Raw genomic sequence first — 88,567 nt, 5'->3', positions numbered from 1 at the left:
CGGCGCGCGGCGCCGTCGCCACCCGGGAGCCGGGGGTCCGCCGTCCGCCGGCCGCGCCGGCGCTCCGCAGCCGGCCGCGCGGCCGGCTGCGCCGGTTCCTCACCCGGTGGGGATGGCGGGCCTACGCCATCCCGCTGTTGACCCTGGCCACCGTGCTCACCCTGGTCGACCTGGTCGTCGGCCTCGACCCGACGACCCCCACGACGACGACGGGCACCGCCGCCTCGTCCGCGCCCCCGACCACCCCGGCGAGCACCCCGCCCGCCGCGGCGGAGTCCCCGGCGTCGGCCGAGATCGACGCCGCACCCACCGAGACCGGTCCGCCGCCGCAGGGGTCGCCGACCTTCGTGCAGCAGGGGGCGGGCACCGTGAGCGTCGTGCCGGGCAACTCCGCCGTGTACGGCAGCGGCCCCCTGCACCGCTTCGTGGTCGAGGTGGAGGACGGCATCGGCGTGGACGCCGCCGCCTTCGCCGGCGCTGTCGAGGCCACGCTCGGCGATCCCCGGTCGTGGGGCAACGGCGGACGGATGTCGTTCCAGCGGGTCGGCGTCGACGAGGCCGCGGCGGGCACCTACGAGTTCAAGGTCACCCTGATCAGCCCGCTGAACATGGAGACCTACTGCCCCGGGGTCGGCACCGGCGGCTACACCTCCTGCCGCTACGGCGACCGCGCGGTCATCAACCTGGCCCGCTGGGAGACCGCCGTCCCCGACTACCAGGGCGACGTCCCGACCTACCGCCAGTACGTGGTCAACCACGAGGTCGGGCACGCGCTCGGCAACGGGCACCGCAGCTGCCCCGGGATCGGCCAGCTCGCGCCGGTCATGCAGCAGCAGACCCTCGGCCTCGACGGCTGCGCCAAGAACGCCTGGCCGTATCCCTGACGCGGGCCGACGGTGTGCGCTGGGGCGCAGTTCCTGGCGACGGAACTGCGCGTCAGCGCACACCGATGCCCGAGGAGGACCGCCCGGCTCGGGAATCAGGGGCGCGTGTCAGGGTGTTGCTCCGTCGAACGTCGACCCCACGCGGGTCGCTGTCGAGGAACTGAGGAGCAACCTGTGTCCCTGCCACCCCTGGTGGAGCCTGCCGACGAGCTCTCGATCGACGAGGTCCGCCGGTACAGCCGGCACCTGATCATCCCGGACGTCGGGATGGACGGGCAGAAGCGGCTGAAGAACGCCAAGGTGCTGGCCGTCGGTGCCGGCGGTCTCGGCTCGCCCGTGCTCATGTACCTGGCCGCGGCCGGTGTCGGCACGCTGGGCATCGTCGAGTTCGACACCGTCGACGAGTCCAACCTGCAGCGCCAGATCATCCACGGACAGTCCGACGTCGGCCGGTCCAAGGCCGAGAGCGCGCGGGACTCGATCAAGGAGATCAACCCGCTGGTCGACGTCCGGCTGCACGAGACGCGGCTGGACAGCGACAACGTGATGGAGATCTTCAGCCAGTACGACCTCATCGTCGACGGCACCGACAACTTCGCCACGCGCTACCTGGTCAACGACGCGTGCGTGCTGCTCAACAAGCCCTACGTGTGGGGCTCGATCTACCGCTTCGACGGCCAGGTCTCGGTCTTCTGGAACGAGCACGGCCCCAACTACCGCGACCTCTACCCGGTGCCCCCGCCGCCCGGCATGGTGCCCAGCTGCGCCGAGGGCGGCGTGCTCGGCGTGCTCTGCGCGACGATCGGCGCCATCCAGGCCACCGAGGCGGTCAAGCTGCTCACCGGCATCGGCGAGACGCTGCTCGGCCGGCTCATGGTCTACGACGCCCTGGAGATGACCTTCCGCACCATCAAGGTGCGCAAGGACCCGGAGGCCGAGCCGATCACCGGGCTCATCGACTACGAGACCTTCTGCGGCGTCGTGTCGGTCGAGGCCCAGGAGGCCGCCGCCGGCTCGACGATCACCGTCGACGAGCTCAAGGACATGATGGATGCCGGCAAGGACTTCGAGCTGATCGACGTCCGTGAGCCGAACGAGTACGAGATCGTCTCGATCCCGGGCGCGACGCTCATCCCCAAGGACGAGATCCTCTCCGGCCGGGCGCTGTCGCAGCTGCCCCAGGACAAGCCGATCGTGCTGCACTGCAAGACCGGCGTCCGCTCCGCCGAGGTGCTCGCCGCGATCAAGAACGCCGGCTTCTCCGACGCCGTCCACGTCCAGGGCGGCGTGACGGCGTGGGCCACGCGGATCGACAAGGCGCTGCCCACCTACTGAGCGAGGACCCCGCTGCTCGCGAGCTCCGCGGCGGGACCCCGCAGCGGGCCGTTGCACCACCTCGCAGGGCCCGGGTCGTCCCCCCGCTGGGGCGGCCCGGGCCCTCGCGCTGTCTACTGACTGCGTGTCCGACTTCTCGGCTGCAGAACTGCTCGAGCTCTACCAGCGGGCGCAGGCCTCGTTCACCGACCGGGTCGACGCGGTCAAGCCCGATCAGTGGGAGGACCCGGCCCTGCCGGGGTGGACCGTCGCCGACCTCGTGGCCCACCTGGTCGACGAGGCGCTCTGGGTGCCGCCGCTGCTGGCCGGCGAGCCGCACGACCTGATCGACGGCCGGTTCCCGGACGCGACCCAGGACCTGCTCGGGGACGATCCGCTGGCCGGCTGGGAGACCGCCGCCGACGCCGCGCTCACCGCGTTCGCCGCGGACCGCGCCCTGCTGCACACGGTGCACCTGTCCCGCGGGCCGACGTCCGCGGCCGTCTACATCGAGGAGCTGACCGCCGACCTGACCGTGCACTCCTGGGATCTCGCCCGCGCCACGGGCGGGGACGCCGACCTGGACCCCGTGCTGGTCACCGCGGGCCTGGTCGTCGCCGGGCGGCTGCCGGCCGACGGCGTGCCGGGGCTGTTCGCCCCGCCGCTGGACGTGCCGCCCACCGCCTCGCCGCAGAGCCGGCTGCTGGCCCGCCTCGGCCGCCGGGGCTGAGCCGCGCCCGGCACCCGCGGTTTCCCGCTGGACGGGCACCGGGCGCTCTAGTCTGCGTGCGCTCGTTTCCCAGCAGGAGAGGTGTCATCGATGAGTCAGCCCCCTTCGGGCCAGGATCCCTACGGCCCCGGCGGGCCGGGGCAGCCACCCGGGCAGGGCGGCTGGGGACAGCCACAGGGCGGCCAGCCGGGGCAGGGCGGCTGGGGACAGCCACAGGGCGGCCAGCCGGGCCCGCAGCCCGGTCCGTACGGCCAGCCGGGGCAGCAGCCCGGCCCCTACGGCCAGCCGGGCCCGTACGGCCAGCCGGGCCCCTACGGCCAGCCGGGCCCGTACGGCCAGCCGGGGCAGCCCGGTCCCTACGGGCAGCCGGAGCAGTACGGCCAGCCGGGCGCCTACGGCCAGCCGGGTCAGTACGGCCAGCCGGGCCAGCAGCCGGGCAAGGGCAAGCGGGGTCTGGTCATCGGGGTCGCCGCCGCCCTGGTCGCCGCCATCGCGGTCGCCGCCATCCTCTTCTTCACCCTGGGCGGCGACGACGACACCGACACCGCCGCGAGCAGCTCCACCTCCGCGAGCTCGTCGTTCAGCTCGTCGTCGTCCAGCTCGTCCAGCTCGTCGACGAGCAGCTCCGCCCCGTCGAACGCCCCGGCGCCCGGCGGTGACCTGCTCGCGATCCTGCCGACGGAGATGACCGGCTGCGCCGAGGACGACCCCGGCTCCGACGGCGCCACCGCGCACGCGGTGTGCGGCCCGAGTGCCACCCAGCCGGGCCCCGCCGCCGGCGGGTTCTGGCTGTACCCGGACCAGCAGGCGATGGAGACGGTGTTCTTCACCGACGTCACCCCCCTCGGCCTCGCCGAGCTCCCCGAGGGGCAGGACTGCAGCACCGGGCCCGGGATCCAGGCCTGGACCACCTCGTCCAACGCCGGCCTCGCCGCCTGCTGGATCGATACGGAGGAGGGGGCGGTCAACATCCTCTGGACCGACGACAACGCGCTCGTCGAGGGTCTGGTCAGCGCCCCGGGAACGACCCAGGCCGACCTCGGCGCCCTCTACACGTGGTGGACCGCGAACAGCGACTACCAGCTGTGACCTCGCCGGAGGCGCCCGGAGGACAGTCGTCCCCGGGCGCCTCCGCGCATCCGGAGGACGTCGACGAGGCGGTGTTCGACGCCGTCGAGCGCATCCCGCCCGGCCGGGTGAGCACGTACGGCGCCATCGGCCGGCTGGTCGGCGTCGGGCCCCGCCGGGTGGCGCGGGCGCTGTCGCAGGGCGGGGGAGCGGTCCCCTGGTACCGCGTCGTGCGCGCCGACGGCTCGGTCGCCGAGCCCGTGCGCGTCCGCCAGCTCGAGCTGCTGGCCACCGAGGGCGTCCCGGTGCGCGACGGCCGGGTCGACCTGGCCGCCGTCGGCTGGCCCTGATTTCCACCACACGCGCCCCACCTGTTCCGAGCCTGTCGGTCACCCGTGGTGTCATCGAGGGGTGGCGGCACTGCGGGGGGCGGACGGTGCGCCGGTCTACCGGCTCGTGCAGACCGACCCGGCACCCCTGGCGCCACCCCGGCTGGACCCCACGCAGCAGGCCGTCGTCGACCACGCCGGCGGGCCGCTGCTGGTGCTGGCCGGCCCCGGCACCGGAAAGACGACGACGATCGTCGAGGCGGTCGCCGCGCGCATCGACCGCGGCGTCGACCCCGAGCAGATCCTCGTGCTCACCTTCAGCCGGAAGGCCGCGGCCGAGCTGCGCACCCGCATCACGGCCCGCGTGGCCCGCACCATCCGCGAGCCGCTGGCCCGCACCTTCCACTCGTACGCGTACGGCGTGCTGCGCCGGGCCGCCCTGCTGCGCGGTGAGCCGCCGCCCCGGCTGCTGACCGCCGCCGAGCAGGACGCCGTCGTCGCCTCGCTGCTGCGCGGCGACGTCGAGGAGGAGGGTGCGGTCCGCTGGCCGCCGTCCCTCGGCCCGGCGCTGGCCACCGCCGGCTTCCGCACGGAGCTGCGCGAGCTGCTGCTGCGCGCCACCGAGCGCGGCGTGGACGCCGACCAGATGGCCGCGTGGGGCCGGGAGCTGGGGCACGAGGCCTGGGTGCACGCGGCGGCCTTCCAGGAGCAGTACGAGGCCGTGACGGCGTTCGCCACCGCCGGCCGCGGTGACGCCTCCGGGTACGACCCGGCCGAGCTGGTCCGCGAGGCCATCGCCGAGCTGGCCGGTGACCCCGAGCTGCTGCGCCAGGAGCGCGAGCGGGCCCGCTGGCTGTTCGTCGACGAGTACCAGGACACCGACCCCGCCCAGGTGGAGCTGCTCGAGCTGCTCGCCGGCGGCGGCGGGGACCTCGTCGCCGTCGGCGACCCCGACCAGGCCATCTACGCCTTCCGCGGAGCCGAGCCGCGCGGCATCGTCGAGTTCCCCGAGCGGTTCCGGCACGCCGACGGCCGCCGTGCCGACCGGCTCTCCCTCGGCGTGTGCCGGCGCTCCGGCGCGGAGCTGCTGCGGATCAGCCGGAAGGTGGCCGAGGGGCTGCCCGGGCCCTGGGAGCACCGCGGGCTGCGCCCGGTCGAGGGCACCGACGACGGCGCCGCGGAGGTGCACGTCTTCGGGGCGGCCGCCGTCGAGGCCGCCTACCTCGCCGACGTGCTGCGCCGCGCCCACCTGCTCGACCGGGTGCCGTGGTCGCGGATGGCCGTCGTCGTCCGGACGGCGGCCGCGCTGGGGCCGCTGCGCCGTGCGCTGACCTCGGCCGGGGTCCCCGCGGCGATCTCCGCTGACGACCTGCCGCTGGCCGCGCAGCCGGCCGTCGCCCCGTTCCTGGGCGCCCTCGCCGCGCTGCTCCCCGGCGACGACGGGGAGCCCGCGGGGCTCGACGAGCCTGCGGCCGAGGCGCTGCTGGCCTCCCCGCTGGGCGGCGCCACGGTGCTCGACCTGCGCCGGCTGCGCCGCGCGGTCCGCATCGCGCTGGCCGAGCAGGGCGTGGACGCCGCCGAGCGCGGCACCCCGCTGGCGGTCGCGCTGACCGACGAGCTGCTGCTCGACACGCTGGACGAGCACGTGGCCCGCCCGGCCCTCCGGGTCGCCGGCGTGCTGGCCGCCGGCCGGGTGGCGCTGACCTCCGACGGCACCGCCGAGGACGTGCTGTGGGCGATGTGGCAGCGCAGCGGGCTGGCCGGCCGGTGGGCGCGGGCCAGTGCCGGCGGTGGCCCCTCCGGCGCCGTCGCCGACCGCGACCTGGACGCCGTCGTCGCGCTGTTCGACGCCGCCGCCGGCTTCGTCGACCGGCTGCCCTCGGCCGACGTCCGGGCCTTCGTCGCGCACCTGTCGGCACAGGAGCTGCCCGGTGACACCGGCGCCGCGCGGGCGGCCACCGACGAGACCGTCCGGCTGCTCACCGCCCACGCGTCCAAGGGCCTGGAGTGGGACGTCGTCTGCGTGGCCGGCGTGCAGGAGGGGGTGTGGCCCGACCTCCGGGATCGTGGGTCCCTCCTCGGCACCGAGGCACTGGTGGAGCGCGCGGCCGGCATCGACGGGGCCGCGGTGGACCGGCGCACGCTCGCGCTGGCCGAGGAGCGGCGGCTGTTCTACGTGGCCTGCACCCGGGCCCGGAGCCGGCTGGTGGTCACCGCCGTGCAGGGCGCCCTCGACGGCGCGGAGGCCGGCGCCACCGCCTCCCGCTTCCTCGACCTGGTCGTCCCGCCGCCGGAGGACGGCCGCCCGCTCACCGAGCTGCCCCGCTCGCTGACCCTGCCCGCCCTCGTGGCCGAGCTGCGGCGGGCGGTGACCGACCCGCACACCCCGGCCGCCCGCCGGTCCGCCGCCGCGGCGGTGCTCCGCCGGCTGGCCGACGAGGGCGTGCCCGGCGCGGCGTCCCGGCACTGGTGGGGCCTGGCCCCCCTCTCCGACGACGCCCCGCTCGTGCCCGCCGAGGCGACGGTCCGGGTGCGGCCCTCGGCGATCGAGACCTTCCAGCGCTGCCCCCTGCGCTGGGTGCTCGGGGCGGTCGGCGCGGAGGCCTCCCCGGACGCCACCCGCACCGTCGGCTCGGCGGTGCACGCCGTGGCCCAGCGGGTCGCCGAGGGGCTGCCCCCGGCCGAGGCACCCGACGAGCTGGCGGTCGAGCTCGACCGGCTCGACCTCGGTCCGGGCTGGTCCGACCAGCGCCAGCGCGCCACGGCCCAGCAGATGCTCGAGCGGTTCCTCCACTGGCACGGGGCCAACCGGCGGGAGCTGGTGGCGGCGGAGGAGGACTTCGACGTCGTCGTCGGCCGCGCGCGACTGCGCGGCCAGGTCGACCGGCTGGAGCGCGACGCCGAGGGCCGGCTGGTCGTCGTCGACCTCAAGACCGGCAGGACGGTGGCCCGCAACGTCGAGGAGCACGGGCAGCTGGCCGCCTACCAGGTCGCCGTCTCCGCCGGCGGCTTCGCCGCCCACGGCACCGTCCCCGGTGGCGCCGCCCTGCTGCAGGTCGGCAGCGGCGCCAAGGCCAAGGAGCAGCACCAGGAGCCGCTGCCGGCCGACGTGCCGCTGGAGCAGACGGTGGCCGGGGAGTTGATCACCGCGGTGGCGGAGGGGATGGGCGGCGGCGCGTTCGAGGTGCGCACCGGCCCGCACTGCCAGCGCTGCCCGGCCCGCCGCAGCTGCCCGATGCACGAGCGCGGCCGCCAGGTGACCGCGTGACCGCCGAGCAGCTGTCCTTCGACGACCTCTTCGGCGAGGAGACCGCGTCCGAGCCGGCCCCCCGGCGGCTGCTGACGCCGGCCGAGGTGGCCCTCCGGTGCGGGCTGTCCTACGCACCGTCGGAGGAGCAGGCCCGGGTGGTCGCCGCCCCCGCCGACCGGCCGCTGGTGGTGGTCGCCGGCGCGGGCTCGGGCAAGACGGAGACGATGGCGGCCCGGGTCGCCTGGCTGATCGCCAACCGGGTCGTGGAGCCCGAGGCCGTCCTCGGCCTGACCTTCACCCGCAAGGCGGCCAGCGAGCTCAACGAGCGCGTCCAGCTGCGGCTCGGCGCGCTGGCCCGGCACCGCGACACCGACCAGGAGCTGCGCGCGCGGCTGGAGGTCGCGCAGCCCACGGTCGCCACCTACCACGGCTACGCAGCCGCGCTGGTGGCCGAGCACGGCCTGCGGATCGGCGTCGAGCCCGGCGCCGGGGTGCTCGGCCCGGCGATGTGCTGGGGCCAGGCGGCCCAGGTGGTGGCCGCCTACACCGGCGACATGGAGGACGTCCCGCTCTCGCTGCTCACCACGGTCGAGGACGTGCTCGCCCTCGCCGCGGAGATGGGCGAGCACGACGTCACACCGGCCGCGCTGCGTGCCTGGACCGCCCGGCTCGAGGCGCAGGTCGCCGGCTACCCGGACGCGCCGCGCAAGAAGGGCCCCTACAAGGACGTGCTGGACGTGCTCGCCCGGCAGCGGGCACGGGTGGCGCTGCTGCCGCTGGTCGAGGCCTTCGAGGCCCGCAAGCGCGCCGCCGGGGCGATCGACTACGCCGACCAGGTGGCCCACGCCGCGCGGATCGCGGTCAGCTCGGCCGAGGTGGGCCGCCGCGAGCGGGCCCGCTGGCAGGTGGTCCTGCTCGACGAGTACCAGGACACCAGCGTCGGCCAGCTGCGCATGCTCGAGGCGCTGTTCGGTGGGGAGACCGGTCACCCGGTGCTCGCCGTCGGCGACCCCCGCCAGTCCATCTACGGCTGGCGCGGCGCGTCCGCCGGCACCATCGAGCGGTTCACCCGCACCTTCCCGGGGGTCCGCGACCGCCGTGCCGAGCGGCTCACGCTGGCCACCAGCTGGCGCAACGACGAGTCGGTGCTGGCCGTCGCGAACGCCGTCTCGGCGATGCTGCCCCCGCCGGACGTGCCGCTGCCGGACCTCGCACCGTCACCCACGGCCGCGCGGGGGTCGGTCGGCGTGGGCCTCTACGGCACCGTCGCCGAGGAGACCGCCGCGCTCGCCGACCGGCTGGCCGCCTGCTGGCACGGCACCGACCCGGTGGTCGGCCGCCGCCCCGACGGCCGTCCGCCGACCGTCGCGGTGCTGGCCCGCACCCGCAAGCAGCTCCCCGGGATCGCCGCCGCGCTGCGGGCGCGCGACCTGCCGGTCGAGGTCGTCGGCCTCGGCGGGCTGCTCGAGGTGCCCGAGGTCTCCGACGTCGTCGCCACCCTCACCGTGCTCGTCGACCCGACCGCCGGCGACGCGCTCGGCCGGCTCGTGACCGGCGCCCGCTGGCGGATCGGCCCCCGTGACCTCGCCGCCCTGGAGGCCCGCGCCCGCACGCTCGTGCACTCCCGCCGCCCCGCCCGCGAGAGCGAGGGGGGCGCGGCCGAGGCGCCGCAGGAGCGGGGCAGCATCGTCGAGGCGCTCGACGACCTCGGGGACGCCGACGCCTACTCGGCCGAGGGGTACCGGCGGCTGCGGCGGCTGGGGGCGGAGCTGGCCCACCTGCGCGGCCGGCTGGGGGAGCCGCTGCCCGACCTGGTCGACGAGGTCGCCCGCACCCTCGGCCTGGAGACGGAGCTGGCCAGCGCGCCCGAGGTCAGCCCGGCCGGCGCCCGCGCGCACCTCGATGCGCTGCACACCGTCGCCGCGCAGTTCACCGAGCTCGCCGAGCTGCCCTCGCTGCCGGCCTTCCTCGGCTACCTGCGCGACGCGGAGGAGCGGGAGCGCGGTCTGGAACCCGGGGAGGTCACCGTCAACCCCGAGGCGGTCCAGCTGCTCACCGGGCACTCGGCCAAGGGCCTGGAGTGGGACGTCGTCGCCGTCCCGGGCATGACCGTCGACCAGTTCCCGGCCAAGCCCGGCGCGAGCGACTCCTGGATCAAGGACCCCGGCGCCGTCCCGGCCGACCTGCGCACCGTCGACCGCGAGGAACTGCCCCGGCTCCGGCTGCCGGTGCCCGGCTCGGGCGACCAGGCGGTGGTCAAGGAGGCCCTCGAGCAGTACGTCGAGGACTGGAAGGCCTTCGGCACCGGCGAGGAGATCCGGCTCGGCTACGTCGCCGTCACCCGCGCCCGGCACCTGCTGCTCTGCTCGGGGAGCTGGTGGCGCGACGGGGTGAACCCGTGCGGGCCGTCGTCCCTGCTGCACACCGTCCGCGAGGCCTGCGAGGCCGGGGCCGGCACGGTCGTCCAGTGGGCGCCGGCCCCGGAGGAGGGTGCGGAGAACCCGGCGCTCGCCGAGTGGCCGGTCGGCGTGTGGCCGGCCGACCCGCTCTCGTCCGGACGCCGCCGTGCCCTGACCGCGGCGGCCGAGCTGGTCGCGGGTGCCGCTCCGCACCCCCTCGACCCCGACCTGCGGCTCGGTGAGCCCGACCCGCTGGTCGACCAGTGGGTGCGCGACGCCGACCTGCTGCTGCGCGAGCGGGCGGCTGCGGCCCGCCCGACGGTCGACGTCCCGCTGCCCTCGCACCTGTCGGTGTCGGCTCTGGTCACCCTCCGCCGCGACCCGGCCGAGCTGGCCCGCCGGCTGCGCCGCCCGATGCCTGCGGCACCGGCCCCCCAGGCCCGCCGCGGCACCGCCTTCCACACCTGGCTGGAGGAGCGGTTCGGCGCCGCCCGGCTGGTCGACCTCGACGACCTGCCCGGCTCCGGCGACGAGTTCGCCGCCCCCGACAGCGCGCTGGCCGAGCTGCAGGAGGCGTTCCTCGCCAGCGAGTGGGCCGACCGGCAGCCGGTCGAGGTCGAGGTGCCGTTCGAGACGCCGCTGGGCCCGCTGACCCTGCGCGGCCGGATCGACGCGGTGTTCGCCGACGCCGACGGCGGCTTCGAGGTCGTCGACTGGAAGACCGGCCCGCCGCCGTCGGGCGCGGAGCTGGCCGCGGCGGGGGTGCAGCTGGCGGCCTACCGGCTGGGCTGGGCGCGGCTGACCGGCGTCCCGGTGGAGCGGGTCAGCGCCGGCTTCCACCACGTCGCGGCCGGGGTCACCGTCCGCCCGGTCGACCTGCTCGACGAGGCCGGCCTGCTCGGGCTGGTCACCGGAACCAGCCGCTGAGCCTCAGCTCGAGGCGACCCGGTCGAGGATCGCGGCGGCCAGCGCGTCGGGCGCCTGCTCGGGGATCCAGTGGCTCACCTCGGGGAGCTCGACGAACCGGTAGTCGCCGGTGACGCAGCCGGCGCACCCGTCGGCGGCCGTCCGGCCGACCGCGACGTCGGCGTCGCTCCACACGAAGGTCGTCGGCACCGCCACGTGCTCCACCGGGGCGCCCGAGCTCATCGCGCGGTACCAGTTCAGCGCCGCGGTGAGGGCGCCCGGCGCCGACAGCACCGCCACGTACTCGTCGACCGCCTCGGCCGGGACGTCGCCGCCGAACATGCGCCGCAGCCGCCGGGCGCCGTCGGCCAGCAGCACCTCCTCGGCCTTGTCCTCCTGCCAGAACAGCCGGATGTAGGCCGACCGCTCCTGCTGCTCGGGGTCCGAGCGCCAGGCCGCGGTGAACGCCGTCGGGTGCGGCACGGAGACCGCGGTGAGCGAGCGCACCCGGTCGGGGTGCCAGGCGGCGAGCGCCCAGGCGACGTTGGCGCCCCAGTCGTGCCCGACGAGGTCGGCGCGGGGCACGTCCATCGCGGTCATGAGGTCCGCGGTCACCTGGGCCAGGTTCGGCAGCGCGTAGGCGCCGACCTCGGCCGGCCGTGCGCCCGGCGAGTAGCCGAGCTGGTCGACGGCGTAGGTGCGCAGCCCCGCCTCGGTCAGCCGTGGGGTGACCGCCGCCCACGACAGCGACGTCTCGGGGAACCCGTGCAGCAGCAGCACCGGCCGGCCGTCGTCGGGCCCGTCGGCCCGGACGTCGAAGGTGAGGTCGCCGACGTCCACCCGCAGCAGCTGTCCCGCCATGACCGCGACGGTAGCCGCGCACGGGTGCCACCGCGCCCGGCGCTAGCGTCGGCGCCCGTGAGCAGCCCCGAACGCGACTTCGTCACCGCGCACCTCGACGACCTGCACGCCGACCTCGACGCCTGGCTGCGCATCCCCTCCATCTCCGCCGACCCGGTGCACGCCGCTGACGTCGCGGCCAGCGCCGAGTGGCTGGCCGGCGCGCTGCGCCGCACCGGGTTCCCGGCCGTCGAGGTCTGGCCGACCCCCGGGGCACCCGCGGTCTTCGCGGAGTGGCCCGCGGCGGAACCGGGCGCTCCGGTGGCCCTGGTCTACGGGCACCACGACGTCCAGCCGGTCGACCCCCTGGAGCTGTGGCAGCACCCGCCGTTCGAGCCCACGCGGGTCGAGGGCCCCGACGGTCCCGAGCTGCACGCGCGTGGCGCGATCGACGACAAGGGCAACGTCGCCTTCCACCTCCTCGGCATCCGCGCCCACCTCGCCGCGACCGGCCGGGACACCCCGGCGGTCACCGTCAAGCTGCTGATCGAGGGCGAGGAGGAGTCCGGCTCCCCGCACTTCGCCGACCTGCTGCGCGCGCAGGCCGACCGGCTGGCCTGCGACGTCGTCGTCGTCAGTGACACCGGGATGGCGGCGCCGGACGTGCCGAGCGCGGTGGTCGCGATGCGCGGGCTGGCCGACGCCGAGATCACGCTGCGCGGACCCGCCGTCGACCTGCACTCGGGCTCCTTCGGGGGTGGCGTCCCCAACCCGCTGCACGCGATGGCGACGCTGATCGCCGGCCTGCACGACGACCAGGGCCGGGTGACCCTGCCCGGCTTCTACGAGAAGGTGCGGCCGCTCACCGACCGCGAGCGGGAGCTGATGGCCCGGGTGCCGTTCGACGAGCAGGCCTGGCTGGCCGGGCCCGCGGCGTCCCGCGTGGCCGCCGGCGAGGCCGGGTTCAGCACGCTGGAGCGGATCGGTGCCCGGCCCACCGCCGAGGTCAACGGCATGTGGGGCGGCTACACCGGCCCCGGCCACAAGACGATCATCCCGGCCGAGGCGCACGCGAAGATCACCTTCCGGCTGGTCGCCGACCAGCACCCGGCCGACCTGGGCGACCAGGTCCGCGCCTGGGTCGCGGCCCACACCCCCGAGGGCATCGAGGCCGACTTGCACGTCCCGGCCGGCGGTGTCTCGCCGTGCGCCAGCGACCTCGACTCCCCGGCGATGGCGACCCTGATCGCCGCGATAGGGCGCGCCTTCGACCGGGATCCCGGCGACGTCCTCTTCACCCGCGAGGGCGGCAGCGGACCGGAAGCGGACCTGGTCGACGCCCTCGGGGCGCCGCTGCTGTTCCTCGGCGCCGGGCTGCCCACCGACCGCATCCACTCGCCGAACGAGCGGGTGCTCCTGCCGATGCTGTACCGCGGCGCGGAGGCGGCGGCGCACCTGTGGCGGGAGCTGGCCGCCGTGCCGTTCCCCGCCCGGCGCTGACCGGGCCGGCGGCCTCGCCGTCCTAGGGTGCAGGCGTGACGGCAGCAGGAGAGACGGGAGGCGCACCGCCGGGCTGGTACCCCGACCCGGACGGCACCCCCGGCATGGTGCGCTGGTGGGACGGCGCGACGTGGTCCGACGTCACCACACCGGTCGGCCCCGGTGTGCGGGTGCAGGCGCCCCCGGCGTCGCCCGCCGTTCCCGCCGCGCCGGAGACCGCGCCGGAGCCCTCCGCGCCGTCCCCGTCCGGGCGGCGCACCGCGTGGGTGGTCGGCCTGTCGGTCCTCGGCCTCGTGCTGGTCGTCGTCATCGCGCTGCTGGTCGGCCGCCCCTCGGCTCCGCTGGAGGACGCCGCCGGGGCCGCGGGCCCCGGTGCCACGACGCCGCCCGGGCCGACCTTCCCGCCGGGCACCGTCCGGATCGTCGACGAGCAGGCCGGCATCGCCTACCCGCACCTCGAGGGCTGGTACGAGTACAGCCTCGGCACGGTCTTCGAGACGACCTCGGTCGCCGGGCAGTTCTTCACCACGCAGGACCTCACGCCGGACGGCGGGACCTTCATCGCCCAGTGCACCTCGGGGCCGCTGGCGTCCGGGTTCGGGTACGCCGGTCCGGACAGCCTGCAGGGCACCGTCGCCCAGGTCGCCGACAGCGTGCGGGTCAACTACTACCCGCGGCCCAACGAGCGGCGGGTGCTGCGCGACGAGGCCCGCACGGTCGACGGCGCCCGGGCGCACCTGCTCGAGTTCGACCTGTCGTGGGACGTCGAGGGCTACGACGCGACGGGAGAGCGGGCCGCCCTGCTGCTCGTCGACGTCGGCCGTCCGGCGCCGGCGCTGCTCTACGTGTCCATCCCGAACACCCACGCGGAGCTGTACGGCGTGATCGACCAGGTCGTCGACGGCGTCGAGGTGCTCTGATCGCTCCTCCCGGCGCCGCGCACGGATCCGCACCGGCCCTTGACGTTCCCTTAGCGGGGCCTTGACCAGGCCGGCGACATCGTCTGCGCCATGACACGAACCCTCGCTCCCCGAGTCCTCTGGACCGCGTCGGCGGCGGCAGCCGTCGGCCTCGGTCTGCTCTCCGTCGCGGTCGTCGACGCAGACGCCGCACCCGACACCCGGCCGGCCTCGGCCACCTCGAGCCAGCCGTCCGCCCCGTCGTCGAGCAGTTCGTCGTCGAGCGACCCGTCGTCGAGCGCCCCGGCGCCGGCGCCGCCGGCCTCCTCGGGGGGAGAGCAGGTGACCGTCGCCGGCACGGTCACCGCCACCTGCGACGGCGGCGCGCTCTCCTACGCGGGCGCTCCGGCACCCGGGTGGTGGCTGGACGACTCTCCGCGCCCCGGCGAGGTGGAGTTCGAGAACGGCTCCCAGAAGCTCGAGGTGAAGGTCACCTGCGTGGACGGGACGCCGCAGTTCTCCGTCGAGGGACCGCGCGACGACGGCCGCGGCGGCGACGACTCCCCGGCCACCACCGCGCCGTCGGCGCCGTCGGCGCCGACGACCGGGCGCGGGTACGACGACTCGGACGGCCGGGTCGGCGGCGGGCACGGATCGGACGACGGCCCCGGTGACGACTCCGCCGGCCGGGTCGGCGGTGGGCACGGCTCCGACGACGGCCCCGGTGACGACTCGGGTCGCGGGCGTGGCCGCGGCCGCGGCGGCGACGACTGACGCCGCCCGCTCCGCCGTCCCTCCCCGCGGCGATCGCCGGGCCCGACCGGGTCCGGCGGTCGCGCGGCGCCGGGACGCCGCCGCGACGCCGGAGGGTCGACCGCACGACGGCAGGTCCCCGGGCCCGGTTAGTGTCGGGACGTGACAGCAGCTGGGGCCGACCTCACCCTCCGGCACCCGGTGGAGCGTTTCCGCCTGGAGAACGGCCTGCGGGTCGTGCTCGCGCCCGACCGCAGCGTGCCGGTGGTCGCCGTGACCGTCTCCTACGACGTCGGGATGCGCAACGAGCCCGAGGGCCGCACCGGATTCGCCCACCTCTTCGAGCACCTCATGTTCCAGGGCTCGGCCAACGTGCCCAAGATGGAGCACGCCCGCCTGGTGCAGGCCGCCGGGGGCACCTTCAACGGCTCGACCCACCAGGACTACACGAACTACTACGAGGCGCTGCCGGCCGAGGCGCTGGAGCGCGCGCTCTTCCTCGAGGCCGACCGCATGGCGGCGCCGGCCATCACCGAGGAGAACCTCCGCAACCAGATCGACGTGGTGAAGGAGGAGATCCGGGTCAACGTGCTCAACCGGCCCTACGGCGCGTTCCCGTGGCTGCAGCTGCCGCAGATCGCTTTCGAGAGTTTCGCCAACACTCACGACGGCTACGGCTCGTTCGTCGACCTGGAGTCCTCCACGGTCGACGACGCCGCCGACTTCTTCCACCGCTACTACGCGCCGGGCAACGCGGTCCTGTGCCTGGGCGGGGACCTCGACGTCGAGGAGACCGAGCGCCTGGTGCGCCGCTGGTTCGGCCCGATCGAGGCGCGCGAGGTGCCGCCGACGCCGGCCACCGGCGAGCCCTCGCCGGCGACGGCCCGGACCGGCGTGGTCGAGGACCGGCTGGCCCCGGCCCCCGCCGTCGCGATCGGCTGGCGGGTGCCCGACCCGGTCGGTGACCTGGACACCTATCTCGGCACCGTGCTGCTGGCCGAGCTGCTCAGCGAGGGCGACGCCTCCCGCCTGGAGCGCCGGCTGGTGCACGACGACCAGCTCGCCGTCGCGCAGAGCAGCTACGTCGGACTGTTCGGCGACCCGTTCGACGTCCGGGACGCCACCCTGCTCACCACCCAGGTGCACCACCCGGCGGCGGTGACCGCGGAGCAGGTGCTCGCCGCCGTCCACGACGAGGTCGGCCGGATCGCCAAGGACGGCGTCGGAGCCGAGGAGCTGGCCCGCGTCCAGGCCCGCACCGAGGCCCAGCTGCTCCGCCAGGCGGACTCGGTGCTCGGCCGGACCCTGGCCTTCGCCACCGCCGAGCTGGTCCACGGCCGCGCCGAGCTGGCCGGCGAGCTCGCCGCCCGGCTGGCCGCAGTCACGCCGGATCTCGTCCAGGCCGCAGCCCGGGGCCTGGACCCCGGCACCGCCGCGGTGCTGGAACTGCGTGCCACGGGAGGACGACGGTGACCGCCCCTGACCTGATCCCGCCGCTGGGCGAGCCCCGCCCGCAGCCGGAGCTGGCCGTCACCGAGGCGGCCCTGCCCAGCGGACTGCGGCTGGTCGTCGTCCCGCGGCCCGGCGTCCCGCTGGTCGAGCTGCGGCTGCGGGTGCCCTTCGCCGCGGCCACCGCCCGCGCGGCCGCCCAGCACACCGCCCGGGCGTCCGTGCTCTCCGGCGCCGTCCTGCTCGGCACCAGCGCGCACGACGCGACCGGCATCGCCCAGCAGGTGCAGGCCCACGGGGGCGAGCTGTCGGTCTCGACCGACCCCGACCGGCTGCTGTTCTCGACGACGCTGCTGGCCGAGGGCCTCGCCCCCGTGCTCGGCGTGCTCGCCGAGGTGCTCACCAGCGCCACCTACCCGGCCGACCTGGTGGAGGCCGAGCGCGCCCGCGTCGCCGAGCGGATCGCCATCGCCCGCTCCCAGCCCGGGGTCATCGCCCGCACCGCGCTGGCCGCGCGGCGCTACGGCACGCACCCGTACGCCGAGCAGCTGCCGTCGGTCGACCTCGTCGGCGCCGTGCGCAGCCAGGCGCTGCGCAAGCTGCACCGGGACCGGGTGCTGCCGGCCGGCAGCACACTGGTCCTCGTCGGAGACCTGGACCCGGCCGCCGCCGTCGACGCCGTCGGCACCGCGCTGGCCGGCTGGACCGGGGAGGGGACGGCGGTGGCCGCCCCGCCGGCGCCGCAGCTGGCGCCCGGCCACCTGGAGGTCGTCGACCGGCCGGGGGCGGTGCAGTCCAACCTCCGGCTCGGCGGCCCCGCGCCCAGCCGCACCGACCCCGACCTGCCGGCGGTCCGGCTGGCCAACATGGTCTACGGCGGCTACTTCTCCTCGCGGCTTGTGGAGAACATCCGCGAGCGGCGCGGGTACAGCTACAGCCCGCGCAGTTCGGTCGACCACCTGGCCGCCGCCTCCTCGTTCCTCGTCGAGGCCGACGTCGCCACCGAGGTCACCGCGCCGGCGCTCCTGGAGACCTGGTACGAGCTGGGCCGGATGGCGTTGACGCCGGTCACCGCCGAGGAGCTCGACGGCGCGCGCCGGTACGTGCTCGGCAGCATGGCGCTGGCCACGGCCACGCACGCCGGGCTGGCCAGCACGCTGTCCGCGCTGGTCGGCGCTGGCCTGGCGCCCGGGTGGCTCGCCGAGCACCAGCGCGCGCTGGCCGAGGTGACGGTGGAGCAGGTGCAGGCGGCGGCCCGCCGCTATCTGCAGCCGATCGGGCTGACCGCCGTCGTCGTCGGCGACGCCGCGCGGGTGGCCGACGAGCTGCGCGCGCTCGGTCCGGTCGACGTCCAGGCCTCCGCCGCGCCGGTGGACGAGGTGGCCCCGTGACGGTCCCGGCCGGCGGCAGCACCCCGGCCGACAACCCGCCCGCCGACGACCCGGCGCGGATCTCCTGGCCCGAGAGCGCGCCGTCGGCGCCCGGCCCGATCCCGGTGCTGTCCCGGTCCGCGCACGACCGCGGCCACCTGGCCCGCGCGCTGCCCGACCCCACCGGCGGTCGCGCCGTGCTGGTGCTCACCGTCGACGAGCGCCTGACGGTGCCGGTCACCGAGGCGGAGGGCGGCCCGCGGCTGGTCTGGGAGGAACGGCCCGAGCTGCCCGACGGGGCGGTGTACCTCGGTGAGGCCGACGGCGTGCCCTACGCCGTGGTGCGGGGCGACCGGCGGCTGACCGTCTCCGGCCGGCCGGTCGACACCTGGGCCGGCCTGCGCGACGTCGGCGCCGACCTCGGCGACCTCGACGCCGGCCTGCTCGCCCAGGCCATCGGCATCCTCGAGTGGCACGACCGCAACCGGTTCAGCCCGCTCTCGGGCGCCGCGACGACGATCGAGCGGGCCGGCTGGGTGCAGCGCGACCCGCACACCGGCGCGGAGCTGTTCCCCCGCACCGACCCGGCCGTGATCATGCTCGTCCACGACGGCGGCGACCGATGCGTCCTCGGCCGGCAGGCGGTCTGGCCGCCCGGGCGCTTCTCGATCCTCGCCGGGTTCGTCGAGCCGGGGGAGTCCGCCGAGGGCGCGGTCGCGCGGGAGGTCGCCGAGGAGGTGGGCCTGCGGGTGCGGGACATCCGCTACGTGGGCAGCCAGCCCTGGCCGTTCCCCCAGTCGCTCATGCTCGGCTTCACCGCCCGCGTCGAGGGTGACCCGACACTGCGGCTGGACCCCACCGAGATCGACGAGGCCCACTGGTTCACGCGGGAGGAGCTGCGCTCGGGCACCGGTCCGCGGATGCTGCCCCCGGCGGTGTCCATCGCCCGGCACATCATCGACCGCTGGGTGGCCGGCGAGCTCGGCTGAAGCCCAGCAGCGCGGGCGGCTGGGCGAACCGGCCCTGCAGCACCAGGGCAGGGTGGTCGGGGGAGTCGGCCAGGACCACCGCGTCCGCCAGCGCCGCCGGGTCCACCTCGGCGTCGTAGCGGTCGAAGGCCGGCAGTTCCCAGGCCTGCCCACCGGGCGTGCGCCGCCGCCGGGCGGCCGGGGTGACGCGCAGGTGGACGACGACGTCGAAGGCCAGCCCGAGCCCCTGCAGCAGCGGGCCGGGCACCAGCAGCACCCCGCCGGCCGGCATCGGCTCCGGGCGGGCGCGGGCGGCGCGGTCGCGTTCGACGTCCCACAGCACCGGCAGGTACTCGCCCGACCCGCCGGACCCCACCGGGCCGAGGACCTCGCGGGCGAGGGCGCCGGCGTCGAGCCAGTCGGTGTAGCGGGCGTCGGGATCGGTGCGCCCGTGCTCCAGCCGCAGCGACGCCGGCCGCAGGAACCCCCCGGCCGGGACGACGACGGCGGCGCGGCCCAGCGCCGGGAGCCGCTCGGCCAGCGACCGGGCCAGGTCCTCCGGTCCGGCGACGTCGGGCCCGTCGACCGCCACCCGCAGCGCGGTCGCCGCCGGTTCGGGAGCGAGCCCGGCCAGCAGCGCGGCGAGCCGGTCGGCCAGCGCCGCCGGGGTGAGCGGCTCCGGACGGATCAGGACCGGCTCTCCAGCTCCTCGAGCACCTCGCGCGCCAGCTCGGCGACCGGCCGGCCCTGCGACCGGGCCGCGCCGCGGAGCTGGTCGAAGGCCGCGCGGGGCGTGGTGCCGTGCCGCTCGGCGAGCACGCCGATCGCGCGCTCGGTGGCGACCCGGGCGGCGAGCGCGTGCTCCAGCTGGGCCACCGTCCGCTCCAGGGCGGCCAGGCGGGCGTCCCGCGGATCGGCGTCCGGAGAGGCCTCCCCGGGCGCGCCACGGGCGGCCCGGCGGGCGGTGCGACCCGGCTCGACCAGCGCGCCGGCCTCCTCGGCGACGAGGTCGGCCAGCGACATGCCCTCGACCAGGTCGCCGACGTCCTCGGCGCGGCCGGGGGAGAGCACCGCCCACCCACGGCCGGTGCGCACGACCATCACCGCAGGCCCGTCCGACCCGAGCGCGTCGTCAGGGCAGGCGGCCGCGGAGGCTGCGTGCTCGACGCTCGAACTCACGACGGGGGCCTCCGCGCGGGGCTGGCCCGGCCGGCCGGCCGGGGTCTCCGGGGGCCGCGGATGCGGTCCCTGGCGCCCGATCATGCCTGGTCGCGCACAGCGGTGCCGGGATCACTCGCCGTCAGGCCGTGCGTCGTCGCCCGTCAGGCGCCGGCGGCCTGCACCAGCTGGGCCTTGACCTGGTCGATGCTCGGGTTGGTCAGCGCGCTGCCGTCGGGGAAGACCAGCGTCGGGACCGTGCGGTTGCCTCCGTTGGCCTGCATGACGAGGTCCGCCGCGGCCGCATCGCGCTCGATGTCGACCTCGGCGAACTCGATGCCCTCGCGCTGCATCATCTTCTTGAGTCGCACGCAGTACCCGCACCACGTGGTGGTGTACATCGTCACGGCGGCGGTGGCAGCGCTCATCGAGCAGGTCCTCCAGGTGTACGGGCTCGCCGCGGGACCGCGGCTTCTGTTGGGGACAACGCAACGCCCCTGGGGATGCTTCCCCCGCCTGTCGTCCGCGGCTGGGAGGATGGTCGACGGCCGACGAGGAGACGGGGGGCCTGATGTCGCAGAGCGCCGGAGCACCGGGCGTCGTCCGCGGTGCCGACGCGGTGCTCGCGCAGCTGGACGACGAGCAGCGCGCCGCCGCGCAGGCGGTGTCCGGACCGGTGTGCATCCTCGCCGGTGCGGGCACCGGCAAGACCCGCACCATCACCCACCGGATCGCCTACGGCGTGCACACAGGTGCCTTCTCTCCCGAGCAGGTGCTCGCGGTGACCTTCACCGCCCGGGCCGCGGGGGAGCTGCGGACCCGCCTGGCCGCGCTGGGCGTGGGCGGGGTGCAGGCCCGCACCTTCCACGCCGCGGCGATGCGGCAGCTGCGCTACTTCGCCCCCCGCGTGCTCGGCGGCCCCATGCCCGGGCTGGTCGAGAACAAGCTGCGGCTGGTCGCCACCGCCGCGTCACGGTCCCGGCTGTCCACCGACCGCACCAGCCTGCGCGACCTCGCCAGCGAGATCGAGTGGGCCAAGACCACGCTGGCCACGCCGGAGGACTACCCGGCCCGCGCGCAGGCCGCCGGCCGCGAGCCGCCGTTCGAGCCGGCCGCCGTCGCGCAGGTGTACGCCAGTTACGAGTCGGCCAAGCAGCGCGACGGCGCCCTGGACTTCGAGGACCTGCTGCTGGTCACCGCCTTCGCGATCGAGCAGCACCGGGAGGTCGCCCGCGAGGTGCGGGCGCAGTACCGGACCTTCGTCGTCGACGAGTACCAGGACGTCAACCCGCTCCAGCAGCGGCTGCTCGACGCCTGGCTCGGCGGGCGGGCCGACGTCTGCGTCGTCGGCGACCCCAACCAGACCATCTACTCGTTCACCGGCGCCGACCCCGACTACCTGCTGGGCTTCGCCGACCGTTATCCCGACGCCGAGGTGGTCAAGCTCGAGCGCGACTACCGCTCCACACCCCAGGTGGTGGCGCTGGCCAACAAGCTCATCGGCCAGGCGCCCCGGCGCAAGGGGCTGCCCGGCCTGCGGCTGCTCGGCCAGCGCGTCGAGGGCCCGGCCCCGCGGTTCTTCGAGCACCCCGACGAGCCCGCCGAGGCCGCGGCGGTCGCCCAGGCCTGCCGGGCCATGATCGAGGCCGGGATGCCGGCCGCCGAGATCGCGGTGCTGTTCCGGATCAACGCCCAGTCCGAGGTCTACGAGAACGCGCTGACCGACGCCGGCGTCCCGTACGTGCTGCGCGGTGGGGAGCGGTTCTTCGAACGGCCCGAGGTGCGCGAGGCGGTCCTCCTGCTGCGCGGCGCCGCGGCGGGCGGGTCGGAGCCGGGCGCGCTGGTGCCCACCGTCCGCGACGTGCTGGCCTCCACCGGCTGGGTCGAGCACCGCCCGCCGCCCGGCGGGGCCGCCCGCGACCGCTGGCAGTCCCTCGCGGCGCTGGTCGACCTCGCCGTCGACCTGGTCGCCGAGGACCCGACGATCGACCTCGCCGGATTCGTGGCCCACCTGGCCGCCCGGGCCGACGCCCAGCACGCCCCCACGGTGCAGGGCGTCACGCTGGCCTCGATGCACGCGGCGAAGGGCCTGGAGTGGGACGCCGTCTTCGTCGTCGGACTGGTGGACGGCGTCCTGCCGATCTCCCAGTCGCTGAGCCGGCCCGAGGCGGTGGAGGAGGAGCGGCGGCTGCTCTACGTCGCCGTCACCCGTGCCCGGGAACACCTGACCCTGTCGTGGTCCCTGGCCCGCAACCCGGGCGGGCGCCGGGCCCGGCCGCGCAGCCGCTTCCTCACCGGTTTGGTCCCCGAGTCCACCCCCTCCGCCGCGCCGGTGCGGAAGCAGAAGAAGGCCAAGGTCGTGCTCGACGGCGAGGCCGGCGAGCTGTTCGAACGGCTGCGCACCTGGCGCAGCGAGGCGGCCGCCTCCGCCTCGGTGCCCGCCTACGTGGTGTTCACCGACGCGACGCTGCAGGCCATCGCCGAAGCCAGGCCCGCGAGTCTCCGAGAGCTCGCGGCCCTGCCCGGCATCGGCGCGCGGAAGCTGGAGTTGTACGGCGAGGACGTTCTGGCGACCGTCGGTTCATGAGCTCTCACCCGACGTGACGGCCAACGGGGGACCGCGGTGCCGCCGACACGGCGGGATTAAATGCGTTGACCCCCTTCACGCGGTCCCCCTACTGTCCATCTCGCGCTCGGGGCACCGCCCCGAGCCGCACCAGACCTGAGACCGGCCGAGTGGCCGGGATCCGACCCCGGGAGGAGGGGACACGATGATCAGCACCACGTGGATCGCTGCCCCCGCCGGGGTCTCCGGGTCGGGGAGCCTCGTCGTGCGTCCGGTCGCCGTTCCCGCTGAGCGTCCGATGACCGCGCGCCTGCGCACCCTGCCCATGACCGCCGTCCCGCGCGTCCTCGGCACCTCCGGCTGCGGCATCGTGCCCGCCTTCGACCTCGTGCCCACCGGCCGTGGCGACGACGCCCGCACGCCCGATGCCCTCGGCGCCACCTTCGGCCCGAAGCACATCCAGCAGAACACCGGCACCACCCTCGGGATCCACCCCTCGAGGAGACCGCTGAGCTAGCGCTCGCCAGGTCCTCCTCGAGGCCGCGGAACCCGAACCCCGGGTACCGCGGCCTCTCTCTTTGTCCGCGGCACCCGGCCCCGACCTCCGGTCGGCGGGCCCCCGCCGGCCGTGGACGACGAGTACGAGGAGGAGCGGCAGTGCAGCAGACGATCGACCGCCCGACGTCCCACCGCCGACCCGGGCTCCCCCGGACCGGCGGTTCCCTTCCCCGACGGCCGGCCGCCCCCGCGGCGCCGGCACCGGTACGGCGCCCGTTGCCGTGCCGGAACGACCCCGACCTGTGGTTCGCGGAGAGCCCGGCCCAGCTGGAGCAGGCCAAGACCCTCTGCGCCGAGTGCCCGGTCCGTGACGCCTGCCTGGCCGGCGCCCTGGACCGCGGCGAGCCGTGGGGCGTCTGGGGCGGGGAGATCTTCGAGCGGGGCGTGGTCATCCCACGCAAGCGCCCGCGTGGTCGGCCCCGCAAGGTGGCCGTCGCGTGAGGGAGGACCTCCCGACCCCATCCACCCGACGAACGACATCCCGGCCCGCGGCCCCGTGGGCTCGACCCGAGAAACCCGAGGACCTGCCGTGAACGCCATCGAGTACGACCTGGCCGTCGACCGGTTGCGCGAGCTGCGCAACCAGGCCGCCGCCGACGCCCGCGCCCGCCGGGTGCGTGCGGCTCGCCGCTGGGCCCGTCGCGCGGAGTACGCGTCGCGCCGCGCCGCGCGGGCCAGCGCCGCCGTCCACTGAGAGAGGAGCCCGTCCTCACCCCTCGCTCCGTTCGGGGCGAGCCTCCGGACGGCGCCACCGAGGCCGGGTCCGGACGCTCCCGGTGCGTCCGGACCCGGCCTCCTCCTGTCCCTCGGCCCCGGTCAGGAGGAGGCTGCACGCGTGCAGGACGAGGGCATCGTCTGTGCGGCGTGCGGGCGACGGGGCACCGCGGCCGACGTCGCGAGGGGCTGGTCGCTGGCGGTCCCACCGCGGCCCACGGGGGCTCAGCAGGAGGAGCGGACGGCGGCCACCGCCCGCGTCACGGCGCTGTGCCCGGACTGCCTGCGGCGCTCGGTGCGGGACGTCGAGGCGCGCCTGGACCCGGAGCCCTGAGGCCGGTCAGGGCGGTCACCCCCCGTCAGGCGGTGACCCGAGTCAGGCGGTGACCCGAGTCAGCCGGAGAAGCCGGGCAGCCACTCCTCGATGACGCTCCGGAAGTCACCGGCCGCGTCGAGCTGGCAGAGCACGCCGATCGACCCGATCGTCACCCGGTGGATGAGCAGGTAGGCCGGGGGGAGGTTGAGCATCCGGCCCAGCCGGCTGGCCTCGCTGCGCGGATCGGCGATCCGGGCGGCCTGCTCCTGCATCCAGCTGCGGGTGAAGTGGAAGTGCGAGCTCTCGACGGGCTCGAGCAGCGGGCGCAGGTACTTGAGCACGCCCTGGGCGTCCACCTCGATGCCGGGCCGGACGAAGCCCTCGGCCCGCAGGTCGGCCAGGACGTCCTCCGCCCGGCCCTCCAGGGCCCAGCGCACCAGCCGGCCGATCGGCTCGGGGTGCCCGTCGGGCAGCCGGGCGGTCGCGCCGAAGTCGATGACGCCCAGCCGGCCGTCGCCGACCAGCCGGAAGTTGCCCGGGTGCGGGTCGGCGTGCAGCAGGCCTGCGCGCTGGGGCCCGGAGAAGTGCAGCACCGACATCAGGTAGCCGGCCCGGTCGCGCTGCTCCCGGGTCCCCGACGCGATGATCTTCGACAGCGGCGTCCCCTCCAGCCACTCCGAGACGATCACCTTGGGCGCGCTGGCGACCACCCGGGGGACGACGATCTGCGGGTCGTCGACGTAGGCGGCGGCGAAGGTCCGCTGCGCGTCGGCCTCGAGCGCGTAGTCGAGCTCCTCCACCACGCGGGCCTTGAGCTCGGCGATGAGCGGCTTGACGTCCATGCCCGGGAACAGCGCCGCGAACAGGCGGGCGAACCGGGACAGCTGGTTGAGGTCGGCCATGAGGGCGGTGGCCGCCCCCGGGTACTGGATCTTGACCGCGACGTCCCGGCCGTCCCGCCAGGTCGCCCGGTGCACCTGCCCGATGCTGGCCGCCGCCGCCGGGGCGTCGTCGAAGTGCCGGAACCGCTCCCGCCACTTCCCGCCGAGCTGCTGGGAGAGCACCGAGTGGACGGTGCGCGCCGGCATCGGCGGCGCCTCCTCCTGCAGCTTGACCAGGGCCTCGCGGTACGGCGCGGCCACCTCGTCGGGCACGGCGGCCTCGAAGACCGACAGCGTCTGGCCCAGCTTCATGGCCCCGCCCTTGAGCTGGCCCAGGACGGCGAACAGCTGCTCGGCGGTGCGCTGCTGCAACTCAGCGGTCACCGCGTCGGCGGGACGGCCCGACAGGCGCTTGCCGATCCCCATCGTGGCGCGCCCCGCAGCGCCCAGCGGCAGGGAGGCCAGTCGTGCGGTCCGCGAGACCGAGCCCCGTGGGATCCCGCGTCCGGTATCGGACACGCGCGTCCTCCTCGCTGGCGCTCGTCGGCCGCGGTGACGGCAGCCCGGGCCCCCGCCGGGCCGGCAGGGCGCACTCTGCCGCCATTGTCCCCCGATGGGCGGGTGCAGCGCCGGGCGGCGTGCTCATGTCCCCCCAACGGGGCCCGGGGGACCCGCCGCGCACCCGCAGTCGGGGTGGTCGGGCCACCGGCGCATCGACCAGGTGAGGTCCGGCGGGCGCAGCTCTAGCGTCGTCCCGAGGGTCACCGGAGCGGCGGTGCCGTCGAGGTAGGCGAGCACCTGGACCGCCGCGGTCACCGCCGTCATGAGGCAGGTGACGGTGGCCCCGCCGCTGGGCGCCTCGCCCGCGGTCAGCTGCGCGGCGAGTGCCGGCCACCGGGGATCGGCGTCCCGCCGGTGCAGCTCGGCGCAGCGCAGGCAGCTCGTCGTCCCCGGGACCACGAGCGGGCCGACGACCCCCGTCTCCCCGCGGACCGTGGCGACCAGGTGTGGCACGCCGCGGCGCTGCAGGCCGTGCGCGAGCGGGTCGGAGGCCGCCCACGGCCGGGTGAGGACGACGAGGTCGCCGGTCGAGCCGGCCGGAAGGGGCCGCAGGTCGGTCAGCGGACTGGCCCGGCGGATCGCGTCGGCCGCGGCCAGCGCGCGCGGCCGACCCTCGTCGCGGGCGTCGAGGCCGCCGACGACGGCGTCCCCGGCGACGGTCAGACCGGTGTCGCGGACGCTCACCCGGCCGACGCCGCTGGCGGCCAGGACGGCGGCCAGCGGCACCCCGGTGCGCGTCGCCCCCTCGACCACCACCGCGGCCGACCGGCGGGCCCGCCAGGGGGACTTCCGGGCGTCCCACTCGGGATCCCGGGCGGCGGCGGGCAGCTCGGCGCGGGTGCGGGCCGCGGCGGCCGGGCCCGCGTCCGAGGCCAGCAGGTCGGCGGCATCGAGGTCGACCAGCAGGCCGGTGCTCCGCAACCCGTCGAGCAGCGCGGCGACGGCGGCCGGCTCGTGACCGGCGAGGGCGGCCTCGGCGACGACGGCGCGCTGGGTGCGCCGGCCGTCCAGGCCGCGCAGCAGGGCGGTCAGCTCGTCGGGGCCCGGGGTGATCAGCACCCCGTCGGCGGTGTCGGTGCCGCCCACCTGGACGGCGGTCCCCCCGGGGCCGGCCAGCCGCAGCAGCGGCACCGTCGGGGGGAGGAGGGGGTGTGCCTGGTCGTCCACCCCGGCAGGGTGACACCGCCGCGGGCCGGTGCCCCGTGGCCGTCCACAGCGGCGGGCGGCGTCCACATGTCCGGCAGACGACGACGGCGGCGCCCGCCGTGCGGGCACCGCCGTCCGTGGCCGGAGGGAGCTCAGGCCTTGCCGAGGATCCGGTTCATCTTGGTGCCGCACACGGGGCAGGTGCCCTGCGCCATGCGGCGGCCGGACTCGCTGACCTTGACCTCGCCGTCGAAGTCGCGCTTCTCCTTGCACTTCACGCAGTAGCCGTTGTAGCTCTCCGCCACGGTGCCTCCTTCTCTCAGGACTGCTCGGCGTCCGCGCCGGGCGCCGTCTCCGGGAACGCTACCCGTGCGTCGCGGGCCCATTCGGGCTGGCGGGGGAGCGGTTCCCCACAGCCTGTGGACAGACCTGTGGAGCGGGTGGGGACGCCTGGGCGTGTCGCTGTGCGGAAGCGGGGGACGGGCGGGCCACGAACGGCCGGTACCGACCCGCGACGCGCCGTTCCCACCTGCGCGGATACCGCCGCCGGGGCTGTGGACGGCGAGCGGTCCCGTCGATCCCCGCAACGAGCGCCCCCGTGTCCACCGTCCGTGCGACATGGACCCGTGCGGGTGGAGGTGCACAGCGCACAGCCGCCGCCCGCCAACTACGGTGCCTCCGTGCCCGGATCGATCCCCGACGCCTCGCGCAGCCCCGCCCCGGCCCGCCGCCCGACCCAGGGCCGCCGGGGCGCCCGACCCGTCCCCTCGGACGGGGCTCCCTCGGCGGCACCGGCGGATGGCGCCGTGGAGGTGCGCCGCAGCGCCCGCCGGCGCCGCACGGTCACCGCGTACCGGGAGTCGGGACGCACGATCGTGCTCATCCCGGCGGCGTTCAGCCCGGCCGAGGAGCGCCGCTGGGTGGCGCAGATGGTGGCCAAGCTGCAGACCCGCGAGGAGCGGCGGCACCGGTCGCTGGGCGGGGACGACGAGCTGATGGAGCGGGCGCGGGCCCTGTCGGCGGCGCACTTCGACGACGTGCCGCTGCCGGCCAGCGTCCGGTGGGTGGACAACCAGCAGCGGCGCTGGGGCTCGTGCACGCCGGCCGACCGCACGATCCGGCTGTCCAGCCGGCTGCGGGCCATGCCCGAGTACGTCGTCGACTACGTGCTGGTGCACGAGCTCGCCCACCTCATCGAGCCCAGCCACGACGCCCGGTTCTGGGCCCTGGTGGCCCGCTACCCCCGGGCCGAGCGGGCCCGGGGCTTCCTCGAGGGGGTCGAGCTGGGCCGGCACGCCGGCGAGGCGACGCCGGCCGGCGAGGACCTCGTCGACTGAACCGGGGCCGGGTCACCCCCGGTCGTCGCCGCCCTGCTCCTCGTCCCTCTGCTCCTCGTCGGACTCGGTCAGCGCCCGCAGCTCGTCGTCGGCACCCTGGCGGGCCACGAAGTCCAGGGCCTCGTCGAGGTCGTCGGAGGTCGGCAGCAGGTCGGGGTGCGACCACAGCCGGTCCCGCTCGGCGCTGCCGTACCGCTGCGCCATGGCGCCCCACACGGTGGCGGCGTCGCGCAGCCGGCGGGGGCGCAGCTGCAGGCCGACGAGCGTCGCGAAGGTCTGCTCGGCCGGGCCGCCGGAGGCCCGGCGGCGGCGCATCGTCTCGGCCAGGGCGCCGTGCCCGGGCAGCCGGTCGCCGGCGGCCGCGGCGACGACGGCGTCGACCCAGCCCTCCACCAGCGCCAGCAGCGTCTCCAGCCGGCGCAGCGCCATCTGCTGCTCCGGGGTCTCCTCGGGTTCGAGCAGTCCGCTGCCGAGCAGCTGCTGGATGCTCTCCGGGTTGCTCGGGTCGATGCCGCCCATCGAGCTCATCGCCTCGTTGATGCCGCGCTCGATGGCCTCGCGGTCGACGTTGATGCCGCGGGCGTAGGCGTGCACGGCGTCGTGCAGCTGCTGGCGCAGCCACGGGACGTGGGCGAACAGCCGCAGCGAGGCCGCCTCCCGCAGCGCGAGGAACAGCCGGACCTCGTCGGCGGGGCGGTCGAGGCCGGTGGCGAACTCGGCGACGTTCTGCGGCAGCAGGACGCCGGTTCCGCTCGGTGCGAGCGGGATGCCGATCTCGGTGCTGGTGAGCACCTCACCGGACAGCCGCCCGAGCGCCTGACCGACCTGGGCGCCGAACATGAGCCCGCCCATGCGGCCCATCAACCCGCCCAGCGGACCGGCCATCGCGGCGGCCTCGGCGGGCAGGGCGCTGGTCATCGCCGCGACCACGCGCTCGGCGAGCGGGTCGATCAGCGCGCTCCAGGCGGGGAGGGTCTGCTCGACCCACTCCACGCGCGACCAGGCCAGCGTCCGGTCCACGCCGGAGGGGAGCTCGGTGACCTGGTCCAGCCAGAGGTCGGCCAGGCGCAGCGCCTCGGCGACGGCGGTGCGCTCGGCCGCGGACGTGGGCTGCGACCCGGCGGCCAGCGTGCTGATCGCGCCCTGCCGGGCGAGGTCCCAGTTGACCGGGCCGCCGGACCAGTTCATCAGCTTCTGCAGCTCGGCGAACAGCGGCATCTTTCCCAGCAGCTCCTCCGGCGTGCCGGTGCCGCCCGCGCCGCCGAAGAGGGCGCCGAACCCGAACGGGTCGTTGCCGGCGCCCGGGCCGGTCTCGTCGCGACGCTCGGGATCGCGGTCGGGGGATCCGAAGCCGAACGGCAGGTCACTCATGTCTCCACGGTAGACGCGTGATCTTCGTGGCAGCCCGACCGCGAGCCTGTGAGCGCTGGAGAGCACGGGCGGCCTCCGTGCAGGGCCCCGCGGCGAGCTCGCGAGCCGTGGGGGGCACGGAGGTCCTTCTCCTAAGCTGGCCCGTTGTGACACGTCGGATCGCCGTCCTCAGCGTCGGTGTGGTGCTGCTGGTGGTCTTCGGCGTGCTCGGCGCCGCGGTGCCGGTGCCCTACGTCGCGCAGGTGCCCGGGCCGACGTTCGACACGCTGGGCGAGATCGACGGCGAGCCGGTGATCGGTGTCGAGGGCCGGGAGCGCAACGACGTCGACGGGCAGCTGACGCTCACCACGGTCGGTGTCAGCCGTGCCGGGCTGAGCCTGGTCGAGGCGGTGCAGGGCTGGTTCGACGACGAGGTCAGCGTCGTCCCGGAGGAGTCGGTCTATCCCTCCGACCGCACCGAGGAGGAGACCCGCGAGGCCAACCGGCAGGCGTTCCTCACCTCCGAGGAGGCCGCCGAGGCCGCCGCCCTGTCGACGCTGGACTACCCGGTGAAGGTGGTCGTGCGCGGGCTGGCCGACGACTCGCCGTCGGAGGGCCGGCTCGAGGAGGGCGACGCGATCGAGAGCGTCGACGGCCGGGCGACGCCGGACGCCGCGACGCTGGACGCCGTCCTGGCCTCGATCCCCGGCGGGTCCTCGGTACCGGTCGCCTACACCCGGCTCGGGGAGCCGGGGACCACCACGATCACCACGCGGGCGGCCGACCAGCGCGCGGGCTCGCTGCTCGGCGTGCTGATCCGCGAGCAGCCCTCGGCGCCGTTCGACGTCGACATCCGGGTGGAGGACGTCGGCGGCCCGTCGGCCGGCCTGATGCTGGCCCTCGGGATCCTCGACCTCGTCGGGGACACCGACCTCACCGGCGGCGCGGCCGTGGCCGGCACCGGCACCATCGACGCCGCCGGCGACGTCGGCCCGATCGGCGGCGTGCAGCTGAAGATGGTCGCCGCCCGGGAGATCGGCGCCGAGCTGTTCCTCGTGCCCGCCGGCAACTGCGCCGACGCGCTGGCCGCACCGCAGCCGGGCCTGCCCGTGGCCCGGGTGGCCACGCTGGACGACGCCCTCCAGGCGCTCGAGGACCTCCGGGCGGGGCGGACGCCGGAGTCCTGCTGACGCCGCGGCCCCGCCGTGGGCCCCGGCAGCCGCACCGCCGGGCCCGCGTGGGGGAAGCTGTCGGGTGGAGCGGACACCGGGAACCCGGTGCGGTCCCGCGCGTTGGTCTGGGTTGACCGGACCGGTTGCCGGGAGCGCCCGTCCGCGTCCTCCCGGCCGTCCGCGGCCGGGAACGAACGTGGCTGCCCGCCACGACCGCAACTGAAGGAGACCGCTCGTGGCCATGCGGCCCCCCGTGTCCGTGCCGACGCTCTCGCGGCGCGCGAAGGTGGTCATCGGGGCCATCGCCGTGCTGCTGGTGCTGTTCACGGCCATCGGGACCTTGACCAACGTCTACGTCGACTACCTCTGGTTCGACGAGACCGGCTTCACCGAGGTCTTCTGGACCGAACTGCAGACCCGCGCGCTGCTGTTCGCCGTCGCCGGGATCGCCACCGGCGGCCTGACGGCGCTGGCGATCTACCTCGCCTACCGGTTCCGGCCCACGTTCCGGCCGATGTCGCTGGAACAGCAGAACCTTGAGCGCTACCGCCAGTCGCTCGAGCCGCGCCGCACCCTGGTGCTCACCGCGGTCGGCGTCGTGCTGGGCCTGTTCGCCGGGTTCACCGCGCAGGGCAACTGGGAGACGTGGCTGACCTTCCGGAACGCCACCGACTTCGGCCAGACCGACCCCCAGTTCGGCCTGGACATCTCCTTCTTCGTCTTCGACTACCCCTTCTACCGGCTGCTGCTGGGCTTCGGCTTCGCCATCGTGCTGCTGTCGCTGATCGGCTCGCTGCTGACCCACTACGTGTTCGGCGGGCTGCGGCTGCAGACGCCGGGTCAGAAGCTCACGTCGGCGGCGATGGTCCAGCTGTCGGTGCTGCTCGGGCTCTTCGTGGCGCTCAAGTCGCTGGCCTACTGGCTGGACCGTTACGGCCTGGTCTACTCCGACCGGGGCGAGCTGTTCAGCGGCGCCAGCTACACCGACGTCAACGCGCTGCTGCCCGCCAAGACGATCCTGGTCTTCGCCGCGGCGGTCTGCGCGATCGCGTTCTTCGCCAACGTCGCCGTCCGCAACTTCCGGCTGCCGGCCGCCGCGCTGGTGCTGCTGCTGCTCTCCAGCCTGGTCATCGGCGTGGCCTACCCGGCGATCGTGCAGCAGTTCGTCGTCCGGCCCAGCGCCGACCAGCGGGAGTCGGACTACATCGAGCGGGCGACCGCCTCGACCCGGGCGGCCTACGACCTCACCGAAGTCGAGTACGTGAACTACGCCCAGGAGAGCACCGGCGAGGAGGTCGACACCGACGCGGCGCTCGCCGCCCTGCGCAACGACACCGAGACGATCCCCAACGCCCGGCTGCTGGACCCCAACGTCCTGTCCGACACGTTCACCGCGCGCCAGCAGATCCGCAACGTCTACGGCTTCCCCGAGAAGCTCGACATCGACCGGTACACGATCGACGGGGAGACCCGGGACTACGTCGTCGCTGTCCGCGAGCTCAACAGCGACGCCCTGTCGGAGAACCAGGACACCTGGATCAACCGGCACACCGTCTACACCCACGGCAACGGGTTCGTGGCCGCGCCGGCCAACGAGGTGGTCGCTGGCCAGGAGGGCGGCGAGCCCAACTTCACCACCCGGGACCTGCCCACGGTCGGCACCATCGACGTCGAGCAGACGCGCATCTACTACGGCGAGCTGATCGACGACTACTCCGTCGTGGGCGCGCCGGAGGGGGCCACCCCGCGCGAGTTCGACCAGCCCGAGGACGGCTCCGACGAGGGGCAGATCAACAACACCTACGACGGCGGCGGCGGCGTCGCGATCGGCAGCTTCTTCCGGCAGCTGACCTTCGCGATCTACTACCGGGAGCGGAACTTCCTGCTCTCCAGCGCGGTGAACGACGCGTCCCGGGTGCTCTACGTGCGCGACCCGCGGGACCGCGTGGAGAAGGCCGCGCCGTTCCTGGAGGTCGACGGGGACCCGTACCCGGCAGTGATCGACGGCCAGATCGTGTGGGTGCTCGACGGCTACACGACGTCGGACTCCTACCCGTACTCCGAGCCGATGGAGCTGGGCGAGGCGACGTCCGACGCGCTGACCGGCACCGGGACGACGGCGCTGCCCAACGAGCAGTTCAACTACATCCGCAACTCGGTGAAGGCCACGGTGAACGCCTATGACGGCACCGTGCACCTGTACGCCTGGGACGAGGAGGACCCGGTCCTCGCGACCTACATGAAGGCGTTCCCCGGCGTCATCGAGGAGCGCGACGCGATGAGCGAGGAGCTCGTCGGCCACGTCCGGTACCCGGAGGACCTGTTCAAGCTGCAGCGGGACATCCTGACCCGCTACCACGTCAGCGACCCGGTCGACTTCTACAACCAGAACGACCGCTGGCAGGTGCCGGCCGACCCGACGCAGGAGACCCAGGAGGCGCAGCCGCCGTACTACATCCTGGCGCAGCGGCCCGGCGACGAGGCGGCGAGCTTCCAGCTCACCAGCGCCCTGAACGCGTTCCGCCGGGAGAACCTGTCCTCCTTCATCTCCGCGTCGAGCGACCCGGAGACCTACGGGGAGATCCAGGTGCTGCGCCTGCCGGGTAACACGCCCTTCCGCGGTCCGCAGCAGGTCCAGCAGTCGTTCATCACGAACAACCAGGTGCGACCGGACCTCACCCTGTTCAACAGCCAGGAGTCGCGGGCGGTGTTCGGCAACCTGCTGACGCTGCCGATCGGCGAGGACGGACTGCTCTACGTCGAGCCGCTGTACGTGGAGGGCACGGGGGAGAACTCCTTCCCGCTGCTGCAGAAGGTGCTGGTCAACTACGGCGACCGGGTCGGCTACGCGGACACCCTGGCCGAGGCGCTGGACCAGGTGTTCGGCGCCGGGGCGGGGGAGTCGGCGACCGACAGCGGGGACGCGCCGGCCCCGCAGCAGCCGACGGAACCCACGCCCACCGACCCGACCACCCCGCCTCCGGCCGACAGCGGGGACGCGTCCGCGCTGCAGCAGGCGGTCGACGCGATCAACTCGGCGCTGCAGGCGCTCGAGAACGCGCAGCGCTCGGGTGACTTCGCGGCGCAGGGCCAGGCGCTCGAGGACCTCCAGGCCGCCGTCGACGCCTACCAGACCGCGCAGGGGGCCGCGGCCGCCGAGCCGGGCGGCTGAGCCACCACAGGGGGCGGGGACCCCGCCCCCTGTGGTGGGGGACACCCCGGAGCCGGGTGCACACCCGGGCCGGGGCGGGGTAGGCTGGTCCTACCGACGCGGGGTGGAGCAGCTCGGTAGCTCGCTGGGCTCATAACCCAGAGGTCGCAGGTTCAAATCCTGCCCCCGCTACTCAGCAGGGTCCGGAAACCGGTCCCTGACAGCGAAGACCGGCGCGATCGCGCCGGTCTTCGCTGCGTCGTGGGCCGGTTTCCGGACGAATCTCCGGATCGGCTGGGCCACCCCTCTGCGGTCGACCCGGCGCACGTCGTCGCGGAGGCGACGGCCGTGCTCTCTCCGGTGGAGCTGGCCGAGGCGTCTCGCCGCAGGCAGCTCGCTGACCGTCCCGCGTCAGCTCCACCGCATGATCGAGGAGAGGGACCGGGACGTGGTGGCCGAGTTCCGGAGGCTGCGCCGGCCGCTGCTGGCTCTGGCCACTCCCGGCGGCGCCCTCGCCGCCGGTGCCCTCGTCGCGCTCAGCCTTCGAGCCGGGGGCCTGTCGTGAGCGTCGGCGCGGCGTGCGGGCCGCGTGGAACGCCGGCGTAGAACGCGTCGAGGAGGGCGGAGAACCTGTCGCTGGCCTGCAGCCAGGGAACATGGCCGCAGTCGTCGAGGACCACGTCCTGCGCCCCTGGGAACCGCCGCCGGACGGCGTCCACGCTGGAGCCGTAGATGTCGTCCCGGCCGTACACGACCAGGACGGGGAGGTCGGTCCTCGCGCCGGGACCGTCGAGCACCGACGCCGGCGCGGTGCGGATCGCGGCCACCGTGGCCCGGGCGGGGCGGCCGTGCGCGCCACGGAGCCAGGAGCGGTCGGCCGGCGGTGCCGTGGCCGGGTCGGGGAAGTAGTTGGCCCAGATCCGCGCCAGCACACGCTGCCCGGCGGCGTCGCCCAGCCGGCCCGGGAGCCGGGCGATCAGCGACTCCGCCCCGAGGGCCGCGAATCCGGCTGCTCCGCTCTGACGCCGGTTGTAGGCCATCACCTCGTGCTGCATCCGGATCCACTCGGCCCCGACGCCGGCGGAGGAGTTGGCGAGGACGAGGCTGCGCACCCGCTGTGGGTGCTGGCGCAGGTACAGCTGCGCGAGCAGACCGCCCCAGGAGTGGCCGAAGAGGTGGACGCCGTCGGCGCCCAGCGACCGGCGGATCGCCTCGACATCCGCGACGTGGTCGGCGAGGCCGTACCGGCCGTTGGCGGTGGAGGCCCCGACCCCGCGCTGGTCGAACGTGAGGGCTCGGAACCTCGAGGCGAGGTGCCGGGCGACCGGCTCCAGGTAGTCCGGGCACCCCGGCCCGCCGTGCAGCAGCACGACGACGTCACCGGCGGAGCCGAACCGGCGTGCGGCGAGGGTGACGCCGTCGGACCGGATCCGCAGCTGAGCCGGGAAGGAGTCCGGATCCGCCAGGAACCGGACCACCACGGCGGCCTCCTCGCGCACCCGTGCGGCGTCGGAGACGTGCCCACCGCTGGTCAGCCGGTGGACGGCGGCCGCGGGGTAGAGCTCGTGGAGCCGGGAGGTCATGCCCCCGTAGAGCTCGTCCCCGTCCGCTTCCAGCAGCAGCACCCGCCCCGGCCGCCCGGCCAGGTCGTCGGCGGTCATGTCTGCGCGGGCGTGGAAGTCGGCGGCCAGGGCCGACAGCGAGGCCATCCGTTGCTTGGCCTCCGAGAGGAAGTGGTCCTCCAGGTACGACACCCACGAGGTTCGCTCGTCGTCCGGCAGGTCGCGCATCCGGCGGGCGAAGGCGGCGCGGACCAGTCGCCGGACGACCGCATCTGGGAGGGCGCCCAGCAGCCGGACCTGCGCCTGGGCCCGTCGCCGGCGGGCGGGGTCGGGGACGGCGGTCCGACCGAGCACGAGGTTGCCCACCCGGTGCGGGGCCTCGCGGACGAGCGCCTGCGCGACCATCCCGCCGAAGGAGTTCCCCCACACGTCCACCGTCGTCAGGCCCTCGGCGTCCAGAACCCGCATGAGGCCCCGGACCATCGCCGCCATGGACGTCAGCGCGGGATAGGTGACGGCGAGGACCTGCACGTGAGGTTCGAGCGCCCGGATGACCTGGAACTCGGCTTCGGCCTGCCCGACGCCGCCGGGCAGCAGCAGGACGACGTGCGAGCCGACGCCGCTGCGCAGGATCCGCCACGGGTGGCCGTCGAGGAGATGCGTGCGGGCGGTGCGCGCGGCGATCGACGGCGAACACGAGGACTCGGGCACGGGGGTGGCCTCCGGCTGGAACGGACGGATGGTGCTGCGCACGCGTGGCGCCGTCCGGGCATGGTGGCGGCGGGGGGTGGAGGAGGATCAGGGAACGAAGACCCGGGGAGTCCCTGCCGAACGGCTCAACGCCCTGCTCGGCGTGTCGTCGGCATCCCGCGCGGCCGGCGCCGGGCCGGTGCCGGTGTCGGCCCGATCCGAGGGCGGCGGTTCACCCGTGGTGCACCACTACACGGGTGCTCCGCACACTCCTACACTGCCGCCATGCCGGGGTGGATCACGGGGTGCAGCCGGTCCCTCCGGCTGTCCCTGGGTGTGGGGGTCCTGGCCGCGTTCACCGCCCTGCCCTCCTTCACCGACCCCTGGCCCAGCAACGTCGGCGGCTTCTTGTTCGTCGTCATCGTGACCACCGTCGTGGTGCGTTCGGCCATCACGCTCGGCCAGTCGTTCCTCCAGGGGTGGCGGGAGCCTCGGCCTCCCGTGACCCGCTAGATCCGACGGCTGCACGACACCCGACGACGTGACGGATGGGTCCTCGGCCCGGTCACGTCGGTGCAGGGGCGCTCCTGCCGCTGCCGCACCTACCGTCCGGCTCGCAGGGTCGCGCCGCCATCCGGGGTGTCGCGTACGGCCGCCCGCGGCTCGGGGGAGCGCCGGGTCGATCACGGCGCAGCCACACCTCGACCGCGGCGAGGTCGACGATCGCGCAGCCGGCGAGGGCCACCGGGTAGACCACCGTCCGGGGCAGCCCGGCGCTCTCGAGCGCCTGGCGAACGGGGTCGAAGGTGACGAAGACGAAGACGAAGGCGAGCGCGAAGCTGCGGATCATCCAGTCGCGGTGCGCGCGCACGCGGCGGGCCCGGATGTGCCGCAGCGCGATGGTGGTCGTGGGGAACCACGACGCGGACCAGACGGCGAACCCGGCCTGGCCGGCGACGCCGACGTCGAAGACGACCGCGGTCGCCGCGCCGGCGACGCTGGTGGTCCAGGCCGCGGCCAGGTAGCAGCGGCCGAGGGTGCGGTGGGCCCGCGCATGGCCGGATGAGCTGGGGCGGCCGAGCTGGAGCTGGACCGCCCCGGTGACCAGGGCGACGGCGCCGGTGAGCGCGTGCAGCACGAACAGCGGCGGAACCACGCGTGGCTTCGCGTCGGGGCCGGCGCCGAGCAGTGCGAGCAGCTCGGTGACCGCCATGCCGACCGCGCTCACGGCGTAGAGGGTGCTGAGTCCGACGACCAGCCAGCCTGCGGACCGGCCGAGGACGGTGCGAACGCGGTGCGTGGACGTGCCGGGCATGGTGGTCACCTCTGTCCGGCGCTGCTGAGTGCGCCACCCCGCGAGGTGTCGGGTGCTGCCGACGCCAGGCCGGTCGCGTCGGTTGCGGCGGTGGAGCCGTCGGCGTCGGCTGCGTCGATCGGATCTCGGGAGTGCGAACCGGTGTCCGTCCGGGACCTGGTCGCCTCGGGGTCTGCCGAGATCTCCGGCCGGCCGCGACGTAGGGCCGTGGCAGCGAGCACGCCGGCGAGGACGATGGCGGCGGTGGCGGTGGCGACCCACATCGCGGTGGTGAAGCCGGTCAGGAAGGCGGCGCGGGTGGCGTCGGCGGCGGCGCGGCCGGTCGTTCCGTGCACGGGTCTGTGCAGTCAGTGGACGTGGGCACGGTGAGCCGGACGTCGTGGTCCGGTCCTTGGGATCGAACTCCTCGTCGGGCCAGGTCGAGCAACCGGTCAGATCCTCGAGCCATGACCTCCATCCCTGCTCCATCCGAGATCACACCACCCACGCTGACGGTGGTCGGCCTGCCTCTGGTCCTGTCCGTCGAGGGACTCGCCGGCGCCCTGCCGCGGTGGCGGTCGCGGCGATGACCGGTGGAGGACCGCAGGCCGCCGGCTGGGTGCGTCCCGCAGTGGCCGCCGACCTGCCCGCGATCGTGCACGTGGTCGAGGCGGCCTACCTGCCCTGGGTGCCGATCATCGGCACCCGCCCGGCGCCGTTGTCGGCCGACCACGCGGCGCTCCTCGCCGAGGGAGTGGTGTTCGTGACCGGCCTGGCGGAACTGCCGCCCGCGGGCAGCCTGGAGGGACTCGTCGTGCTGAGACCCGAGCCCAGGACTCTGTGCATCGACAACGTGGCGGTTCATCCGCGCGTCCAGGGGCGCGGCCTCGGGCGCCGGCTCCTGGCCTTCGCCGAGGCAGAGGCGCGCCGACTCGGGCTGCCCGCGATGCGGCTGTACACGCACGAACGGATGCGGAGCAACCTGCGGCTGTACACCGCGGCGGGGTACGTCGAGACCGGCCGCGAGGACATCGGTGCGGGGCACCTCGTCCACCTGCGCAAACCGCTCCCCGGAGCGACAGGAGCCTGAGCGGTGCCAGGCTGTCCGATGTGGGCGGCGTGGTCTTCGACTACGACTCGGCGCCGGAGCGCTGTCAACTGGGCATGTCGGTCGCCCGGGCCCGCTCCGCGGTGAGCCTCTACGCGGGGGTCGCGTCCCGGCTGGTCGGGCTCGGTGTCCGGCGGGTCCTGGACGTCGGCTGCGCCGACGGCGCGTTGCGGGCTCTACCACCTGGCCGATCCGCGCCCGGCCCTGCGGGAGGCCCGGCGGGTCCTGCGGCCCGGGGGGACGTTGCTGGCGTCGGCGATCGCGCGGAGCGACTCGCCGGAGTTCGCGCCCCCCTGGCGCCGGCCGGCCCCGGCGATCCACTAGGCGGTACGGGCTGCAGATCGTGAGCCCGCCGCCGGAGCGATCGGCGCCGGACGGGCTCAGACGGTGCCGAGCCACTCCACCAGGCCGGCCCGGCGCGGGCGGGGGAGGGGGGCGCCCAGCGGGTGCCGGTCACGCGGCGGCAGGAGCAGGTGCGGCCCCGGGTCGCCGGCGGGCCGGGCCGGGGTGGGGACCTCGACCGACGGGGCCGGGACCGGCCGGGGTTCGGGCAGGCGCAGGTGGGTCAGGTAGGTCCAGGCCGTGTGGCGGAGGCCGCCGACGATGCAGCGCACCCGCACGCGGCAGGTCCCCGTCTCGTCGAACCGCCAGCCCAGCAGCTCGCCGGGGAACCACACACCGGCGTGGAACACCTCCACCGGCTGCGGCTCACCGAGGAAGCTGCTGGTCGCCACCTCCGCGCTCACGGCCGGGACTCTAAGCGCACACGCGGGTGCCGACGGTGAGGCGCGCGCTCCGGCACCGGCCGGCTCCGGCACCGGTTCCGAACGCGTGTATGGTGGAGGTGCGACGCGGGGTGGAGCAGCTCGGTAGCTCGCTGGGCTCATAACCCAGAGGTCACAGGTTCAAATCCTGTCCCCGCTACTCCTGGCAGAGGGCCCGGTCACCACGGTGACCGGGCCCTCTGTCGTTCGACGGGGACGGCGCCGACGGAGTGTTGTGCCTCGCCCGGCTGCCTCTCTAGCGTTGACGGTCACCGCTGACCGTCGACGAGGAGCGCCCGTGTCCGTCGAGACCCCCGCACCCGGAACCGTCGACCTCGACGCGGTCGACCTCTCCGACCGGGAGTGGTGGGCCGGCCCGCCGTGGGTCCGGTACGCGACCTTCGCGGCGCTGCGCCGGGAGCGGCCGTTCGCCTTCTACGCCGAGCCGGTCATGCCGATGCTGCCGGTGGGCCCGGGCTACGTCGCCGTCACCCGCTACGCCGACGTCGAGGCGATCAGCTCGCAGCCCGCCGTCTTCTGCTCCGGGCGGGGGGCGGTCTCGATCCAGGACATCCCGGCCGACCTCAACGAGTTCTACGGGTCGCTGATCAGCATGGACGACCCCCGCCACGCGAAGATCCGCCGGATCGTCTCGAAGGCCTTCACCCCGCGGATGCTCGAGCAGCTGCTCGACTCGGTGCGCGGCGTCGTCGACGACGTCCTGGCCCGGGCCCGGCGGACGGCGGCGGCGAACGGCGGCGCGATCGACGTCGTGGCGGACATCGCCGCGCCGATCCCGCTGCGGGTCATCTGCGACATGATGGGCATCCCCGAGGAGCACCGGGCGATGGTGCTGGCGCAGTCGACCATCATCCTGTCCGGCGGGGACCCCGATCTCATCGAGGACCAGGACGACCCGCTCAACGCCTTCCTGCTGGCCGGCATGGAGCTGGCCGGGCTCATGGAGCGGCTGGCCGCCGAGCGGCTGGAACGCCCGCGGCAGGACCTCACCACCGCGCTGGTGACCACGGGGGTCGACGGCGAGAAGCTCTCCCACCAGGAGATCGCCTCGTTCTTCATCCTGCTGCTGGTGGCGGGCAACGAGACCACCCGCAACGCCATCTCCCAGGGCGTCCTCGCGCTGCACGAGCACCCCGACCAGCGGGCGCGGTGGAGAGCCGATCCCGGGCTGGACCGCACCGCCGTCGAGGAGATCGTGCGCTGGGCCAGCCCGGTGACCTGGATGCGGCGCACGGCCACGCGGGACGGCGAGGTCAACGGCCACCGGTTCGCCGCCGGCGACAAGTTCCTGCTCCTCTACGGCTCGGCGAACCGCGATCCGGAGGTCTTCCGCGACCCGGAGGTGCTCGACCTGGCGCGTGACCCCAACCCGCACGTCGGCTTCGGCTCCAAGGGGCCGCACTTCTGCCTGGGCGCACACCTGGCCCGCCGCGAGCTCGCGGTGACCTTCCGCGCGCTGTTCGACCAGCTGCCCGACCTGGAGGTGACCGGGGAGCCCGACCGGCTGCGCTCGTCGTTCGTCAACGGCATCAAGCGGCTGCCGGCCCGGCTGGCGGGCTGAGACCGGTGCGCGTCGTCGTCGACCGCGAGCGCTGCGTCGGCTCCGGGAGCTGCGAGGCCCTGCTGCCCGACGTCTTCGAGGTCGGGGACGACGGCGTCGTCCGGGTGCTGCGGCCGGAGGTGGCGCCGGGAGAGGAGGCCGACGTCCGGGACGCCGTCGGGCAGTGCCCGACCGGAGCGCTGGCTCTGGCCGACCGGTCGCGGAACAGCACCGGCGCGGCGGCGGTTGCCGCGACCATGGAGCTCACCGTCCGGGACGTGCCCGGAGCCGACCGCTACGAGGTCCGCGACGGCGACCGTGTCCTCGGCCTGGCCGCCTACCGCCGGCAGGGCGACCAGGTGGTGTTCACCCACACCGAGGTCGACCCGGACCAGGAGGGCAACGGGGTGGGCGGCACGCTGGCCCGCGGCGCGCTGGACGACGTCCGGGCCCGCGGGCTGCGCGCGGTCCCGCGCTGTGCGTTCATCCGCGGCTGGATCGAGCGGCACCCCGACTACGCCGACCTCGTGGACGCGCCCCAGGCCTGACGCGGCTCCGGCCGCCGGTCTCAGAGGACGTGGTGGCCGTACATCTCGCCGAGCGGGTCGGCGATGAGCTCGATGCGGGCGCCGTCGGGGTCGCGGAAGTAGACCGAGACGCCGCTGTGCACCTCGTGCGCGATGCCGGCGTCGGTCAGCCGCTCGACGAGCTCCTGCCAGTGCTTCGGATCGACGCTGATGGCCATGTGGTGCAGGCCGCCGAGCACCTCGGCGTACTGGCCGACGTCCAGGCCGGGGAAGTCGAAGAAGGCCAGCAGGTTGCCGTGCCCGATGTCGAAGAAGAAGTGGCTGGAGCCCGGGTAGTCCCGGTTCTCGATCAGCTCGGTGAGCGGGAAGCCGAGGACGTCCTGGTAGAAGCGGACGGTTCGTTCGACGTCGGAGCTGATCAGGGCGGTGTGGTGCAGTCCCCGCGCGGTCGACGCCGGTCGCTCGCCGGCCGGCTTCAGGTGGGCCTCGCGGATGCGGGCGCGCTCCTGCTCGAGGGCGGTCTGGTCGCGGGTGCTGTCCGTCGTGCTCACGCTCGGATCCTCCTCGGTCGGGCCGTCTGGCGGACGCAACCGCGACGTGGTGGATCTGCTTCCCGCCGCCGACCTCAGACCGTGGGCGCGGTGTCGCCGGCGGGCGGGCACCCGGCCGGTGTCGATCGTGCGTTGCGCCACCTGCTAAGACCGGGACGGTCGGACCGGAAGGCGGCGGCGTCATGATCGAACTGCGGACACCCGGCGAGCTGGACGCGATGCGGGCGGCGGGCGCCGTCGTGGCCGACATGCTGGCCGCCGTGCGGGCGACGGCCGCACCCGGCGTCCGGCTCACGCAGCTCGATTCGGTGGCGCGCGACGTCCTGGCCGACGCCGGCGCCGGGTCGCCCTTCCTGGGGTACGCCCCGCTGGCCACCACGCCTCCGTTCCCCGGTGTGGTGTGCCTCTCGGTGAACGACGTCGCGCTGCACGGCATCCCGACGCCCGAGGTGCTCGACGACGGTGACCTGCTGAGCGTGGACGCCGGCGCGACCCTCGACGGCTGGGTGGGCGACGCGGCGATCACGTTCCCGGTGGGCACGCCGCGTGCGGAGGACCTGGACCTGGTGGCGACCACGGAGCGTGCGCTGGCGGCCGGCATCGCGGCGGCCGTCGTCGGCAACCGCGTGGGCGACATCTCGGCGGCCATCGGTGCCGCGGGACGCGCGGGCGGCTGCGGGATCAACACCGACCAGGGTGGGCACGGCGTGGGGCGGACGATGCACGAGGCGCCGAGCGTCCCCAACGAGGGCCGGGCGGGCCGAGGGGTGCCGCTGAAGCCCGGGCTGGTGATCGCGATCGAGCCGTGGTTCCTGGCCGGCGGGAGCGACGCCTACCGCGTCGACGCCGACGGCTGGACGCTGCGGAGCGCCGACGGCAGCCGCGCCGCCCACGTCGAGCACACCGTCGCCGTCACCGACGACGGGCCCAGGATCCTCACGCTCCCGCGCTGAACCGGCCCCGGGCAGAGGCTCGCCCCGCCGCGCTGATCAGTCCATCGCCTGCTGGAGGTCGGCGAGCAGGTCGTCGACCTCCTCGATGCCGACCGAGAGCCGCACCAGGTCGGCGGGGACCTCGAGCGGCGATCCGGCTGCGCTGGCGTGGGTCATGCGGCCCGGGTGCTCGATCAGCGACTCCACGCCGCCGAGCGACTCGGCCAGCGTGAACAGCTGCGCGCGCTCGCAGACCCGCAGCGCCGCCTCCTCACCACCGGCCAGCCGGAACGACAGCATCCCGCCGAAGCCCGACATCTGCTTCGCGGCGATCTCGTGCCCGGGGTGGTCGGGCAGCCCGGGGTACAGCACCGACGCGACGGCGGCGTGGCCCAGCAGGAAGTCCGCCACGCGGGCGGCGTTGGCCTGGTGGCGGTCCATGCGGACGCCGAGGGTCTTGATCCCGCGCAGCACCAGCCAGGCGTCGAACGGGCCGGCGACCCCGCCCATCGCGTTCTGGGAGAAGGCCAGCTGCTCGGCCAGGTCCGCGTCGGCGACGACCAGCGCCCCGCCGACGACGTCGGAGTGCCCGCCCAGGTACTTCGTCGTCGAGTGCACGACGACGTCGGCGCCGAGCGTCAGCGGCTGCTGCAGGTAGGGCGAGGCGAAGGTGTTGTCGACGACGAGCAGCGCGCCCGCCGCGTGCGCCACCTCGGCCAGCAGCGCGATGTCGGCGATGTTGAGCAGCGGGTTGGTGGGCGTCTCGCACCAGATCACCCGCGTCGTCGGCCGGATCGCCGCGCGCAGGGCGTCGACGTCGTTCAGGTCGGCCGGCGTGTGCTCGACACCCCAGCGCGCGGCCACCTTGGAGATCAGCCGGAACGTGCCGCCGTACGCGTCCCCGCCCAGCACCACGTGGCTGCCCGGCTCGCAGACCGTCCGCAGCAGGGTGTCCTCCGCGGCCAGCCCGGAGGCGAATGCCATCCCGTGCGTGCCCTGCTCGAGGGCGGCCAGCGCCTCCTGCAGCGCCGTCCGGGTCGGGTTGGCGCTGCGGCTGTACTCGTAGCCGCCGCGCAGCCCGCCGACGCCGTCCTGCTTGTACGTGGTGGTGAGGTGCACCGGGACGACGACCGCGCCGGTGGCCGGGTCGGGTTCCTGCCCGGCGTGGATCGCTCGGGTGTTGAAGCCGGGGGAGGACGCGTTCACGGGGCCACCGTAGGTGTCAGCCCGGCCAGGTGACCCAGCACGTCCTGCCGGGTGACCACTCCGGTCGGCTTGCCGTCGACGTGCACGAGCAGCGCGTCGGCCGAGCCGAGCGCGGCCACCGCGGCGTCGACCCCCTCGCCCGAGCCGATGATCGGCAGCGGCGCCGACATGTGCTTCTCCACCCGGTCACCCAGCCGGGCGCGGCCCTCGAACAGCGCGTCGAGCAGCGTCTTCTCGTCGACGGCGCCGACCACCTCGCCGGCGGTCACCGGCGGCTCGGCGCGGACCACCGGCAGCTGGCTCACGCCGTACTCGCGCAGGATGTCGATCGCCTCGCGGACGGTCTCGTTCGGGTGCGTGTGCACCAGCTCCGGCGTCTCCCCGGACTTGGTGCGCAGCAGCTCGCCGACGGTCTCGCCGCCCGCGGCGTCGAGGAAGCCGTAGTCGGCCATCCACGTGTCGCTGAAGATCTTGCCGAGGTAGCCACGGCCGCCGTCGGGCAGCAGGACGACCAGGACGTCGTCCCCCGACAGCCCCCGGGCGACGCGCAGCGCGGCGACCACCGCCATCCCGCACGAGCCACCGACGAGCAACCCCTCCTCGCGGGCCAGCCGCCGGGTCATGGCGAAGGAGTCGCCGTCGCTGACGGCGATGACCTCGTCGGCGATGCCGCGGTCGTAGGTCGAGGGCCAGAAGTCCTCGCCGACGCCCTCCACCAGGTACGGCCGGCCGGTGCCGCCGGAGTAGACCGAGCCCTCCGGGTCGGCGCCGATGACCCGGACCCGCCCGCCGGAGGCCTCCTTGAGGTAGCGCCCGGTGCCGCTGATGGTGCCGCCGGTGCCCATGCCGGTGACGAAGTGGGTGACCCGCCCGTCGGTCTGGGCCCAGATCTCGGGGCCGGTCGTCTCGTAGTGCGACTGCGGGTTGGCCGGGTTGGAGTACTGGTCGGGCTTCCAGCCGCCCGGGGTCTCGCGGGCCAGCCGGTCGGACACCGAGTAGTACGAGCGCGGGTCGGCGGGGTCGACGGCGGTGGGGCAGACGACGACCTCCGCGCCGTAGGCGCGCAGCACGTTGATCTTGTCCTGGCCGACCTTGTCGGGGCAGACGAAGACGCACCGGTAGCCGCGCTGCTGGGCGACCAGCGCCAGCCCGATGCCGGTGTTGCCGCTGGTCGGCTCGACGATGGTGCCGCCGGGCTCCAGCGCCCCGCTGGCCTCCGCGGCGTCGACCATGCGCACGGCGATCCGGTCCTTCACCGAGCCGCCCGGGTTGAGGTACTCGACCTTCGCCAGCACCAGGGGCGCGTCCGGGCCGAGGTCGCGGGTCACCGACGTCAGCCGGACCAGCGGGGTGTTGCCGACCAGGTCGATCACGGACTCGGCGTACTGCACGGGGACCCTCCTCGCGGGCGCCGACCTCCGGTGCCCTGGCTCGTTCCCATCCCACCACTCGGCGGGGACTTCTCGACCGCCCGCACGTCGCAGCCCCGCCGACGGGCCTGCGGGGCGGTGGCGACGGGGGAGGGGCCGGGCGAGGATGCGCAGGTGACTGCGAACCCTCAGGTCGGTACCCGCACCCTCGGCCGCGACGGCCTGGTCGTCTCCACCCTCGGTCTGGGCTGCATGGGGATGAGCCAGATGTACGGCGCGGCCGACCGGGACGAGTCGGTCGCGACCCTCCACCGCGCCCTGGACCTCGGCGTCACGCTGCTGGACACCGCGGACGTCTACGGCGACGGGCACAACGAGCAGCTCGTGGGCGAGGCGATCGCCGGCCGGCGGGACGAGGTGCAGCTGGCCACCAAGTTCACCCTGTCCCGCAACGACCGCGGCGGCATGGACATCGACGGCCGCCCGGAGAACGTGCGCGCCTGCGCGGAGGCGAGCCTGCGCCGGCTCGGCGTCGACGTGATCGACCTCTACTACCAGCACCGGGTGGACCCGCGGGTGCCGATCGAGGACACCGTCGGGGCGATGGCCGAGCTGGTGCAGCAGGGCAAGGTCCGGTACCTGGGGCTGTCCGAGGCCAGCGCCGCCTCGGTCCGCCGCGCGGTCGCCGTCCACCCGATCGCGGCGCTGCAGAGCGAGTGGTCGCTGTGGACCCGCGACGTCGAGGGGGAGGTCCTGGCCGTGGCCCGCGAGCACGGGATCGGCATCGTGCCGTTCAGCCCGCTGGGCCGTGGCTTCCTCACCGGGGCCATCACCGGCCCCGACGACTTCGCCGAGGACGACTGGCGCCGCGGCCACCCGCGGTTCACTGGGGAGGCGCTCGAGGCCAACCTGCGACTGGTCGACGCCGTCCGCGCCATGGCGGAGGAGAAGGGGTGCTCGCCCGGGCAGCTGGCGCTGGCGTGGGTGCTGGCGCAGGGGGACGACGTGGTGCCGATCCCGGGCACGAAGCGCCGCCGCTACCTGGAGGAGAACGTCGGCGCGGTCGCCCTGGAGCTGTCGCCCGACGAGCTGGACCGGCTGGCGCGGATCGCGCCCCCCGGGGCCGCGGTCGGCGGGCGGTACCCGGACTCGTCGTACGCCTACGGCGACAGCCCGGAGCCGGTGAGATGAGCGACCCGACCTGCGGGGTGGCCCACGGTGCGCCGTCCGCCGAGGCGACGGGGCGGGTCCTCGTGGCCGTCTTCGCCTCCCCGGTCGCCGAGGTGCTCCGGCGCTGGGGCCCGGAGCTCGGCTTCCGCACGCTGGTGCTCGACCCCGACCCGACCCGTGGCGAGGCGGCCGGCTTCGCCGACCTGGACGGGCTGCTCGAGCTCGAGCACGCCGACGTCGTGGTCACCGACCACCACCGGCCCGAGCTCGGCGAGGTGCTGCGCGACGCGCTCGCCCGGCCGGTGCGGTGGGTGGGCGTGATGGGCAACCCGCGGCACGAGGGCCCGCACGTCGCGGCCCTCGCCGCGCTCGGGGTGCCGCCGGAGGAGGTCGCCCGGGTGCACCGGCCGATCGGGTTGGACATCGGCTCCCGCACCCCGCCGGAGATCGCCCTCAGCACCCTCGCGGGCCTGCTCGCCGACCGGAACGGCCGCAGCGGCGGCACCGTCCACCGGCTCCGGTGAGCGACGTCCTGCTGGGTGCCGACGTCGGCACCAGCGGGCTCAAGCTGGTCGCGCTCGACGAGTCGGGGGCGGTGGTGGCGGAGGAGGAGTCCGGCTACGACCTCGCCCGCCCTCGGCCGGGCTGGGCCGAGACCGACCCCGCTCTCTGGCGGCGCGCGTTCGACGCCGCGCTGGCACGGATCGCGCCCGCCGTCGCCGGGCGCCGGGTGCGGGGCCTGGGGCTGTCGGGGCAGATGCACGGCACCGTCCTCGTCGACGCCGCCGGCACCCCCCTCGCGCCGGCCGTGCTGTGGCCCGACGCGCGCGCCGCCGCCGAGGTGGCCCGCTGGCGCGCCCTGCCGGACGACGCCCGCGCCGCGCTGGCCAACCCGCTGGTCGCCGGCATGACCGGCCCGGTGCTCGCCTGGCTGGCCGCGCACCGGCCGGAGCTGCTCCGGCGGGCGCAGGCGGTGCTGCTGCCCAAGGACGCCCTGCGGGCCGCCCTCGTCCCGGACGCGGTCCGGGTCACCGACCGCAGCGACGCCTCGGCCACCCTGCTGTGGGACGTCGTCGCCGACGGCTGGTCGCCGCCCGCCTGCGCCGCCGCCGGGATCGACCCGGTGCTGCTGCCGGAGGTGCGGCCGTCGGCCGAGGTCGCCGGCACGGCCGCGCTCGCGGTCGGCGAGGTGCCGATCGTCGTCGGCGGCGCCGACACGCCGCTGGCGCTGCTCGCGGCGGGCACCCGGGCGGGCCGGCAGGTGAACCTGGGCACCGGCGTCCAGGTGCTCGCGCCCGGTCGGACGCCGGCGCCGGCCGACGACCCGCCGGTGCACTGCTACGCCGACGTCGAGGGCGGCTGGTACGCGATGGCCGCGCTGCAGAACGGCGGGCTGGCGTGGTCGTGGGTCGCCGGCGTCCTGGGCCTCCGGCCGGCCGAGCTGTTCGAGGCCGCGGCGGCGGCGCCGCCGGGCGCCGGCGGAGTGGTGTTCCGCCCGTTCCTGACCGGCGAGCGCGGCGGGGTCGCGGGACCGGCCGACCGGGGCGGCTGGACGGGGCTCTCGGCCGGCACCACCCGCGCCGATCTCGCCCGGGCGGCCGTCGAGGGGGTGGTGTTCGCCGTGGGGGCGGCGGCGGAGCTGCTCGGCGGCGGCGGGCCGGTCGTGCTCACCGGGGGCGGCGGCCGGGCGCCGGTCGTGCAGCAGCTGGTCGCTGACGTCCTCGGGGTCCCGGTGCGGTACCTGCCCCTGCGCAGCGCGTCCGCGGTCGGTGCGGCGCTGCTGGCCGCCCGGGGCACCGGCGCGGACGTCGTCCCGCGGCGGGAGCCCGGCCGGCCGGTGGAGCCGCGGCCGTCACCGGCCCTGGTGGACGCCGCCCGTCGCTGGCGCGCGGGGTGACCGGAACGGCGGGAGCGCCCGCGCCGTTGGACGGGCAGCGGGACCGGACGACGGTCCCGGCCGAACGGAAGGGAGACGCGTTCGCATGGCGTCGATGTTCACCAAGCTCACCCAGCTCGCCAACAGCCCGAAGGGGAAGCAGGCCGTCCGGCAGGTGACCGAGAAGGCCCAGCAGCTGGCGAAGGACCCGAAGACCAAGGCCAAGATCGACGAGGCCCGGCGCCGGTTCCAGGGCGGCCGCGGGCAGGGGACCGGCAGCGGCCCGGTCGGTCACTGAGCGGGCGCCCGGCCGGCTCCCGGCCGGTCGGGCGCCCCCCGGCTCAGGCCGGGTGCGGCTGGCGGAGCAGGCCGAGCGCGGCGTCGTGCAGCGCCCCGTTGGTGGCCAGCGCGCTGCCGCCGGCCGGGCCCGGGGTGCCGGCCAGGTCGGTGAACCGGCCGCCGGCCTCCCGCACGATGACGTCGAGGGCGGCGAGGTCCCACAGCGACACCTCGGGCTCGCAGGCGATGTCCACCGCCCCCTCGGCCAGCAGCACGTAGCTCCAGAAGTCGCCGTAGGCGCGGGTCCGCCACATCGCCCGGGTGAGGTCGAGGAAGCCGCCGAGCAGGCCGCGCTCCTCCCAGCCCGACAGGCTCGAGTAGGACAGGCTCGCGTCGCCCAGCGTGGTCACGTTCGAGACCCGGCAGCGGCTGGCCGACTCCAGCCGCCGTCCGGTCCAGGCACCGACCCCCTTGGCCGCCCACCAGCGGCGGTTGAGCGCCGGCGCCGAGACCAGGCCGACCACCGGCTCGTCGCCGTCGAACAGCGCGATGAGCGTGGCCCACACCGGCACGCCCCGCACGAAGTTCTTCGTCCCGTCGATCGGGTCGAGCACCCAGCGCCGCGGGCCGTGCCCGGTCATGCCCATCTCCTCGCCCAGCACCGCGTCGCGGGTGCGGGCGCGGGCCAGCGTGATCCGCAGCTGCTCCTCGACCGCCCGGTCGGCGTCGGTGACCGGTGTGAGGTCCGGCTTCGTGTCGACCTGGAGGTCCAGCGCACGGAACCGGTCGAGGCTGATGGAGTCCGCCTGGTCGGCGAGCACGTGCGCGAGGTGCATGTCCCCCGTGTAGTCCCGGCCCGGTGTCATGGGCACCGAACCTAGCGGGCGGCCGGTCGAACACCGCGCAGCTGATCCGGCGGCGTCCCGATACGGGCACGCGCGGATACCGTCGAGGACGTGGACGCCGCGACGATCGCCGGCCTGCTCGCCGACCCGGCCCGCCTCAAGGTCGTCGCCGCCCTCGCCCTCGGTGCCGGGACGATCGAGGAGGTCGCGCAGGCCAGCGGGCTCACCCTCAAGGACGTCGCCCTGGCCGCCCGGCGGCTGGCCCGCGCCGGCCTGGTGCGCCGTGACCGGCACGACCTCGAGCTGCTGACCGACCGTTTCGGCGCCGCCGCCCGGGCCGCCGCGCGGTCCGCGCCGCCGCCCGAGCCGCTGTCGGACGACCCAGCCGAGGACGCCGTCCTGTCCGCGTTCGTGCGCGGCGGGCGGCTGGTCTCGATCCCGGCCCAGCGGAGCAAGCGCCGGGTGGTGCTCGAGCACCTGGTGCGGGTGTTCGACGTCGGAGTCCGGTACCCGGAGCGGGAGGTCAACGCGCTGCTCGCGGTCTGGCACCCCGACACGGCCGCGCTGCGCCGCCACCTGGTCGACGAGGGGCTGCTCACCCGCGAGGCCGGCCTCTACTGGCGCAGCGGCGGCTGGGTCGACGTCTGAGGACGGCCCCTCCTGGGCGCCCGCGCAGGCTCCCGGTCAGGCGGTGGGCTCGGTCGCCGCGCCCTGCACCGTCCGCGGCTCGGGCACGGTCGGGTCGGCGAGGGGCGCGGCGTCCGCGGCCGGGGGCGTGGGGGCGTGCTCGGCTGCCACGGTCACCGGCTGAGGGTTCCGGCCCAGCAGGCCGTAGCCGAGGCACACCGCTCCGAACAGCAGGTAGCCGAGGGCGACCGGCGGATTGGCCGCCCAGTCGACCTGCGGGGCGTGGACGAGGCCGATGAAGCTCAGGACGGCGCCGCAGGCGGCCGCCGCGGCCGCGGCGACGAACCGCTTGTCGATGAGGAACGTGACCAGCGCCCCGAGCACCAGGCCGGCCAGGACCGCGCCCTGGCCGAACGTGTTCAGCCCGCCGTAGACCACCCCGGCGTTGCCGAGGGCCTCGTTGCCGACCTCCGCTGCGGACGTCCCGGCCGCGGCCAGCGAGTTGTCGATCAGCCCGGTGGCCCAGGAGGCCATGTTGGGCAGGATCGCGATCACCACGGCGGCGGCGTGGATGCGCGGCACCGCCTGGAACGCCTGGGCGCCGATGAGCAGGCCGATGTAGAGCAGGATCGGCACGATCGCCGGCAGCGGCAGCAGCGCCGACAGCAACCCGAACAGGCCGAGGAAGCACAGCACCGCGATGAACACCCCGCTGGCCATCGAGTAACCGGCGCGCCCGCCGGCGTCCTTCCAGCCCGGGTGACCGATGTAGACCGCCGGTGGGAACGGGGAGCCCAGTGCGGAGCCGACGATCGCCCCGGTGCCGTCGGCGAGCAGCACGCTACGCAGGTTGTAGCTGTCCCCGGCGGCCGCGGCGCTCTCGACGTTGCTCATCGCCTCGGTGAAGTTGTAGACGCCGAGCGGGATCGCCGTGGCCAGCAGCGGGGCGAGGTCGGACAGCCCGCGGAGCAGCATGTCGACGCGCAGGTCGGGCAGCCCGACCGCGATGTCCTTGGCCGCCGCCGTCACGTCGGGCACCGACATCGCGCCGCCGATCCAGCCGATCGCGGTGCCCACCAGCAGGGCCGCCAATCCCACCGGGATGTTCCCGGGCAGGCGGACGTCGGTGAAGAAGCCGATGAGGATGATCGCGAGCACGGGCAGGCCGATCCAGGCGTACTCCCAGATCTGGGCGGCCGGCCGCATCGAGATGAAGGTCAGCGAGATGCCGGCCAGCGTGCCGAGCAGCGCCGCGCGCGGGGTGAAGCGGCGGATCATCGGGCCGACGAACGCGCCGATGAGGACGATCACGCCGATGACGAACGCCCAGGCGAGGCCCGCTTCCCAGGCCCGCACCGGGTCGTTCGTGCTCAGGTAGATCGGCAGCATGATGACGAAGACGACGATGAACATGTGCGGCACGCTGGGCCCGTAGGGAAGGGCCGTGACGTCGGTGCGGCCCTCGCGCCGGGACAGCCGGCGGGCCAGGTACGTGTAGTAGACGTTGCCCAGGACCAGCGCGATGCCGAGGGCCGGCAGGACCGTGCCGAGGACGTCGCCGGCGGGCAGGCCGACCACCGCGATCATCAGCCCGGTCAGGGTGAGGACGTTCACCAGGATGTTGAAGGCCAGCCCGAAGAAGGCGTTGGTGTCCCCTCGGGTCCACCAGGGGACCGTCACGGCGGGTGGGGACGTGGGCGGTGCCGGGGTTCCGGTGCTCATGACGGGGGCTCCTGACTCACACGGGGGAGGGGGCGGGAGACGCGAGGAGAGCGGAGAGGACGGCGGTGGAGTCGGCGACCCAGCCGAAGATCCCGCCCTGGGCGCTGACCATCTGCAGGCCGACGCGGTGGAACTCGGGGAAGTAGGAGCCCACGCAGTCGGCGACGACCAGGCACTCGTAGCCGCGGTCGTTGGCCTCGCGGACCGTGGTGTGCACGCACACCTCGGTGGTCACGCCGGTGACCAGCAGGTGGGTGATGCCGTGGCCGTCCAGCAACTCCGCCAGGCCGGTCGCGTGGAAGGCGCCCTTGCCCGGCTTGTCGATCACCGGCTCCCCCGGGAGCGGGGCGAGCTCGTCGACGATGTCGTGGCCGAACTCGCCGCGGACCAGGATCCGGCCGTAGGGCCCCGGGTCGCCGATCCGCTGGCTCGGGTTGCCGCGCCTCAGCTTCGCCGGCGGGCAGTCGGAGAGGTCCGGCAGGTGGCCCTCCCGGGTGTGCACCACCAACAGCTCCGCTGCGCGGGCCGCACCGAGCAGCCGGGCCAGGGGCGCAACGATCCGCTGCAGCCGGGTGACGTCGTTGCCCAGGCTCTCCCCGAAGCCGCCGGGCAGCAGGAAGTCCCGCTGCATGTCGATGACGAGGAGTGCCACCCGGGCCTCGGGCAGCGGGAACGGACCGGGGTCGGCGGCGACGGTGACGGATGGACTCACGGCAGGCTCCTGGGACGGGGGACGGGGGTCGGGAGAGGCAGCGGCGGTCGGCTCAGGGGGTGGGCAGGGCCAGCGGTGGCAGCGGGGCGGTGGCGGGCGCCGGCACGCGGGCCAGGTGGCGCCGCCAGCCGCCCGCCGCGGTGATGTCGGTGACGTCGTGGCCGGTCGCGCCGGAGAGCACCGAGGCGTCGCTCACCAGGCCGGACACCGTCCGGCCGTCGGCCAGCTGCACCCGGCCGAGCGCCAGCACCTCGGGAAGTCCCGCCAGGAACCCCGGGAGGGCAGCCGCGGGCAGCTGCCACACCTCGACCTCGATCCGCGCGCCGGGGGCCGCGGTGCGCAGCAGCGCCGGGACGGCGACCGCGCCGCCGATGCGCAACAGGCGGTAGTCCGCGCTCGTCGTGGTGGTCTCCAGCAGCGAGCCCCCGCGGGAGACGAGCTCGCCGTTGCGCGGCTGGCCGGCGAGGTGGTGGCCGACGACGGCCAGCTCGGTGGTGGCGGTCGGCGCGGTGGGTACCCGTGCCGGGGCCGGTGTCGGTGCGGCGCCGGTCAGCCCCGCGGCCACATCGAGGACGACGTCGTCGGCGAGGGCGGGCCCGAGGACCATGAGGCTGCACGGCCGGCCGTCGTCGGTGTACCCGGCGGGCACGGCGGCGGCGCAGAGGTCGAGCAGGTTGCCGCAGTGCGTGTACAGCCCCAGCGCGGTGTTGGTGGCGACCGGGTCGGCCAGCACCTCGGCGACGGTGAAGGTGGTCGCGATCGTCGGGAGGACGACGACGTCGACGTCCTCGAACAGCCGGCCGACCTCGGCCCGCAGCTCCTGCAGCCGGTACTGGGCGCGGAAGACGTCGACGGCGGTGTACCGCCGGCCGCCCTCGATGACCGAGGCCACGACCGGGTGCACCGCGCCGGCGTGCGCGGCGAGGAAGCGGTCGAACTCGGCGAGTCGCTCGGCCACCCAGGGGCCCTGGTAGAGCAGGTCGCCGGCCCGCAGGAAGGGGTCGAGCGGCACCTCGACCACCTCGCCCGCTGCCGGCAGCGTGGTCCGGGCCGCGGTGTGCGCCCGGCGCATCGGCTCGTCGCCGAGGAAGTCGAGGTCGCCGGCGGGTGGCAGGCCGATGCGGGGCCGGCGGACCGAGCGGCGCTGCCGCGGCCGTGACCAGGGGTCGGCGGCGTCGACGGCGGCCGCGGCGTCGAGCACCCGGCGGACGTCGTCGACGGCGGTGGCCATGATGCTGACGCAGTCCAGGGACCGGCAGGCGGGCACCAGCCCGGTGGTGCTGAGCAGCCCGCGGGACGGCTTGACGCCGAGGATCCCGTTGAGCGCGGCGGGCACCCGGCCGGAGCCGGCCGTGTCGGTGGCCACCGCGAAGGGGACCTGCCCGGTGGCCACCGCGAGCGCCGACCCGGAGCTCGAGCCACCCGGGATCAGGTCGCCGCCGTGCACGTTGGCCGGGATGCCGTAGGGCGAGCGGGTGCCGTTGAGCCCGGTCGCGAACTGGTCGAGGTTGGTCTTGCCCACCAGGACGGCGCCGGCGTCGAGCAACCGGGTGAGGACCCGTGCGGTGGTGTCCGGGACGTAGGCGTACTCCGGGCAGCCGCAGGTGGTGAGCAGCCCCGCGACGTCGAGGTTGTCCTTCACCGCGAAGGGGACGCCGTACAGCGGCAGCTCGCGCGCCGCGGGGTCGGCTTCCAGCTGCGCTGCCCGGGCCCGGAGCGCGGAGCGGTCGTACGTGCTGATCCAGACGCCGTCGTCCCCGCGTGCGGCGAGGACGTCGGCGACCTCGTCGACCACCGCGGTGGGGGAGGTGGCGCCGCTGCGCAGGCGGGTCAGCAGCGCCCCGATCGTGGGGCCCGGTCGTGGTCCGGACGACGCCTGGAGCATGCGGTCGATTGTCGACAATCGAGTGTTTCGATCGCAGTGCCCGCGGGGTTACGGCTGGATGTGCGAGTCCTCAGCGCCGTCCGCGGGCGGTGGTCACAGCGGCAGGTAGGTGAGCTCCCCGTGCCGGTCCAGCGCCTCGAGCACGGTGTCGACGTCGTCGGACTCCAGCGCCGCCAGGATGGCCGCGTGCCGGTCCAGGCCCTGGCCGGGGGAGTGCAGCTCGGCCTCCCGGCGCAGGTTGACCGCCATCGGCAGCTGCAGTTTCAGGAGCACCGGCGCCAGGGCCAGCTCGAGCTGCCGGTTGCCGGCGAGACCGACGACCGCGGCGTGGAACGCCCGATGCGCGTCGTCCTTCGTCAGGCGGTCCCCGCGCTCCTCGGCCGCGCGCATGTCGGCCAGCCGGTCCCGCACGGTGGCCAGGGGGTCCCCGGCCTCGGCACTCAGCGGGAGGGCGCTCGCGACGGCGTGCCGCTCCAGGACGTGCCGGATGCCGAACAGCTGCCGGATGTCGGTCGGCGACCAGTCGCACACCCGTGCGCCCCGGCGGGGCAGGTGCTCGATCAGACCCTGCTGGACCAGCAGCCGGAGCGCCTCTCGCAGCGGCCCCCGGCTGATCCCGTAGCGCCGCCGGATCTGGTCCTCGACGATGCGCTCGCCGGGCGCGAGGGCGCCGGAGAGGATCTCGGCCCGCAGCCGGTCCGTGGCCAGCTCGACGAGGCTGGGCTGCTCGATGCCGGCCTCGGCGGGCAGCCGGGCCCCGGACGCGAGCAGCGCCTCGCCGGCCAGGTGGTCCAGCTGCACGGGAGCTCCCGTCTGTGTGCCCGGCGCGGGCGGGGACCGGCCGGTGCACCCAGTGTAGGAAGCCCTGGTCAGTAGCCGGGGCCGAGCTGGCCGACGGCGTCCAGTAGCCGGCGCAGGCTCTCCAGCCGCTCCCGGCGGGCCGGGGGGCCGGCGTCGGCCCACGTGTCCAGGGCGCAGTCGGGGTCCTCGGCGGTGTGCCCGCACCCCGGCGGGCAGTCGGCCGCGGCCTCGGCGACGTCGTCGAACGCGGCCACGACGTCCTCGGCGGTGACGTGGGCCAGCCCGAAGGAGCGGATGCCCGGGGTGTCGATGACCGTGCCGCCGCCGGGCAGGTCCAGCAGGACCGTGGACGACGAGACGTGCCTGCCCTTGCCGACCCTGGTGACCTCGCCGGTGGCGCGGAGAGCGTCGGGCACGAGCCGGTTCACCAGTGTCGACTTGCCGACTCCGGACTGGCCGACCAGGACGCTCATGCGCCCCTGCAGGCGGGCCAGGAGATCGTCCAGGGACGTCTCGCGGGACATCGGGACGGCGTCGACGTCCAGCCCCGCGTAGCGGTCGAGCAGCGGCTGCGGGCTGTCCAGGTCGGTCTTGGTGAGGCAGAGCAGCGGTTCCAGACCGCCGGCGTAGGCGGCGACCAGGCAGCGGTCGAGGAAGCCCAGCGCCGGCTCGGGGTCGGTGACCGCGGTGACGACGACCAGGTGGTCGGCGTTGGCCACCACCACCCGCTCGGTGGGGTCGGTGTCGTCGGCGGTGCGCCGCAGCGAGGTCGTCCGGTCCTCGATGACCACGATCCGCGCGAGGGTGTCGGGACGGCCGCTGGTGTCGCCCACGATCCGCACGCGGTCGCCGACGACCACCCCGTGCCGGCCCAGCTCGCGGGCGCGCATCGCGGTGACCTCGACCGGACCGCCGTCCGGCCCGTCGACCCGCACCGTCATCCGGCCGCGGTCGACGGCGACCACCAGGCCGGGGACGGCGTCGTCGTGGCTGGGGCGGGTCCGGGTGCGCGGCCGCGAACCCCGTGGGTTGGGCCGGAACCGGATGTCGTCCTCGTCCGAGCGCGAGTCGTGGCGTCGGCTCACGGCTCGACTCCGGCCGCTGCGATGCTCACTCCCTGCCGGCGACGGGCATCTCCCTGCGGTGCCCGCTCGCCCGTCGTCATCGCGCGGCTCAGTGCCCGGCTCCCAGCATCGCAGCCCACCGGTCGGTGAAGTCCGGCAGCGTCTTGGTCACCGCGCCGGGGTCGGCGACCTCGACGCCCTCGATCGCCAGCCCCAGGACGGCCGCGGCCATGACCATCCGGTGGTCGGCGTAGGAGTCCAGGCGGGCCGCCCGGCGCGGGCCGGGGGTGACGACGAGCCCGTCGGGCAGCTGCTCGACGCCGGCGCCGACCGCGGTGAGCACCTCGTCGAGGGCCTGCAGCCGGTCGGTCTCGTGCCCGCGCAGGTGGCCGATGCCGGTCAGCCGGGAGGGGCCGTCGGCCAGCGCGCACAGCGCGGCCAGCACCGGGGTCAGCTCGCCGACCTGGCCCAGGTCGGCGACCAGCGGACGGACCGCGCCGCCACCGGTGACCTGCAGCCCCTCGGCGGTCCGCGTCACCGAGGCGCCCATCTCCGCCAGCAGCCGGTCCAGCTGAGCCCCCGGCTGGGTGGTCGCCTCGGGCCAGTCGCGGACGGTGACCCGCCCGCCGGTCACCAGCGCCGCGGCGAGGAAGGGAGCGGCGTTGGAGAGGTCGGGCTCGAGGATCTCGTCGCGGGCGGCGATCGGTCCGGGGGAGACCCGCCAGCCGCGTTCGGTCGGCGTGACCGCGACGCCGTGCCCGCGCAGCGACTCCACCGTCATCTCCACGTGCGGCATCGACGGCAGCCCGCCGGCCAGGGCCAGGTCGGCGCCCTCGTCGAAGCGGGCGGCGGCCAGCAGCAGCCCGGAGACGATCTGCGAGGACTCGCTCGCGTCGACGGTCACCGCCCCGCCGCGCACCCGCCCGGTGCCGTGCACGGTGAACGGCGCCCGGCCGCGGCCGCCGTCCTCGATCCGCACGCCGAGGTCGCGCAGCGCCGCGATCAGGCCGGCGTTGGGCCGCTCGTGCAGCCGCGGGTCGCCGTCCAGCCGGACCGGTCCGGTGGCCAGCGCGGCGACCGGCGGGAGGAAGCGCAGCACGGTGCCGGCCAGTCCGGCGTCGACCTCGGCGGGCCCGGTCAGCGCGCCCGGGGTGACCAGCCAGTCGTCGCCGTCGTCGTCGATCCGCACGCCCATCGCGCGGAGGGCGGCGGCCATGAGGTCGGTGTCGCGGGCCCGCAGCGGGCGCACCAGCCGGCTCGGGCCGTCGGCGAGGGCGGCCAGCACGAGCGCACGGGCGGTCAGCGACTTGGACCCGGGCAGCGCCACGACGGCGTCCACCGGGGTCGCGCGGTGCGGCGTCGTCCAGACCAGCGTCACGGCGCCCAGTCTGCCCTGCGCGCTCAGCCCTCCAGCAGCATGGCGACGGCCGAGGCCACCCGGCGCTGCCGGGTCGCCTCGGCCTTGGCGCCCTCGACGGCGAGCACGTGCCGCCGTTGGTGGCTGTAGGAGAGGGCGTCGAAGCGGCGCCGGGCCTCGGGCTCGGCGTCCAGCGCGGCCGCGAGGTCCGCCGGGACCTCCACCACCCGCGGGGCGGTGTCCAGCTCCACCTCGACCTCGACGGTGTCGCCGGCGGCGATCCCGGCGGCGGTCCGGTTCTCCGCCGACAGCGGGAGGTAGTACGCGCCGGTGTAGGGCGCGACGGTGCTGCGGTACGTGTGCCCGCCCACGGTGACCGTGACCGCGGGCCGCTTCCCGGCCCCGAGCGCCTCGACGACCTCGGCCGGCACCTGCATGCCCGTCGCGGTCTTGCCGCCGAGCTCGATCGTGGTCCTGAATCTCATGGCCGGAGCCTGGCAGCCCGGGTCCCGTGGCGACAGGACCCGGGCCGTCACACCGGTCAGCCGGCGGCCGCGGCGTCCGCAGGCCTCGCCTTCTTCGCCCCGGCCGTGCGCACCAGCCGGCGGTTGGCGAACTCGAACATGCCGAGCTCGGAGAGCTCGCGGCCGTAGCCGGACTGCTTCACGCCGCCGAAGGGCAGCTCGGGGGAGGTGCCGGACGGCGAGTTGATCCACACCATGCCCGACTCCACCTGGTCGGCCACCTTCCGGGCGCGCTCGACGTCGCCGCTGAACACAGTCGCCGACAGCCCGTACGGGGTGTCGTTGGCCAGCCGGACCGCCTCCTCCTCGCTGGAGACGCGGTGGACGACGCCCACGGGGCCGAACAGCTCCTCGCGGTAGGCCCGCATCTCCGGCGTGACGTCGGCCAGCAGGGTCGCGTCGACGAAGGCGCCCTCGCGGTCCGGGCGGCCGCCGCCGGCCAGCACCGTCGCGCCCTTGTCGACCGCGTCCTGCACCTGTGCGGTGAGGTCGGCCGCGGCCCGCTCGGAGGACAGCGGGCCCAGACGGGTGGACGGGTCGCTCGGGTCACCGGGCTGCAGGCCCTGGAAGACCTCGGCGAGGCCGGCGACGAACTCGTCGTAGACGTCGTCCATGACGATGAACCGCTTGGCGGCGATGCACGCCTGGCCGGCGTTCATCGTCCGCGACATCGCCGCGGCCTTGACCGTCTTCTGCAGCTCGGGGGCGTCGAGCACGATGAACGGGTCGCTGCCGCCGAGCTCGAGCACCGACTTCTTCAGGTACCGGCCGGCCAGGGAGGCCACCGCGCTGCCGGCCCGGTCGCTGCCGGTCAGCGTCACGCCATGCACGTGCGGGTGCGCGATGACCTTCTCGACGTCGGAGATCCGCAGGAACAGGTTGGTGTAGACGCCCTCGGGGACGCCGGCGTCGTGGAACAGCTGCTCCAGGGCCAGGGCGGTCTGCGGGTTGTTCTCCGCGTGCTTGAGCAGGATGGCGTTGCCCAGCACGAGGTTGGGCGCGGCCACCCGGGCCACCTGGTACAGCGGGAAGTTCCACGGCTCGATGGCCAGCAGGACACCGGTCGGCTCGTTGACCACGACCGCCTCGCCGTCCATGACGTCGATCGGCCGCGGCTCGAGGAAGCGCGGGCCGTTCTTCGCGTAGTAGTCGAAGATGCCGGCCACGAGCATCGCCTCGCCGGCGGCCTCGCGGACGGGCTTGCCCATCTCCTTCGTGATCAGCGCGGCGAGGTCGTCCCGGCGCTCGGTCACCAGCTCGCCGATGCGCCCGACGACGGCGGCGCGGTCGTCGACGGAGCGGCGGCGCCACTCCAGGAAGGCCGCGTGCGCCCTGTCGACGACGCCCTCCACCTCGCCGCTGTCGAGGAAGGGGAACTCCTTCTCGGTCCGTCCGGTGGTGGGGTCGACCGTCGCGTACGGCCGGTCGCCGGCGTCGCTCGCGGTCTTGCCGGCCGGGGAGGTCTCGGTGGTGGTCACTGCTGTGTGTCCTCCGTCGCGTGTCGATTTGTGTCGCACCCCAGGTCTACCCCTGACCCCTGTGGGCACGCGCAGGGGCCCGCACCGGACGGGAGTCGGATCTAGGCTCGCGACCGCAGGGGTCGCCGGCCGTCGTCCGGGCGGACCTGCGCCCGCCCGGGGAGGGAGTGCGCACCGTGTGTGGCCGCTATGCCGCCAGCCGCCGTCCGGAGGACCTCGTCCTGGAGTTCGAGGCGGTCCGCGCCGAGGGGCAGTCCGCGCTGCCGGCCGACTACAACGTCGCCCCGACCAAGGACGTCTACGTCGTGCGGCACAAGAAGGAGCGCGACGCCGAGGGCAGCCCGACCGGCGGCGGGCACCGCGAGCTGCGCTCGGTCCGCTGGGGGCTGGTGCCCTCGTGGGCGAAGGACGCCTCCGTCGGCAACCGGCTGCTCAACGCCCGGGTCGAGTCGCTCACCGACAAGCCGGCGTTCCGGGCCGCCGCCCGCTCCCGGCGCTGCCTGGTGCCCGCCGACGGCTGGTACGAGTGGGCCAAGCGCCTGGACTCCCCGGGCAAGCAGCCCTACTTCATCACCCCCGAGGACGGCTCGGTGCTCGCCTTCGCCGGGCTGTGGGAGGTCTGGGGTCGGGGTGAGGACCGGCTGTACACCTGCACCGTGGTCACCGCCCCCGCCGTCGGCGCGCTCACCGAGATCCACGAGCGGATGCCGCTCCTGCTGCCCCAGGAGCGCTGGGCGGACTGGCTCGACCCGGGGCGGGACGACGTCGAGGCGCTGACCGAGCCCACCCCGCCCGAGCTGGTGGAGGGGCTGGAGCTGCGGCCGGTGACCACCGCCGTCAACAGCGTCAAGAACAACGGCGCCGAGCTGACCGCCCGCGCCGAGTCGGTCAGCGCGCCGGCCGACCAGCCCGCGCTGTTCTGAGGTGGCCGGTATCGAGGAGGCGGTCGAGCCCGCGACCCGGCCGGGCGCCCTGCCGGACTGGGTGGCCGTGGTCGTCACGTTCCTGTGCTCGGGCGCGGTGCTCGTGCTCGAGATCGCCGGGCTGCGGCTGATCGCGCCCTACGTCGGCATCACGCTGCAGACCAACACCGCCGTCATCGGGTTCGCCCTGGCCGCGATCGCGCTCGGCGCGTGGTCCGGCGGGTGGGCCGCCGACCGCACCGACCCCCGGCGGCTGATCGCCCCGCTCATGGTCGCCGGCGGCGCGCTGGTCGTCGCCGTCCTCCCGCTGGTCCGCTTCGCCGGCTCGTGGCTGACCGGGGCGGACGCCGGCAGCGTGCTGCTGCTGGCCGCGGTCGCCGTCGTCGTCCCGGCCGCGCTGCTGTCGGCGGTGCCGCCCATGGTGGTGAAGCTGCAGCTGGCCAGCCTGGCCGAGACCGGCTCCGTCGTCGGCCGGCTGTCGGGCATCGGGACCCTCGGGGGGATCGCGGCCACGTTCGTCACCGGGTTCCTGCTCATCGCGATCTTCCCGACCAGCGGCATCCTCGTCGGTACCGGCCTGGTCACCGTGCTCGCCGGGGGCGCCGTGGGGCTGCTGCTGCACCGCCGGGCCGGCGGCGGCGCGGGCCGGGTGCCGGTCGGCCTCTTCGTGCTCGCGCTCGCCGGCTCGCTGCTGGCGGCGGTCGCGCCGACGCCGTGCGAGGCCGAGACCGCCTACCACTGCGCACGGGTGGTGGCCGATCCCGAGCGGGAGACCGGCCGGGTGCTCCGGCTCGACACCCTGCGGCACTCCTACGTCGACCTCGCCGACCCCACGCACCTGGAGTTCGAGTACGTCCGGGCGATCGCCGCGGTCACCGACGCGATGGCCCCGGAGGGGCAGCCGCTGTCGGCGCTGCACCTGGGCGGCGGCGGGGTCACCGTGCCGCGCTACCTGGCCGAGGTCCGCCCCGGGACGACGAGTCTCGTGCTGGAGGTCGACCCCGGCGTGGTCGCGATGGACCGCGAGCAGCTCGGGCTGGTCGAGAGCGACGAGCTGCGGGTCCGGGTCGTCGACGCCCGGGTGGGCCTGGCCGACGAGCCGCGGGGGGAGCGCGACCTCGTGGTGGGGGACGCCTTCGGTGGGCTGTCGGTGCCGTGGCAGCTGACCACCGTGGAGGCGCTCGGGCTCGTCGACGACGCGCTCACCGACGGCGGCGTGTACGTCGCGAACCTCATCGACCACCCGCCGATGGGCTTCGTCCGCGCGGAGCTGGCCACCCTGCGCGCCGTCTTCCCGCACGTGGGCCTGCTGGCCCGGGATGCGGTGCTGGCGGGGGACGACGGCGGCAACGTCGTCGCGGTCGCCTCCCGGCAGCCGCTGCCCACCGCGGCGATCGACGCGGCGCTGCGCGGGCACGGGCTGACCTGGCGGGTGACCGACGGCGAGCGGCTGGACGGGTTCGTCGGGGACGCGGAGGTGCTCACCGACGACCACGCGCCGGTCGACCAGCTGCTCACCCCGTACGCGGCCCCCGGCTCCTGACACCCCGTCGTTCTCCGCGGAAACCGTCGCTGACACTCCCGTCGTTCTCCGCGGAGAGCGACGGCGTTCAGCGGCCGATGGGGGCGGTGCGGGCCCGGGTGAGCCGCACCAGGTCGGCCGGGGCCAGCTCGACCTGCAGGCCCCGCCGGCCGGCGCTCACCAGCACCGTGTCGAAGCCGAGCGCGGACTCGTCGACCACGGTCGGCAGGGCCTTGCGCTGGCCCAGGGGGCTGATGCCGCCGAGCACGTAGCCCGTCGTCCGCTCGGCGTCGGCCGGCTCGGCCATCGCGGCCCGGCGTCCGCCCGCGGCGGCGGCCAGCGCCTTGAGATCAAGGCTGCCGCTCACCGGGACGACGGCGACGGTGAGGGCGCCGTCCACCCGGGTCACCAGGGTCTTGAAGACCTGACGCGCGTCGGCGCCGAGCGCGGCCACGGCGGCCTCGCCGTGCCCCTGGTCGGAGGGGTGCTCAGGGTCGTAGGGGTGCAGGGTGTGCCGCACGCGGGCCTTCTCCAGGGCCCGCACCGCCGGGGTCGCCGCCACGGCGCGGGAGCCTAGCCAGGGGCCCAGGGGACGGCGACGGAGATCCGGGTCGCACGGGAATGGAGGCGCGCACCGGCGCGGTTGGACAGCCCGTGAGCAACGCCCTGTCCTCCAGCGCCCGCCACCGGGTCGCGCACCGGCGGCCCCCGGGCCGCCCCGACACCGCGCGGCTAGGATCGACCGAGGCGGTACCCCGCGTCCGGGGTCCGCAGAGAGGACGGTCGGTGCCTGAGGAGTCCGCGGACCTGAACCCCGAGACCGCCCCGGTGGAGGTCCCCGAGGCGCGCGCAGGCGGCAGCCGTACCGAGGTGGCGGAGACGCGCGCCGAGCGCGACGCCCGCTTCGAGCGCGACGCGCTGCCCTTCCTCGACCAGCTCTACCCGGCGGCGCTGCGGATGACCCGCAACCCCGCCGACGCCGAGGACCTCGTCCAGGAGACCTTCGTCAAGGCCTACTCCGCGTTCCACCAGTTCGCCGAGGGCACCAACCTCAAGGCCTGGCTGTACCGGATCCTGACGAACACCTACATCAACAGCTACCGCAAGAAGCAGCGCCAGCCGCAGCAGTACCCCACCGACCAGGTGCAGGACTGGCAGCTGTACGCCGCCGAGGAGCACACCTCCAGCGGGCTGCGGTCGGCCGAGATCGAGGCGCTGGACCACCTGCCGGACTCCGACATCAAGGAGGCCCTCCAGCAGCTGCCGGAGGACTTCCGGCTGGCGGTCTACCTCGCCGACGTCGAGGGGTTCGCCTACAAGGAGATCGCCGAGATCATGGGCACGCCCATCGGCACGGTGATGTCCCGTCTGCACCGCGGTCGCCGGGGGCTGCAGAAGCTGCTGGCCGACTACGCACGCGAGCGCGGCTTCGTCCGCGCCGGCACCGGCGAGGAGGCGACGCAGTCGTGAGCGACGAGGACCGGGGCGACCCGATCGAGATCCACTCGTGCGACGACGTGCTGTCCCACGTCTTCGAGTTCCTCGACCACGAGACCGACGACGCCCGCCGTGACCTCATCGCCGAGCACCTCGAGGACTGTTCGCCCTGTCTCCGGCAGTTCGGCATCGAGCAGGAGTTCAAGGCGCTGGTCCGCCGTCGCTGCGGTGGGGACGCCCCGCCGCCCGGCCTGCGCGACCGGATCAAGGTCCAGCTGACCAGCGTCGCCTTCGAGGAGGACGGCACCCAGGTGAGCGTCGAGCGCGTGTCCGCCGAGCGGACGCAGGAGCGCCCCACCGCCTGACGACTGCTGAACGCGAGAGGCCCGGGACCCGTCAGGGTCCCGGGCCTCTCGCGTCGGGGCCCCGTCCCGGAAGACGGGGCACTCTCTCAGCGTGCTCCCCGCCCCGGTCCGCGCCTCGCTCGCTGGCGCTCGCTCGATGCTCCCGGGGCTGTCGTCACGCGTCGCACATGTGCGTGACTCCGCGCCCCGGTCCGCGCCTCGCTCGCTGGCGCTCGCTCGATGCTCCCGGGGCTGTCGTCACGCGTCGCACATGTGCGTGACTCCGCGCCCCGGTCCGCGCCTCGCTCGCTGGCGCTCGCTCGATGCTCCCGGGGCTGTCGTCACGCGTTGGGGCGCTTGCCGTGGTTGGCCTTGTTCCCCTTGCGGGAGCGCCGCTTGCGTCCACGCTTGGACATCGCTGCCCTCCTCTCCTCGTCGGTGTTCCGGCCCCGAGGGGCCCTTCTGCGTCCGTGCCCCGGTGCCCCCGTGTGCGTGGCACCGGTCGACCCGTCAAGCTGACGCCCCAGCTTCTCACGCGCCCGCCCGGGCCTGCCTGTGGCGGTCCGGCCGGGCAGCGGTGAGGCTGGGGACGGACGACGGTGCACTCGGGGAGGACGGCACGGTGCCACAGGGCGGGATCGAGAGCGTGCTCGTGGCGGGGCGCGGCCCGGCGGCGTGCGCGGTTGTGGCGGCCTGCTCGCGACTGGGCGTCAAGGCCGTCGCCGTCCACTCCGAGGCCGAGCGGTCCGCCCGGCACGTCCGGCTGGCCGACGACGCCGTGCTGCTCGGCCCGGCGCCGGCGGCCGAGTCCTACCTCGCCGTCGACCGGATCGTCGAGGCCGCCCGGCGCAGCGGGGTCGCCGCCGTCCTCCCGGTGCCGCCCGCGCTGGCCGGCAATGCCCGGCTGGCCGGCGCCGTCGTCGCCGCCGGGCTGACCTGGGTCGGGCCGTCCGCGGCCGTGTTGGAGCGGCTGGGCGGGGACGGGGTCGAGCCGGCCAGCGAGCGGGGCCTCCTCGCCTGGGTCACCGACGCCGGGCTCCGCTACACCACGCCGGTCTCCCGCGACCGCGCCGCCGGCATCGCCCGGGTCTCCTGGACCCCCGACGAACCGGTCGAGCTCCCGCCCGCGGCTGAGCGGCTGTCGGAGATCGGCTGGCGCGGCCTGGTCACCGTCGGCATCTCGCCCGACGGCGAGCTCGCCGAGGTGGCCGCCGGGTTCTCCCTCGACATGGCTGTCCTCGAGCGGGCGCACGGCGTGGACGCCGTCGACCTGGCGTTGCGCGGCGCCGTGCGGGGCCGCGCCGTCACCCGGGAGACGGCCGGCCGCACGCCGCGCAAGGCGGTCGTCGTCCAGCTGCGGTCGACCCTGCCGCCTGGATCGGCCGGCCGGGTCACCGGCCGGCTGCCGGAGTCCGGACGGCGGACGGGAGCGAGGCCGGACGTCGAGCTGGTGGCGGTGAGCGGCTACGACCCCGGCGACCGGCTCGACGGCTGGTACGACGCCCTGCTCGCAACCGTGAGCGCCAGTGGCCCCGACACCGCCACCGCGGCCCGAGCGGCCAGCGAGGTCCTCACCGGCCTGCCGGAGACCGGCGTTCCGCACGACGGGCCCGAGATCCTCCCCGTGCTCGACCGGCTCGCCGCCGGCCACGCCGCCCGGAGGAGCTGACCGGACGGCCGCCGTCGGCCCGCGTGCTTGGATGGACGCAGGTCAGCGAGGAGGTGCCGGTGGCGGTCGAGGAGATCCACGCCGAGATGGTGTCGAGCGTGTGGAAGGTGCTCGTTCAGCCGGGGAGCGAGGTCTCGGCGGGCGACACCCTGGTGATCCTCGAGTCGATGAAGATGGAGATCCCCGTCCTCACCGAGCAGGCCGGCACGGTGCGTGAGCTGCACGTCGTGGAGGGCGAGGTGCTGCAGGAGGGCGACCTCATCGCCACGGTGTCGTCGACGGCCGACTAGAGCTCCAGCGCGTACACCATCAGGTCGATGCCCGGGACGGGCGCCCAGTCCCGCTCCGGCAGCCGGGTGAACCCCAGCCGTTCGTAGAGCCGGTGCGCGGCGGTCATGGTGGGGCCGGTGGAGAGCACCATCCGGCGCTTGCCGGCCGCCCGGGCCCGGTGCAGGCACGTGGTCACCAGCAGCGTGCCGACACCCTGACCCTGGACCGCGGGGTCGACGACGAGCATGCGGAAGGCGGCCTCGTCGTCGGACTCGGTCACCTCGCCGAAGTCCCCGTCCAGCACGAGGGCGACGCTGCCGACGACCCGCCCGTCCGCGTCGCGGGCGACCAGCAGCTCGGCACGGGTGGCCCGGCCCTCGACGTCGGCCAGCTCGGGCGTGTACCCGGGGCCGGTCAGCCCGCCGTCGACGTAGACGCGGACGGTCAGGTCGGCGATGGCGGGGAAGTCCTCCGGCCGGGCCGGCCCGACCGACACGGCGGGCTCGGCGGGCACGGACGGCGCACCGGCGGGGGAGACCACGGCCCGAGCGTAGGTGGCCCTCGTGGAGGGGGTCCCGCCGCGAGCCCGGGAGCGGGTGGGGGGAGGAGACCCCCTATCTACCCTCGGAGGCACCATGAGCAGCCTCTCCGAACGCCTCACCCGCGGGGCGGCCTCCGCGCCCGAACAGGTCGACCACGCCCGGCGGCTGGTCGCCGACTGGCAGTTGCTGGCCGACCTCTCCTTCGCCGACCTCACCCTCTGGGTCCCGCTGGCCAGCGGCTCGTGGTGGTGCGTGGCGCAGGTCCGGCCGCTCACGGCGCCGACCAGCCAGCCCGACGACCTCGTCGGCAGCGAGGTGGACGGGCCGCCCGCCGAGCCGTTCGAGGTGGCCCACCGGGAGGGGCGCCCGGTCACGGAGGGCGAGCCGGACTGGTCGGGCGTGGCCCCGCGCCGCCGCGAGGTGATCCCGGTGCGGCACGACGGCGTCGTGGTCGCCGTCCTCGCCCGGGACACGAACCTGGCGGTCACCCGGTCCCCGTCGACCCTGGAGCTGACCTACCTCGACATCGCCGCCGACCTCTGTCTCATGGTGTCGGCCGGCACCTTCCCGCCCCAGAAGATCCTGGACGCCGAGCTGAGCCCGCGGGTGGGGGACGGCCTGGTCCGGCTGGACGACGACGGCTTCGCCGTCTACGCCAGCCCCAACGCGCTGTCGGCGTATCGCCGCATGGGCGTCATCGGGGACGTCGTCGGCGCCGACCTGGCCCGGCTGACCCGCAACGCGGCGGCCGACCGGGTGGCCGGCGAGGCGGTGGCGGCCGGCATCCGCGCGGCGGTCGGCGGCCGGTTCCCCGACCCGATGGACGTGGAGGGCCTCGCGGGCACGATGCTGGTCCGGGCGCTGCCGCTGCAGGCCCCGGGTGCGGAGGCCGGCGCGCTGGTGCTGGTCCGCGACGTCACCGACGTCCGCCGGCGCGACCGGGCGCTGCTCACCAAGGACGCCACGATCCGCGAGATCCACCACCGCGTGAAGAACAACCTGCAGACGGTGGCCGCGCTGCTGCGGCTGCAGGCCCGCCGGATGACCGAGCCCGCCGCGCGCGAGGCGCTCGAGGAGTCGGTGCGCCGGGTGGCCTCGATCGCGGTGGTGCACGAGACGCTGGCCGGCAGCCGCGAGGACGTCGTCGCCGTCGACGCGGTCCTCGACCAGGTGCTGCCCATGCTCGGCGACCTGACCTCGGTCGGCCCGGCGGCCCGCACCCGGCGCGTCGGCCGGTTCGGCGAGCTGCCGGCGGTCGCCGCCACGCCCCTGGTCCTCGCGGTCACCGAGCTGCTGCACAACGCCGCCGAGCACGCGTTCCCGGACGGCAGCCCCGGCTCGATCGAGCTGGTCGCCGAGCGGGACGGCGACGACCTCGTCGTCCGGGTGCGGGACGACGGGCGTGGCCTGCCGGCCGGCTTCGACCCGGCGACCAGCGACGGCCTGGGCCTGCAGATCGTGCGGACGCTGGTCACCAGTGAGCTGGGCGGCACGCTCGCCATGGGGGCGCCGGAGGACGGGCAGCCGGGCACCGAGGTGGTCCTCAGCCTCCCGGGGGCCGGCCGCATCCGCCGCTGACGCCGTCGAGCCCGCGGACGCCACGAGGCCGGCCCCGGAACTCCGGGACCGGCCTCGTGGCGGTGCGGTGCGGCGGTGCCGGGCGGAGAGCCCGGGTGCCGGCGTGGGTCAGGCGGTGTGCACCCGAGTGCGAGCCTGGCGCCGCTTGAGGGCGCGCCGCTCGTCCTCGGACAGCCCGCCCCAGACGCCGGAGTCCTGACCCGAGCGCAGGGCCCAGTCCAGGCAGGACTCCACGACGGGGCAGCGCCGGCACACACCCTTGGCCTGCTCGATCTGACCGAGGGCGGGGCCGGTCGTCCCGATGGGGAAGAACAGCTCCGGGTCCTCGTCGCGGCAGAGCGCGCGGTGGCGCCAGTCCATGGCGGTGATCTCCTCGATGTCGTCTACGGTGTGGTGCATCAGTCGCCGGCCTCGGACCGCTCCGCAGGCCGGCACCGGGGTGTCCAGCGCCATGGCACAGCGACTTCGTGCATTTGTTACCGACAGGTTGCTTTCCTCCCGCGATGTTTTCACGCAGAGGAGACCTGTCAAGCAGATCGAGGGCTTCGGTCGACCCCTCGTGAGCAAGCTCACCACGGGCATGCTAGGTGCGCCACTCGACTCGGGTCGGACGCGTGTCGAGCGTTGACAACCGCGCCCAGATGTGCACGAAGACGCAGGTGAGAGGCCGGACAGCGAGACCTCTCAGTCCTCCGCCGGCGTCAGCCGACGGTGTCCACGGGTCGGCTTCCGCCACCGGTCCGCTCCTCGCTCGCTGCGATCCCGCTCGCCTCCTCGCTCGCTCCGCTCCTCGCTCGCTGGCGCTCGCTGCGATGCTCACTCGCTGTCGGCTCGGTCGCTCGCTGCGATGCTCCCGCCGGCGTCAGCCGACGGTGTCCACGGGTCGGCTTCCGCCACCGGTCCGCTCCTCGCTCGCTGGCGCTCGCTGCGATGCTCCCGCCGGCGTCAGCCGACGACGCGCAGGGCGGCCGGGACGCTGGTCACCCGAAGCCCCGTCGCCGTCCCCAGGTGGTCGCCGTCCACCTGCCAGCCCTGGGGCCGCTCCGCGGTCAGCGTGAGCCACGGCAGGTCGTGCCGACGGTGCACCCCGCGGCCCCGGGCGTCGGGCCGCCGGGCTAAGACCTGCCGCACGTGGTGCAGCATCCGGAAGACGCCCATGCGGCCCATCGCGAAGACGTCCAGCCCGGTCTCGAAGGACGCCTCCGGGCTCGGGTTCACCGGCCGCGTGCCCAGGTAGGTCCAGGGCGCGACGTTGGAGACCAGGCACAGGAACAGCCCGTCCAGCGCCGGCTCCCCGGGCAGCTCCAGCGTCATCGCGGGGCGCCGGCGCTCGTGGCCCAGCACGAAGGCGCTCGTGGCCTCCCGCACGTAGAGCAGGCCGGTGGACCGGCGTCCACGGGCTCGGTGCGCCTCTACCCGGCCGATGACGTCGGCGTCGAACCCCAGGCCGGCGGAGAAGACGAACCAGCGGGGGTCGGTCCACTCGGGGTGGGTCGCCGCCGCGGTGTCGGCGACGGCCTGGGCGAGCGCCGGGTCGGGGACGTGCGCGGGCCTCGTCGTCGTCCCGCGGGCACTGGCCGTCCCCAGGGCCACGCGGCGGGTGCGGCCGTCCCGGAGGCAGTCGACGATCTCCGTCGCCGCCGTCAGGGGGTCCCGGGAGCGACCGACGGCGCGCGAGAAGACGTTCGTCGACCCGCCCGGCACGACGGCGAGGACGGGCACGTCCGGCCCCGGGCCGTCAGCGAGGAGGCCGTTGACCACCTCGTTGACCGTGCCGTCGCCGCCGAGGGCCACGACGACGTCGACCCCCTCGGTCCGGGCCTGCCGGGCCAGGTCGCGGCCGTGGCCGCGGTGGGCGGTCTCGGCGAGGTCCACCTTGAGGTCCCCGGCCAGGGTGGTGAGGACGTCGTTCCGCACCCCCCGGGTGGTCGTCGTCGCCGCGGGGTTGGCCACCACGAGCGCACGCATCTGCCCAGGCTAGCCAGCGCAGCGGCAACGGACGGTCAGGCGCGGGGCGGGCGGGCTCCTTGGGCCGCCCGTGGCCTGCGTCGCGGCGTTCGGCGCGACCGGGGCGGAGCGCCGTGGCGCGTACCCTCGCGGCCGTGACCGAGCAGCCCGGAGCCCGCCCGCCGCGGCCTGGACGCCGGGCCGAGCGGCTGCTCGGAGGCGCCGCCGAGCGCAGCGCACCGCGCCACGCCCAGCCCCGGGCCGAGGCGCCGGCGGCCGTCCGGCGCGCCGCCCTGGTCGTCGCGGTGGAGGCCGTGGCGCTGGGCGTCCTCGCGCTGGTGCTGCTGTACCTGACGATCACGTCGGCGGCCGACAGCGTGAGCCGGGCCGTGGCCGAGATCGTCTACGTGTCCTTCTTCGCCGTCCTGCTCGCCGCCGCGTCCGTCGGGCTCTGGCGGGTGTCGGGCTGGGCGCGCGGCCCGGTCGTCGTCCTGCAGGTGCTGCTCGGGCTCTTCGGCTACACCTCGGCGTTCGAGGCCGGCCGGCCGCTGATCGGCGTCCCGATCCTGGTCCTGGTCGGCCTGGAGATCTACCTGCTGCTCACCCCCGAGGCGCGGCTGGCGTTCTACCGCCGCTGAGCGGTCACACGAGCGCGACGACGTCGGCGATCGAGTCGAGCACCCGGTTCGGCCGGAACGGGAAGCGGCCCACGTCGGCCGCGGCGGTGGAACCGGTGAGCACCAGGATGGTGTGCAGCCCGGCCTCGATGCCGGCCACGACGTCGGTGTCCATGCGGTCGCCGACCATGACCGTGGACTCCGAGTGGGCCTCGATCCGGTTCATCGCGCTGCGGAACATCATCGGGTTGGGCTTGCCCACGAAGTAGGGCTCCGCTCCGGTCGCCTTCGTGATCATCGCGGCCACCGACCCGGTGGCCGGCAGCGGGCCCTCGGGGGAGGGCCCGGTGACGTCGGGGTTGGTCGCGATGAACCGCGCGCCCTGGCCGACCAGCCGGATGGCGCGGGTGATCGCCTCGAACGAGTACGTGCGCGTCTCCCCGAGGACGACGTAGTCCGGGTCGGTGTCGGTGAGCGTGTACCCGGCCTCGTACAGCGCCGTGGTCAGCCCCGCCTCGCCGATGACGTAGGCCGACCCGCCGGGCAGCTGGCCGGACAGGAAGGCCGCCGTCGCCAGCGCGGAGGTCCAGATGAACTCCTCCGGCACGTGCAGGCCCGAGCGGGCCAGCCGGGCGGCGAGGTCGCGCGGGGTGAAGATCGAGTTGTTGGTGAGCACGAGGAACCGGCGCTCCCGGTCGACCAGGCGCTGCAGGAAGTCCGCGGCGCCGGGTAGGGCCTGGCCCTCGTGCACCAGGACGCCGTCCATGTCGGTGAGCCAGCACTCGGCCGGCCCGCGCTCCAGGCTCACGGCACGCGCCGGTCGGCGGCGAAGCCGGGCAGGGCGTCGTCGGTGAGCCGGAAGACCGTCCAGTCGTCCATCGGCACCGCGCCGGCGGCCTTGTAGAAGTCGATCGACGGGGTGTTCCAGTCCAGGACCGCCCACTCCAGCCGGTCGTAGCCGCGATCGACGCACAGCTCGGCGAGCGTGCGCAGCAGCTCCCGCCCCAGGCCGCTGCCGCGGTGCTGCGGCTGGACGTAGAGGTCCTCGAGGTAGATGCCGTGGGTGCCGCGCCAGGTGGAGAAGTTGAGGAACCACAGCGCTGTGCCGACGACGACCCCGTCCCCGGCGGTCGCGACGTGACCGAACAGCTTGGGGGAGTCGCCGAACAGCGCGGTGGTCAGCTGCTCCTCGGTCAGCCGCACCTCGTGCGCGGCCCGCTCGTACTCGGCCAGCTCCCGCACCAGCCCCACGACCGCCGGCACGTCGTCGGGACGGATCGGCCGGACGCTCATGTCAGCAGCTCCTTGAGTCGGGCCGGCACCAGCCGGCCGAGCGGGGACAGCACCGGCACGAGCACCGGCGCGAGGAGGTAGCCGTAGGCCAGGACGCAGCCGGTGACGACGGGCGCCAGGGCGAAGCCCACGACGATCGCCAGGGCCGCCAGCACCAGGCCGTAGGGGCGGCCGCTCTTCGGGCTGACCAGCGAGCGGAACGACCGGAACCGGATCCGGCTGACCATGAGCAGGGCCGGGACGGCGACGATCAGCAGCACCCACAGCCGGTCGCGGCCCTGCATCTGGTCGCCGAAGGCGAACACCGAGGCCAGGACCACGCCGGCCGCGCCGGGGCTGGGCATCCCGGTGAAGTACCGCTTGTCCGCGGTCGGGTCGATCGTTGTGTTGAAGCGGGCCAGGCGGATCGCCGCGCAGGCCACCCACAGGAAGCAGACGACCCAGCCCAGCGGGTCCCACTCGTCGCGGCCCTCGGAGAACAGGGTGAACGCCAGCAGCGCCGGGGCCAGCCCGAAGGAGACCAGATCGGCGAGCGAGTCGAACTGCAGGCCGAACGGGGTGACCGCGCCGACCAGCCGGGCCACGGCGCCGTCGGTGATGTCGAAGACCACCGACAACCCGACCAGGACGGCGGCCAGCGTGTACTGGCCCCGGATGGAGACCAGGATCGCGGCGAAGCCGCACAGCATGTTGGCGAGCGTGAACATGCTGGGCAGGGTGGCCAGCGCCCGGCGGCGGGTGCCGCGGACCGAGCCCCGGACGAACTCGACCGTGGCCGTGCGGCGGGTCTGCGGAGGGCGTGCGCCAGACGCGGAGCTGGGCATGGGCCGCCTCCTCAGCCGGCCGGGGACCACCGGGCGACGACGGTCTCCCCGCCGCGCACCCGCTGGCCCGTACGCACGGTGATCGTGCACTCACGGGGTACGAAGACGTCCATCCGGGACCCGAACTTCATCAGGCCCATCCGCTCGCCGGTGGCCAGCCGCCGGCCCACGCCGGTGCGGGTCACGATGCGGCGGGCCAGGACGCCGACGATCTGCCGGAAGACCACGGTGCGGTCGCCGTCGCGCAGCCAGATCTCGCTGCGCTCGTTGCGGTGCGCCGACTCCTTGCGGTAGGCGGCCAGGAAGCTGCCCCTGCGGTAGGAGCTCTCGACGACCTCGCCGTGGTACGGGGACCGGTTGACGTGCACGTCGATGACGGAGAGGAAGACGCTGACCTGCTGCCACTCGCCCTCGGGGGCCACGCCCTCCTGGGGCTCGCCGGCGACCATGACCACGCCGTCGGCAGGTGAGACGACGTCGTCGGGGTCGGGCGGTTCGGCGTCGCAGCGCCGGTCGGGATCCCGGAAGAACAGGGTCATGTAGGCGGCGAGGACGAGGAACGGCCAGGCGGCGACGCGGAGCCCGCGCCGGCCGGTGAACCGCCCGGCGGCGGTGAACAGGGCCGCTGGGGCCACGGGACCGGCGATGAAGGGCCACCCGGCCGGATCGATGCGCATCGGGGTCAGACGGTACCGGGATGCACCCGCCGTCACCGGGGGGTGGCGGACGGCGAGACGCGGGCGTGGTCGGCGCCGTACTCGCTGTCCCTGGCTCGGGGCGGGCCGCCGTACCAGTCCAGGCAGAGCATCGTCGCGTCGTCCCGCAGGTCGCCGCCGGTGGCGTGCAGCACCGCGGCGCCGAGGGCGTGCACCACCTCGCGCGGGTGGAGGTCGGCGGAGTCGGCGAGCGCGGCGGCGACGTCGAACGTGGCGGCGTTGCGCTCCTGCATCCCGTCGGTCAGGAAGACCACGCGGTCGCCCGGCTCCAGCGGGAAGGGCTGGACGCGGAAGTCCCAGCCGGGCCAGACGCCGAACGGGGGGTCGATCGCCAGGGGGATCTCGGTGACCCGGCCGTTCCGGAGCCGGAGGGGGAACGGGTGGCCGGCGTTGACGACGCCGGCCGACCCGGTGCCGAGGTCCACCCGGAGCAGTTGGCCGGTGACGAACTGCCCCGCGGCGGAGTTCTCCGCCAAGGCGTCGCCGGCGTAGCGGGCCTGTGCGGCGAGGTCCAGACCGCGGCGCCGGCCGTTGCGCAGGCCGCCGACGAGGAGCGTGGCCAGCAACGCCGCCGGGACCTGGTGGCCCACGGCGTCGGTGACCGACAGCTGGAGGGTGTCTCGGTCGAGCGTGAAGTCGAAGGTGTCGCCACCCACCTCGCTGGCCGGCTCCATCCACCCGGCGAGGGTGAACTGCGCCCCCTCGCAGGTGTAGGCGCTCGGCAGGAGCCGGCGCTGGATCTCGGCGGCGAGGGTGAACGGCGTGGAGCGCATGCCCCACTCGAAGACGTCGGTGTGCCGGCGGGCGGCGATGACGACGTAGGCCAGCGCGTGCGCGGCGCCGGCCACCTCCGCGACCTGCTGGGGGGTGGGGGGTTGCGACAGGAGCAGCTCGATCAGCCCGATCGCGTCGCCCCGGTCGGTCACCGGGACGATCAGCCGGTACGCGTCGCCCTCCGTCCGCACGTCCACCCGCTGGGTCCGCAGGACCTCTCCGAAGACGCTCCCGTCGAGGGGCACCGTCTCGGCCTGCTCGCCGTCGCGGGTGCGGGCGCCCTCGACCGGCCCGGCGGAGGTCAGGCGGACGACGGCCCGGCCGCTGAAGTCGGCGATCAGGAAACTGACCTGCCGGGCGGTGACCTGCTCGGCGAGCGCCGCGGCCACGGCCTCGACCGCCTCGATCGGTGCCGCGGCCTCGACCCGGTGGAGCAGGGCGCCGACGTCGATCGCGAACCTCCGGGCTGGGTCGTCTGGCGGGCGTGCTGGATCGGCGACGGCGGTGCTCACGGCGACCGCCGTCCGGTGCGTGGGTCGGAACCGGCCGCGGCGCCGGGCCGGCGGGAGTCCCGCCGGCCGGCGCCGCTGTCGAGGGGATGGTCAGGCAGCTGCCTTCGTCTCCCAGAAGATCTTGTCGATCTCGGCGATGTAGTCGAGCAGCTTCTGGCCCTCGGCCGGGTCCATGCTGCCCTTGCCGCCGGAGGCGCCGGCCTGCTTGGTGGCCTTGTTGAACAGCTCGTGCAGCTGCGGGTACTTCTCGAAGTGCGGGGGCTTGAAGTAGTCGGTCCACAGCACCCACAGGTGGTGCTTGACCAGGTCGGCCCGCTGCTCCTTGATCAGGATGGCGCGGGTGCGGAAGACCGGGTCCTCGTTGTCCTGGTACTTCTGCTGGATCGCCTTGACGGACTCCGCCTCGATGCGGGCCTGGGCCGGGTCGTACACGCCGCAGGGGAGGTCGCAGTGCGCGGTGGCCTCCACGGCGGAGAACATGCGGAAACGCATGGACTTGCCCTCCGGGTCTCGTGGGTCGGTTCGTCTGGGACCCTACTCCCGGTGATGCGCTCCGACAGGTCCGAGGCCCGAGGCCCCGCAGCGGTCCCGCCGCTGGTCACGCCGTGGGTCATGGCCCGGGTGTCGGGCCCCTCGATGTCGCCGACGGTGCGGGACGGCGACCGACTCCTGGTGCGCCGGGTCGGCGCCGGCGACGGGATCCGCCCGGGTGCCGTCGTCCTGGCCCGGTTCCCCGCCCGCCCGGAGCTGCTCGTGGTCAAGAGGGTGCGCCGGCGAGTGCCCGGCGGCCACTGGGTCGAGGGTGACAACCCGCTCGTCGCCGACGACAGCCGCGCGTTCGGCCCTGCGGTCGTCGTCGGCCGCGTGGTGGGCCGGCTCTGGCCGCGGCCGGGCCGGCTCGGCTCAGCCGCCGGTGCCTAGGAGCGCGTACCGCGCCTCGCACTCCGCCATCGTGGGCAGCAGGCCCTGTTCCCGGGCCTGCGCGAGGGTGGGCGCCTCCCGGTCCTTGGCCGACAGCGCGAACTCGACGTCGGCCGGCCAGGGCAGGCCGAGCTCGGGGTCCAGCGGGTCGACGCCGACCTCGCGGGCGGGGTCGTAGGCGCTGGAGACGAGGTAGGTCACCGAGCTGCCGTCGGCCAGTGACAGGAAGGCGTGGCCGAGGCCCTCGGCGAGGTACACCGCGCGGGGCTGCTCGCCGTCGAGGACGACGGAGTCGTGCAGGCCGAACGTCGGGGAGCCGACCCGCACGTCGATGACGACGTCGAGCACCCGCCCGGCCGGGCAGTACACGTACTTGGCCTGCCCCGGTGGTACGAGGGCGAAGTGGACGCCGCGCAGCGCGCCCCGGGCCGACACGCTGTGGTTGGCCTGGGCGAGGGGGAGGGCGTGACCCACCGCGGCGGAGAGGACGTCGGCGCGGTACCACTCGGTGAACCGGCCGCGCGCGTCGCCGTGCGCCACGAGGTCGATGACGTAGGCGTCGCGGACGGCGAGCTCCCGGATCTGCACGTCAGGACGGTAACGCCCACGGCTGCAGATCCCCGGCGGCGGCTGGTCTACGCTGCCGGGTCCATGGGCGCCGACCACCTGCAGGACGCGACCGTCGACCGCTTCGCCGATGACCCGGCGTTCGCGGTGCACGAGGGAGGGAAGCTCGCCGTACGGCCCACCCGCGGGATCGACTCGGTCGCCGACCTCGCGCTGACCTACACGCCGGGCGTCGCCCGCGTCTCCAGCGCCATCGCCGCCGAGCCGGCGCTGGCCCGCCGGTTCACCTGGGCGCCGCGGGTGGTCGCCGTCGTCTCCGACGGGACCGCCGTGCTCGGCCTCGGCGACATCGGGCCGGCCGCCGCGCTGCCGGTCATGGAGGGCAAGGCCTGCCTGTTCAGCGAGTTCGCCGGCATCTCGTCGGTGCCGATCGTGCTGTCCACCACCGACGTCGACCGGATCGTCGAGACGGTGGTGGCGATCGCGCCGTCCTTCGGCGGGATCAACCTCGAGGACATCAGCGCCCCGCGCTGCTTCGAGATCGAGGAGCGGCTGCGGGACCGGCTGGACATCCCGGTCATGCACGACGACCAGCACGGCACCGCGATCGTCGTCCTGGCCGCGCTGCGCAACGCGGCGAAGGTGGTCGGGCGCGAGCTCGGCGACCTGCGGGTCGTCGTCGCCGGGGCCGGGGCGGCGGGCATCGCCTGCTCCAAGATCCTGCTCGAGGCGGGCGTCGGTGACATCGCCGTGGCCGACTCGAAGGGGGTCATCCACCTCGGCCGGGAGGACCTCACGCCGATCAAGCGGTGGGTCGCGGAGAACACGAACCTGGCCGGGTACGCGGGCACGATGACCGGTGCGCTGGAGGGGGCCGACGTCTACCTGGGCCTGTCCGGCGGAACGGTGCCGGAGGCGGCCATCGCCTCGATGGCCCCCCAGTGCATCGTGTTCTCGCTGGCCAACCCGATCCCCGAGGTGGATCCGGAGATGGCCGCCAAGTACGCGGCGGTCGTGGCGACCGGGCGCAGCGGCGAGCCCAACCAGATCAACAACGTGCTGGCCTTCCCCGGGGTGTTCCGGGGGGCGATCGACGCCGGCGCGACCAGCATCACCGAGGAGATGAAGCTGGCCGCCGCCACCGCGATCGCCGACGTGGTGGGCGCGGACGTGCGCCCGGACTACGTCGTCCCCAGCCCGCTGGACCGCCGGGTCGCCGCGGCCGTGGCCGCCGCCGTGTCCGCCTGCGCGCGGGAGCAGGGCGTCACCCGCTGAGCGGAGTCGCCCGGTGACGGTCCCCGTCACCGGGCGACTCCGCTCAGACGGAGGTGGCGGCCAGTTCGTCGAGGGTCGAGCGCCAGAGCCGCGGGAACGCCAGCGGGCCGGCCAGGCGCTGGCCGAGCAGGATCGCCCGGCCGCGCAACCCCCGGGGCGCGCCGTGGTCGATGACGACGTCGACCCTGCTCCCGCCGCCCGCCCCCGGCGTGACGACGACCTCGCCGCGGCCGCGGTCGCAGTGGTCGCTGTCGAGGAGCGTCCACCGGATGGTGCCGGGGTCGGGCCACTCGTACCGGAGGAGCACCCAGATCCGGGTCCCGCGGCTGCCCTCCCGGAGGACGGCCCAGTGGTCGCCGGCCTCGCGCACCTCGTACTTCGCCGGGTCGAGCGTGCGTCGCCAGATCTGCAGACGACGGTCGCTGACGTCGGTGAACGCGGTGCACACCTGCTCGGGCGTCGCCCGGGTGTGGAAGCTGAACCGGAAGCGCATCGGCCGGCCCCTCCCGCCGGAGTGCCGGCCTCGGGCCGGCAGCGACAGCCTCCTCGGGTCCCCGGTCCGCGTCCAGGGTGCGCATCAACGGTGGTTGACGGCACGCGGAGCATCAATCTAGGTTGATGGCGTGGCCGAGCCGCAGCCCCTCCCGCCACCGGAGGACCCCGAGGCAGCGCTGGCGGCCGTGGTGGCGCTGCGCCGGCTGGCGACCGCGCTGGAGGTCGACGCGGTGACCGAGGCGATCGCGCAGGGCTGGACGTGGGCCCAGGTCGGAGAGGCGCTCGGCATCAGTGCCCAGGCGGCGCACAAGAAGTTCGCACCCGAGGTCCGCGCGCGGCGCGACCGCTAGCCAGGAGGAACGTCGATGCGAGTGGTCAACGCCGTGCGGGACGTGCGGACGATCCGGCGGCTGCTCACCGGCGCCGAGGCGGAGGCGCGGCGGAGCGGGGAGGAGACGCCCGGCCCCGAGCACCTGCTGCTGGCCGCCGCGGCGCTGCCCGACGGCACGGCGCTCCGGGCCCTGGCCCGCGTCGGCGTTGCCCCGGAGCAGCTGCGGAGCGCGGTCGAGGCGGCGCACGTGAGCGCCCTGGCCGCCGTGGGGGTCGACGCCGAGCACCGTTCCCCGGCCGCCTCCGGGCTGCGCGGCCCCGCGACCGGCGTGCTCCGCTCGACCCCTCAGGCGCAGCAGGTCTTCCAGGAGGCCGTCGCGCTGTCGACGTCGACGCGGCCCGCCCTCCTGCAGGGGGCGCACGTCGTCGCGGCGGCCTGCGCCATCGAGCGGGGGACCGCGATCCGCGCGCTCACCGCGCTGGGCGTCGACCGGGACCGCCTCCGGGACGCGGCGCGCGCCGAGGTCGGCCTCGACGTCACACCGGGGTGAGCGCCGGCCGTCCGGCCAGCACCTCGGCGACGTTGCGCACCGCGAGGGCACACATGGCGCTGCGGGTGCGGTCGGCGGCGCTGCCCAGGTGCGGGGTCAGCACCACCTGCTCCAGCGCGAGCAGCCGCGGGTCCACCCGCGGCTCTCCCTCGAACACGTCGAGCGCGGCGCCGCCCAGCCGGCCCTCCTGCAGGGCTCGGACCAGCGCGTCGGTGTCGACGACGGGGCCCCGGGCGGTGTTGACCAGCAGCGCGGTCGGCTTCATGCGGGCGAGCGAGGCGTCGTCCACCAGGTGGTGGGTACCCGGGGTGAGGGGGCAGTGCAGGGTGACGACGTCGCTCTCCGCGAACAGCTCGGGCAGCTCCCGGAACTCCACCGGACCGTCGTCGGGGCCCAGCGGGGTGCGGGTCGGGGTGGCCAGCACCCGCATGTCGAACGCCCGCGCGCGGCGGGCCACGGCCCGCCCGATCCGCCCGTAGCCGACGACGCCGAGGGTGGCCCCGGCGGAGACGTCCAGGCCGGTCATCATCCGCGGCCCCCAGATCCAGGGCGTGCCGGTGCGCAGGAAGCGGTCGCCCTCGGCGATCCGGCGCGCGGCGGCCAGCACCAGGCCCATCGTGAGGTCGGCGGTCGCGGCGTCGAGCACGCCGGGGGTGTTGGTGACGACGACGCCCCGCTCGGCCGCCGCGGCGACGTCGACGTTGTCGTAGCCCACCGCCACGTTCGCGACCACCCGCAGCGACGGTCCGGCCGCGTCGAGCAGCGCGGCGTCCACCCGGTCGGTCAGCGTGCTCACCACGGCGACGGCCCCGGCCACGTCGCGCCGCATCTCCTCGGCCGTCGGTGGCTCCTCCCGCCCGGTCACCAGGGGCGGCCCGAGTTCGGCCAGCGTCGCCATCGCGTCGTCGACCAGCAGCCGGGTGACGTACACGTGCCCGCTCATGAGGCTCCTCGTCCGTTCTCGCCCGGCGGGGCCGGCAGGACGGCCGGACCGCTCACCGGGGCACCGTCGTCGGCCGGTAGACCAGCTCCAGCACGCCCGCCAGCAGCCGCTCGGCCAGCGGGCGGGGGAGCGCCGCGACCAGCGCGTGCACCGGCGCCATCCGCTCGGGCAGCCCGCCGCCGCCGACCCCCGCCAGCGCGAGGAGCGCGTCGACCTCGACGGCCGTGAGCGCCGCCGGGTCGAGCGTCGCCGCGGCCGCCACCAGGGCCGGGTCGGCGACCGGGCGGGGCAGCGCGGCCGCGGCACGGGCGGCGTCGGCCAGGTCGGCCAGCAGCGCGTCGACCCGGCCGGCGGTCGCCGCGGTGACCGTCAGGTGGAGGGTCGCGGGCAGGTCCGCGCCGCCGGGCTGGCCGAACGGCGGCTGCGGCTGCAGCAGCCAGCCGCGGGCGGTCATCTCGTCGGCCAGGTTGAGGACGTCGACGCCGTCCGCGCCGTCCTGGGCGAGAGCGACGAGCGTGGCCGCCGGCGTCCCGACCACGCGCAGCCCCTCGACGGCGCCGATCCCCTCGGCCAGGGCCACCGTGGCCGCCCGGGCCCGCCGGGCCAGCGACCGGTACCCCTCGACGCCGAGCAGCCGGTGCACCGCCCACGCCGCGGCCATCGGACCGGCCGATCGGGTGCCGGCCAGGGTCGGGTTGACCACCGGGTAGCCGGGCCAGCCGGCTGTGGTGAACCAGTGCGCCCGGCGCAGCCCGGGGTCGGCGGTGAGCAGCACCGAGACGCCCTTGGGCGCGTACCCGTACTTGTGCAGGTCGACCGACAGGGAGGTCACGCCGGGCACCGAGAGGTCGAAGCGCTCCGGGACGCCGTCGAGGAAGGGCAGCACCCAGCCGCCGATGCACGCGTCCACGTGACAGGGGACGCCGGCCGCCGCGGCCAGTGCGGCCACCTCGCCGACCGGGTCGAGGACCCCGTGCGGGTAGGACGGTGCGCTGACCACCACCAGGGCCGTTCGCTCGTCCAGGAGCGCGGCGACCGCCGCGGCGTCGGCCCGGCAGGTGACCGGGTCGACCGGCACCTCGGCCACCTCGAGGTCGAACAGGTGCGCGGCCTTGCGGAAGGCGGCGTGCGCCGTGACCGGGAGGACCAGGCGCGGGCGGCGCCCCGGCGCGCCCGCCGCGCGCCACCGCTCGCGGGCGGACAGCACCGCGAGCAGGCAGCTCTCCGTCCCGCCGCTGGTCAGCGTCCCGACGACGTCCGGCCCGCCGCCGAGCAGCGCTGCCGCGGCGCCGACCAGGTCGTTCTCGATGCGGGCGACGCTCGGGAAGGCGGTCGGGTCCAGCGCGTTGGTCCACTGGAACGCCGCCTGGGCCGCGGCCGCGAGGTCGTCCAGCCCCTCCAGCCCGGAGTCGTAGACGTAGGCCATGGTCGCTCCGCCGTGCGTGGGCACGTCGCCGGCCTGCAGCGCGGTCAGCTCGGCCAGGACGTCGTCGGGCGTCATGGGCCGGTCTCCTCGAGGCGGTAGCGGGCGAAGAAGGGCAGCGCGGCGAGCACCAACACGGCCGGGACGACGCTGAACCCCAGCTGCACCGCGGTCACCGCGGACGCGGACTGGGCGACGACCTGGTCCCCGGTCGAGGAGACGTAGCCGGCCAGCGCCAGCAGCCCGCCGAGCAGGCCCGGGCCGACGGCCAGGCCGAGCGTCTCGGCCGCCGTCCAGACCCCGGTGAACACCCCCGCCCGGCGCTGCCCGGACGCGGCCTCGTCCGCGGCGATCACGTCGGGCAGCATCGCCAGGGGGAACATCTGCATCCCGGCGTAGCCGACCCCGACCAGCACCACGAGCGCGATGACCAGGCCGGTCCCGCCCGCGTCGCCGAGCGCGAGCGCCGCGGCGCCGGCCGCGAACAGCACCGAGGCGGCCAGCAGGCCGGTCCGCTTCCCCAGCCGGCGGCTCACCCGCAGCCACAGCGGCATGACCAGGATCGCCGGGCCGACCAGCGCCGCGAACAGCAGCGACCCGGCGGCCGGGTCCCCGAGGACCTGCCGGGAGTAGTAGGGGACACCGGCCAGCATCACGCCGATCCCCAGTGCCTGGACGACGAAGCCGGCGAGCAGCAGCCGGAACGGCCGGGACCGCCAGGCGCGGACCAGGGTGGCGAGCAGCCGGCCCTCGCTGCGCACGCGGGTCAGCGTCGGGGCCGAGCGGGTGCCGACGACCGCGCCCAGCATGCCCACGGCCAGGAGCACCGCGACGAAGGCCGCCATCGCCAGGTGTCCCGCCCGCCCGCCGCCGGCCAGGTCGACGACCGCCGGAGCACCGGCGCCGGCCAGCAGGATGCCCAGCGCCAGCACCGCCACCCGCCAGGACATGAGGGTGGCCCGCTCGCCGGGGTCATCGGTGATCTCGGCCGGCTGGGCGACGTAGGGCACCTGGAAGCAGCCGTAGGCGGTGGCGGCCAGCAGGAAGGCCACCGCGACCCAGAGCGCGGCCGGTCCGGGCGGCGCACCCGGCCCCGCGAAGACCAGCACGAACAGCAGGGGGAGGGTCAGCCCGCCGGCCAGCATCCAGGGCCGGCGCGGGCCCCAGCGGCTCTCGGTGCGGTCCGAGCGGTTGCCGATCCAGGGGTTGAGGACGACGTCCCACGCCTTGGGCGCGAACACCACCAGCCCGGCGACACCGGCGGCGACGCCCAGGACGTCGGTCAGGTAGAAGAGCAGCAACAGCCCGGGCACGGTGCCGAATGCGGCCGTCCCGATGGAGCCCAGGGCGTAGCCCAGGTGCGTTCCGCGGCCCAGCCGGGGGGTCGGCGGCGCGGAGGAGACGGCGGTCACGGCGGGCAACCTAGCGAACCGGGGGCCGCGCCCGGATCAGAGCAGGCCGCTGAGGTCCTGCAGCCACGGCTCGACCGCCGTCCGGACGCCGGTGTTCGCGTAGACGAACCACAGCGTTCCGACGACGAACGCCGGGGCGAGCACGGCCTTCTCGAGGGTGGCCCCGGTGCGCAGCGGGGTCAGCACCACCCGGCAGCGCCGGACCAGCCAGATCAGCGGGACGGGGACGCCCTGCTTGGTGATCGCGTCGCCCGCGATGTGGGTGAGCACGCCGAGCGCCACCGCCCACGGCAGCCAGGCCGGGGAGGGCATGTGCCCGAGCAGCAGCCAGGCCGAGCCCCAGGACAGCACCAGGTTGCCGACGACGGTGTTCTCCGCCCGGCCGGGGATGACGAAGTGCAGGGCGCGCAGCGCCAGCCCGATCGCCAGGGCCAGGAGCAGCAGGCTGGACCAGAACGCGTTGGCCGCGGCCAGCGCGAGCGCCCCGAACGCGATCGGCGCGAGGACGGCGTCGTGGGTGCCCCAGCGGTGCCCCTGCGCCAGGCGCCCGATCGCCCCCGAGGGGACGTCGGTCACCGGCCCCCACATGTCCGAGACGGTCGAGCCGCTGGAGTCCAGGTCCGGGAGCATCGACATCCCGCCGACGGCGGCGATCCAGGCGACCTGGGCGACGGGGCCCTCGACCGGGGCCCACGGCAGTGTCGCCGCGCCTGCGGCGAGCCCGGACAGGGCGTGCGAGTGACCGAGCACGCACGAAGCGTCCCGCCGTCCGGGCCGGCAGCGGGGGATCCCGGCGCCCGGGCGTGTCACCTCACTCGTCGAACAGGTGGTGCAGCAGCCGCCCGGGGTCCTCGTAGAAGGCCGCCCAGTCCCGGACCAGCTCCAGCTCGGCCCACGCCCGGGCGGCGTAGCCGCCGGCGTCGAGCTCGTAGACGGTGGCGCCCGGGTACGCCGCCAGCACGGGGGAGTGCGTGGCCAGCAGCACCTGGGAGCCGGTCCGCACCGCGCCCTGCAGCAGCACCATCAGCCGCAGGCAGGACCGGAAGGACAGCGCCGACTCGGGCTCGTCGAGCACCCAGAGGCCCCGCTCGGTGGTGCGCGACTCGAGGAAGGCGAGAAAGCCCTCGCCGTGCGAGCGGGTGTTCAGCGGAACGCCGTCGAAGGGCCGCAACTCGACCGCCTCCCGGTCGACGGAGGCGAAGAGCTGGTGCATCGTCTCGGCCCGCAGCCAGATGCCGCCCTGGGGGCGGGGGTACGCCGTCTCCAGCCAGAGCCCCCGCCACAGGGAGGCGTCCTCCGCCGACGGCTCGGGACCCCAGTGGTGGACCTGGGCGGTGAGCAGCTCCTGCCAGGCGCGGGCGACGGCCTCGACGAGCGTGGACTTGCCGCTGCCGTTCTCCCCGACCAGCACGGTGACCGGCGCCAGCGGCATGCCCTCGTCCCGCAGCTGCGCGATGACCGGCAGCGCCCAGAACCAGGCGTCGGGCTCGCGGATCTCCCGCCGGACGGTCACCCGTTCCAACGGGATGGAGAGGGCGCCGTCCACCCCGCCCTTCGCAGGCTCAGGGCGGGACCCGGGACGGGGTCGACGTGCCGACAACTCAGTCGTCGTCGTCCGTGCCGCCCCGCGCCAGCCAGGTCGCCAGCCGCTCGACCGGCACCTCGAAGTCCGGGTGCTGGTCGACGAACGCCTGCATCTGGTCGGCGAGCCAGGCGAGCGTGACCTGCTCCTCGCCGCGCCGCTCGGCGAGCTCTTCCAGACCCCGGTCGGTGAAGTACACGCACCAGAACCTACGACGCCCGGCCGCCGAGGGAGATCGGTGGCCGGGCGTCGGAGTCGGGCGGGTGGGTCAGTCGGCGAAGGCGGTCGCGATCAGCTGCTTCTGCTCGGCCTCGTGCACCTTGGCCGAGCCGACGGCCGGGCTGGCCGACGCGCGACGGCTGACCCGGCGCAGGGTGCGGCCGGCCGGCAGGTGCTCGGGCAGGTTGACCGCCATGAACTGCCAGGCGCCCATGTTCATCGGCTCCTCCTGCACCCAGACGACGTCGCTCGCGTTCGGGTACCGCTCCAGCTCCGCCCGGATCTGCTCGGCCGGCAGCGGGTAGAGCTGCTCGACCCGCACCACGGCGGTGTCTGCGCTGCCGTCGGACTCCCGCTGCGCCTGCAGGTCGTAGGCGACCTTGCCGCTGCACAGCAGGACCCGCCGCACCGCGGCGTCGTCGAGCGGCTCGCCACCGACACCGGCGTCCGGAAGGACCGGGCGGAAGTTCTGCTCGGTGAAGTCCTCGACCGGGCTGACCGCCGCCTTGGCCCGCAGCAGCGACTTCGGTGTGAAGACGACCAGCGGCCGGTGCACGTCCGACAGCGCCTGGCGGCGCAGCAGGTGGAAGTAGTTGCCCGGCGTCGTGCAGTTGGCGACGGTCATGTTGTTCTCGGCGCACAGCTGCAGGAACCGCTCGGGGCGACCGCTGGAGTGGTCGGGGCCCTGGCCCTCGAGTCCGTGCGGCAGCAGCAGGGCGACGCCGGAGCGCTGACCCCACTTGGCCTCGCCGGAGCTGATGAACTCGTCGATCACCATCTGCGCGCCGTCGACGAAGTCGCCGAACTGAGCCTCCCACAGCACCAGGGCCTTCGGGTTGGCCACCGAGTAGCCGTACTCGAAGCCCAGGGCCGCGTACTCGCTGAGCAGGGAGTCGTAGACGAAGAACTTCGCCTGGTCCTCGGCGAGGTTGGCCAGCGGGGTGTACTCCGCGGCCGACTGCCGGTCGATGAGGACCGAGTGGCGCTGCACGAACGTGCCGCGGCGGGAGTCCTGGCCGGCCAGCCGGACCGGGACGCCCTGCATGAGCAGCGAGCCGAAGGCCAGCAGCTCACCCATGGCCCAGTCGATGCCGCCCTCGCTGACCATCGCCGCGCGGCGCTCGAGCAGCCGCTGGAGCTTCGGGTGGACGGTGAAGTCCTGCGGCAGCGAGACGTGCGCGTCGCCGATCGCCTTGAGCACCTCGGTGGTGATCGCGGTGGCGACCGTGGACTCGTGCGCCGTCCGCGGGTCCATGACCGGCTCGGGCGCGGAGGAGTCCTGCGCGTCGTGGGTCTCGGCGAAGGCCCGCTCCAGCTGCTCGCGGTAGTCCTTGAGCGCCTCCTCGGCCTCCTGCAGCGTGATGTCGCCGCGGCCGATCAGCGCCTCGGTGTAGAGCTTCCGGACCGAGCGCTTGCGGTCGATGATGTCGTACATCAGCGGCTGGGTCATCGAGGGGTCGTCGCCCTCGTTGTGCCCGCGCCGGCGGTAGCAGACCAGGTCGATGACGACGTCCTTCTTGAACGCCTGCCGGTACTCGACCGCCAGCCGCGCCACCCGCACGCAGGCCTCGGGGTCGTCGCCGTTCACGTGGAAGACCGGCGCGCCGATCATCCGGGCGACGTCGGTCGAGTAGAGGCTCGACCGGGCCGCCGCCGGGCTGGTGGTGAAGCCGACCTGGTTGTTGATGACGACGTGCACGGTTCCGCCGGTGCGGTAGCCGCGCAGCTGGGAGAGGTTCAGCGTCTCGGCGACCACGCCCTGGCCGGCGAACGCGGAGTCGCCGTGCAGCAGGACCGGCAGCACGGTGAAGCCGTTCTCGCCCTTGTCGATGAGGTCCTGCTTGGCCCGCGTGATGCCCTCGAGCACCGGGTTGACCGTCTCGAGGTGCGACGGGTTGCTGGCCAGCGACACCGCGATCGACTTGTCGTCGAACGGGTTCTTGAAGGTGCCCTCGGCGCCCAGGTGGTACTTCACGTCGCCGGAGCCCTGCACGGTGCCGGGGTCGATGTTGCCCTCGAACTCGCCGAAGATCTTGGCGTAGCTCTTGCCCAGGACGTTGGCCAGCACGTTGAGCCGGCCGCGGTGCGCCATGCCGATCGCGACCTCGTCGAGGTCGTGGTCGGTGCCGGCGATGAGCACCTCGTCCAGCAGCGGGATCACCGACTCGCCGCCCTCGAGGCTGAACCTCTTCTGGCCGACGTACTTGGTCTGCAGGAACGTCTCGAAGGCCTCGGCGGCGTTGAGCCGGCCGAGCACGTGCTTCTGCTTGTCCCGGTCGGGCTGCTCGGCCTTGAGCTCGACCCGCTGCTGGATCCAGTCCCGCTCTTCGGGGTCGGTGATGTGCATGTACTCCACGCCGACGGTGCGGCAGTAGGAGTTGCGCAGCACGCCCAGGACGTCGCGCAGGGCCATGAGCTTCTCGCCGGCGAACCCGCCGACCGGGAACTTCCGGTCGAGGTCCCACAGCGTCAGGCCGTGCTGCAGGATGTCCAGGTCGGGGTGGCTGCGGACCTTGAACTCGAGCGGGTCGGTGTCGGCCATGAGGTGGCCGTTGCGCCGGTAGGACTCGATGACCTCGATGACCCGGGCTTCCTTGTCGATCTGCCCCTCGCGGCTGACCCGCACGTCGGGCATCCAGCGCACCGGCTCGTAGGGGATGCGCAGCGACCGGAAGACGCCGTCGTAGAAGCCGTCCTCACCCAGCAGCAGCTGGTGCAGGCGGCGGAGGAAGTCGCCGGACTGCGCGCCCTGGATGATCCGGTGGTCGTAGGTCGAGGTCAGCGTGATGATCTTGCTGACCGCCATCTCGGTGAGCGCCTCGGGGCTCATCCCCTGGAACTCGGCCGGGTACTCCATGGCGCCGACGCCGACGATCGTGCCCTGGCCGGCGGTCAGCCGCGGCACCGAGTGGTTGGTGCCGATCGTGCCCGGGTTGGTGAGGCTGATCGTCGTTCCGGAGTAGTCCTCGAGGGTCAGCTTGCCGGCGCGGGCCCGGCGGATGACGTCCTCGTAGGCGCCCCAGAACTGGGCGAAGTCCATCTGCTCGGCGGCCTTGATCGAGGCCACGACGAGGGACCGCGAGCCGTCGGCCTTCGGCAGGTCGATGGCCAGGCCGAAGTTGACGTGCTCGGGCGTCACCAGGGTCGGCTTGCCGTCGACCTCGGTGAAGGAGGCGTTCATCTCCGGGAAGTCGTCCAGCGCCCGGATCAGCGCGTAGCCGATCAGGTGCGTGAAGGAGACCTTCCCGCCGCGGGAGCGGGCGAGGTGGTTGTTGATGACGATGCGGTTGTCGGCCAGCAGCTTGGCCGGCACCGCGCGCACGCTGGTCGCCGTCGGGACGGTCAGCGACGCGTTCATGTTCTTGACGATGCTGGCGGCCGCGCCGCGCAGCGGTGTCTGCTTCGGGCCCTCGCCGGCCGGCGCCTTCGGCGGCGCGGGCTTGGCGGCCGGCTTCGGCGCCGGGGTGGCCTTCTGCTGGGCGGCGGCGGTGTCGGCAGCGCGGTCGACGACGGTCGCCTCCGTCTTCGGCTCCACCGGGGTGGCCCGGGACGGCGCGCCGCCCGCCGGCTCCTGGGCGGCGGGCGCCTGCGGGGCCGGGGCGCCGGCCGCCGGCGCAGTCGCCTCCGGCTCGGCCGACGGCTCGGCGGAGGACGGGGCCGGCTCGGGGCCGTCCGGGGAGGCGGCCGGCTGCTGGCGGTCGTCGCTCGCGGCCACCGGGCTGCCCGGCCGGTAGTCGGCGAAGAACTCGTGCCAGGCCTGGTCAACGCTGGACGGGTCGGCGAGGTACTGCTGGTACATCTCCTCGACCAGCCACTCGTTGGTGCCGAACCCTGCCACCGCTGAGGAGGAGGGGGTGGAGGACGGCCGGGATGAGTTCACGCTTGACACGGGGTCGAGTGCCTTCTTCGTCGTCGGTGGACGTGTCTGGACCGGGTGGGGAGTGTACGCCCGTCCGGGTGCCCGGACCGGGCTGCCCGCGCAGCCTGCACCGGCTCGCGGCCAGGCGGGTGGCGGTGCATCAGGCGGTGGCACCGTGGGCGACGAGCAGGTCGGCCAGCGCGTCGTGGGCGGTGGCCCGGCCGGCGTCCTCGCGTCGGGTGCGGGCCGCCGACACGCGGCTGATGTCGAGGGCGCTGGCCCCGTCGTTGGTGGTGGCGTTGACGTCCGCGCCGGCGTCGAGCAGGACACGCACCACCTCGGGCGCGTCGCGGTCGACGCCGGCCGCGACGGCGGCGTGCAGCGGGGAGCGGCCGGTGTCCGGCTCCCGACGGTTGACGTCGGCGCCGGCGTCCAGCAGCAGCCGGACCAGCTCGAGCCGGCCGTGCGCCGCGGCGGCGTGCAGGGCCCCGGCGTCGGCGTCCGCGCCCCGGTCGAGCAGCGCGCGGGCGGCCCCGGCCGCACCGCCC

90 protein-coding genes and 2 tRNA genes are annotated in these 88,567 nt (G+C 75.2%); 47 read left to right on the top strand and 45 right to left on the bottom strand.

Translation table 11 applies throughout. The features are described from left to right. The 7 genes from MY520_RS14380 to MY520_RS14350 form a co-directional block, all read left to right on the top strand. On the top strand, positions 1–884 hold an 884-nt coding region (locus MY520_RS14380; protein ID WP_436692838.1), incomplete at its 5' end, for a DUF3152 domain-containing protein. A 174-nt stretch (positions 885–1,058) separates the two neighbouring features. Further along, on the top strand, positions 1,059–2,219 hold the full coding sequence (gene moeZ / locus MY520_RS14375; protein ID WP_436692837.1) for an adenylyltransferase/sulfurtransferase MoeZ: 1,161 nt from the start codon (positions 1,059–1,061) through the stop codon (positions 2,217–2,219). Positions 2,220–2,343: 124 nt separating this feature from the next. Beyond that, positions 2,344–2,928, top strand: coding sequence for a TIGR03086 family metal-binding protein (locus tag MY520_RS14370; protein WP_436692835.1), 585 nt, complete (start codon positions 2,344–2,346; stop codon positions 2,926–2,928). Positions 2,929–3,018: 90 nt separating this feature from the next. After that, on the top strand, positions 3,019–4,017 hold the full coding sequence (locus tag MY520_RS14365) for a hypothetical protein (RefSeq protein ID WP_436692833.1): 999 nt from the start codon (positions 3,019–3,021) through the stop codon (positions 4,015–4,017). Next, positions 4,014–4,346, top strand: a complete 333-nt coding sequence (locus MY520_RS14360; RefSeq protein ID WP_436692831.1) for an MGMT family protein — start codon at positions 4,014–4,016, stop codon at positions 4,344–4,346. The genes MY520_RS14365 and MY520_RS14360 overlap by 4 nt, the downstream gene beginning before the upstream one ends. A 61-nt stretch (positions 4,347–4,407) precedes the next feature. Next, on the top strand, positions 4,408–7,593 hold the full coding sequence (locus tag MY520_RS14355; protein WP_436692829.1) for an ATP-dependent helicase: 3,186 nt from the start codon (positions 4,408–4,410) through the stop codon (positions 7,591–7,593). Beyond that, on the top strand, positions 7,590–10,901 hold the full coding sequence (locus tag MY520_RS14350; protein ID WP_436692827.1) for an ATP-dependent helicase: 3,312 nt from the start codon (positions 7,590–7,592) through the stop codon (positions 10,899–10,901). The genes MY520_RS14355 and MY520_RS14350 overlap by 4 nt, the downstream gene beginning before the upstream one ends. Before the next feature lie 3 nt (positions 10,902–10,904). On the opposite strand, the gene MY520_RS14345 is transcribed toward MY520_RS14350, so the two are convergent. Beyond that, complete coding sequence (locus MY520_RS14345; RefSeq protein WP_436692826.1) at positions 10,905–11,741, bottom strand: alpha/beta fold hydrolase; 837 nt, start codon at positions 11,739–11,741, stop codon at positions 10,905–10,907. 57 nt (positions 11,742–11,798) lie between these two features. Here MY520_RS14345 and MY520_RS14340 point away from each other — a divergent pair, with 57 nt between their 5' ends. The 6 genes from MY520_RS14340 (at position 11,799) to nudC (ending at position 18,680) form a co-directional block, all read left to right on the top strand. Then, positions 11,799–13,220, top strand: coding sequence for a M20/M25/M40 family metallo-hydrolase (locus MY520_RS14340; protein WP_436692825.1), 1,422 nt, complete (start codon positions 11,799–11,801; stop codon positions 13,218–13,220). Between the two features lie 35 nt (positions 13,221–13,255). Further along, a complete protein-coding gene (locus tag MY520_RS14335) occupies positions 13,256–14,140 on the top strand; it encodes a DUF2510 domain-containing protein (RefSeq protein ID WP_436692823.1) in 885 nt (294 codons plus the stop codon). 90 nt (positions 14,141–14,230) lie between these two features. After that, a complete protein-coding gene (locus tag MY520_RS14330) occupies positions 14,231–14,893 on the top strand; it encodes a hypothetical protein (protein WP_436692821.1) in 663 nt (220 codons plus the stop codon). Positions 14,894–15,034: 141 nt separating this feature from the next. After that, positions 15,035–16,345, top strand: coding sequence for a M16 family metallopeptidase (locus tag MY520_RS14325; RefSeq protein WP_436692820.1), 1,311 nt, complete (start codon positions 15,035–15,037; stop codon positions 16,343–16,345). Continuing rightward, positions 16,342–17,712: a M16 family metallopeptidase gene (locus MY520_RS14320; protein WP_436692818.1), complete on the top strand. Its 1,371-nt coding sequence runs from the start codon at positions 16,342–16,344 to the stop codon at positions 17,710–17,712. Before MY520_RS14325 ends, MY520_RS14320 begins: the two co-directional genes overlap by 4 nt. Next, a complete protein-coding gene (gene nudC, locus MY520_RS14315; protein ID WP_436692816.1) occupies positions 17,709–18,680 on the top strand; it encodes an NAD(+) diphosphatase in 972 nt (323 codons plus the stop codon). The genes MY520_RS14320 and nudC overlap by 4 nt, the downstream gene beginning before the upstream one ends. On the opposite strand, the gene MY520_RS14310 is transcribed toward nudC, so the two are convergent. From MY520_RS14310 to MY520_RS14300, 3 genes are all read right to left on the bottom strand, one after another. Next, positions 18,646–19,251: a uridine kinase gene (locus tag MY520_RS14310; protein ID WP_436692815.1), complete on the bottom strand. Its 606-nt coding sequence runs from the start codon at positions 19,249–19,251 to the stop codon at positions 18,646–18,648. The two genes, nudC and MY520_RS14310, sit on opposite strands and share 35 nt — an antisense overlap. Before the next feature lie 95 nt (positions 19,252–19,346). Further along, on the bottom strand, positions 19,347–19,838 hold the full coding sequence (locus MY520_RS14305; protein WP_436692813.1) for an ANTAR domain-containing protein: 492 nt from the start codon (positions 19,836–19,838) through the stop codon (positions 19,347–19,349). A 143-nt stretch (positions 19,839–19,981) separates the two neighbouring features. Then, entirely contained in the window at positions 19,982–20,245 is a 264-nt protein-coding gene (locus MY520_RS14300) for a mycoredoxin (protein WP_436692811.1), read from the bottom strand. 143 nt (positions 20,246–20,388) lie between these two features. Here MY520_RS14300 and MY520_RS14295 point away from each other — a divergent pair, with 143 nt between their 5' ends. The 5 genes from MY520_RS14295 (at position 20,389) to MY520_RS14275 (ending at position 23,989) form a co-directional block, all read left to right on the top strand. Then, complete coding sequence (locus MY520_RS14295) at positions 20,389–22,404, top strand: ATP-dependent helicase (RefSeq protein ID WP_436692809.1); 2,016 nt, start codon at positions 20,389–20,391, stop codon at positions 22,402–22,404. A gap of 184 nt (positions 22,405–22,588) precedes the next feature. Further along, on the top strand, positions 22,589–22,900 hold the full coding sequence (locus tag MY520_RS14290) for a hypothetical protein (RefSeq protein WP_436692807.1): 312 nt from the start codon (positions 22,589–22,591) through the stop codon (positions 22,898–22,900). A 140-nt stretch (positions 22,901–23,040) separates the two neighbouring features. After that, positions 23,041–23,382: a WhiB family transcriptional regulator gene (locus tag MY520_RS14285; protein ID WP_436692806.1), complete on the top strand. Its 342-nt coding sequence runs from the start codon at positions 23,041–23,043 to the stop codon at positions 23,380–23,382. 88 nt (positions 23,383–23,470) lie between these two features. Beyond that, positions 23,471–23,635: a hypothetical protein gene (locus tag MY520_RS14280; protein ID WP_436692804.1), complete on the top strand. Its 165-nt coding sequence runs from the start codon at positions 23,471–23,473 to the stop codon at positions 23,633–23,635. Between the two features lie 141 nt (positions 23,636–23,776). Further along, positions 23,777–23,989 (top strand): hypothetical protein, encoded by a 213-nt coding sequence (locus MY520_RS14275; protein WP_436692803.1) that lies wholly within the window; start codon positions 23,777–23,779, stop codon positions 23,987–23,989. A gap of 59 nt (positions 23,990–24,048) precedes the next feature. Here the strand turns inward: MY520_RS14275 and MY520_RS14270 are convergent, their stop codons facing one another. The 3 genes from MY520_RS14270 to MY520_RS14260 all read right to left on the bottom strand — a co-directional run bounded on the left by MY520_RS14270 (position 24,049) and on the right by MY520_RS14260 (position 26,864). Beyond that, entirely contained in the window at positions 24,049–25,371 is a 1,323-nt protein-coding gene (locus tag MY520_RS14270; protein WP_436692801.1) for an ABC1 kinase family protein, read from the bottom strand. Between the two features lie 123 nt (positions 25,372–25,494). Further along, positions 25,495–26,580, bottom strand: coding sequence for a ThiF family adenylyltransferase (locus tag MY520_RS14265; RefSeq protein WP_436692799.1), 1,086 nt, complete (start codon positions 26,578–26,580; stop codon positions 25,495–25,497). A 131-nt stretch (positions 26,581–26,711) separates the two neighbouring features. Next, on the bottom strand, positions 26,712–26,864 hold the full coding sequence (locus MY520_RS14260) for a DUF5679 domain-containing protein (protein WP_012950213.1): 153 nt from the start codon (positions 26,862–26,864) through the stop codon (positions 26,712–26,714). Positions 26,865–27,239: 375 nt separating this feature from the next. Here MY520_RS14260 and MY520_RS14255 point away from each other — a divergent pair, with 375 nt between their 5' ends. Further along, positions 27,240–27,896 carry a M48 metallopeptidase family protein gene (locus MY520_RS14255; RefSeq protein WP_436692796.1) on the top strand — a complete coding sequence of 219 codons (657 nt, stop codon included), beginning with the start codon at positions 27,240–27,242 and terminating at the stop codon, positions 27,894–27,896. 12 nt (positions 27,897–27,908) lie between these two features. Here MY520_RS14255 and MY520_RS14250 read toward each other — a convergent pair whose 3' ends face one another. Continuing rightward, positions 27,909–29,267, bottom strand: a complete 1,359-nt coding sequence (locus tag MY520_RS14250; protein ID WP_436692795.1) for a zinc-dependent metalloprotease — start codon at positions 29,265–29,267, stop codon at positions 27,909–27,911. 146 nt (positions 29,268–29,413) lie between these two features. On the opposite strand from MY520_RS14250, the gene MY520_RS14245 reads away from it, so the two are divergent. The 4 genes from MY520_RS14245 to MY520_RS14230 all read left to right on the top strand — a co-directional run bounded on the left by MY520_RS14245 (position 29,414) and on the right by MY520_RS14230 (position 34,134). Continuing rightward, positions 29,414–30,436, top strand: a complete 1,023-nt coding sequence (locus MY520_RS14245; RefSeq protein ID WP_436692793.1) for a YlbL family protein — start codon at positions 29,414–29,416, stop codon at positions 30,434–30,436. 223 nt (positions 30,437–30,659) lie between these two features. Continuing rightward, on the top strand, positions 30,660–33,590 hold the full coding sequence (locus MY520_RS14240; RefSeq protein WP_436692840.1) for a UPF0182 family membrane protein: 2,931 nt from the start codon (positions 30,660–30,662) through the stop codon (positions 33,588–33,590). 97 nt (positions 33,591–33,687) lie between these two features. Continuing rightward, a tRNA-Met gene (locus MY520_RS14235) sits at positions 33,688–33,761 on the top strand. Between the two features lie 232 nt (positions 33,762–33,993). After that, a complete protein-coding gene (locus MY520_RS14230) occupies positions 33,994–34,134 on the top strand; it encodes a hypothetical protein (protein ID WP_436692791.1) in 141 nt (46 codons plus the stop codon). On the opposite strand, the gene MY520_RS14225 is transcribed toward MY520_RS14230, so the two are convergent. Then, on the bottom strand, positions 34,106–35,884 hold the full coding sequence (locus MY520_RS14225) for an alpha/beta fold hydrolase (RefSeq protein WP_436692789.1): 1,779 nt from the start codon (positions 35,882–35,884) through the stop codon (positions 34,106–34,108). The two genes, MY520_RS14230 and MY520_RS14225, sit on opposite strands and share 29 nt — an antisense overlap. Positions 35,885–36,106: 222 nt before the next feature. On the opposite strand from MY520_RS14225, the gene MY520_RS14220 reads away from it, so the two are divergent. Continuing rightward, complete coding sequence (locus MY520_RS14220) at positions 36,107–36,334, top strand: hypothetical protein (RefSeq protein ID WP_436692788.1); 228 nt, start codon at positions 36,107–36,109, stop codon at positions 36,332–36,334. 52 nt (positions 36,335–36,386) lie between these two features. Here the strand turns inward: MY520_RS14220 and MY520_RS14215 are convergent, their stop codons facing one another. Next, positions 36,387–37,136 carry a DUF2306 domain-containing protein gene (locus MY520_RS14215; protein ID WP_436692786.1) on the bottom strand — a complete coding sequence of 250 codons (750 nt, stop codon included), beginning with the start codon at positions 37,134–37,136 and terminating at the stop codon, positions 36,387–36,389. A 5-nt stretch (positions 37,137–37,141) separates the two neighbouring features. Beyond that, on the bottom strand, positions 37,142–37,471 hold the full coding sequence (locus MY520_RS14210) for a hypothetical protein (RefSeq protein ID WP_436692785.1): 330 nt from the start codon (positions 37,469–37,471) through the stop codon (positions 37,142–37,144). Positions 37,472–37,686: 215 nt separating this feature from the next. Here MY520_RS14210 and MY520_RS14205 point away from each other — a divergent pair, with 215 nt between their 5' ends. Continuing rightward, positions 37,687–38,205: a GNAT family N-acetyltransferase gene (locus tag MY520_RS14205; RefSeq protein WP_436692783.1), complete on the top strand. Its 519-nt coding sequence runs from the start codon at positions 37,687–37,689 to the stop codon at positions 38,203–38,205. A gap of 144 nt (positions 38,206–38,349) precedes the next feature. Next, positions 38,350–38,547, top strand: a complete 198-nt coding sequence (locus MY520_RS14200; protein WP_436692782.1) for a class I SAM-dependent methyltransferase — start codon at positions 38,350–38,352, stop codon at positions 38,545–38,547. A gap of 56 nt (positions 38,548–38,603) precedes the next feature. Here MY520_RS14200 and MY520_RS14195 read toward each other — a convergent pair whose 3' ends face one another. Next, the gene (locus MY520_RS14195; protein WP_436692780.1) at positions 38,604–38,969 is read right to left on the bottom strand and encodes a hypothetical protein; all 366 of its coding nucleotides are present in this window, start codon (positions 38,967–38,969) and stop codon (positions 38,604–38,606) included. Between the two features lie 104 nt (positions 38,970–39,073). Here MY520_RS14195 and MY520_RS14190 point away from each other — a divergent pair. The 3 genes from MY520_RS14190 to MY520_RS14180 all read left to right on the top strand — a co-directional run bounded on the left by MY520_RS14190 (position 39,074) and on the right by MY520_RS14180 (position 41,096). Next, positions 39,074–39,147, top strand: a tRNA-Met gene (locus MY520_RS14190). Between the two features lie 138 nt (positions 39,148–39,285). Then, positions 39,286–40,569, top strand: a complete 1,284-nt coding sequence (locus tag MY520_RS14185) for a cytochrome P450 (RefSeq protein WP_436692778.1) — start codon at positions 39,286–39,288, stop codon at positions 40,567–40,569. Between the two features lie 5 nt (positions 40,570–40,574). Then, the gene (locus tag MY520_RS14180; protein WP_436692777.1) at positions 40,575–41,096 is read left to right on the top strand and encodes an N-acetyltransferase; all 522 of its coding nucleotides are present in this window, start codon (positions 40,575–40,577) and stop codon (positions 41,094–41,096) included. Between the two features lie 20 nt (positions 41,097–41,116). On the opposite strand, the gene MY520_RS14175 is transcribed toward MY520_RS14180, so the two are convergent. Continuing rightward, positions 41,117–41,626, bottom strand: a complete 510-nt coding sequence (locus tag MY520_RS14175) for a VOC family protein (protein WP_436692775.1) — start codon at positions 41,624–41,626, stop codon at positions 41,117–41,119. 182 nt (positions 41,627–41,808) lie between these two features. Between MY520_RS14175 and map the strand changes: the two genes are divergently transcribed. Next, positions 41,809–42,579, top strand: a complete 771-nt coding sequence (map, locus tag MY520_RS14170) for a type I methionyl aminopeptidase (RefSeq protein WP_436692773.1) — start codon at positions 41,809–41,811, stop codon at positions 42,577–42,579. A gap of 36 nt (positions 42,580–42,615) precedes the next feature. Here the strand turns inward: map and MY520_RS14165 are convergent, their stop codons facing one another. Further along, positions 42,616–43,764 (bottom strand): cystathionine gamma-synthase, encoded by a 1,149-nt coding sequence (locus MY520_RS14165; protein ID WP_436692771.1) that lies wholly within the window; start codon positions 43,762–43,764, stop codon positions 42,616–42,618. After that, complete coding sequence (locus tag MY520_RS14160) at positions 43,761–45,155, bottom strand: cystathionine beta-synthase (RefSeq protein ID WP_436692769.1); 1,395 nt, start codon at positions 45,153–45,155, stop codon at positions 43,761–43,763. The genes MY520_RS14165 and MY520_RS14160 overlap by 4 nt, the downstream gene beginning before the upstream one ends. Positions 45,156–45,308: 153 nt before the next feature. Between MY520_RS14160 and MY520_RS14155 the strand changes: the two genes are divergently transcribed. The 4 genes from MY520_RS14155 to MY520_RS14140 all read left to right on the top strand — a co-directional run bounded on the left by MY520_RS14155 (position 45,309) and on the right by MY520_RS14140 (position 48,478). After that, complete coding sequence (locus tag MY520_RS14155; RefSeq protein ID WP_436692768.1) at positions 45,309–46,325, top strand: aldo/keto reductase; 1,017 nt, start codon at positions 45,309–45,311, stop codon at positions 46,323–46,325. Beyond that, positions 46,322–46,828, top strand: a complete 507-nt coding sequence (locus tag MY520_RS14150) for an XdhC family protein (RefSeq protein ID WP_436692767.1) — start codon at positions 46,322–46,324, stop codon at positions 46,826–46,828. Before MY520_RS14155 ends, MY520_RS14150 begins: the two co-directional genes overlap by 4 nt. Continuing rightward, positions 46,825–48,201, top strand: a complete 1,377-nt coding sequence (locus MY520_RS14145) for a xylulokinase (RefSeq protein ID WP_436692765.1) — start codon at positions 46,825–46,827, stop codon at positions 48,199–48,201. The genes MY520_RS14150 and MY520_RS14145 overlap by 4 nt, the downstream gene beginning before the upstream one ends. Positions 48,202–48,286: 85 nt before the next feature. Further along, a complete protein-coding gene (locus MY520_RS14140; protein ID WP_436692763.1) occupies positions 48,287–48,478 on the top strand; it encodes a hypothetical protein in 192 nt (63 codons plus the stop codon). A gap of 43 nt (positions 48,479–48,521) precedes the next feature. On the opposite strand, the gene hisN is transcribed toward MY520_RS14140, so the two are convergent. Further along, positions 48,522–49,325 (bottom strand): histidinol-phosphatase, encoded by an 804-nt coding sequence (hisN, locus tag MY520_RS14135; protein WP_436692761.1) that lies wholly within the window; start codon positions 49,323–49,325, stop codon positions 48,522–48,524. 90 nt (positions 49,326–49,415) lie between these two features. Between hisN and MY520_RS14130 the strand changes: the two genes are divergently transcribed. After that, positions 49,416–49,952, top strand: a complete 537-nt coding sequence (locus MY520_RS14130) for a DUF2087 domain-containing protein (RefSeq protein WP_436692759.1) — start codon at positions 49,416–49,418, stop codon at positions 49,950–49,952. A 36-nt stretch (positions 49,953–49,988) separates the two neighbouring features. On the opposite strand, the gene MY520_RS14125 is transcribed toward MY520_RS14130, so the two are convergent. The 8 genes from MY520_RS14125 to MY520_RS14090 form a co-directional block, all read right to left on the bottom strand. After that, on the bottom strand, positions 49,989–51,653 hold the full coding sequence (locus tag MY520_RS14125) for a hypothetical protein (protein WP_436692757.1): 1,665 nt from the start codon (positions 51,651–51,653) through the stop codon (positions 49,989–49,991). A 16-nt stretch (positions 51,654–51,669) separates the two neighbouring features. Beyond that, entirely contained in the window at positions 51,670–52,365 is a 696-nt protein-coding gene (locus MY520_RS14120; RefSeq protein ID WP_436692756.1) for a cysteine hydrolase family protein, read from the bottom strand. A 52-nt stretch (positions 52,366–52,417) separates the two neighbouring features. After that, positions 52,418–54,250, bottom strand: coding sequence for an allophanate hydrolase (gene atzF / locus MY520_RS14115; protein ID WP_436692754.1), 1,833 nt, complete (start codon positions 54,248–54,250; stop codon positions 52,418–52,420). A gap of 93 nt (positions 54,251–54,343) precedes the next feature. Continuing rightward, the gene (locus MY520_RS14110; RefSeq protein WP_436692752.1) at positions 54,344–55,051 is read right to left on the bottom strand and encodes a GntR family transcriptional regulator; all 708 of its coding nucleotides are present in this window, start codon (positions 55,049–55,051) and stop codon (positions 54,344–54,346) included. 68 nt (positions 55,052–55,119) lie between these two features. Beyond that, the gene (gene rsgA / locus MY520_RS14105; protein WP_436692750.1) at positions 55,120–56,136 is read right to left on the bottom strand and encodes a ribosome small subunit-dependent GTPase A; all 1,017 of its coding nucleotides are present in this window, start codon (positions 56,134–56,136) and stop codon (positions 55,120–55,122) included. 88 nt (positions 56,137–56,224) lie between these two features. Further along, positions 56,225–57,493, bottom strand: a complete 1,269-nt coding sequence (gene aroA / locus MY520_RS14100; RefSeq protein WP_436692749.1) for a 3-phosphoshikimate 1-carboxyvinyltransferase — start codon at positions 57,491–57,493, stop codon at positions 56,225–56,227. A gap of 23 nt (positions 57,494–57,516) precedes the next feature. Then, on the bottom strand, positions 57,517–57,957 hold the full coding sequence (locus MY520_RS14095; RefSeq protein ID WP_436692747.1) for a YdeI/OmpD-associated family protein: 441 nt from the start codon (positions 57,955–57,957) through the stop codon (positions 57,517–57,519). Positions 57,958–58,013: 56 nt separating this feature from the next. Next, complete coding sequence (locus tag MY520_RS14090) at positions 58,014–59,474, bottom strand: NAD-dependent succinate-semialdehyde dehydrogenase (RefSeq protein ID WP_436692746.1); 1,461 nt, start codon at positions 59,472–59,474, stop codon at positions 58,014–58,016. A gap of 176 nt (positions 59,475–59,650) precedes the next feature. Here MY520_RS14090 and MY520_RS14085 point away from each other — a divergent pair, with 176 nt between their 5' ends. Both MY520_RS14085 and MY520_RS14080 read left to right on the top strand, forming a co-directional pair. Continuing rightward, positions 59,651–60,397 carry an SOS response-associated peptidase gene (locus MY520_RS14085; protein WP_436692744.1) on the top strand — a complete coding sequence of 249 codons (747 nt, stop codon included), beginning with the start codon at positions 59,651–59,653 and terminating at the stop codon, positions 60,395–60,397. 1 nt (position 60,398) lies between these two features. Further along, a complete protein-coding gene (locus tag MY520_RS14080) occupies positions 60,399–61,940 on the top strand; it encodes a fused MFS/spermidine synthase (RefSeq protein WP_436692742.1) in 1,542 nt (513 codons plus the stop codon). A 67-nt stretch (positions 61,941–62,007) separates the two neighbouring features. On the opposite strand, the gene ybaK is transcribed toward MY520_RS14080, so the two are convergent. Continuing rightward, complete coding sequence (gene ybaK / locus MY520_RS14075) at positions 62,008–62,481, bottom strand: Cys-tRNA(Pro) deacylase (RefSeq protein ID WP_436692741.1); 474 nt, start codon at positions 62,479–62,481, stop codon at positions 62,008–62,010. A 224-nt stretch (positions 62,482–62,705) separates the two neighbouring features. Between ybaK and MY520_RS14070 the strand changes: the two genes are divergently transcribed. Further along, positions 62,706–63,389, top strand: coding sequence for a sigma-70 family RNA polymerase sigma factor (locus MY520_RS14070; RefSeq protein WP_436692739.1), 684 nt, complete (start codon positions 62,706–62,708; stop codon positions 63,387–63,389). Next, on the top strand, positions 63,386–63,721 hold the full coding sequence (gene rsrA, locus MY520_RS14065) for a mycothiol system anti-sigma-R factor (protein ID WP_436692737.1): 336 nt from the start codon (positions 63,386–63,388) through the stop codon (positions 63,719–63,721). The genes MY520_RS14070 and rsrA overlap by 4 nt, the downstream gene beginning before the upstream one ends. A 320-nt stretch (positions 63,722–64,041) precedes the next feature. On the opposite strand, the gene MY520_RS14060 is transcribed toward rsrA, so the two are convergent. Beyond that, the gene (locus tag MY520_RS14060) at positions 64,042–64,116 is read right to left on the bottom strand and encodes a 50S ribosomal protein bL37 (RefSeq protein ID WP_014377707.1); all 75 of its coding nucleotides are present in this window, start codon (positions 64,114–64,116) and stop codon (positions 64,042–64,044) included. A gap of 206 nt (positions 64,117–64,322) precedes the next feature. On the opposite strand from MY520_RS14060, the gene MY520_RS14055 reads away from it, so the two are divergent. Together MY520_RS14055 and MY520_RS14050 are read left to right on the top strand one after the other, a co-directional pair. After that, complete coding sequence (locus MY520_RS14055) at positions 64,323–65,369, top strand: biotin carboxylase N-terminal domain-containing protein (RefSeq protein ID WP_436692735.1); 1,047 nt, start codon at positions 64,323–64,325, stop codon at positions 65,367–65,369. A gap of 59 nt (positions 65,370–65,428) precedes the next feature. Continuing rightward, positions 65,429–65,659, top strand: a complete 231-nt coding sequence (locus tag MY520_RS14050; protein WP_436692733.1) for a biotin/lipoyl-binding carrier protein — start codon at positions 65,429–65,431, stop codon at positions 65,657–65,659. Here MY520_RS14050 and MY520_RS14045 read toward each other — a convergent pair. Continuing rightward, positions 65,656–66,180 carry a GNAT family N-acetyltransferase gene (locus MY520_RS14045; RefSeq protein WP_436692732.1) on the bottom strand — a complete coding sequence of 175 codons (525 nt, stop codon included), beginning with the start codon at positions 66,178–66,180 and terminating at the stop codon, positions 65,656–65,658. The two genes, MY520_RS14050 and MY520_RS14045, sit on opposite strands and share 4 nt — an antisense overlap. A gap of 94 nt (positions 66,181–66,274) precedes the next feature. On the opposite strand from MY520_RS14045, the gene MY520_RS14040 reads away from it, so the two are divergent. After that, the gene (locus MY520_RS14040; RefSeq protein ID WP_436692730.1) at positions 66,275–67,759 is read left to right on the top strand and encodes a sensor histidine kinase; all 1,485 of its coding nucleotides are present in this window, start codon (positions 66,275–66,277) and stop codon (positions 67,757–67,759) included. A 108-nt stretch (positions 67,760–67,867) separates the two neighbouring features. Here the strand turns inward: MY520_RS14040 and MY520_RS14035 are convergent, their stop codons facing one another. Beyond that, the gene (locus tag MY520_RS14035; RefSeq protein ID WP_436692728.1) at positions 67,868–68,158 is read right to left on the bottom strand and encodes a WhiB family transcriptional regulator; all 291 of its coding nucleotides are present in this window, start codon (positions 68,156–68,158) and stop codon (positions 67,868–67,870) included. Between the two features lie 546 nt (positions 68,159–68,704). Then, the gene (locus MY520_RS14030) at positions 68,705–69,727 is read right to left on the bottom strand and encodes a diacylglycerol/lipid kinase family protein (RefSeq protein WP_436692727.1); all 1,023 of its coding nucleotides are present in this window, start codon (positions 69,725–69,727) and stop codon (positions 68,705–68,707) included. Positions 69,728–69,861: 134 nt separating this feature from the next. Here MY520_RS14030 and MY520_RS14025 point away from each other — a divergent pair, with 134 nt between their 5' ends. Continuing rightward, positions 69,862–70,344 (top strand): hypothetical protein, encoded by a 483-nt coding sequence (locus tag MY520_RS14025; RefSeq protein ID WP_436692725.1) that lies wholly within the window; start codon positions 69,862–69,864, stop codon positions 70,342–70,344. A gap of 4 nt (positions 70,345–70,348) precedes the next feature. Here the strand turns inward: MY520_RS14025 and MY520_RS14020 are convergent, their stop codons facing one another. From MY520_RS14020 to sodN, 6 genes are all read right to left on the bottom strand, one after another. Then, entirely contained in the window at positions 70,349–71,131 is a 783-nt protein-coding gene (locus MY520_RS14020; protein ID WP_436692723.1) for an HAD-IIA family hydrolase, read from the bottom strand. Beyond that, positions 71,128–71,616 (bottom strand): N-acetyltransferase family protein, encoded by a 489-nt coding sequence (locus tag MY520_RS14015; protein WP_436692722.1) that lies wholly within the window; start codon positions 71,614–71,616, stop codon positions 71,128–71,130. Before MY520_RS14015 ends, MY520_RS14020 begins: the two co-directional genes overlap by 4 nt. Further along, positions 71,613–72,440, bottom strand: a complete 828-nt coding sequence (gene pssA / locus MY520_RS14010) for a CDP-diacylglycerol--serine O-phosphatidyltransferase (protein WP_436692720.1) — start codon at positions 72,438–72,440, stop codon at positions 71,613–71,615. Before pssA ends, MY520_RS14015 begins: the two co-directional genes overlap by 4 nt. Before the next feature lie 11 nt (positions 72,441–72,451). Next, the gene (locus MY520_RS14005) at positions 72,452–73,117 is read right to left on the bottom strand and encodes a phosphatidylserine decarboxylase (protein ID WP_436692718.1); all 666 of its coding nucleotides are present in this window, start codon (positions 73,115–73,117) and stop codon (positions 72,452–72,454) included. Between the two features lie 32 nt (positions 73,118–73,149). Then, positions 73,150–74,442 carry a PP2C family protein-serine/threonine phosphatase gene (locus tag MY520_RS14000; protein WP_436692714.1) on the bottom strand — a complete coding sequence of 431 codons (1,293 nt, stop codon included), beginning with the start codon at positions 74,440–74,442 and terminating at the stop codon, positions 73,150–73,152. A 90-nt stretch (positions 74,443–74,532) separates the two neighbouring features. Beyond that, on the bottom strand, positions 74,533–74,934 hold the full coding sequence (gene sodN / locus MY520_RS13995; protein ID WP_436692712.1) for a superoxide dismutase, Ni: 402 nt from the start codon (positions 74,932–74,934) through the stop codon (positions 74,533–74,535). Between the two features lie 54 nt (positions 74,935–74,988). On the opposite strand from sodN, the gene MY520_RS13990 reads away from it, so the two are divergent. Then, positions 74,989–75,363, top strand: a complete 375-nt coding sequence (locus tag MY520_RS13990; protein ID WP_436692710.1) for a S26 family signal peptidase — start codon at positions 74,989–74,991, stop codon at positions 75,361–75,363. Here MY520_RS13990 and MY520_RS13985 read toward each other — a convergent pair. Then, complete coding sequence (locus MY520_RS13985) at positions 75,346–75,951, bottom strand: dTDP-4-dehydrorhamnose 3,5-epimerase family protein (protein WP_436692708.1); 606 nt, start codon at positions 75,949–75,951, stop codon at positions 75,346–75,348. The genes MY520_RS13990 and MY520_RS13985 overlap by 18 nt on opposite strands. Positions 75,952–76,014: 63 nt before the next feature. Here MY520_RS13985 and MY520_RS13980 point away from each other — a divergent pair, with 63 nt between their 5' ends. Next, entirely contained in the window at positions 76,015–77,205 is a 1,191-nt protein-coding gene (locus tag MY520_RS13980; protein ID WP_436692706.1) for an NAD(P)-dependent malic enzyme, read from the top strand. Between the two features lie 43 nt (positions 77,206–77,248). Here the strand turns inward: MY520_RS13980 and MY520_RS13975 are convergent, their stop codons facing one another. Continuing rightward, positions 77,249–77,698, bottom strand: a complete 450-nt coding sequence (locus tag MY520_RS13975) for an SRPBCC family protein (RefSeq protein ID WP_436692705.1) — start codon at positions 77,696–77,698, stop codon at positions 77,249–77,251. Between the two features lie 130 nt (positions 77,699–77,828). Between MY520_RS13975 and MY520_RS13970 the strand changes: the two genes are divergently transcribed. Continuing rightward, on the top strand, positions 77,829–78,050 hold the full coding sequence (locus MY520_RS13970; protein WP_436692703.1) for an RNA polymerase subunit sigma-70: 222 nt from the start codon (positions 77,829–77,831) through the stop codon (positions 78,048–78,050). 15 nt (positions 78,051–78,065) lie between these two features. Next, positions 78,066–78,581, top strand: coding sequence for a Clp protease N-terminal domain-containing protein (locus MY520_RS13965; RefSeq protein WP_436692702.1), 516 nt, complete (start codon positions 78,066–78,068; stop codon positions 78,579–78,581). Here the strand turns inward: MY520_RS13965 and MY520_RS13960 are convergent. The 8 genes from MY520_RS13960 to MY520_RS13925 form a co-directional block, all read right to left on the bottom strand. Beyond that, positions 78,568–79,524 carry a 2-hydroxyacid dehydrogenase gene (locus MY520_RS13960; RefSeq protein ID WP_436692701.1) on the bottom strand — a complete coding sequence of 319 codons (957 nt, stop codon included), beginning with the start codon at positions 79,522–79,524 and terminating at the stop codon, positions 78,568–78,570. The two genes, MY520_RS13965 and MY520_RS13960, sit on opposite strands and share 14 nt — an antisense overlap. 52 nt (positions 79,525–79,576) lie before the next feature. Beyond that, on the bottom strand, positions 79,577–81,025 hold the full coding sequence (locus MY520_RS13955; RefSeq protein WP_436692700.1) for a pyridoxal phosphate-dependent decarboxylase family protein: 1,449 nt from the start codon (positions 81,023–81,025) through the stop codon (positions 79,577–79,579). After that, a complete protein-coding gene (locus MY520_RS13950) occupies positions 81,022–82,359 on the bottom strand; it encodes an MFS transporter (protein ID WP_436692699.1) in 1,338 nt (445 codons plus the stop codon). The genes MY520_RS13955 and MY520_RS13950 overlap by 4 nt, the downstream gene beginning before the upstream one ends. Positions 82,360–82,395: 36 nt before the next feature. Next, on the bottom strand, positions 82,396–83,109 hold the full coding sequence (locus tag MY520_RS13945) for a metal-dependent hydrolase (protein ID WP_436692698.1): 714 nt from the start codon (positions 83,107–83,109) through the stop codon (positions 82,396–82,398). A 61-nt stretch (positions 83,110–83,170) separates the two neighbouring features. Beyond that, entirely contained in the window at positions 83,171–83,905 is a 735-nt protein-coding gene (locus MY520_RS13940) for a hypothetical protein (RefSeq protein ID WP_436692697.1), read from the bottom strand. 55 nt (positions 83,906–83,960) lie between these two features. Beyond that, positions 83,961–84,140 carry a DUF6104 family protein gene (locus MY520_RS13935; RefSeq protein ID WP_436692696.1) on the bottom strand — a complete coding sequence of 60 codons (180 nt, stop codon included), beginning with the start codon at positions 84,138–84,140 and terminating at the stop codon, positions 83,961–83,963. Positions 84,141–84,209: 69 nt separating this feature from the next. Continuing rightward, positions 84,210–88,040: a multifunctional oxoglutarate decarboxylase/oxoglutarate dehydrogenase thiamine pyrophosphate-binding subunit/dihydrolipoyllysine-residue succinyltransferase subunit gene (locus tag MY520_RS13930; RefSeq protein ID WP_436692695.1), complete on the bottom strand. Its 3,831-nt coding sequence runs from the start codon at positions 88,038–88,040 to the stop codon at positions 84,210–84,212. 139 nt (positions 88,041–88,179) lie between these two features. Further along, a partial coding sequence (locus tag MY520_RS13925; protein WP_436692694.1) for an ankyrin repeat domain-containing protein occupies positions 88,180–88,567 on the bottom strand: 388 nt, incomplete at its 5' end.

Origin of the sequence: Geodermatophilus sp. CPCC 205506 (genome assembly GCF_051383635.1) — a bacterium.
Taxonomy (GTDB): Bacteria; Actinomycetota; Actinomycetes; order Mycobacteriales; family Geodermatophilaceae; genus Geodermatophilus.
Note: the sequence above shows the minus strand (reverse complement) of the source record. Positions and strands in the feature narration are given on the sequence as shown.

Bases quoted from the DNA above. Each gene is read 5' to 3' on its own strand.
- MY520_RS14365 (WP_436692833.1), top strand. From the start codon at position 3,019: ATGAGTCAGCCCCCTTCGGGCCAGGATCCCTACGGCCCCGGCGGGCCG.
- MY520_RS14345 (WP_436692826.1), bottom strand. From the start codon at position 11,741: ATGGCGGGACAGCTGCTGCGGGTGGACGTCGGCGACCTCACCTTCGAC.
- MY520_RS14330 (WP_436692821.1), top strand. From the start codon at position 14,231: ATGACACGAACCCTCGCTCCCCGAGTCCTCTGGACCGCGTCGGCGGCG.
- MY520_RS14300 (WP_436692811.1), bottom strand. From the start codon at position 20,245: ATGAGCGCTGCCACCGCCGCCGTGACGATGTACACCACCACGTGGTGC.
- MY520_RS14295 (WP_436692809.1), top strand. From the start codon at position 20,389: ATGTCGCAGAGCGCCGGAGCACCGGGCGTCGTCCGCGGTGCCGACGCG.
- MY520_RS14290 (WP_436692807.1), top strand. From the start codon at position 22,589: ATGATCAGCACCACGTGGATCGCTGCCCCCGCCGGGGTCTCCGGGTCG.
- MY520_RS14250 (WP_436692795.1), bottom strand. From the start codon at position 29,267: ATGAGTGACCTGCCGTTCGGCTTCGGATCCCCCGACCGCGATCCCGAG.
- MY520_RS14240 (WP_436692840.1), top strand. From the start codon at position 30,660: ATGCGGCCCCCCGTGTCCGTGCCGACGCTCTCGCGGCGCGCGAAGGTG.
- MY520_RS14230 (WP_436692791.1), top strand. From the start codon at position 33,994: ATGATCGAGGAGAGGGACCGGGACGTGGTGGCCGAGTTCCGGAGGCTG.
- MY520_RS14220 (WP_436692788.1), top strand. From the start codon at position 36,107: ATGCCGGGGTGGATCACGGGGTGCAGCCGGTCCCTCCGGCTGTCCCTG.
- MY520_RS14215 (WP_436692786.1), bottom strand. From the start codon at position 37,136: ATGCCCGGCACGTCCACGCACCGCGTTCGCACCGTCCTCGGCCGGTCC.
- map (WP_436692773.1), top strand. From the start codon at position 41,809: ATGATCGAACTGCGGACACCCGGCGAGCTGGACGCGATGCGGGCGGCG.
- MY520_RS14150 (WP_436692767.1), top strand. From the start codon at position 46,322: ATGAGCGACCCGACCTGCGGGGTGGCCCACGGTGCGCCGTCCGCCGAG.
- MY520_RS14140 (WP_436692763.1), top strand. From the start codon at position 48,287: ATGGCGTCGATGTTCACCAAGCTCACCCAGCTCGCCAACAGCCCGAAG.
- hisN (WP_436692761.1), bottom strand. From the start codon at position 49,325: ATGACACCGGGCCGGGACTACACGGGGGACATGCACCTCGCGCACGTG.
- MY520_RS14125 (WP_436692757.1), bottom strand. From the start codon at position 51,653: ATGAGCACCGGAACCCCGGCACCGCCCACGTCCCCACCCGCCGTGACG.
- atzF (WP_436692754.1), bottom strand. From the start codon at position 54,250: ATGCTCCAGGCGTCGTCCGGACCACGACCGGGCCCCACGATCGGGGCG.
- MY520_RS14095 (WP_436692747.1), bottom strand. From the start codon at position 57,957: ATGAGATTCAGGACCACGATCGAGCTCGGCGGCAAGACCGCGACGGGC.
- MY520_RS14040 (WP_436692730.1), top strand. From the start codon at position 66,275: ATGAGCAGCCTCTCCGAACGCCTCACCCGCGGGGCGGCCTCCGCGCCC.
- MY520_RS14035 (WP_436692728.1), bottom strand. From the start codon at position 68,158: ATGCACCACACCGTAGACGACATCGAGGAGATCACCGCCATGGACTGG.
- MY520_RS14030 (WP_436692727.1), bottom strand. From the start codon at position 69,727: ATGCGTGCGCTCGTGGTGGCCAACCCCGCGGCGACGACGACCACCCGG.
- MY520_RS14015 (WP_436692722.1), bottom strand. From the start codon at position 71,616: ATGAGCGTCCGGCCGATCCGTCCCGACGACGTGCCGGCGGTCGTGGGG.
- pssA (WP_436692720.1), bottom strand. From the start codon at position 72,440: ATGCCCAGCTCCGCGTCTGGCGCACGCCCTCCGCAGACCCGCCGCACG.
- MY520_RS14005 (WP_436692718.1), bottom strand. From the start codon at position 73,117: ATGCGCATCGATCCGGCCGGGTGGCCCTTCATCGCCGGTCCCGTGGCC.
- sodN (WP_436692712.1), bottom strand. From the start codon at position 74,934: ATGCGTTTCCGCATGTTCTCCGCCGTGGAGGCCACCGCGCACTGCGAC.
- MY520_RS13990 (WP_436692710.1), top strand. From the start codon at position 74,989: ATGCGCTCCGACAGGTCCGAGGCCCGAGGCCCCGCAGCGGTCCCGCCG.
- MY520_RS13980 (WP_436692706.1), top strand. From the start codon at position 76,015: ATGGGCGCCGACCACCTGCAGGACGCGACCGTCGACCGCTTCGCCGAT.
- MY520_RS13975 (WP_436692705.1), bottom strand. From the start codon at position 77,698: ATGCGCTTCCGGTTCAGCTTCCACACCCGGGCGACGCCCGAGCAGGTG.
- MY520_RS13965 (WP_436692702.1), top strand. From the start codon at position 78,066: ATGCGAGTGGTCAACGCCGTGCGGGACGTGCGGACGATCCGGCGGCTG.
- MY520_RS13960 (WP_436692701.1), bottom strand. From the start codon at position 79,524: ATGAGCGGGCACGTGTACGTCACCCGGCTGCTGGTCGACGACGCGATG.
- MY520_RS13955 (WP_436692700.1), bottom strand. From the start codon at position 81,025: ATGACGCCCGACGACGTCCTGGCCGAGCTGACCGCGCTGCAGGCCGGC.